The organism is Pseudomonas sp. GL-RE-26, from assembly GCF_019956275.1.
In the GTDB taxonomy this organism is placed as follows: Bacteria; Pseudomonadota; Gammaproteobacteria; order Pseudomonadales; family Pseudomonadaceae; genus Aquipseudomonas; species Aquipseudomonas grandcourensis.
In genome coordinates this window covers 1-87,098 of the sequence record NZ_JAHBDI010000018.1, presented here as the reverse complement: position 1 = coordinate 87,098, position 87,098 = coordinate 1, and the positions used below count along the sequence as shown (strand labels likewise).

Genomic DNA, 87,098 nt, shown 5'->3' with positions numbered 1-87,098 from the left:
GTCGCGCCCACCCCGACCGTCGCCGAAAACGCTGGCGCACAACCTGCAGGTGCCGCAATGACCCAGACCCAGCAAGACATCCCCGTCACACCGCTGCGCACCACCCCGCAAACTCGCGACGAGGCATTCACCCTGCTGGCGGGCATCGCGCAGTTCTTCAAGCAGACCGAACCCCAGAGCCCCGTCCCCTACCTGATCGAACGGGCGATCAAATGGGGCAACATGCCGCTCGAGGGTTGGCTCAACGATGTGATCAAGGACAGCAGCGTGGTGGACAACATCCGGGATGTGCTGGGGACGAAGGAAGCGAAGTCCTGATTGTTCAAACGCCGAGAAACCTGTGGCGAGGGAGCTTGCTCCCGCTGGGCTGCGCAGCAGCCCCCCAAAAAAAGACACCACCGCACATCACAGTGAGCACCCACTCATTCAAACGAACTGCACCTACGCAGGCGGATCAATCTGATCCAGCACCCGGTTCGCCGTAATCTCCGCCAACATCACACTGTTGGAAATCCCCAGCAGCGCATTGCGCGATCCACCGTCCAAGTGATCCACCAACTGGTGAACCATCACATCCACCGAGGCCAGCGTCTCAACCAGATAAACCACCAAGGTTTCGGTATCAACCTGCGGGTCGACGGTAAACAAGGTACTGACCGTACGCGGCGTGGCTTTGATATCGGCGGACGAGGGGAAGTGGAAATCGAGGGCGCGCTTGGCGGCTTCGTTGAGTTTGTTTGAATCGGGTTCGTACGGGGATACCGGATCGGTGTCCGGCGGGTTGGGCGTTACTTTGAACATATGCTGAGTTTCCTGTTGGTGTGCCACCCCTCTTGCGACTAAACGAAAGGGAGGCAACTGTACGCAGGTTAGTCGACCGGGAAACTCAGCAATCCGGCGCGCCCGAGGGCGCCCTGCGTACAGTCACCATCAATTACAGGTAATGAAAGACCTGCAAGACAGATGCATGCACAACTGAGTTAACGCGAGCGACTAAACCCGACCACTGATGGGCAGTGGCAGGGAAACGATAGAGGCCAGCCCCAAGACGCACAAGCCGGCGGATTCTGGCGTAACCGTAGGCAACGGCGCAAGGTCTTGTAGCTTTCATCGAGTAAGCCTGACAACATTTAAACACCCGCGTTCCTGAAGTTTTTCAATGCGAAAAAATTACAACGTGGGTGCTTGAGTAAGCCAACCAAGGTACCGGTAGCGCACATGGTCCTCGGAGATCTGACCAACGTCACTCTGCGTGACCAGATCCGGGAAGTGCCCAAGGCTGTTGAAGTCAAGCACAAGGAACCGGCCACCAAACAACTGATCTAGTACACCATTGTCAATGATGTAACGGTTGCTGTGCCCAGCAGTGCCAGTAAGGCCACGACCAGCGGCGACCGAAAAACGAGCGCCTGTACCGCCATGGGCCGACTCAACTTGGTCAGAGGAAGCATCGTGACGCTGGCAGCGGCTGGCAACCGTGCGGCCGGGGTGATGACGCTAGATTGCGTGGAGCGTTGCTTGTGAAGTGCAGCCGGAGTATCACGTTTGAAGCCGGTGAACCGGTGATGGTGAAAGAACCTTCAGCGACTCTGGATATCCCGCAGGTCACTCTATACGGCAACCTGTAGGTGAATGGCGACGTCAACGCAACAGGGACTGTCTTGGATATCGGTGGAAACTCGAACCATCACAGTCACTAGACCTGCTGAGCGGGGACTACGGTTTTTTTAGGGTCCGTTGTTGTACCGAATAGATATCCTGCAATCGCCCCCAATATGCCTAACGCGACACTGAAATCGCTAATGCTCGCCAACGCTAACAACGAGCTGAAAATTGCAATCAAGACGATGCCTATGGCTCGAAGGTTCATTGGTCCGCCCCCCCTTGCATTCTCCAAAAGATCCCTAACAAGGTGACAAAGCCTATAACGGCAATGATCCAGGTGATTTGCTGTTCCATAGTAAGCGTATGGCTGATTCACCTTGCGTGACTAAGCCAGATACCAGAGATGTGGTATCAGTTCCGCAATTTCACTCGCCCGCTACGCCAGCAGGGCCGACTAAATCAAACTCATAATCGCGGCTACGCGCTTGCCGCTGCGCAGCAACCTGCGGAGAGCTAGTTCTTAACCTCGAGCGCCCACGGCGTTATCTGGTACGGCTGGCGCCTTTGTGTCAGGGAACATTTTGGTGAGACAAAGTGTCATAACCATTCATCAGATTTCAACCCGACCATTACCAAGGAGAGGTAAGCATGGCTTTCGACGCCTTCATACAAATCGACGAAATCCCTGGCAAAGCGCTGGATGAGCAGTACCCCAACTGGATCGAGATCACGAGCTACAACTTCGGCGTCAATCAAAGCACCTCTGCCACCGCGAGCTCTTCTGGCGGTGCAACCTCAGGGCGTACGACCCTGACCAATTTTACCTTCACCAAGTTTCTCGACATCGCCAGTTGCAAGCTGCTGGAAGCAAGCTGTGCGGGTCAACATTTTAAGGAAGTGAAGCTCGTGCTTTGTCGGGCGGGCACGGACAAGCTTAAGTACTACGAAATTGTCTTGGAAGAGGTGATCATTGCCGACTACTCGCAGAACGCCAGTTCGGGCGTTCCCATCGAAGTCATTCAGTTGAACTACGGGCGTATCAAAACCATCTACACCCGGCAGAAACGTTCCGATGGTAGTGGTGGCGGTAATGTGGCGGGGGGTTGGGATCGGATCAACAACAAGAAGTACGCGTGAGGTAAGGCAATGTCTGAAGCACGCAGTTTCATCAACCCAAGAACCCAGTCGTACCAGTCGTTGAAAGCTAGTACACCGGTGTCGGGGTACGCCAAAGGCAAGTTCGATGTCTTGAATGTGCATATTGCCAACAGCGTGGTCATGGCCGGGGAGTTGGTTATTGTGGGCGACTCCGATACGCCATCTTGCACCAGCCACGAAGCGTTCCTGATGGCCAAGGCGGCTCAGGTGCACACGGGGCTGCTGACTAGCGGGGTGGAGGCGGACGATTTTTTTCTGGAACACTTCGACTTGCTGCAGAGCGTGCTGGCCAACGCTTCAATGGGAGCTGGTGCCGCCAGCGAGGGATGGAGCAAGCATCTGGAAAATATCAAGGCCACACTTGAGGAGATCGAGAAACTACACCGCGATTACCTCGGCTCTGGCACCCTCAGTGCCCGCGACGCGTTTTACGCCAAGCGCACCACTTTGTTCATGAAGCTCGAAAAACAGTTGGGGAACATTGCCGCGTACGGCTCAGGGTTACGTAACCTGGGAAAGATCAAGCAGGCATTGGGCATTTCGACCCATAGCTACCTCCATACAGGCGAGATCGCCGGCTATGCCGACAAAGTGTCTGGCGTTGCCAAAGCGTCGAATCTGGTCAAGAAAGGCACGTATATCGGTACTGCGCTGGATGTGGCATCCACAGGTTTGTCGATTCATAAAGCCTGCACGATGGGCCGAGAGGACCAATGCCGCCGCGCCAGATATGTCGAAAGCTCGACATTGATGGGTAGCCTGGCGGGCGGCAGCGCCGGCGGGTATCTGGGCGGTATGGCAGGGACTGCTGTTTGTGCAGTCGTTCTGGGGGTTAGTACAGGCGGCCCAGGAGCACTGGCTTGTGCTGTGGTAGGCGGTGCGGTGGGCGGTAAGATCGGCGGTGACATCGGTAGCGACAGAGGCGAGGTGCTGGGTGACTTTTTGTATCGTGAGGTATCGGAGTGAATGAAGTCGACCCTGGACTGGTTGCGCTGCTGATCATCGTCCCTATGGTGTTGGCCATCGTCGTGCAGTGTTACGTTGCGCATAAGTACACCGAGCGCTTTGAGTCATTGCTGACGAACTGCACCTTCGTGACCGGCAATAAAAATGCATTCCAGCATGCAGGTTTGCTGGGCAAGGTCATGCGCACTGGGTTGATCTCTATGGTGTTGGCCATACCGAAAGTCTTCGTGCGCAGGGGGTTGATTGACTTCAATGAAGTGAAACGCTTCCCGTCGCGGATGAGGCGGTTACTGGTGAGCCTGTTGGGCATTCACATCGTGTTGTTCGCCGCGCTGGTCATTTCCCATTATGCATAGCCCCTGAACCTTATAAGTCAGGTCGGCATCCACCGATGCGGCAACAGTTGTCCAATCTCGCTCGCCCGATATGTCGGTAGCCGAATCAGCACATCTTTGAGATAGGCATATGAATCATGCCCATTCATACGTGCCGCCCCCTTGATCCCTAGGCTGCATAGCGCTGCCCATTCAGCACTGACGCACCCGAACCAAAGCAACCAACTGAATACCTGAAAGCAGCTGCATTAAGCGGGCTTTCAATGTGAGTTATGGTCGGGCCGCTCTGCTGCGGGGATGAGTGCTGATCTACGACAATCCAGGGAGATGCAAAAAAATCGAAGGCAACTGATATTCAGTTTGGAGCTACAGGCCGAACACGTCGGCCTGTTTTGATATTCTGTTGCAACTGGCGCAAAAGAACGTGAAGCTATTTATCTCACATCATGTATATCGCGGATTTTTCGCGCACGGCATCAGCTTGACGCAGCTTCACCGCTGATCCCCTTCCTTACCCTTCTCTTCTCCCCCATGCCGGGCCTGCGCCCGGCATAAACCCGTGCCTGCCGTTTGTCCGCTGCTGCCCGTGGCGCACATTTTTGCATGCCATCCAGCCAGAAACTCCATTCGGGGACTTGTGCTTCCGGTATTATGGTATACCATCAGACGCACAGACACCCAAAACCTCTACGGAGCAGCTCATGAGTTTCGAAATCCGCAAGATCGTCAGCTATGTCGAAGAAACCTTTATTGAAGGCGGCAAAGCCACCGATAAGCCCGTGACCATGGTCGGTCTGGCCGTGGTGATGAAGAACCCCTGGCTGGGCAACGGTTTCGTCGAAGACCTGAAACCGCAGATCCGCGCCAACTGCTCCGACCTCGGTGCGCTGATGGTCGAGCGCCTCGTGGGCATCATTGGCGGTGCCGAGAAAATCGAGGCTTACGGCAAGGCTGCGGTGGTCGGCGCCGACGGCGAGATCGAGCACGCTTCGGCGGTGATCCACACCCTGCGCTTCGGCAACCATTACCGCGAAGCGGTCAAGGCCAAGAGCTACCTGAGCTTCACCAACAAGCGCGGTGGCCCGGGTACTTCGATCCAGATCCCGATGATGCACAAGGACGACGAAGGCCTGCGTTCGCACTACATCACCCTGGAAATGCAGATCGAAGACGCACCGCGTGCCGACGAAATCGTCGTGGTCCTGGGTTGCGCCGACGGTGGCCGCCTGCACCCGCGCATCGGCAACCGCTACATCGACCTGGAAGAACTGGCTGCCGAAAAAGCCCAGTAACCGGCCAGCAAAACGACAACAAAAAAGGCTGTAGGAGTGCTCCATGATTCGGCTCACCGCTGAACTCACCCCGGCTGGCACCAGCTACCTGGCGACCGGCCAAGGCCAGCCCGTGGTCTTGATCCACGGCGTGGGCCTGAACAAAGAAATGTGGGGCGGCCAGATCGTTGGCCTGGCCACGAAGTACCGCGTCGTCGCCTACGACATGCTCGGCCATGGCGCCAGCCCGCGCCCTTCGATCGGCACGCCGCTGCTCGGCTATGCCGACCAGTTGCTGGAGCTGCTCGACCACCTGCAATTGCCCAAGGCAACGGTGATCGGTTTTTCCATGGGCGGGCTGGTTGCGCGGGCGTTTGCCTTGCACTACCCGCAACGCCTGGAGGGCCTGGTGGTGCTCAACAGCGTGTTCAACCGCAGCGCCGAACAGCGTGCCGGGGTCATCGCCCGCACCAGCCAGGCTGCCGAACACGGGCCGGACGCCAATGCCGAAGCGGCGCTGTCGCGCTGGTTCAGCCGCGAATACCAGGCCGCGAACCCGGCGCAGATCGCCGCGATTCGCCAGACCCTGGCCGGCAATGACCCGCAGGGTTACCTGACCACTTATGAACTGTTCGCCACCCAGGACATGTACCGCGCCGACGACCTGGCCAGTATCCAGGTGCCGACGCTGATCGCCACCGGCGAGCTGGACCCCGGTTCGACCCCGGAAATGGCCAAGCAACTGGCCGAACGCATTCCCGGTGCGACCGTTGCCGTGCTCGCCGAGCAACGGCATATGATGCCCGTAGAGTCGCCGCGCCTGGTCAACCAGCTGTTGCTGGAGTTTCTGCAGACCGCGCACTCCCAACAAAACCAGATCAAGGGGATCGTTGCATGACACTCGCACGCTTCCAGATGTGCATCGGCGGTGAATGGGTCGATGCCCTGTCCGGCAAGACCTTCGAAAGCCTCAATCCGGCGCTGGCCGAGCCTTGGGCCGAACTGCCCGATGCCGACGAAGCCGATGTCGAGCGCGCGGTACAAGCCGCGCAAACCGCTTTCGACAGCCCGGCATGGCGCGGTTTGACCGCCACCGCTCGCGGCAAATTGCTGCGACGCCTGGGCGACCTGATCGCCGAGAACAAAGAACAACTGGCGCAGCTGGAAAGCCGCGACAACGGCAAGCTGATCCGCGAAACCCGTGGCCAGGTCGGCTATCTGCCGGAGTTCTTCCACTACACCGCAGGCCTGGCGGACAAGCTCGAAGGCGGCACCCTGCCGCTGGACAAGCCGGACCTGTTTGCCTACACCGTGCACGAAGCCATGGGCGTGGTTGCCGCGATCATTCCATGGAACAGCCCGCTGTACCTGACCGCGATCAAACTCGCCCCGGCCCTCGCGGCGGGCAACACCATCGTGATCAAGCCGTCGGAACACGCTTCGGCGACCATTCTTGAACTGGCACGCCTGGCGCTGGAAGCCGGGATTCCGCCGGGGGTGGTCAACGTCGTCACCGGTTACGGCCCGAGCACCGGCGCCGCCCTCACCCGCCATCCGCTGATCCGCAAGATCGCCTTCACCGGCGGCGCGGCCACGGCGCGGCATGTGGTGCGCAGCAGCGCGGAGAACTTCGCCAAACTGTCGCTGGAACTGGGGGGTAAATCGCCGAACATCATCTTCGCCGACGCCGACCTCGACAGCGCGATCAACGGCGCCATCGCCGGGATCTACGCCGCCTCCGGGCAGAGCTGCGTCTCCGGTTCGCGCTTGCTGGTGCAGGACGAGATCTACGACGAATTCGTCGGCCGTCTGGTGGAACGCGCCCAGCGCATCCGCATCGGCAACCCCCAGGACGACAGCAGCGAAATGGGCCCGATGGCCACCGCGCAGCAACTGGCCGTGGTCGAAGGTCTGGTGGCCGATGCCATTGCCGAAGGTGCGCGCCTGCGCTTGGGCGGCAAGCGCCCAGAGAATCTGGGTGAAGGCTGGTTCTACGAACCAACGCTGTTCGAGTGCGACCGCAATTCGATGAAGATCATGCAGGAAGAAGTCTTTGGTCCGGTGGCTTCGGTCATCCGTTTCAAGGACGAAGCCGAAGCCCTGGCGATCGCCAACGACTCGCAGTTCGGCCTCGCCGCCGGTATCTGGACCCGCGACCTGGGCCGTGCCCATCGCCTGGCCCGGGACGTGCGTTCGGGGATCATCTGGGTCAACACCTACCGCGCCGTCTCGGCCATGGCGCCGATCGGCGGCTTCAAGAACAGTGGCTATGGACGCGAAAGCGGCATCGATTCGGTGCTGGCCTACACCGAGCTGAAAACGGTGTGGATCAACCTGTCCCAGGCGCCGATGCCTGATCCCTTCGTGATGCGCTAGGAGTCCTGGAAAATGATCGAACCCGGCATTTACAAAGACGTCATGAGTTCGTTCCCGTCCGGGGTAACGGTGGTCACCACCCTGGACCCGGACGGCGGCATCGTCGGCATCACCGCCAGCGCCTTCAGTGCGCTGTCGATTGAGCCGGCACTGGTGCTGTTCTGCCCCAACTACGGCTCCGACACCTACCCGGTGCTGCGCGACAGCAAGCAGTTCGCGATTCATTTGCTGTCCGCCGAGCAGACCGCCGAGGCCTATGCCTTCGCCGGTAAAGGCAAGGACAAGGCCAAAGGCATCGAGTGGCACCTGAGCGAACTGGGTAACCCGATCCTGGCCAAGGCGACGGCGATCATCGAGTGCGAACTGTGGCGCGAATACGACGGCGGTGATCACGCGATCATCGTCGGCGCGGTGAAGAACCTGATCCTGCCCGCGCAACCGGTCACGCCGATGATCTACCACAAAGGCAAGCTGGGGCCGTTGCCCACTTTGGCCTGATGGTTGAACACAATCCCACAGGGTCCACCACTTTACTCAGGAGCCGGCATGAGCCCAGCAGCCTCGTTACTGTTCCGCCAGCAGGCCTACATCAATGGCCAATGGCTGGACGCGCCGGATGGCGCCTGTCAGGACATCTTCAACCCGGCCACCGGTGAACTCATCGGCCGGGTACCGAACCTCGGCGCCGAACACGCACGCCTGGCTATCGAGGCCGCCAACAAGGCCTGGCCGGCCTGGCGCGCACTGACCGCCAAGGAACGCAGCAATACGCTCAAGCGCTGGCATGCCTTGATGCTGGAAAACGCCGACGCCCTGGCAAACATCCTCACCCTCGAACAAGGCAAGCCACTGGCTGAAGCCAAGGGCGAAATCCTCTACGCCGCGAGCTTCATCGAGTGGTTCGCCGAAGAGGCCAAGCGCATCTACGGCGACACCATTCCCAGCCACAGGGGCGACGCGCGCATCGTCGTCAGCAAGGAGCCGATTGGTGTCGTCGCGGCCATCACGCCGTGGAACTTCCCGGCGGCGATGATCACCCGCAAGGCCGGCCCCGCGCTGGCGGCCGGTTGCCCGTGCATCGTCAAACCGGCCCCGGAAACGCCGTTCTCGGCACTGGCCATGGCCGCACTGGCGGAACAGGCTGGCATTCCAGCGGGCATTTTCAGCGTGATCACTGGCGATGCCATTGCCATCGGTGGTGAGCTGACTTCAAGCCCACTCGTGCGCAAACTGTCGTTCACCGGCTCCACCGGGATCGGAAAATTGCTGATGGCCCAGTGCGCGCCGACCCTGAAAAAAGTCTCGCTGGAACTGGGCGGCAACGCGCCGTTCATTGTCTTCGACGATGCCGATCTGGAGCGCGCGGTAGACGGCGCGCTGATCGCAAAATTCCGCAACGCCGGGCAGACCTGCGTCTGCGTCAATCGCTTCCTGGTGCAGGACGGCATCCACGACGCCTTTGTCGCACGCCTGGCCGAGCGGGTTTCGCAACTCAAGGTCGGCAGCGGTTTCGATGATGGCGTCACCCAAGGGCCGCTGATCAACGAGCGTGCCGTGGCCAAGGTGGAAGACCATGTGCAAGATGCCCTGGCAAACGGCGCACAATTGCTGTGCGGCGGCGAACGCCATGCATTGGGCAACGGCTTCTTCCAGCCAACCGTTTTGGCGGGCGTTACCACGCAAATGAAAGTCGCCCAAGAAGAAACCTTCGGCCCGCTGGCAGCGGTGTTCCGTTTCGACACCGAGGCCCAGGCCGTCGAGATGGCCAACGACACCGAATTCGGCCTGGCCGCCTACTGCTACACCCGCGACCTGGGCCGCGCCTGGCGCATGAGCGAGGCACTGGAATACGGCATGGTCGGGATCAACGAAGGGCTGATTTCCACCGAAGTCGCGCCGTTTGGCGGTATCAAATCCTCGGGGCTGGGCCGTGAAGGGTCGAAGTACGGCATCGAGGACTACCTGGAACTCAAATACACCTTGATGGGCGGCCTCTGAGCCCACGGGAGCTACGCAAATGAACAACGAAAAATACGAAAAAGGCCTGAAGATCCGCACCCAGGTGCTGGGCGAGGCCTACGTCAACCGTTCCATCGAAAACGCCGACGACTTCACCCGACCCTTGCAGGAAATGGTCACCGAATATTGTTGGGGTCATGTCTGGGGTCGTGAGGGTTTATCGCTCAAGGAGCGCAGCATGATCAACCTGGCGATGATCTCGGCCCTCAACCGGCCCCATGAACTCAAGCTGCATGTGCGCGGCGCCTTGCGTAACGGCCTGAGTCGTGAGCAAATACGCGAAATATTGCTTCAGGTCGGCATTTATTGCGGTGTCCCCGCTGCCGTAGACAGTTTCCGGCTCGCCCGTGAAGCCTTCGCCGAAGCCGATGCCGAGGCCTCCAGTTAACCCTTGGCTGTTTGATCCGACCGAGCACATGGATTCCCGTAATCGAAGTGTTCTTTTTGCATGGACAGCCACAATCAGAGCGGACCCCATGAAACGCCTGCCACTCGACGACAGCTTCAAGGTCAATCGCAACCCCGTTACCCTGCGCGAAATCGTGCTGGATAAACTGCGAAGCGCCATCATGAACTTCCAGCTCCTGCCGGGAGACCGTCTGGTCGAACGCGATCTGTGCGATCGCCTGGGCGTCAGCCGTACCTCCGTGCGCGAAGCCTTGCGTCACCTCGAATCCGAAGGCCTGGTGGAATTCGCCGACGCCAAGGGCCCGCGTGTCGCGATCATCACCCTGGCCGATGCCGTGGACATCTACGAGCTGCGCTGCGTACTCGAAGGGCTGATCGTGCAACTGTTCACCCTGCGCGCCAAGGCCAAGGACATCAAGGCCCTGGAAAAAGCCCTCGAAGAAAACCGCAAGGCGCTGAAAGACGGTGAGCTGCAACAGGTCATCGACTCGGTGCAGGGTTTCTACGATGTGCTGCTCGAAGGCTCGGGCAACCACGTCGCGGCCACTCAGCTGCGCCAGTTGCAGGCACGCATCAGCTACCTGCGCGCGACCTCGGTGTCCCAGGAAAACCGTCGCGGCGCGAGCAACCAGGAAATGGAGCGCATGGTCGAGGCGATCAAGGGCGGCGATCCGCTGGCCGCCCACCAGGCTTGCGTCGACCACGTGCGTGCAGCCGCGGCTGTGGCCCTGGACTACCTCAAGCGCAAGCAGGAAGAAACCGGCGACATCCCGGCGATCACCCAGCCCATCGCGCTGAAAGAACCGCGCATAGGTCGCTGAAATGTTCAGCCCGAGCTTTTGCCCCAAGTGCGGTAGCGCTGATCTCGGTCAGCAGGTGCCGCCGGGCGATACGCACGAGCGCCTGATGTGCCGCGGTTGCGGCTACATCCACTACATCAATCCGAAGATCATTGCCGGCTGTATCATCGAGCAGGACGGCAAGTACCTGCTGTGCCAACGCGCGATTCCGCCGCGTCCTGGCACCTGGACCTTGCCGGCGGGCTTCATGGAAAGCGGCGAGACCACCGAGCAGGCGGCCTTGCGCGAGGTCTGGGAAGAAAGCGGCGTGCGTGCGGAAATCGTCTCGCCCTATTCGATCTTCAGCGTGCCGCAGATCAGCGAGGTGTACATCATCTTCCGCGCCATCGCGCTGGAGATCACCGGGCAGTACGGGCCGGAGACCCTCGACTACAAGTTCTTCGCGCCTGAGGATATTCCCTGGGACAGCATCTACTACCCGGCGATCCGGCAGATTCTTGAGCGCTATATCGAGGAGCGTCAGGCCGGGGTGTATGGCATTTACATGGGCAATGATGACAGCGGGAAGATTCACTTTATTCGCTAGCTGTTTTGGAGAATCCCCTTCTTCGGCTGTTTTCTGGTCGGTGTACATATCCATTGCTGCGGTAACGGCCACTTAGGGTTCCGCCCTTACGGCGGGTCACTTGGAAGAGCCCCAAGTAACCAAGGGCTCTTGCCCCTGACATTCGGTGCCTCGCCGTGGCTCGGCATGCCCTCGCTCCGGTCCTGCTCCGTGGGCCCGCCGCCATCGGCCATCCATGGCCGGGGGCGGCTAACCCGGCATCCATGCCGGGTTGCCCACTGCGCAGAACCTCCACTCGGCCTCACGAGGGGGCGTACACCGCAACAGCGCCCGAGGCGGCCTACCGGCCGGCCTGTTTGCTGGGGTCGTTCGTCTGTGATGTACCTGGTCGACTTGCAGGCCGCTATCGCGAGCAGGCTCGCTCCTACAGTTGGATTGGGTACATTCAAAAGAAATTGGTCGGCCGGCAGGCCGCCTTCGCGAGCAGGCTCGCTCCCACAGAAGAGCAAAGGCAGGTCGGCGTACACCCACGCTCCTCACCACTCATCAGGCCGAGCGTTAGCTCGCCTGCAGCTCTTGATCTTGATCCACCCGCCCCCTCGGAAGGCTGAGTGGAGGTGTTTATCCGGGGATTGGCGCGCAGCGCCGTTCGACGCAGTCGAACTCATTGCATGTAGGTCGAAGCGAAGCCGACCGGAGGGCAATGCCCCCGGATGAATACCGGAGCGAAGGAACCCCGAGCCTCAGCGAGGGGCCGTACGTAAGGGGCGAGACCTTTTGGTTCCTTTTGGGGCGTTTGCCAAAAGGGACTCGCCGTAAGGGCGAAACCATAAGCCGCCGTTACCAAAAAACCGGATATGTACTCAATCACCCAAGAACCTGGTCGGCCCAAAGGCCGCCAAGGTCAAAGAAGATCAACCTACCCCAACAACCCCCTCCCCATGCATCTGCCGCAACAACCCCAGACCACCCTCGAAAAACGCCGAAGAGCCAACCTGCCCCGCCTCCACCGCCAATCCTTGCAACTGCTCACGCCCGGTCAACTCGGGAAACTCACCAACACGCAGCAACAACCGCCACGCCAACGGACTCAGTTCAGAAAACCTCACACTCCAGTCCTCGGCGCGACGCACCAGCAACAACGTCGGCTGAGCAGGCGCCACATCAGGCTGGTAATCCTGCCCCACCCGCTGCACCGGCCAGGCGTAAGCCAATGGCCAGGCCAGCGGCGACACCTGCAAGCGCCGATCCAGCAGCAGCGCGTCATCACCGCCAACCAGAGGCTCAGCGTCAGACTGTTGCAGCGCCATTTCCACCCACTCGTAATGCGCCAGCTCCACCATGAACGGCGGCCACGGCCCATCGCTCAACTCCAGAGATTCAGAGGCGAGAAACTCGACAAACTCCTGAGCAATCTCACCAAATTTCGGCGTGCGGGCGCGGTAGTCCCGCAGAAAGATCCGCACCAGCGACCGCCAGCGTTCATCCCCCAGAATCTTCACCAGCACCGGAAAGGTGCCACTGAGCAACGACGACAGGTTGGCAAACACCAGGTCGCGATAAACCTGCGCCCGAGCGGGGTCCATTTCGCTGGGTGGCGCGTTGTGCTCAGGGTCGCGCAGGTACAGGCCCATGGCGGTTTGTTGATGCAAAAGACTCGACTTACCCACGGTTTACGCCCTCCTGTTGCAGACGGCGAATGGTCTGCAATTCCGCCACCAGTTCAGTGAATGCCGGAAAGTTGAAATCCCGCTCCAGCAAGGTCGGCTGCGCACCGAACCGGGCATAAGCCTGGGCCAGCAACGACCACACCGCTGGTTTGACCGAAGCGCCATGGGTGTCGATCTTCAAGGAATCGGACTCGTCGAAGTGCCCGGCAATGTGCATCGCCACCACCCGGCCCGAATCGATGCCCGCCAGAAACACCTGCGGATCGAAGCCGTGGTTGATCGAATTGACGTAGACGTTATTGACGTCCAGCAACAGGTCGCAATCGGCCTCGCGCAACACCGCATTGGTGAACGTCACCTCGTCCATGTCCTGTTGAGGCGCGGCGTAATAAGAGACGTTTTCCACCGCCAGGCGCCGACCAAGAATGTCCTGGGCCTGACGAATACGCGCAACGACGTGGTACACCGCTTCTTCAGTGAACGGCAGTGGCAACAGGTCATACAGGTGGCCGTCATCGCTGCAATAGCTCAGATGCTCGCTGTACAGCGGCACGTTGTAGTGATCAAGAAAACCCCGGACTTCCTGCAAAAAACCGACGTCCAGCGGCGACGGCCCGCCCAGGGACAGGGACAGGCCATGACAGGACAATGGATAGCGTTCAGCCAGGGCGCGCAATGCCGCACCATGGGCGCCGCCAATGCCGATCCAGTTTTCCGGCGCGACTTCCAGAAAGTCGAAATCGCCTGCCGGTGCGGCCTGGAGGTCTTTCATTAAACCGCGGCGCAGGCCCAGGCCGACGCTGGCCTTCGCTACGGGAGTGACGGGGGTTTGCATGAAGTCGATCTCGGACGGTGGCTGGGGGGCGGGCACCGAATGGATGCCCGCCGTCAGACACAGTTAATCGAAGCGGTGTATCGGGCCTGTGTTCACTTGTGCCGGAAAATGCCAGCGTGTGTATCGCCAGCAAGTCCATACACACTGTGATACAGACCCGCCGCTGGCTGTCAGGCCAAGTCGTATTTCTCACGCACCAGATGGCCGATGCCCATGCGATCGAGCACATTCATCGGGCACAGGAACGTCACACGCACAGTGCCCGGCAGGCGACTGATGTCGATCGATCCGGTGATGGTGGCGCGGTTGAGGACTTCGTCATAAGGCAGGCCGGTAACGGAAGCGGCGCGTTGCAGGCCGTTTTCCACCGCCAGGTTGAGGTTCTCGCCGCTGCCGATGAAGGTGATCGGCCCACTCTGTTCGATCTCGTGCTGGCCCCAACGCTCACCCAGCTCACGGACTCTTGCCCGTTGTTCGGCGTTCATTGGCCGGGCCATCGGCGGCAAGTCATCGAGATTTTGCAACAGGATCGGCCCTTCCAGAGTCAGGTTCTTCACCACTTGCACCACCACTTCGGTTTCCCCGGAACAATCGGTGGCGTGCCCGGCGATTTCGCCGTTGCCCTGTTGGGCATGCATGTCGCCCATGTACACCCCGGCACCGGGAACTTTAACCGGGCAAATCAGCACGCAGCCTTCGCGAATCGAGTTGGTGTCCATGTGGCCGTCGGTTTTCGCCGCGTGCAGTTCTTCGCGGGTCATGCCGAAACGGTGCGGTGCATTGATCAGGTACTGGCCGAAGTCGGCGCAGTTGTGGGAATCGGGCAAGTCCCGGGATGGCAGGGTGCCGATGTTGCCGAGAAACGGCCGCATGTGAGCCGCAACACCTGGAATGTCGGCACGGGCCAGGGACAGGATCGAATGCTGGGCGGCGAATTCCGGCAGCGCCGACATTTCTGATGCGTTACCTGCCAGTCGATTGGCGATGTCCTGATTGACCGTCAGGCTGACCTGGTTCTGCGCATCGAACACAATCACATAGCCGTGGCTGAAACGAAACGCGCTGACCTCGGCACCACAATGGTTGCAGCGAATGGCCTCGGCGCCGATGCCTTCGACATGGCTGGCGGGATGATCGGTGCCGCACATGGAGCAGAATTTAGAAACGAACGGATCGCCGTTGTACCGCCCCTCAACAAAGCTCATCACTCCGGATGAAGTCGCCAGCGACGTCACACGCATGCTTTTGATCTTGATGGCCACGGCATCACCGATTTGCGCCCCGGCGATCGCCACCGGTCGCGTCACTTCATGCCCGCCCTCGAAGGCGGGCGTGATCATCGGTCCCCAACAGCCCGGTGGCGTACCGGTGATCAGCGTACCGCCGTCGACCAACGGCCCGAGCATCGGCTGGCTCGGGCCAATGATGCCGTTGGTGTAGTGATCGACCCGCAGTCGATCCACGGGTGTGACGTTGGGATCGGGTTGAGACACAAGCGTTGTCATGGAAGTCCCCTTGACCGCATCAGGCGCGGAACAGAGTCGAGCGTACGGCCGCCGGTTGCGACGGCCAGGGAAGGAGTCTTGGCCGCCACGGTTTAACGGCGCCAAAACGGCCTTCACAGTTCATCGCAGGTTTGTATCGGTTCTGTGTTCGGCTGGGGTCTGAAGTTGCGCGGGACTGTATCGAAAGGCCGGTGAGATACAGTGAGATACATCACGCCTCCCTGTGGGAGCGAGCCGGCTCGCTCCCACAGGGAGGCGTAGCGGCAGGAAAAACGTTGCTTTCGTCGCGTCAGACCGCGCGGTACAAGGCTCGGACTAAACTTACTGCACACAGGGCCCGCTTGGTGCCCTGTACATTCCCACGACCACCGCCCAGCGGCGAACGCCTCGCCAAACAATGCCCCTGGACCGTGATCCTGCTGAAGGAGCACACATGATGGACGAGGCCAGACTCAACGATTTCATGGGCAAACTGGTGAATGACATGGGCGGCGCGGCGATGCTCGCCAACGTCATCCTCGGCGAAGAGCTCGGTCTGTACCGGGCGATGGCCGACAGTCAGCCGATGACCCCGGAAGCACTCGCCGCCAAAACCGGCTGCAACACCCGCCTGCTGCGCGAATGGCTCAGCGCCCATGCCGCCTCCGGCTACATGGAACACCGCGACGGCCAGTTCCGTCTGCCCGAAGAGCAAGCCATGGCTTTGGCAAACGAAGACTCACCGGTTTATGTGGCGGGCGGAATCGGCGTGGTCGCGTCGTTTTTCCATGACAAGGACAAACTGGTCAACGCCATGCGCGGCAACGGCGCCCTGCCCTGGGGCGATCACCATCCGTGCATGTTCAGCGGGACCGAACGCTTCTTCCGCCCCGGCTACAAGGCCCATTTGGTCGCCGAATGGTTGCCGGCACTCGACGGCGTGATGGCCAAACTGGAGGCCGGGGCCAAAGTGGCGGACATCGGCTGCGGGCACGGCGCCTCGACAGTGATCATGGCCCAGGCGTTTCCGGATTCGCGCTTCGTCGGTTTCGACTACCACGCGCCGTCCGTTACCGTTGCCACCCAACGGGCCGAAGAAGGGGGTGTGTCCAGCCGGGCCAAGTTCTTCCAGGGCACCGCAAAAAGTTACCCCGGCAGCGACTATGACCTGATCTGCTACTTCGACTGCCTGCACGACATGGGCGACCCGGTGGGTGCGGCCAAGCATGCCTATGAGTCGCTGAAGGACGATGGCACGGTGCTGCTGGTCGAGCCCTACGCCAACGATTTGCTCGACGACAACGTCAACCCGGTCGGACGCCTGTTCTACGCGGCGTCGACCTTCATCTGCACGCCCAACTCGTTGTCCCAGGAAGTCGGCCTCGGCCTCGGAGCTCAGGCCGGTGAAACGCGGTTGCGCAAAGTGTTCAGCGAGGCCGGATTCACCCGTTTCCGCCGGGCCACGGAAACACCGTTCAACCTGATCCTGGAGGCGCGTAAATAATCCCCGCCGCCATCTCTGTAGGCGCGAGCTTGCTCCGGGCGGAGTTCCGACGATGGTGTGTCAGCTATATTGATGTCGACTGACACTCCATCGCGAGCAAGCTCGCTCCTACAGGTTTCCCGGTATGCTCGACCGCCAGACCCGTGACCAACTCGATCGCCTCCATCAGCTCATGACGGATCAGCCGTTTGCCGTGCTGACCGGTGCCGGTATCAGCACGCCCTCGGGCATCCCGGATTATCGCGACAACCAGGGCGTGCGGCGTGGCCGGCAGCCGATGATGTACCAGGAATTTCTTTCGGCCCCGGAGTCCCGGCGGCGCTATTGGGCGCGGGCGATGCTCGGCTGGCCACGGGTGCGACTGGCACAACCGAACGTGGCCCACGCCACCCTGGCCCGTTTGCAAGGCACGCGACAGATCAGCGGGTTGATCACCCAGAACGTCGACACCCTGCACGACCAGGCCGGCAGCCGTGACGTGATCGAACTCCACGGCAGTCTGCACCGGGTGCTGTGCCTGGATTGTGGCCAGCGTAGTGAGCGCGATTCGATCCAGCGCCTGATGGAAACACAGAACCCGTACCTGGCCGGCGTCGATGCGGTGCAGGCGCCGGACGGCGACACCTTGCTCGACCCGGCCTTCGAGGCACGCTTCCAGGTCCCGCACTGCCCGCATTGCGCCGGGGAACGGATGAAGCCAGACGTGGTGTTTTTTGGCGAGAACGTCGCACAGGCCACGGCGGCCAAGGCGATGGCCGCCGTCGAACAGGCTGCCGGGCTGTTGGTGATTGGCTCGTCGTTGATGGCCTATTCGGCGTTTCGCTTGTGTCGGGCGGTGGTGGATCAGGGCAAGCCGTTGATTGCGATCAACCTGGGCAAGACCCGGGCCGATGAGATGCTGGATTTGAAGATCGAGGGGTCGTGTGAGCAGCTTCTTCCGTTATTGGCCCAACGCCTTAACCACTGACAAAACCCAATCTCTGTAGGAGTGAGCCTGCTCGCGATGGGGCCAGCACATACAACATCTCTGTCGACTGACACACCGTCATCGCGAGCAGGCTCGCTCCTACAGGGGATCGTGATCAACTCATGGCAACTCGCTGCCCAAGGTTTTCCTCTTTGAGCACATCAAACAACGCCTGCGCCGCCGCCGACAGTTCTCCCCCCGGCAACGTCAGCACCCCAAGAGCCCGCTCCACCACCGGGTCGCGCAAGGTAATGCAACGCGCCCCCAGTTCACGCATCTGCCCGGCACACAAAGCCGGCACTGCGCTCACGCCCAGGCCACTGGCGACCATGCGCCCGACCGTCGCCAGTTGATGGCTTTCAAACTCCACCGGCAGCTTCATGCCCCGGGCCTGCAAGTGTTCTTCCAGCATCACCCGCACCGTCGACGGACGCTGCAGGGTAATGAACGGCTCCTTGAGCAGGGTCTGCCAGTCGATGTCATCGAGTTCGGCCAGCGCCGAATCCAGGGGAACCACCGCGACGAAGCGGTCGATGTACAACGGCGTGAATTGCAGCGACGAACTCTGGGTCGGCTCGAACGCCACCCCCAGTTCCACCTGGCGGTCCCGGACCATTTCCAGCACTTGTTCGTTGATCACGTCATTGACCGTCACGTTGACATTCGGATAACGGGCGCGGAAGGTCTTGAGGATCGGCGGCAGCAGGTTGCCGGCGAACGACGGCATCGCCGCCAGGGTCACGCGGCCGCGCTGCAGGGTGAAGCGCTGGCGCAACTCATCCTCGGCATTGTCCCAGTCGGCGATCAACCGGCGCGCCAGCGGCACCAGGGATTCGCCTTCGGCGGTGAGCGCCACGTTGCGCGTGGTGCGGGTGAACAAGCGCCCGCCCAGGCCCTCCTCCAGCGCCTTGATGGTCAGGCTAAGGGCCGATTGCGACAGGTGCAGGCGCTCGCAGGCCACGGCAAAGCTCAGGCTCTGGGCCACCGCCAGAAAGGCGCGGATCTGCTTGACGGTCATAGTCGCTTCGCTCCAGTTGTAAGCTACAAGCTTCAAGCTGCAAGATTAAAGCAGCGTTTAATGAGCTTTATCAATCAATCAGATCTAAAAAACAACTTAACAAATGAATCTTGCAGCGAGACACTCCTTCCCATTCGGCTAGCCAGCCGCCCACAAAGAATAAAAGAGGTGCATATGGCAGGTTTCGACAAGCGCGTGAGTTCCTACGAGGAAGCTCTGGCAGGTCTTGAAGACGGCATGACCGTGATCGCCGGCGGCTTTGGCCTGTGCGGGATCCCGGAGAACCTGATCAACGAGATCAAGCGCAAAGGTACTCGCGACCTCACCGTCGTCTCCAACAACTGCGGCGTCGACGGTTTCGGCCTCGGCGTACTGCTGACCGACCGCCAGATCAGCAAAGTGGTGGCGTCCTACGTCGGCGAAAACAAGCTGTTCGAAGAGCAACTGCTCAAGGGTGAAATCGAAGTCACCCTGACCCCGCAAGGCACCCTCGCCGAAAAAATGCGCGCAGGCGGCGCCGGCATCCCGGCCTTCTTCACCGCCACCGGCGTTGGCACGCCTGTCGCCGAAGGCAAGGAAGTCCGCGAATTCCATGGCCGCAAGTACCTGATGGAAGAATCCATCACCGGCGACTTCGCCATCGTCAAAGGCTGGAAAGCCGACCACTTCGGTAACGTGATCTATCGCCACACCGCGCAGAACTTCAACCCGCTGGCGGCCACCGCCGGCAAGATCACCGTGGTCGAAGTCGAAGAAATCGTCGAACCCGGCGAGCTGGACCCGGCGCAGATCCACACCCCTGGTATCTACGTCGACCGGATCATCTGCGGCACGTTCGAGAAGCGCATCGAACAGCGCACCGTGCGTAAGTGATCCCCTGCCCCCGGACCGAATGAAGGAATAACAACAATGGCACTTTCCCGCGAACAAATGGCTCAACGCGTCGCCCGCGAAATGCAGGACGGCTTCTACGTGAACCTGGGCATCGGCATTCCGACCCTGGTCGCCAACTACATCCCCGAAGGCATGGAAGTCATGCTGCAGTCGGAAAACGGCCTGCTGGGCATGGGTCCTTTTCCTACCGAAGAAACCATCGATGCCGACATGATCAACGCCGGCAAGCAAACCGTGACCGCACGTACCGGCGCGTCGATTTTCTCCTCCGCCGAGTCCTTCGCGATGATCCGCGGTGGTCATGTCGACCTGACCGTGCTGGGCGCCTTTGAAGTGGACGTGCAAGGCAACATTGCCTCGTGGATGATCCCCGGCAAACTGGTCAAGGGCATGGGCGGCGCGATGGACCTGGTTGCCGGCGCCGACAACATCATCGTCATCATGACCCACGCGTCGAAGGACGGTGAGTCCAAGCTGTTGTCCCAATGCAGCCTGCCGCTGACCGGCGCCGGTTGCATCAAGCGCGTACTGACCGACCTGGCCTACCTGGAAATTGAAAACGGCGCGTTCATTCTGAAAGAGCGCGCACCGGGCGTCAGCGTCGAAGAGATCGTCGCCAAGACTGCCGGTAAACTGATCGTGCCGGACCACGTGCCGGAAATGCAGTTCGCTGCCCAGTGAGGAATCATTCCATGCAAGAAGTCGTCATTGTTGCCGCCACGCGCACCGCGATCGGCAGCTTCCAGGGATCCCTGGCCAATGTCTCCGCGGTTGACCTGGGCGCTGCGGTGATCCGCCAGCTACTGGCGCAAACCGGCCTGGACCCTGCGCAAGTCGATGAAGTGATCATGGGCCAGGTGCTGACCGCCGGCGCCGGCCAAAACCCTGCGCGCCAGGCCGCGATCAAGGCCGGCCTGCCCTTCGCCGTACCGGCCATGACCCTGAACAAGGTCTGCGGCTCGGGCCTTAAAGCCCTTCACCTGGGCGCCCAGGCGATCCGCTGCGGCGATGCCGAAGTGATCATCGCCGGTGGCCAGGAAAACATGAGCCTGTCCAACTACGTCATGCCCGGTGCCCGCACCGGCCTGCGCATGGGCAACGGGCAAATCGTCGACACCATGATCAGCGATGGCCTGTGGGATGCGTTCAACGATTACCACATGGGCATCACTGCCGAGAATCTGGTCGAGAAATACAGCCTGACTCGCGAGCAGCAGGACGCGTTCGCCGCCGCCTCGCAGCAGAAAGCCGTGGCCGCCATCGAAGCCGGGCGCTTCGTCGATGAAATCACCCCGATCCTGATCCCGCAGCGCAAGGGCGATCCGCTGTCCTTCGCCACCGACGAGCAACCACGGGCCGGCACCACCGCCGAATCCCTGGGCAAACTCAAAGCCGCCTTCAAGAAGGACGGCTCGGTGACCGCCGGCAACGCTTCGTCGCTGAACGACGGCGCCGCGGCCGTGATCCTGATGAGCGCCGAAAAGGCCAAGGCCCTCGGCCTGCCGGTGCTTGCAAAAATCGCTGCCTACGCCAACGCAGGCGTCGATCCGGCGATCATGGGCATCGGCCCGGTGTCGGCCACCCGCCGCTGCCTGGACAAGGCCGGCTGGAACATCGACCAGCTTGAGCTGGTTGAAGCCAACGAAGCCTTCGCCGCGCAATCCCTTGCCGTGGCCAAGGACCTGGAATGGGACTTGAACAAGGTCAACGTCAACGGCGGCGCCATCGCCCTGGGTCACCCGATCGGTGCCTCGGGTTGCCGCGTGCTGGTGACCCTACTGCATGAAATGCTCAAGCGTGACGCCAAGAAAGGCCTCGCCACCCTGTGTATCGGTGGTGGTCAGGGCGTGGCACTGGCGCTCGAACGGGCGTAAGCCAACAGCGTTCAACAGACGGCGCGGGGACCCACGAAGATCCGTGACCGTCTGGAAAAACACCCGGTGCGATGTAAGTCGCACCGGGTTCTTTTTTGCCTGCGTTTTTTCAGGTGGACCGCGTTATCGTTCATCGCGGGCTGCCCAAAAAACGTATGCGCAAAGGCCTTTGGCACAAATTCCAAAGGGCCTTAATTTTGTATACAAAATTCGCACACACATAAAGCAAACTACTCGATGCAATGTTACCGTTGCTGCCTCACACAGGTCGGAGACGTGCGCGTGTTGATCCTCAAGTTACTGCTGATCCCAGGCTTCCTGCTACTGATTTCCCTGGCTGGCAAACGCTGGGGGCCGAGCGTGGCCGGTTGGTTGTCGGGGTTGCCGGTGGTGGTCGGGCCGATCCTGTTGTTCCTCGCCCTCGAACAAGGTCAGGCGTTCGCCGCGCAATCGGCCACCGCCGCGCTGTCAGCCATGTTCGCGATGATTGCGTTCTGCGTGACCTACGCCCAGGTCGCGCAACGGGCCGAATGGCCGCTGGCGCTGCTGATCTCGCTATCGGTTTGGGCACTGGTGGCGGTTGTCCTGTCGCTGATCCCGGCCTCCCTGGTGTTTTCGGTGTGCGCCGCCGCCACCGCGCTGCTCGCCGCACCCTACCTGTTCCCCACCGTGCAACCGGTGCTCAGTGGCCCGGCGCCGAAATCCGACAAGCTCCTGTTGCGCATGGTGGCCGGTGCATTGCTCACCCTGGTCGTCACGCTGCTGGCCAGCACCGTCGGCGACCGCTGGAGCGGCCTGCTGGCGGTATTCCCGGTACTGGGCAGCGTGATGGCGGTGTTCTCCCAGCAAACCCGTGGCCCGGCCTTTACCGCCGCGCTGTTGCGCGCCACCGCCACCGGCATGTACTCGTTCGCCGCCTTTTGCCTGGTGTTGGCCCTGGCCCTGCCGACGATGGGAATGAACGCTTTTGTGCTGGGCGTCGCGGTGTCGGTGGCCATGCTGGGCGTGACCAGACGCCTGCTGGCGCGACCGGCCAGCCCGGCGACGGACACTGAAGGAAGCGTCAAAGCAACGAAACCTGTTCGATGATTTCGCACGAGTAGAACAACAACCTCGCACGTCAATCGAACGGGTTTGCTTCAACATTGACCTCAGTTCCAACCCCTACCCGACTGAGGCCTGCACCATGAAATTCTTTTTCCACCCGTCACCGAACCCAATGAAAGTTGCCCTGCTGCTCGAAGAGCTGCAAACGCCGTACGAGTTGATCGGCGTCGACACCTTCAAGGGCGAGCAACACCAGCCAGCCTTTTTGGCGATCAACCCGAACGCCAAGGTACCCGCGCTGGTGGATGGCGATGCCATCGTGTTCGACTCCCAGGCGATCCTGCTGCACCTGGCGCACAAACATCAGCGCTTCCTGCCGACCTCCGCTGCCGGTCAGGCCGAGATGCTGTCGTGGCTGATGTTCATCGGCACCGGCCTGTCGCCGTTCTCCGGCCAGGCGGTGCACTTCCTGCACCACGCACCGGAAGATCTGCCCTACGCGAAAAACCGCTACTTCAAGGAAGTCGAACGCCACTACCGCATCCTCGACGAGCGCCTGGCCCAACATCAGTACCTGGCGGGCGACACCTACAGCATCGCCGATATGGCCTTGTGGGGCTGGGCCAACTACGCGCCCTACATCCTCGGCGAGAGCGGTCTGGCGGCGTACCCGAACGTCAAACGCTTGTACGATGAAATCAGTGCCCGCCCCGCCGCCCAGCGTGCCCACGGTCTGAAAGAGAAACTGGTGCTCAAGGCCGAATTCGACGAAGAAACCCGTCGCAACCTGTTCCCACAAAACCAGGCGTAACCCGCCGGTTCCAGCCTTCGAGGGTGATGAAATGAGTGATCAATGTGGCGAGGGAGCTTGCCACAGGTAAGCCACCTAACCCCCGATCGCTGCTTTGCCTAAGTGACCGCTCGGTAGAGCACACTGGAACGCATCACAACCTCCGTGGGATGATCGCGCCCCACCGCGCGCCCATCCCTGGAGATCCCGATGTCATTGTTGAGTAAAAAAGCCCTTGTCCTGCTGCTGGCCGCCGCTACCGGCCTTGGGGCTTTGAATGCGCAGGCTGCCAAGGCCACGTCCAGCGATGCGCCCGCCCAGAAAGTCTCGATGCTCGGCAGCAAATTCACCTTCAACCTGCCCAAGGGTTTCATCGCCAACCCGCTGCCGGCCAGCCCGGACGGTGCCAGCGGCACCCTGTACAGTAATGAAACCACCAAGACCGTGGTGATCGCCGCAGAAAACACCCTGCCCAACGGTATCAGCGTCAAGGACAACGACGGCGGGTTCCTCGACGGCACCGCGGCCGATTTCGAAGCGGCGCAACACAAATCCCTGCCCGACTACAACAAGCTCAGCGAGAAAGCCCTGACCCGGACAACCGGGCTGGGCCTGCGCCAGGTCGACGGCACTGCCACGCAGGGCGGCGGCATGACCCTCACCACCACGCTGATGGCCGCATCCGGCACTCGCATGGCGGTGATCCAGGTGATTTCCCGCCCAGGCGACATGGCGGCACACGAAACCCTGATCAAACAGATCGTCAGCGGAAAATGAATCTCAGGGATTGAGGCGCTGCAACCAGGCGCTCAAGTCCTGTATCTCGTCGGCGCTGATGTTGTGACCGACACCGGGGTAGGCGTGAAACTCGGGTTCGAGTGACACGCTCTGCAACAGGCTATTGGCTTCGGTGCCGTCGCTCAATGGCAGGCGTTTGTCCTGCTCGCCATGACCGATGAAAATCGCCAGGGACTGGCGTTTTTCATCCGGCTGGAGCTCGGACTTGAGCACCGGCAGTATCCGTCCGCTCAATGCAGCGATCCCACCGAGCGCCTCGGGATGCCGCAGGCCTGTTTCGTAGGACATGATCGCGCCCTGGCTAAAGCCCACCAGGAACACCTTCTCGGGTTCGGTGTGATATTTCTTCGTGGCCTGTGCGACGAAATCCAGCAGCAACTGGCCGCTGGACTTCAGATCATCGGTCTCGCCGTTGTAGGCCCCTTCGCCCTTCTTGCGAAACCACTGATAGCTACCCGCCTCCATCACCAAGGGTGCCCGCACCGACAGGTAGGTGTAGGACGCGGGCAAGTCATCCTTGATGCCGAACAGGTCCTGCTCGTTACTGCCGTAACCGTGGAGGAAAATCACAAGGGGTTGATGGTTCGAATCGGCGCTGGCCTGCTCCAGGTACTTGAGCGGCAAGTCGGTTTGCAGCGGGGTTTGGGCGTGGACGGCAGTGGATACCAAGAGCGTGAGCAGCGCGAGAATCTTCAACATGGGTCTTCCTTCACGGAATGCAGGATTCGGGGAAGAGCCTAACACTGTGAGGTGGGGCAGGAACATCTCGGGCGCGACTGATGCCGCCTTCGCGAGCAGGCTCGCTCCCACATTTGAAATGCATTCAACTGTGAGAGCGAGCCTGCTCGCGAAGAGACCCGAACAACCTGCAAAAATCTCTGAATCAGTCGTTGATCAACTTGCCCACCCGAATCGGCTCGCGCCCGGCGACCTTCGCCTGCCAACTGCCCGGTTGGGTGTAGCGCCCACGGTCGATGGCGAACAGCACGCCACTGGTGCCGGCCTGCACGGTGGTGACCTTGTCGTTCAACGGGTCGACCACCTCGAACAGCGCATCGCCCTTCTCCACCCACTCCCCGGCCTCACGCAGGAAGCTGACCACACCATGATGCGGTGCGAACAGGTATTGGGTGCCTTCGAATGGCATGCCTTCGCAGCATTCGGCCGGTGCCGCTGGCCAGGTGCCGGAGATGAAACCCTGCTCGGCGAGGAACCCGAGGATGGCCTCGCAATTGGCCTGGGCCTGGTCGACCCGGGTGTCGCCCATGCTGCCCAGCTCCAGGGTGGTCGCCAGGTTGGCCGGTGGAATCGTCGCCGCCGGGAACGCCCTGGCCAGGCGCAACCATGGCGAAGAACAGGATTCATCGAACGAACTGCCGCCGGAGTCTTCACACAACAACGCCACGCCGGCCTTCAAACGCGCCGCCAGGGATTGCCACTGCGGCCAGTGCTGCGGCAACGCGTAGATGTGGATCGCGGCGTCGAAGTCGCAATGCAGGTCGAGGGTGATGTCGGCGTCGCAGGCATGGCGCAGCAACAGGCGGTGCATGGCTTCCAGCTGCGATGGCGCTGCCGGCAAGCCGTCGAGGACCTGGCCCATGGTCTGGCGAATCAGCGCGATGTTGGCCTGGGCGTCGGTGCCAAGGCGATCACCGATCAACTCGGCCACCGGCGCACTGAGTTCGACGAACGAGCGATTGAAGTTCTTGCCGCTGCCGAGCTCGAAACGCCCCAAGTGGCTGCCTTGCAAGTGCTGGTCGAGGCCAATGGGATTGGCCACCGGCACCAGCTCTATCACACCGTTCAATTGTCCCTGTTGCTCAAGGTCGGCCAGGCGTTTTTTCAACTCCCAGGCGGTGCGCATGCCCGGCAATTCGTCGGCATGCAGGCTGGCCTGGATGTACACCTTGCGCGTGCCCGCGCCATAACGAAACACGCTGAGGGTGCGCTCGCTGCCCAGGTGGCTCCAGGGAAGTTTGTGGTCGATGCGTTGCATGAGGGGGACTCCTGATGTCTGTACGGCGAGCGCTGAAAATGATTGCACAAAAAAAATGGCAACCGCGTCTGACGGTTGCCACTTTTCCAAACGGCTGGATTACTCGCCGTAAACGTCAAACTTGAAGTACTTGTCCTGCACTTGCTTGTACTTGCCGTTGGTGCGGATTTCGGTGATCGCTGTGTTGAATTTCTCGGCCAGAGCGGTATCGCCCTTGCGCACGGCAATGCCTGCGCCGCCACCGAAGTATTTCGGATCGTTGTACTCTGGGCCAACGAAGGCAAAACCTTTACCGGCGTCGGTTTTCAGGAAACCGTCGTCCAGGTTGACCGAGTCGGCCAGCAGCGCTTCAATGCGGCCGGAGACCATGTCCAGGTTGGCTTCCTGCTGGGAGCCGTAGCGCACCAGGACAATCCCTGCCGGTTGCAGCACTTCGGTGGCGAAGCGGTCGTGGGTACTGGCGCGCAGGACACCGACTTTCTTGCCCTTGAGTTCGGTCAGCGGGTCCTTGACGTCGGTGCCTTCCTTCATCACGAAGCGTGCCGGGGTGTGGTAGTACTTGATGGTGAAATCGACGTTCTTCTTGCGGTCGTCAGTGATGGTCATGGACGACAGGATGGCGTCGATTTTCTTGACCTTCAGCGCAGGGATCAGGCCGTCGAACTCTTGCTCGACCCAGGTGCACTTGACTTTCATCTGCTCGCACAGCGCATCGCCGATATCCACGTCGAAACCGGTGAGTTTGCCGTCAGGGGTTTTCATCGAGAATGGCGGGTAGCCGGCTTCGATACCGATGCGGATCGGCTTGGCGTCTTCGGCCACGGCGGTCAGGGACAACATCGACAGTGCCAGGGCACCGAACATCACTAGCTTCTTCATTTATAACTCCTGTGTGCGGAGGCTTTTATTGGCAGCTTCGATTGGCAGCGTTCGGTCGTCGCTTCGTGAGCGGGAACCGAAGTGGCCGGCAGTCTAGAGCGGCTACAGGAGGGCAAATTACGCCGAGGCGACAAATATTTATAGAAAAGTGGCGCCCGGAGGGAGGCGTCGAGGTGAACGTTCCATGACGGTGCAAAGTCTGTCAGATATATCGCGATTTCAGACCGGACCTACAGGCTTTCAGGCGCCATCCGACAGAACGTGACGACTGGCGATACCCGGTGTTTTGCGGCACATTGAGCGCCCTTGCGTCCCATCGAGAATAGCGTGATGCCCACGTTGAACCTGATCCAGCACCACCCCGCCGAAGGTCCGGGCGCCATTGCGACCTGGGCCGAATCCCGAGGGCTGACGCTGAAGGTGTTTCGCGCCGACCTCGGCCAATTGCCGCCCGTCAGGGCCGATCCCGTGATCCTGTTGGGCGGGCCTTACGAATCCAATGCCGGCCCGGACTGGCTTGAAACCGAACGGCAATGGCTCAGAGGCACTCTGGATCAAGACGCGGCTGTGTTCGCCATTTGCCTGGGGGCACAGTTGCTGGCGTTGAGCCTGGGCGGGAATGTACGGCGGATGGATCGGAGCGAAACCGGATGGACCACCGTGAGCTTTATCGATGGGCAAACGCTGAAGGTGCTGGAATGGCACGAAGACGCCATCGACCTGCCGCCTGCCGCGCAGTTGCTCGCCAGCAGCGAGCACTGTGTGCAGCAGATGTACCGCGCCGGGCCGATGCGGCTGGGGTTGCAGTTTCATCCGGAGTGGAACGCCGAGTCGGTGGCCATGCTCAATGCGCATTTTGGCGATGAGTCGCCGTTGCCACGGGGGCCGCAGGACGGTGCTGCCTACGCCGATGTGTTGGCGTGGTTGCAGGCGACACTGGATGAGTGGTGGGTGGCTGCTAACGAACACTGATCCGTGGGGACCCCACTCTTGTGGCGAGGGAGCTTGCTCCCGCTGGGTCGCGAAGCGGCCCCAAAAAACTGCGTCTGCTTCGCAGCCGAGCGGGAGCAAGCTCCCTCGCCACAGGCAAGCCCCCTCACCACAATGATCAATGGTGTTTGGGTATCAGCATTCACAACCAATCACAGCATTCACCGGCCGCTGCACCCCGGCACTCAACTCAAACCCTTCATCCAGCCACCCGGTCACGCCGCCGATCATCTCCTTGACCGGATAACCCAGGGCCGCCAGTTTCACCGCCGCCTTGTTCGCGCCGTTGCAATGAGGTCCGGCGCAATACACCACGAACAGGCTGTTCTTCGGATAACCCGCCAAACCTTCGGCAGTCAGCAAACGCCCGGGAATGTTGATCGCTCCCGGTACATGCCCGCGTTCGAACGCCAGCGGGCCACGAACATCCACCAGAATGAAATCGACTTCGCCAGCCTGCAGGCTGCCGTAGACGTCGGAACAATCGGTTTCGAAGGTCAGACGGTTGCTGAAATGCATCAGGGCGATGGCCGAGGGGGCGGCGGGAATTTCGCGAACCAGGCTGGTCATGGGCTGTACTCCAAAGAAGCGGTGGGTGTGGGAAGACTTTATCCGCCAGCCGCTTGCGGCTACAGTGGCGCACAAGACACTCACCGGGAACTTTCCGCCAAATGCACCCCACCCCAGGAATGGTCGCGATTCTGGCCTACGACGGCCTCTGCACGTTCGAGTTCGGCATTGCCGTGGAGATCTTCGGCCTGCCACGGCCCGAATTCGAATTTCCGTGGTACGAGCATCGCATCGTCGCGGTCGATCAGGGCCCGATGCGTGCCATGGGCAGCATCCAGGTACTGGCCGATGGCGGCATGGAATTGCTCGCCGATGCCCGCACCATCATCATTCCCGGTTGGCGCGACCGCAGCGCCGCAGTGCCCGCAGAACTGATCGCCGCCCTGCGCCAGGCCCATGCCCGGGGGGCGCGGTTGCTGTCTATCTGCTCCGGTGTTTTCGTCCTTGCCGCCACCGGGTTGCTCGACGGCCACGGTGCGACCACGCACTGGCGCTATACCTCGGAACTGGCCGAACGCTTTCCCGGCATCCTCGTGGACCCGGACGTGCTGTATGTCGATTCCGGCCAATTGATCACCTCCGCCGGCAGCGCGGCAGGCATCGATGCCTGCCTGCACCTGGTGGCGCGGGATTTCGGCACCCAAGTGGCCAACTCCGTGGCCCGGCGCCTGGTCATGTCGCCGCAACGCAGCGGTGGTCAGGCGCAATTCATCCCGACGCCGGTCAGTCCTACACCGCGCAGCGATCTTTCCCGCGTCATGCAGTGGGCACGTGAGCGTTTGCACGAGCCACTGGAGGTGCGCGACTTGGCCAGCGAAGCCGCCATGAGCGAACGCACCTTCCTGCGTCGCTTCACCGAAGCCAGCGGCCAGTCACCGAAAACCTGGTTGCAGCACGAACGTCTGGGCCGCGCCCGCGAACTGCTGGAAAGCAGCGACCAGAACACCGAGCAGATTGCCGAACGTTGTGGTTATCGCTCGGTGGAAAGCTTTCGGGTGGCCTTTCGAACCGTGGTTGGCGTGCCGCCTTCGGTGTATCGGGAGCGGTTTGGACGAGGAGGCAATGTTGCTCTTTGAGGTGAACTCAAGGCTTGCGCAATAAATAGGTATCCATGATCCAGCCATTGGCCAGCCGCGCCGCCTTACGCACCCGTTCGATTTCATCCGCAACATCCTTGAGCTTGCCGCGGATCAGGATTTCATCCGGCGTCCCCAGATAGGCCCCCCAGTAAATCTCGGTGTCCTGATCCACCACCTGATGGTAAGCATCCTGGGCATCGAGCATCACCACCAGACTGTCGGCATCGCTCACCTGCCCTGCCGCCAGACGCCGGCCGGTGGTGATCTCAACGGAGCGGCCAATCTGGTTGAGCGGCACCTTGTGTCGGGCCGCCAACGCCTGGACGCTGGTAATGCCAGGAATCACCTCAAACTCGAACCCACAGGCGCCCGAGGCCTGGATCGCCTGAAGGATACGGATGGTGCTGTCGTACAGCGCGGGGTCGCCCCACACCAGAAAACCACCACACTGGCTGTCGGACAGTTCTTCATTGATCAGCCGTTCGAAGGTCTGTTGTTTGGCCAGGTTCAAGTCGTCGACACTGGTCTTGTAGTCCACCTCGCCGCGCTCGCGCTCAGGGCTGTGGGCTTCGACAAAACGGTAATCGCGGCCGGTGATGTAGCGTTCGCAGATTTCGCGGCGCAGATCGATGAGTTTGTCTTTGCTCTGGCCCTTGTCCATGAGAAAAAAAACATCGACCTGATTCAACGCCTTCACCGCTTGCATCGTGATGTAGTCGGGGTTGCCGGCACCGATCCCGATGACCAGGAGTTTTTTCATCACAGCAGGTCCTCGGGGTCGGTGCCCGGCAAGCGCAGTCGCCAGCGGCCATGGAACCGTAACTCGACAGCCGACAGGGGTTCGACGTCGATCAGGTTGGCCGATGCCACCTGCAACACGTGGGTCAGCGCGGCGCGAATGACAAAGGGATGGCTAATGGCAACGATGTGCCCGGGTGTCGACTGCAACGTTGTCAGCCACGCGCCCAACCGTTCCTCCAGTTGCAGCACCGACTCACCACCGTGGGGTGCCGACGCCGGGTCCACCAACCAATGCTGGAGTTCCTCGGCTTCAGTCTTTTGCAACTCACCGATGCGCACACCGGTCCAGCGCCCGAAGTCGCAGTCCCGCAGTGCGTCGACAATCTGCGGCGCGCTGCCGAACAGTTCAGCAGTTTGCCGGGTGCGCAACTCCGGGCCGCAGACAAGACGCGGAGCGCCCTTGAACTGATTGCAACGGGAAAGCCTGAGCGCCTGCCAATCCATCTCCAGAGCTTCGTCCAGAGGAAAACGCGCCAATTTCTGTGCGACGGTTCGAGCATGACAAATCAGGGTTAAACGGGTCGCCTGCACCAGCAATCACTCTTAAGATGGAAAGAAACGACGGCGTCAGGTGACCGCCATCGCGCAATTGTGCCGCAACACAGCAGGCCCGGGGGGTGTTTAATTTTCCTGTTTGAAACGGATTCCTTCAGCCATTTCCTGCCAGATTTTCTGTCATGGCTGACCGCAACGCAGGCAATCACCTACAAGACTTTACGACATCGCCGTAGCCCTTTGGCACAGGCATTTCGCCCCTTTTTCGGGCACGAGCAGACCACACGAAAATTCACTAGACAGGCAGTACGCGATGATTAAATACTCCTTTCAACGGACTGTTAAAACACTTGCCACGCTCATCCAGCAGGAGCCCGGATGCCTTTTCTCGAACACCCGATCAAAGCGCCTGGCCAGGCCCCGCCTGCGGCCGAACCGCCTGTTCCTCGTTTAATGCGGTCCATCCCAAGAAACATCCGACAAGAAAAAGAGTGGCGCCTGACAATGTTCAGATGACCACCGATTAAATGTGTGGAAAAACCGACAGTGATAGTCAGGTTCGGCTCAAACCGCCGAATCGTTTGATACAGGAGTGTCTCCATGCTGGTCTTGCGTCCAGTCGAGTTGGCCGACCTGCCCCAGTTGCAGAGGCTCGCCCGTGAAAGCCTCGTGGGCGTCACGTCCCTGCCCGACGACAGCGAACGGTTACGCGGAAAAATCCTCGATTCCTGTGCCTCGTTCGAAAAGGACGTTCAGGCTCATGGCCCGGAAAACTATTTCTTTGTACTCGAAGACCTGACGACACGACACCTGGTCGGCTGCTCGGAAATCCTCGCCACGGCCGGGTACGACGAGCCGTTCTACAGCCTGCGCAACCGGCACTTCAACAGTGCCTCGCGGGAACTGAACATCGAGCACGGCGTACCGGCCCTGTCGTTGTGTCACGACCTCAGTGGCCACACCTTGCTGCGGGGCTTTCATATCGACGCCGCGCGGGTGCGCAGCGCGCATTCCGAACTGCTGTCGCGGGCGCGCCTGTTGTTCATCGCCGCCCACGCCCGGCGTTTTTCCGACACGGTGATCACCGAAATCGTCGGCTACAGCAGTGATGAAGGCCACTCGCCATTTTGGGACGCCGTGGGCAAGCATTTCTTCGACTTGCCCTACGTCGAGGCCGAACGGCTTTGCGGCCTGCAGAACCGCACCTTTCTCGCCGAACTGATGCCGCAGTATCCGATCTACGTGCCCATGCTGCCCCAGGCGGCACAGGACTGCATCGGCAGCATCCACCCCGATGGCCAGGAAGCCTTCGATATCCTCGAACGGGAAGGTTTCGAAACCAACAGCTACATCGATCTGTTCGATGGCGGCCCGACGCTCTATGCGCGCACCGCGGGCATTCGCTCCATCGCCCACAGCCAGTGCGGCGTAACGCAGCTTGGCCCGGTGATCGATGCCCGTGGCAGCTTTCTGGTGAGCAACGAGTCTTTGAACGATTATCGGGCCATCGTCGCCGATCTTGATTACATCCCCGGGCAACCCGTGACGCTGGACGCCGTCATGTGCGAGGCGCTGAAGGTGACCGAGGGCAGCACGATCAGGCTGGTTGCCCTGTGAACGCTCACCAGATTCAACGCCAGAGCACACGCGCACAAGGAACAGCCGCATGATTGTCCGTCCGGTTCAGATCACCGACCTGCCCGCCCTGTTCACGCTGGTGCGCCAGGCCGTTCCGGGGCTTACCAGCCTGCCGGCCGATGAAGAACGCCTGGCCCACCGGATTCGCTGGGCCCAACGCACCTTCGCCGGGCAAGTCGATCGGGCCGATGCCGACTACCTGTTCGTGCTCGAGGACGACGAGCAACAAGTGGTGGGCGTCAGCGCCCTGACGGGGGGCGTCGGTCTGCGCGAGCCCTGGTACAACTATCGGGTCGGACTGACGGTCAGTGCTTCGGCGGACCTGGGTATCCAGCGCCAGATCCCGACCCTGTTCCTGAGTAATGAATTGACCGGGCAATCGGAAGTCTGCTCGTTGTACCTGCGCCCCGATCAGCGCCAGGGCAGCAACGGCCGTTTGCTTTCCCTCGGGCGCCTGTTGTTTGTGGCCGAGTTTACCCAGCTGTTCGGCAACCGGCTCATCGCCGAACTACGCGGCAGCGCCGACGAACAAGGCGGCTCGCCGTTCTGGGACAGCCTCGGCCGGCATTTTTTCAAGATGGATTTCCGCCACGCCGATCACTTGTCCGGGCTGGGCAACAAATCCTTCATCGCCGAACTGATGCCGCGCCAGCCGCTGTACACCTGCCTGCTCACCGAACAGGCCCAGGCAGTGATCGGCAAGGCCCACCCGAACACCGAGCCGGCCCTGAAAATCCTCAGCGCCGAGGGGTTTGCCCACAAGGGCTACATCGATATCTTCGACGGCGGACCGGTCATCGAAGCCCCGGTTTCCGGGATCCGCACCGTGCGCGACAGCCGACCGCTGTCACTTGCCATCGGCTCGAAGGACGATAAAGCGCCCCTCTGGCTGATTCACAACCGCCGCCTGGAAAACTGTCGCATTACCTGCGCCCCGGCCCGCCAGGTGGGCAACAGCCTGGTGGTTGATCGCCTGACCGCCAAGCGCTTGCAGCTGCAGCCCGGAGATTCGGTGCGCGCCGTGCCGCTGCTTGACCAACGGCAACAGGCCGTGGCGGCGTGACTGATCAGTTCCATCGCTGCGACGTCAATCGGCCTAACCCAGCAAATTCGTCATCATTCTCCCCCGGCGCGCGTGATAGCCTTTTATTTCTTCGGCGTTGACACTTTTGCTCAAGCCCTTCCATTCCATTGGTGGAACTCATATGTCCAGGCTTTCCCATCAAGATTTGCGGCGCAATTTTCGCCAACTGTTCGCCTCCAACACCTGCTACCACACGGCCTCGGTGTTCGACCCGATGTCGGCCCGCATCGCCGCCGACCTGGGCTTCGAAGTCGGGATCCTCGGGGGTTCGGTCGCCTCGCTGCAAGTGCTGGGCGCCCCCGACTTTGCCCTGATCACCCTCAGCGAATTCGCTGAACAGGCCACCCGCATCGGCCGTGTCGCCCAGTTGCCGGTGATCGCCGACGCCGACCACGGCTACGGCAACGCGCTCAACGTCATGCGCACCATCGTCGAACTCGAACGTGCTGGCGTCGCCGCGCTGACCATCGAAGACACCCTGCTGCCCGCGCAGTTCGGCCGCAAATCCACCGACCTGATCACGGTCGCCGAAGGTGTCGGCAAGATCCGCGCTGCGCTCGAAGCCCGCTGCGATTCGGAAATGGCAATCATCGCCCGCACCCATGCCGGGATTCTGCCGGCGCAGGAAATCATCAGCCGCACCCGGCAATACCAGAGCGCTGGCGCCGACGGGATCTGCATGGTGGGTATCAAGGACTTCGACCATCTGGAGCAGATCGCCGAGCACCTGAGCGTGCCGCTGATGCTGGTGACCTACGGCAACCCGCTGCTACGCGATGACAAGCGCCTGGCCGAACTGGGTGTGCGCGTGACCATCGACGGCCATGGCGCGTACTTCGCCGCGATCAAGGCGACCTACGACAGCCTGCGCGAGCAACGCCAGATCCTCACCCAGACATCGGACCTGAGCGCCACCGAGCTGACACACACCTACACGCAACCCGAGGAATACATCCGCTTCGCGGAGGAGTTCATGAGCGTCAAGGAGTGACGGTTTAAACCGACACACCGCTTTCGTCGGATCGCCGCCCGGAGCAAGCTCGCTCCCGCAGGTCTTGCGCTAGACAGTCACACCGAGTCGAGCAGTTCGCGATAGGGTTTCCCGTTCCCGCAGCAGATCACTCGATTGCGCCCGGTGGTCTTGGCTTCGTATAGCGCATGATCGGCGTCATTGAGCCAAAGCGTCGCGTCGGCATGGGCCGGGTTGAAGGACGCCATTCCAATGCTCAGGCTGACTTTCAGCGCCGGGTTCTGCTCGTAGCCCAAGGTGGCGAAGCGATCGCGCAGGGCATCCATGACGGCGACGGCGCGGTTCAGGGGCAGGTCCGGAAGGATCACGCAGAACTCGTCACCGCCGTAGCGCCCTGCTACATCGGTCGCTCGCAGGTTCTGCTTGAGCATTTTGCTCAACTGACGCAAGACGATGTCGCCGGCAACATGCCCGTAGGTATCGTTGATGGCTTTGAAATGGTCGATGTCGATCAGGGCGATCGCTCCACCTTTTTGCTGGTGTTTGCAACGCTGGAACTCGATCTCCAGCTGGTCCTTCCAGGTGCCGTGGTTCAGCAGGCCTGTCAGGCTGTCGGTGCGGCTCAGTGCCAGCAGTTCACGCTTCTGACAGCCGAGGGTATGGGCCTGGCGGAAGCAGATCCAGCCCAGCGCCAGCGGATACAGGCACAGCAACGGCAAACAGGCATAGAGCTGCACCGCGCTGGTGGCAGGAATGAACGCCGGGGCGAAAATCTGCAGGCCTACGCCCACGCCCAGGATTTGCGCGGCCGTCCCGGCCAGCAGGAAGCGCAAGCCGCCTATGGCCACGTTGTTCATGGCCATCATGGAAATGGTGGTCGCGCTGGGCAGTGGATTGAATTGCATCGCGGCAATCCAGAAGCCGCCGAGAAAGGCATCGATCAGCAGATTGCGGTGTTCGGCATGATAGGGCGTCCTGGCCCGGCGCGCCCATTGGTAAGCCAGATGCGGCCAGACCAGGCCATTGAACCACATGAAGCCCCAGACCCAGGGCGCCGGATCGAGCGGATACATTGCCACGCTCACACACACCAACCCCAGGGCCAGCCCCAGGGTCCGCGATGTATAGAGCCTCCTGGCCAATGAAAATCCCTTTCCTCCCGTTTTTGTCATAGGGCCTCTGTGCCACTCGACGGAATGCGATTACAGCCTGTGCCTGTACGCTGGAGTCTATCAGGGCGAGATTAAATAGCCATCACTGGCTGACGGGCTGAATATCGCGACATCACGCTCGCATAAAAGCAAAAGCCTCGCCCCAGAAACGGCTATACATGAAAGAAGGGGTTGATCGATGACCATAAGAGGAGGCTCATGCAGACCTTTCAAGTATTGATCATCGGCAGCGGGTTTGGCGGCCAATGTGCAGCAATCAATTTGCTCAAGGCCGGCATCGACGATTTTCGCCTGCTGGAGCGGCGGGATTTCTTCGGTGGCACCTGGTGCCAGAATACCTACCCTGGCGCGGCAGTCGACGTGCCCTCGCCGCTGTACTCCCTGTCTTTTGCTCCGTATCGCTGGACACAAATGTTCGCCGAACAGGCCGAACTGCACCGCTACACCCGCCACGTGGTGGAACACTTCGGCCTGCGGGACAAGGTGGAACTGGGCGCCAATGTCGAGCGCGTCGAATGGGACGACACCAACAAACGCTGGACGGTGTACACCGCCGGCAAAGGCACCTTTTGCGCGCAGTTCCTGATCAATGCGACCGGGCCCCTGAGTCAACCGGTGGTCCCTCGCTTCGATGGACAGGAACGCTTCCAGGGCAAGTCGTTCCACACCAACAACTGGGATCACCAATACGACTACCGGCATAAACGCGTGGCCATCGTCGGCAGCGGCGCCAGTGCGGCCCAGGTCATTCCGGCCATCGCCCCGGACGTCGGGCACTTGCATGTGTTCCAGCGCACGCCCCACTGGGTCTTGCCCCGGGCTGACCGCCGCTTTGGCCGTTTCCAGCGCTGGCTGCTGGGGTTCAAACCGGCCTACAAGCTGCTGCGCTGGGGGATCTACTGGCAATTCGAAACCCGGGTGATTGCCTTCAAGTATTCGAAACCGGCGGTGCACATGGTCCAGCGTCAGGCCCTGCGCTTTCTCAAACGCCAGGTACCGGACGCCGAACTGCGGTGCAAGCTGACGCCGGACTACACCATCGGCTGCAAACGGGTGATTCTGTCCAGCACGCTGTACCCGGCGCTGGCGCGCGACAACGTGACGTTGCACAGCCGCGAGCAAGGCATCGCGTCCATCGACGAAACCGGCATCGTTACCCTGGATGGCCAGCACATCGAACTGGACCTGATCGTCTGGTCCACCGGCTACGATGCCACCGACGGGGTAATTTCCTACCCGGTAACGGGCAAGAACGGCACCCGCCTCAAGGAGGTCTGGGCGCAATACCCGCGGGCCTACCTCGGCACCGCCCTGCCCGACTTTCCCAACCTGTTCATCGTTACCGGGCCGAACACCGGCATTGGCCACACCTCGGCGCTGTTCATCATCGAATCCCAGATGAATTACATCCTCGATTGCATTCGCACCTTGAAGACTCAAGGTTTACGCAGCATCGAAGTTCGCCATGAGGCGGAACGTACCTACACTGAAATGATCCACCGGGAAATGGAACGCACCGTGTGGAAATCCGGTGGTTGCCACAGTTGGTATCAAAGCAAGAGCGGTCATGTGATTGCCATGTTTCCGGGATTCAGCTTCAGCTTTCATCGCTTGACCCGAGCGCTGAAACCCGCCGATCACATTTTGTCCTGAGCAGATAGAAGGGAGACGCGTGATGCTTTTGTTGTTCGTCGTTCTCGCAGTGTTCGTCGCCTGGAGCTGGCTGACCTACCCGGCCATCGGCTACTGGCTCTATGACTTGAGCATGGCGGCCGAGGCCAAGCTGTACCGGCTGCACAAGATCGTCGTGCCCATCCCCGAAATGACCGTCTCGACCTGGCAAGGCGGGCCGTACGAGGCCACCAGCAGTGTGCTGATGCTCCATGGCTTCAGCGCCGACAAGAATCTCTGGCTGCGTTTCGCGCGGCACTTTGTCGGCAGCCATCGGGTGATCATCCCGGACATCGCTGGCCATGGCGAAACCGGCTTCAAGGCGGGCGGCGGCTACGACATCCCGCTGCAGGCCAAGCGCATGATCCAGCTGCTGGACGTGTGCGGGGTCGAGAAAGTCCATGTCATCGGCAACTCCATGGGCGGCTACATGGCGGCCTGGCTCGCGGCCACTTACCCGGAGCGCATTGTGTCCTTGGCCCTGATCGACCCGGCCGGGGTCACTTCGCCCGAGCCCAGTGACCTTGAGCGGCATTTGGCCAAGGGCCACAACCCGTTTCTGATTCATTCGCGGGAAGAATTCCAGCGTTTCTACGCCATGACCATGGCTTCGCCGCCCTGGGTACCGAAGCTGGTGCTCGATGCCGTCGCCCAACGCTATGAACAGTCCCGCGAGGAGCTGGAGGAAATCTTCCGCGAATTTCGCGCCAGCCCGCCGATGGAACCGCACCTGCCCGACATCACCGCCCCGGCGCTATTGCTGTGGGGGCGCAAGGACCGGTTGATCGATGTCAGCAGTGTGTCAGTCTGGAGCAAGGGCATCGCCGACCTGCGCGTGCATATCTGGGACGCCATCGGGCACATGCCCATGGTGGAAGCGCCATACGGTTCGGCGCGCCTGTATCGCGAGTTTTTGGCATCGCTGCGTTCGGAGAGCCCACAGGATCAACGACTGCATTAGGGGGGCGTTCTCAATTAGTTTCCCCACCGCGTTGTCGCCTTAAAGCTGGCCAGGCAAGGCGTAGGCCGCTGGGAATGGTTGTGCCCTTTCCAAGGCCTGCAACGCAGCATGGCCAGCTTTAAGGCACACCCCCCCTAGGCATGCAGTCCTTTGCAGAATGAAGTTCGTCAGAAACTTCGTTTGTCGGCGTCGCTGAAGGCTGCGATCTTTCGTCCATCCTCTACGTCACCGCGCCAGGAATCCTGTTCATGAACCACCCGAACTTCGTCAGCCCTGACCTGATCCGCCAACGCTTCTCCAAAGCGATGTCCGACATGTACCGCGAGGAAGTGCCGTTGTACGGCGCATTGATGGAACTGGTGGAACAGACCAATCGTCACGTGCTGGACAGCGATGCGCAAATCCTGCGGCAGCTCACCAGCACCGGCGAAATCGAACGCCTGGACCTTGAGCGCCATGGAGCGATCCGCGTCGGTACGGCCGATGAACTGGCGACCCTCGCCCGCTTGTTCGCGGTGATGGGTATGCAACCGGTGGGTTACTACGACCTGACTCCAGCCGGCGTGCCGGTGCATTCCACGGCGTTTCGCGCGGTGCATGAAGCGTCGTTGCAGGTCAGCCCGTTCCGGGTATTCACCTCGCTGTTGCGCCTGGAACTGATCGAAGACCTGGAGCTGCGAGCCTTCGCCCAGTCGATGCTCGACCAGCGCTCGATCTTCACCCCCACGGCCCTCACGCTCATCGAACGCGCCGAATCCCGGGGTGGCCTGACCGATCAGGAAGCCCAGGAATTCGTTGAGCAGGCGCTGGAAACGTTTCGCTGGCACCACAGCGCCACCGTCACCGCCGAGCAGTATCGACAGCTCAGTGCCCAGCATCGTCTGATCGCCGACGTGGTGGCATTCAAGGGCCCGCACATCAACCACCTGACACCACGGACCCTGGACATCGACATCGTCCAGGCACAGATGCCGGCCCATGGCATCACCCCCAAAGCGGTAATCGAAGGCCCACCTCGCCGCCAGTGCCCGATCCTGCTGCGCCAGACCAGCTTCAAGGCCCTGGACGAGCCGATTGCCTTCACCGATCAAAGCGAGGCGCGCGGCAGCCACAGTGCCCGTTTCGGCGAGATTGAACAGCGCGGTGCCGCCCTTACGCCCAAAGGCCGCGCACTCTACGACCGCTTGCTCAATGCCGCACGGGACGAACTCAAGGACTTCCCCAACGAAGCCAACGCCGCGCGCTACAACGCCCTGATGGCGCAGCATTTCAGCGAGTTCCCTGACACCTGGGAAGGCATGCGCCAACAGGGCCTGGCTTACTTCCGCTACTTCGTGACGGAACAAGGCCTGGCGGCGGGTGACCTGAAAAACGCCCCCCTGGAAGACCTGCTCGGCGACGGTTACCTGCGGGTTGAACCGCTGGTGTATGAAGATTTCCTGCCGGTCAGCGCGGCGGGGATTTTTCAGTCAAACCTGGGGGACGCAGCACAAACCCGTTACGGCGCCCATGCCAACCAGCAGGCCTTCGAACAGGCCCTGGGGCGTTCGACGATCGATGAGTTGGAACTGTATGCCGAGAGCCAGCGACGCTCGGTCGAACAGTGTTTCGCCGCGCTGGCCGATTAAAAAGCATGACGGAATGACTTGTTACAACTCAATAAAAACGGGCGACCTGCAGGCCGCCCGTTTTTTATATCCAAAACTTTCAATACAGCAAATAAAGTGTTCGCCCAGTGCAATGGCCTCGGCAATCCATGCACTGGTAAAGAGCCCTGACACTGGGCGAACGGAAAGTATTTTAGTAGAAGCGAATTAATATGTCCGCACTGCAAAGATGAAATTTATCGACACAATGTTTAACAAGATGTTGACTTAAATACTATGCAACACGGTATCTCGAACTCACCAGTTCGACCATTACGAGCTGATTATTTCTATACAAAACTTGCACAAAAACAATCAGCCCGTATAGAACCATGACTCGATATCAGTGCTTGCTGGTCACCGTCAAAATGTCGGTATAAACCACGTTGACGCTTTGTCCGACTTTCAAGTCCTTGAGTTTGGCCTGGACTTCAGGTCGCTTGACGTCGACGGTCTTGGACTTGCCTTCCGGGTTTTCGAAGGTCACCTGGTTTTTCTTCTGGTCGATGTGGGTGATTTTCAACTGCACTTTCACCTGGCGGTACGCTTCGCCGCCCGGGTTGGCGCTGCCTGGCGCTGCGCGCACTTCGCCGGTGGCTTCGGCGGTGCCGGGCAGGCCTTTGTCGACATCGGTGTCGAGGTAGGCTGCTACGGCGCTGGTGACCCTGATGTCGACCGAGTCGCCGGCCTTGAGGTTTTTGAGGTTTTTCGCCTTTTCGGTCAGTTGTACAGGGAATTCATTACCCTGCGGGCCTTTCAGGACCACTATATGGTTCGCGGTGTCTACCGAAACGACTTTGGTGGCGACCTGATCAACCACCACAACTTCGGACAACGGTAGTTCGGCGGCAACCGCGCCGAAACTGGCGGCAGACAGCAAGGTTGCGAGGGCGATGGCTTGGGTCAGTGCGTGGCGTTTCATAGGCAGAACATTCCCTGTGATAGATGGCAACAGACGGCGTTGAAACCGGGCTCAACGCCATGTGTGCGAGTGAGCATAGACGCTGTTCTGCGAGTGGTCGCGCCGCAGCGGTGATTTTCCTTGCACGAGCGCCTAGTACCCGGTCATTTCCAGATAGCCCTGCCCTGTATGACTGCCACTGAGGCGCACCGGGCCTTCCCAATAAGGAATGCGCAAATCCATCCAGGCCTGGGGATTGAGCGCGGCAATGGCGATATCGAGGTGTCTGGCGGGGATTTTGATCGACCAGCGAATGGGCATCGCGCGCCCGGCAACCCGGGCCGTGTCTTGCGGCGTGAGGATGATGTCGCCAGCGTGCAGCAATTGTGTCTGGCCCCCAGCGTCGATCCAGGTGCCGGTGAGGTAAGGCTCGCCGTCCTTTTGCCGCATGCGATACAGCATCACCTGCTCGCCGCTGTCCAGGTGCAGGGAAAACCAGTCCCACCCTGTCTGGTTGCTCGTCAGGGGCTGGCTGCTCCATTCGCGGTCGAGCCAGGCCGGGCCACTGACCTGAAAGGTCTTGCCATCGATTTCCAGGGTGCCGCTGGCCTGGAAAAACGGCTGACTGTAGTAGTAAGAGGCCTGACCCTGTTCGGATTTCTGGCTGAAGCCCCGTTCCCCCTGAAGCACCAGCGGCCCTGTCGAGGTCAACCGCAGCCGGTAACTGAAACGCTGGTCGCGGGCACTGAGTAGCACGTCGGCCAACGGGTCGTCGGCAGTCGCCTGGCTGCGCAGTTGCCAGTCGTCGATCCATGCATTGAACGGCGCAACGTTGACACCGGCCTGACCGACGCCGCCACGGGCATAACGTTCGGCCGCATGATGCACTGTCGCCGACGTCACCGCCGCGTGGCCGAGCCAGATCGTCTGATTCTGCCAACCCGCCACCTCGGGGCTGGCTTTCAAAGCGCTGCGGAACAAGGTCCATTGCGCGCCGAACTCATTGCCCTGATCGTCCTTCAGATTGGCCGTGACATACCACCATTCGATGCGAAAGCCGTCGTGGGGACCGTGATCCGCCGGGAAGCTGAACACCCGACCGGGCACCACCGGGGTGAAGGCGGCGGCCTGGTTGCCCAGCCCCGCAAAGCCCTTTTGCTCCGGTGCCGGTTGATCGCAACCGCTCGCCAGCAACGCCAGGAGCAACACGCAGGCTTTAATCTTCATGGGCAAACGTCCGCAGCAGGTCCGCCGGTTGCGTGCGGTACAAACGGTACAACGGCCAGGCCGAGGCCAGTAACGTCGCGACCAGCGCCAGCCCCATCAATTGCAACAGTTGCATTGGAAACACCCGCAACGGCAGGCGCCAGCCAAAGGCCTGCACGTTGATCACCGTGTCCAGGCACCACGCCAGGGCGATGCCCAGCGGCAATGCCAGCACCAAGGTCAATATCGCCAGCAACCAGGTTTGCCCTAGGTTGAGCAACATCAGATGCCGACGCGTCACGCCCAGCGCCCACAGCGGCGCCAGTTGCCCGAGACGGCTCTGGCTTTGGGTCAACAGGCTGATGAACAGCGCCACCCCGGCCACGCACAGCGTCAGGCTGTTGAGTGCGGCGGTGGCGGCGAAGGTACGTTCGAAGATTTGCGTGGACCAACCCTTGAGCCGCGCCTGATCGACGATGCGGCTGTCGTCCAGGGTAAAGCGTGCCTGCAGCGCCGTGACGAACGCCGGAATCGATGCCGGTTCGATGCGCAGATTGAAGCGGCTCGGTGTCAGTTGCGGCCAACCGCGCAACAGGTGGCCGATGTTCACCAGAATGTGGCCCTTGGGATTGCCGTAGTCGGCGTAGATCCCGACGATCCGCGGCGACCACGGGCCAGTGGGGGTCGGCAGCGTCAGGTGATCGCCCAGTTGCACGTGCAGGCGCCGGGCCAGTTGTTCGCTGAGCATCACCGCATCGTCCTTGGCCAGCCGCTCCCAAGGGTTGTCGCCCAAGGCTTCGAGCAGCGGCCAGTGCTGGCGATAGGTCGGGTGGTCGATGATCCCGGACAGGTCCGTCGGCCAGCCCTGCAACTGGATCGAAACCTGCCAGTTGGGCAGCACCGCCGCCAGTTGCGGCTGCTGGTTGAGCCAGCTTTGCAGCTCCCGGGCCTGGGCCGGGTTCTGGGGATTGAGGTAAAGCTCGGCCGTCAGCCGTTGTTCGAGCCAGTCGCTGAAGGTCTGGCGAAACCCTGCGGTCATGCTGCCGGCACCGATGTTCGCCGCCATGGCCAACAGCAGCGCCATCAACGCCAGGCTCAGGGCCGGCAGTTGCTGGCGGCAATCGGCGACAAACCACTGGCCAAGCACCGAGCGACTTCGCTGCGAAACGAGATTGAGCAGAGAACTGAGCACCACCGGCAATGCCAGCGCGGCACCGATCAACAGAGCCGCCATCAACACGAAGCCACTGATAAGGCTGTCGCCGAAGATCAACGCCAGCAGCGCGATCACCCCGGCCATAGCCGCCACCCACCCCTGGCGTCGCAACCAGCGTGCATGGGCCTGATGCCAGGCCTGCGGGTCGGCCAACGCCAGCAATGGCAAACGCGCCGCCCGCAACAGGCTGTTGGCCCCGGCGAGCATTGCGCCGATCAGACTCAAGCCGATACCACTGAACCACCACGACAGGCTGAGGCTCAACTGCCCCGCCACTTCGGCGCCGTACAAGCCACGCAGGCTGGCGGCGACATCGGGCAACAGCACACCGGCCAGCAGGTAGCCGCTGACCACCCCGGCCACACCGCCGATCAGGGCCAATCCACCCAATTCGACGGCAAGGCAAGCGATCAGCATCCGCGCACTCACACCGCAGGCGCGCAGGGTCCGGAGCAGGCTTCGCCGTTGCTCCAGCGCCAGTCCGATGGCAGCGTGCACGATAAACAGGCCGACCACGAACGACAGCACCCCCAGGGCATCGAGGTTCAGGTGGAAGCTTTCGGTCAGGCGCGTCAGGTTGCTTTCTTCGCCAGCTCGCTTGAGTTGCAGCTGGCCCTTGAACGGCTCCGGCAATGGCGCGGTGAAATCCTTCGGTAACAGCAGCCGCGACAGTTGCTCCGGCAACCCCAGAATCTGCTGGGCAAAACCGATGTCCACCAGCAGCACGCCGGGCGCCATGTCGGCCTGCACATGCAGCGGCGGCAGTGCCACGCCCGCCAGGTTCAGTGGTCGGTCACCCTCGCGAAAACCCAGTGCCTGCAAGGTCTGGGGCGAGATCCAGGTACTGCCCGGCGGACTGAAAAAGCCGACCACCTGTTCAATCGCCAAGGCCTTCCCGGCCACCGCCGCGCCCGCCGGCAGCGACACCGGCTCGATGCCCATCAACTGCAAGCGCTGCTCTTCGTGCCCCTTGAGCGTGACCCGGCCTTGCAGCACCGGTGACACCGGCCACCCCGCGCGGCGCAGATCGATAAACCATTGCTGGGGGAACGTGCCGCCGCCGGGTGTAACGAGACTGGCCTGGGGTTCGCCGCCGATCAACTGACTGGCGCGGGCATAGCTGTCGCGGGCCTGGCTGTTGAGAGCCTGGACACCGGTCAACAGACCGGTGGCCAGCCACAACCCGGTCAGCACACTGAAAAACTGCACCGGATGCTGCCGCCAGTGGCTGAGCAGCGCACGCAGAGTTTCGCTGAAAATGCGCATGTCAGCGCTCTCCCGCACCGGCCAGACGACCGCCGCACAGCATGGCTTTTTCCGCCAGCCGTGCCGCCACGCCGGGACTGTGGGTGACCATCAACAGGCTGGTGGGACTGTCGTCGAGCAATTCCAGCAGCAACTGCAACACCTCGGCGCCGGTTGTTTCATCGAGGCTGCCGGTGGGCTCGTCGGCCAGCAGCAATGGCGGGCGCGACGCCAGCGCTCGGCCCAGTGCGACCCGTTGCTGCTGGCCGCCGGACAGTTGCTCCGGATAGCGCCGCAGCAGCTCCCCCAAGCCCAGGCGCTGCACCAGGTGCGCCTGCCAGCGTGGGTCATGGCGCCCCGCCAGACGTGCCTGAATCGCCAGGTTGTCTTCGACCCGCAGGCTGCCGATCAGGTTGAATTGCTGGAACACCAGGCCGATTTCCGTACGACGCCAGTTCGCCAGTTGCCCTTCATTCATCTGTTCCAGGCGATGCTCGCCACTGCGGATGCTGCCGCGATCGACCTTGTCCAGCCCGGCGATCAGGTGCAGCAAGGTGCTTTTGCCACTGCCCGACTCGCCCATCAGCGCCAGGCTGCTGCCGGGCCTGAGCGTCAGGTCGACGCCTTGCAGCACCGGCAGCGGCCCCTGCGGGGTGGCGTAGCTTTTGAAAACGCCATGGACTTCAAGCATGGGTCAACCTGCTGGATATGCCTGGCCCAAGGATAGCGGCCCTGAATGGTTTTTGTCCGCTGACGATCATGGCCCCGACCGCCCATCGCCCTACCCTCGAAGCTGGTCTGACCATAACGACAAAAAACGGAGACGCCATGCCTCGTTTCACCTTGAGCCCTCGTGGGCTGCTCACTTGCCTGATCACTGCCTGCCTTGCGCAATCGGTGGTCGCCGCCGATGGACCGGTCGCGGCCAGCCCGCAAACCACGGCCAGTAACGCCGCCGTGCTGCAACAACTGCCCTTCACCGACCGCACCGACTACGAGTCGGTCACCAAGGGCCTGATCGCGCCGTTCAAGGGCCAGGTCAAGGACGCCACGGGCAAGGTCATCTGGGATATCCAGGCCTATGACTTCCTCGCCAAGGACCAGGCCCCGGAGTCGGTCAACCCGAGCCTCTGGCGCCTGGCCCAGCTCAGCGCCCATGCCGGATTGTATGAAGTCAGCCCTCGGCTGTATCAGGTGCGCGGCCTCGACCTCGCCAACATGACCATCATCGAAGGCGACGACGGGCTGATCATCATCGACCCGCTGACCATGGCCGAAACCGCCAAGGCGGCGCTGGACCTGTACTACCAGAACCGTCCGCACAAACCGGTGGTGGCGGTGATCTACAGCCACACTCACGTCGACCACTTCGGTGGCGTGCGCGGGGTCATCGACGAAGCCGACGTCAAGGCCGGCAAGGTCAAGGTATTCGCCCCCGCCGGGTTCATGGAACACGTGATGAGCGAGAACGTCTACGCCGGCAACGCCATGAGCCGCCGTGCGCAGTTCCAGTTCGGCAGCCTGCTGCCCCGTGGCGAAAAAGGCCAGGTCGATGCCGGCCTGGGCAAGAGCACGCCGAGCGGCGGCACCGTCACCCTGATCCCGCCCACCGACCTGATCGACAAGGAACTGGAAACCCGCACCATCGCCGGCCTCGACGTGGAGTTCCAGTTGACCCCGGGCACCGAGGCGCCGGCGGAAATGAACCTGTACCTGCCGCAGTTGCGCGCCTTGTGCATGGCGGAAAACGCCACGCAAATGATGCACAACATCCTCACCCCCCGTGGCGCGCAAGTGCGTGACGCCAAGGCCTGGGCCGAGTACCTGGACGGCAGCCTGGCGCGTTACGGCGACAAGAGCGACGTGTTGTTCGCCCAGCACAACTGGCCGACCTGGGGCGGCGAACGCATCCGCACCTTCCTCGCCGACCAACGCGACATGTACGCCTTCCTCAATGACCGCACCCTGCACCTGCTGAACCAGGGCCTGACGCCGCTGGAAATCGCCGACTCGATCAAGAAACTGCCCGGCAGCCTCGACCAGAAGTGGTACACCCGTGGCTACTACGGCTCACTGAGTTTCAACACCCGGGCGGTGTATCAGCGCTACATGGGTTTCTATGACGGTAACCCGGCCAACCTCAATCCGCTGCCGCCAGTGGAAACGGCCAAGCGTTCGGTCGAAGCCATGGGCGGCGAAGCGGCTGTGCTGGGGAAAATGCAGGCGGCAATGGCCAAGGGTGAATACCGCTGGGCCGCGCAACTGGGCAATCAGGTGCTGTTCGCCAACCCGGACAACGGCGACGCCCGCAAAGCCCAGGCCCAGGCGTTGGAGCAAATGGGCTATCAAAGTGAAAACGCCACCTGGCGCAACATGTACCTGACCGGTGCCATGGAACTGCGCAACGGCGTACCACCCAATGCGGGCACTTCGGTATCGGTGGACATGGTACGGGCAATGAGCCCGCAGATGTTCTTCGACTTCCTGGCGGTGCGCCTGGACAGTGAAAAGGCCGTAGGCCATGACCTGACCCTGAACTGGACCTTCGATGACCTGAACAAGGACTTCAACCTGACCCTGCGCAATGGCGTGCTGACCCACCGTGCCGGGCTCAATGCTCAGGCGGATGCCAGCGTGACCATGAGCAAGGCCACCCTGGAACAGATCAGCCTCAAGCAACTGGATATCCCGACGGCGATGCAGAAAGGCCTGATCAAGTTGCAGGGCAATGGCAAGAAGCTCGGGGAGTTGATGAGCAGCCTCGATACGTTTGCACCGCAGTTCAATATCGTCACCCCTTGACCGGATGACGCGGGGAACCGCGTCGCCTTCATCGCGAGCTTGCTCGCGATGGCGGTTTACCGGCCAACCAGGTATGTCACAGGTGAACGAAACCCGCGACAAGGCCGGCCGGTAGGCCGCCTCGGACGCTGTTGCGGTGCACGCCCCCTCATGAGGCCGAGCGCAGGTTCTGCGCAGTGGGCAACCCGGCATGGATGCCGGGTTAGCCGCCGCCGGCCATGGATGGCCGATGGCGGCGGGCCCACGGAGCAGGACCGGAGCGAGGGCATGCCGAGCCACGGCGAGGCACCGAATGTCAGGGGCAAGAGCCCTTGGTTACTTGGGGCTTTTCCAAGTGACCCGCTGTAAGAGCGGAACCATAGGTGGCCGTTACCGCAGAAACGGATATGTACACCATCAAAAATCCATGCCGCCTGACACAAAGCCTTCGCGAGCAAGCTCGCACACAGGGGACCGGGTTGTTCACAGCAATTGTGAACGACACTGATCCAATGTAGGAGCGAGCCTGCTCGCGATGCGGTTCAGGCAGACACCACTTCAACCACCGGCATTTGCCAACGTTGATTGACCACCTGCTGCCCGGGTCCATACAGCCTCAGGACCAAGCTGAACGCCCCGCTCGCTGGCGTCGGCAACCAGTTACTCTGCTCTGGCGGAGCGGCGTTCTGCAGGATCAACGTCAACCCACCGTCCGCATCTTTTTGCAACTGATCCCGGCTGCTCAGGCAGTAGCGATTGATCGGGTTGGCCACCAGTTGCCGGTCCGGCAAGTCATACAGCGTCAGCGACCAGAACTCGCTGGCCGGCGGCAATTGACCCGGTGCGAAACGCAGGCGATAGCTTCGCCCGCCCTGCAAGAGTTGCCCCTGATTATCCAGGCGAGTGCCGGTGTAGAAGGCCTCTTCCACGCTGTTGCCGTAGATGCCGACATTCGCCGCGACAGCGCGGTTGAGGTAATTGCCGTTCAGCGCTTCGCGAGTACCGAACAGGCCCAGGGTGGTGCGTACCTGGCTCACCGCGGTTTGCAGTTGCGCCCGGGCGTCCTGAATCCCGGCGAGCAATGCCTGGCGCGTTGCTTGCGGCAACGTTGCCGGGTCGAATCCCTGACCGGGCACGATGCCGATCCGCGCAAAGCGTGCGCGCAAGGCTTGTTCGGACGGTTGCGTGGGACACAGGCTGAGGATCTGATTCAGCGCCGGGATAAACTCCAGCCCCAACCCGGTCTTGCTGTCCCAGGGTCGCCAGTCAATCGCCGGCGCAACCACGGGCGGTGCACTGCCGATGAACTCATGCAATGCACGCAAACCGTATTGCTGCTGCAAGGCACGCACCGCCGGCAGGTCCTCGGCGTTTTTCAGGCCCGTTCTCCCAAGCACCATGACGATTTCGGTTTCACTGCGCAGCACGGCCTTGACGCCGTCGGGTGTCGGGCCTTGCCAGTCGGGCCCGACGATCAGGTAATTCCCCGCATCGCGACCGGTGCTGAGCACGCCGACATAGGCAAAGTTGTGGGTGTACTGGTCGACCAGTTGAAACACGTAATAGCGCTCGTCATCGACCGCCGGCACGCTCAACACCTGGGGTTCGCTGCGCAGGTCGAGCCAAGCCCAGGAGTACGGCGTGTCGTTGTTCGGCGTGACGATGTCGCGGTTGTTCGGAGTAAACAACTCGCCGTAATGACGAAAGCGGTTGAAGCCGCCGACGTACTCCGGCGCAGACGCGTTGAGCGCTTGTTTTTCCATGGTCTGGTAATGCATGAGCATGGGGTAGGCGTAAATCCACGCCTCTTTGGCAATCTGCCGCAGGTCATCGGAATCAGCGGCCAGCAACCAGCGCGGAAACATCAGGCTGCCGCCCAATACCCCCATGCTGCCCAGCACCCGGCGGCGACTGAAAATCAGGTTCATGATTCGATCCTCGTTATCGTCGGCAATTGATAACTCCCGTCCAATGCCCCGCCCTTGGGCAGGTACAGGCGCAACAGCAGGTTGAACGTACCTTGCGGCGTCGGCAGCCAGTTGCCCTGTGGCGCAGCCTTGGGCGCATCGGCCTGCAGGATCAGGGTCAAGCCGCCGTCGGCATCGTATTGTAGACCAGGGCTACGATCGCCCAGGGCGTAACGCTGGATCGGGTTGGCCACCAGCAATTGGGTTTTGCCGTCATACAGGGTCAACGACCAGAACGCATTCACCGGCGGCATTTGCCCGGCGGGAAAATGCAGACGATAGGCGTGTTGGCCGGTGAGCGCCTGTCCCTCGGCATCGTGCAACGCCATCGGGTACAGCGCTTCCACCGCATCGTTGGCGTAGATGTAGCGCCAGGCGACCGCGGCACGGGTCAGGTCATCGTCGCCGTATTTGCCGACGTTGGACGGCGACGGCAACCAGCCCTGCCGTTCCACCGACAGCTGGCTGGAGGCTGCGCGGACCTGTTCGCGACCGGCTTCGGCACCTTGGGCGACGGCTTCGCTCAAGTCCGCCGGGGCCTGGAATTCGGTCCCCGGCTTCACGCCGATGACGGCGAAACGGGCCAGTTTCTTTTGTTCGCTAGCGGTCCATTGATGCAACGGGGCCAGCGCGTTGAAGGTACTGAACAGCGCCTGCGCCGGCCCTTGCTTGGTGTCCGTGTACGCTGGCAGTTGCAGTGGTGCCAACGGTTCAGGGGTCGCGCTGCCATTCACTTTGGACAGCGGTTGCAAGGCGTAGCCCTTCAGCACCTGCGCGGCGTCTTTCTGATCCGCTTCGCCTTTGACTTCGGTCCGTCCCAACAGGAAGACCAGCCGGCTCGGAGAGCGAATCACAGCGCTGAAACCCGATGGCACAGGCCCCTTCCAGTCCGGCCCGACAATCAGGTAGCGCCCCGCCTGATCCCCCGTGGCGCGGGTGCCGATGTAGTCGAGGTTGTCGGTGCGCATGTCCACCAGTTGGAAGCTGTAGTAGCGGCCTTGCACAGCCGGCACGTCCAACGCCATCGGTTCGCCGCGCAGATCGAGCAAGGCGCGGGAATAGAAGGTGTCGTTGTTGGGCGACACCACTTTGTTGTCTTGCGGACCGAGCAGGCGCGGTTCGCTGTAGAGACGATTGAACGGCAGTTTCGCGGTGATGGCGCTGAGCACCTTGTCGTGTTCGACGGTGGCGTAGGCGAACACGTAGGCCTCCTGCGCCAGGGCTTTCGCCTGTTGTTGATCGATAGTTGCGGCGTGAACAGTGCCCAGGCTCGCGCCCAGGGCCAGTGCGGATATCCAGTAGCGCATGGCAGATCTCCTGTAGCAAAACATCAGCACACACAGATCCCTGTGGGAGCGGGCTTGCCCCGGGCGGCGTTCCGACGAAGAGGGAGTGTCAGTCGACTACATTGCTGCCTGACACGCCGCCTTCGCGAGCAAGCCCGCTCCCACATTGGATTTGCGGTGGTTTGGCGAATGGTTACTTGGCCCAGCGCCGCAGGTCCGACGGGGTGTAGTCATCGGTCTTGGCGGCGAAGCCCACGCGCATCGGCTCGGTCTCTTCGTTGGCCAGGCCGCCGGCGTAGTAGCGTCCGGAGATCAGGTCATAGGAGGTTTCCAGCACGTTGTAGGTGAAGCCGTGGTCGTACTGCTGGATCGCGTGCAGTTCACCGCTGCGCCACAGTTCACCGCGGCTGTCGTACTGGTCCGACTGGGCGATCTGCCAGCTGTCTTCGTCCACATAGAAGCGACGTTTGGCGTAGATGTGCCGGGCATCGGGCTTGAGGGTCGCCTCGACTACCCACACCCGATGTTTCTCGTAGCGAGCCAGATCCTGGTTTACGTGGTTGGGCTTGATCACGGCGTCGTACTTGAGGTCGCGGCTGCCGATCTTGTAGCTGTTGTAAGGGATGAACAGCTCTTGCTTGCCCACCAGTTTCCAGTCGAAACGGTCCGGTGCGCCGTTGTAGCCGTCGATGTTGTCGGCGGTGATCAGGCCGTTGCTGTAACGGGCGCTATTGTCGTAGGCGATCATCGGCGCACGACGCACGCGACGCTGGCCCGGCAGGTATTGCCAGGCCGAACGCGGCTCGGCGACCTGGTCGATCGGCTCGTGCACCAGCACCGCTTCGCCAGACAGACGCGCCGGTTCCAGGACCCGGCTCTTGAACATGAACAGGATGTTCGAGCCCGGTTCCAGTCCGCCCACGGTGTCGGCGAAGTTGATCAGCGACTGATTGCGCACGTAGCTGGTGGCGCCGTTTTCGCGCACCAGTGCCGAGCTGCTGATGCGCTCGTAGCTGCCGCCGCGATAACGGGTCATGTGGTTCCACATCACCTCCAGGCCTTCGGTGGGCAACGGAAACGGAATACCCCTGGCATAGTCGTGCAAGCCGTTGCCGCCGTCGGCCATGCTGGTCTTGGCGACGTTCTCACGACTGGCCGCCAGTACCTCCTTGGGCAAGTTGGCGCTGCGATGGCTCGGGTAGATGTTCATTTTGTAGCTGTCCGGGAAACGCTTGAACAAAGCGACTTGACCCGGGCTGAGAAGTTTCTCGTACTGCGTGACGTTCTTCGCCGTGATGGTGAACAACGGTTTCTCGGCGGCATACGGATCGCTGTAACCACCCTTGCTGTCAACGGTACCGGCGTTGGCGGCAAGCCCTCCGCTCCAGGCCGGAATGCTGCCGTCGGCATTGGCCGCCATTTCCGAGCCCATGGGGGTCAGGGTCTTGCCCAGTGCCGTCGAATCGGTGCCTTTGGCCTGAGCCAGGCCGACGGTGCAGGCCAGGGCCAGCACGCACAATTGCATACGCATAACGGTTCTCCTTAGAAGTCTGCCTTGAAGCTGACGGATGCGAAATCGCGGTCGTCGAGGGTGCTGTAGTCGTTGGAACCGAAGAACGTGTTGTAGGCCAGTTCCACGCTGTAATCGTTCATGTAGACGCCGGTCAGGCTCACGCCCAGCGCCTGCTGGCCTTCCTGGAATGGCCCTTGCGGATCGTAGGAATAGCCCGAGACGTCATGCCGCCAGTTGAGGGCGGGAATCAGGTTGATGCCTGGCAACACATCGCTGTATTCGAGGCTGGCGCGCAGGCGATAACCCCACGACCAATCGGTGGCAAAGCCCTTGTCGGTGCAGAATTGGTTGGTCACACCTGAAGCCACCGTGTTGCACGGCGTGCCATTGCGCGGGGCGCTGCGGCCGAACGCGGCGTTACGGCCCAGGCGCTCGTCCCCCAGGTCTTCGATGTGCACGACCCCGGCTTCACCGAACAGGCTCAGGCGCGTGGCGCCCAGCACGTTGTCGATGGCCTGGGTGGCCGAACCGGTCAACTGCCAGACGCCCTTGCGCTCCCACGCATCGAACTGGCTGCCATTGGTGGTGCTGAAGCCGGGCGGCAACTGCACCCAGGAACTGCCCCCCGGTCCGGAAATCACGGCGACGTTGACGTCGGGCGCGTTGATCGCGATCGGCATGTTCGGCCGGTAGCTCAACTCACCGGCCAGGGAAATCCCGGTGACCGGCTCGACGCCATTGAGGCTGATGCCGTACAGGTGAATGTTTTCCGGGAAAGCCGCCGCATAGCTCGGCCCCTGGATGCCACCGGGGAAGGTGCCGGGCAAGGCGGTGTTCCTGGCGTTAATGGTGAAATACGGCAACCGCGAGTGATAGTTGATGTAGTAGATCGCCGCTTCCGCATCGTTGAGCGCCGGGATCATCTGGCGCAAGGCGAAGCCAAACTGGCCGTTGTCGGACGGCGACTCGTTGCCCCGGGACGTGGCGAACAAACCCGCGGCCTGCATCTGTTGATCGGTCTGTACCTGACTCAGGAACAGCGGCCCGCAACCCGGCTGGATCACATCGCTGCTGGCGAAGAAAGTGCCGCAACCATCGAGAACGCTGGGGCGCCAGTTGTACTGGTAGAAACCTTCGAGGTTGGTGGTGTCGGTCAGGCCGAAGCTGAAGGAGACCATCTCCACCGGCAACTGGCCTTCCTTGATTTCCACGCCGGGACGGTTGAACGCCGAGATGTCCAGCGGGTTGATCACATTGATGCCGTTCTGGATCAGCAGCGCTTCGCCCCAGGACAGCACCTGGTTACCGACCTTCACGCTCAGCGGATGCTCGGCCACCTGGAAGTCTTTCCAGACGTAGGCATCGAGCACCTCGAAGCCCTTGAACTTGGACAGGTCGTCCCAGCCCGAATCATCGAAATCCTTGAAGCGGCCATTGCCGGTTTCATAGGCATGGTCGTACCAGTACTTGAAGCGAATGAACGCGCCCTGGCCCTGGCCATCGAGACTGACATCGGTGAGGCCCTTGAAGAGTTGCGAGATGGGGTCGCCCCTCTCGAAGTTCAGCCGGTTGTCGTCGGCGCTGACGCTGGTGCCATTGGCATTCACGCCCTGGGCCTGCAAGGCGTTGGCGCGGGTCATCAGGCTTTTGTCGGGGTTTTGCGTCGACCAGCTGCTGCCCAGGCTCAGGCTGGTCTTGGTCGACAGGCTCCAGTCTTCGTTGATGTCAAAAGTGGTGGCGTAGGTCGGCCCCGTCAGTACGGCAAGAATCGCCAGCGCAAGGGGTTGCGGGCGGGTGTGGCCAAGCCGGTGAAGTCGTTGGCGGACTCCGGCTGTGGCCGAGCGTTTTTTTATCATTATTGGGCTCCGGTCAGGTTTGCTCAGCCTGGACACGGTGCCCAACTATCGGGCGCGACACGCAAGCGATGGCCGACAAAAAATAATCATCGGGAGATCTGCGGGGGTCTCGGTTAATTTCTGAAGGTGTGCATATCCGTCTCCATGGATGCGGTCCCACATTGGGTCCCCCGGTTTTACTTCAGACTTGTTGCCACTGAAGATCCCTGTGGGAGCGAGCTTGCTCGCGATGGCTTTGTGTCAGGCGGCATGGATTTTTGATGGTGTACATATCCGTTTCTGCGGTAACGGCCACCTATGGTTCCGCTCTTACAGCGGGTCACTTGGAAAAGCCCCAAGTAACCAAGGGCTCTTGCCCCTGACATTCGGTGCCTCGCCGTGGCTCGGCATGCCCTCGCTCCGGTCCTGCTCCGTGGGCCCGCCGCCATCGGCCATCCATGGCCGGGGGCGGCTAACCCGGCATCCATGCCGGGTTGCCCACTGCGCAGAACCTCCACTCGGCCTCACGAGGGGGCGTACACCGCAACAGCGCCCGAGGCGGCCTACCGGCCGGCCTGGTTGTTGGGTGCGTTCGTCTGTGAGGTACCTGGTCGACTGGCCGGCCGCCATCGCGAGCAAGCTCGCTCCCACAGGTACTGAGTACATCTGCAAGCAATTGGTTGGCTGGCAGGCCGCCATCGCGAGCAGGCTCGCTCCTACAGTTGAGCTGGGTACATTCGAAAGAAATTGGTCGGCTGACAGGCCGCCATCGCAGGCAAGCCAGCTCCCACAGGGATTGCGGACATCTGCAAATACCAGGTCGGCTGACAGGCCGCCATCGCGAGCAGGCTCGCTCCCACAGAAGAGCAAAGGCAGAGCAGCCCACACCGCGCCGCTTTTCACCACTCATCAGGCCGAGCGTTAGCTCGCCTGCAGCTTTTGATCTTGATCCACCCGCCCCCTCGGCAGGCTGAGTGGAGGTGTTCATCCGGGGATTGGCGCGCAGCGCCGTTCGACGCAGTCGAACTCATTGCATGTAGGTCGAAGCGAAGCCGACCGGAGGGCAATGCCCCCGGATGAATACCGCAGCGAAGGAACGCCGAGCCTTAGCGAGGGGCCGTACGTAAGGGGCGAGACTTTTTGGTTCCTTTTGTGTCGTTTGACAAAAGGGACTCGCCGTAAGGGCGAAACCGCCAGCCGCCATTACCGCAGAAACGGATATGTACACCGACCCCATCACCTACAAACCAAGGCGAAACTGCTTAGGCGTAATCCCAAACTGCTTACGAAACGCCCGAATGAAATTACTCGGCTGCCGATACCCCAACCGCTCGGCAATCCGCTCGATCGGCTGATCCCCCGCCGTCAACCAGTGCCGCGCCATCTCCAGGCTGTCACTGCGGGTATGCTGCGCCGCCGCAGTCTGCCAGTGCCGCAACATGCTCTGATGCAAAAACCCATTGGCCCCGAGCAGAGGCTCATCAAGACTGGCCGCCGGCAGGCTCAGACACGGATGTGAACCCTCCAGCACCTCGACACCAGCGCTACGCAACCATTGCCCGGCAGCCTGTTGTGGCGTCAGGTGGACCGCGACGAACACCTCGGCCGGCGCACGCCCCAAACGTCGGGCGATATTGCGCACCAACGTCAGGGTCGCCGCATCGAGGCCGAAAAAATGCGGCTGCCGGTCAACACTGCGCAAGTGCAGACGAGCCTGCCCGTCACCCTCCTCCAGTTCCGCCAGTACGTAGTTGGTCACCCGTGGCAGGAAGTCGGTGAAACACGCCAGGCTCGCACGCAGGGTCGCGGCGGAGTCCAGCAGAATGTTCAAACCCCGCAGCGTAGTGGTCGCCATGCCATTGACCAGATCGCAGCCAAACGACACCCCCGCGCCCGCACGTTCGCATTCACTCCACAGGCGTTCGACCAGGTGCACGGGCACATGCAGGTCCTGCCCTTCGAGCAACGACAGGCAGATGCCGGCCCGTTCCAACAGTTGGTCCTGGCACAGTCCGGACTGCCGGGCATGGCTGAGAATGGTGCGGGTGAAGGCGCTGGAAATGAACGGTTGGCTGGTCATGGCAAGTTACGGCGAGAAGACAGGCGTGTACTTATGCCAGCCTCTGTGCTATCGATCCAATGCATTAAAAGTATCCGCCGAATGCAGGAGACGCATGATGGACCTACGACAACTCCGCCACCTTGTCGCCCTGGCCGATTACCGCAACTTCGGTCGGGCCGCCGAGGCGATCAACCTCAGCCAGCCCGCCTTCAGTCGCAGCATCCAGACCCTGGAGCGCGACCTCGACTGCGCGCTGGTAGAACGCAGCAGCCGCGAATTCCGCCTGACTGGCCAGGGTGAACTGGTGCTGCAACATGCCCGGCGCCTGCTCGCCGGCAGCCAGGCCTTGCACAATGAACTGACGCAATACAACGGCCTGACCGGTGGCGAGTTGCACTTCGGCTGCGGCCCGTACCCGGCCCAGGTGTTGGTGCCCGAGGCGTTGGCGGAATTCATCCAGGCCCACCCGGCGATCCGCATCAGTTTCCACCAGGGCGACTGGGAGCAACTGGCGGTCTGGCTTCGTGAGCAGCAAATCGAATTCCTCGTGGCCGACGCGCGGTACTTCACCGGCGACCCGCAATATCATGTACAGCTGTTGCGCCCTCGACGCGGGCGGTTCTTTTGCCGTGTCGGTCATCCCTTGGTGCAGCAGCAGAACCTGTCCCTGCGCGTCCTGCTCGACTACGCGGTGGTCGGCACGCGAATACCGCCGATGATCCGCAAGATCCTCGCCGACGTGCAGGGCGAGGCGGACTTCAACCCGAGCGTGGAATGCGCGCAATTCGACGCCATCCGCCGCGTGGTGATGCGTTCCGACGCGGTGGGCATCGCCACCGTGGAGGCCTTGGCCGAACTGGTCGACCAGGGCCTGATCCGCCTGCTGGAATTTGCCGATGTGCCCAAGGAGGACCCCGGCCTGCAATTGCACTACGGCATCGTCAGCCGCGCCGGCCACTCCCTGACACCGGCCGCGCTGGCGATGGTCGATGCGGTGCTGTCGGTTGACCGGCGCTTGTTGGCGTCGAATTAGCCCCTTCAAGCAGTTGCACAATCCCTGTGGCGAGGGGGCAAGCCCCCTCGCCACAATGCAATGCACAACCCTGGATATGTGAGCATCACGCACGCCGCACCAGCGCCTGCAATGCCCGGGGCTCACCGAGGGCGCGCAGCAGGCAATGCATCGCCTCCTCGCGGCTGCGTTCGAAGCGATAGCGCGACTCGATGTACAGCGCCAGTTTCAACTCCACCGGTTCGTCCAGGGGCAGCGGCACGTGTTGCAGGCCCAGCACACTGGCGACCCGGCTTGGCAGGCTGATGCCGAACGGCTGGCGATCGGCGATCAGCTTTGCCGCCAGGGTGCTTTGGGTGCTCATCGCCACATTGCGGCGCAGGCCTTTCAAGCCAAGCTGCAAGTCCACCGGGCTGAGCCCGTCGCGGCGGCTCGACACCTGGATCTGCGGCTGCTCCAGATACGCCTGCAGGGTGCGCGGCGGTTCCTTGAGCGCGGCGCCATAGGCGAACACGTAATGGTCGGCGGGCAATGCCTGTTTGTGCAGGCCGGCAAGCCCGGCCAGGGGCTGGTCGAGGTCGATCAGGATATCCAGCTTGCCACTGGCCAGGTCCTGCAAGGCGTCACGGCGCCGGGGCTGGAAGTAACGCACCTGCCAATCGGCGTGGGGCGATTCGAGCAAGGCATCGAGCAGCACCGGTTGCAGGCAGTCCAGACAACTGATGCGCAGCAGCGGATTGTTCTGTCGCGCGGCGGGAATCATGCGCAAGCCATCGCGCAATGACTCGAGCGCGGCACGCACGTAGTCGGCCAGACGATGGGCGACCAGTGTCGGCGTCACCCCCAGGCGACTCTTGATGAACAGCGGATCGCCGCACAATTCGCGCAGGCGACGCAACGCATTGCTCATGGCCGGTTGCGACAGGCACATCACCTCGGCCGCACGGGTGACGCTGCGCTGCTGGTAAATCGCATCGAAGGCAAGCAACAGGTTCAAATCGAGCTGGCGTAAATCAAGCATGGTCTTGCTCCGGCAAATCGCTTAACGTCGGGCAGCCTAACCAGTGTTCCGGAACAAGCTGTGAGCCCTACATGACAAAAAGCGATCAGCCACTGCACGATCAATCGATACCCAATGCGTTCTACGCGCCGACCCTGCTGCCGGCCATCGAAGAGTTGCTGGCCCGTGGCGTGGACCGGGACAGTATCGAAGGCCTGTTTCGCCGCAGCCTGTTCGAGTTGCGCACGCCATTCATGCGCATTCCGCTGTTCATGTCGCGGCGCTTCTGGGCGTTTGCCCTGGAGCAGACCGGCGACCCGCTGATCGGCCTGGCGGCTGGCCGGCGTTTCGTTTCCACCGCCACCAACGGCCTGACGTACCTGTTCGACGTGGCCGCCTCACTGGACAGCGCCTGCCAGTATTTCGTGCGTTTCTTTCCGTTTTTCAACGGGCACTTCCAGGCGCAGATCGTGCGCGGCGACGACAGCGTCGAATTGCACCTGCTCGACCGTGGCAGCGTGAAAACCAGCGCAGCAACCACCGATTACATCCTCATCAGCCTGTGCAGCATGTTGCGGCGCAAATTTCTCGCCAGTGGCCTGGAGCGTGATCCGATTCTGGGCGTCGGACTGGCCGGTGCTTGCACGGCCAATGCGCAGGAACATCAACAAGCCTTTCGCGCACCGGTGCAATGGGGGCAGGCGCAGCACTCGATCCGCCTCGATCCACAGCTGTTCGTCATCCCGTTGACGCCGGGCAATCATGAACTGGAACACACGCTGGTCGAGTTGCTGGAGCAGACCCGACGCAACAGCGAACCGACCTTGCTGGAGCAAGTCTGCGACCATTTGATCGGCGACCTCGCCGAGGCCAACTGGCAGCAATTCTGTACCACCCAGCACTTGCTCGAGCGCACCGCCGCCCGACGCTTGAAGGCGTTGGGCTGGAGTTTTTCAGAGTTGCTCGACGAATACCGCCGCTACCGGGCCGAAGATTTTTTGCAGGGAACGGACCTGGAGCTGGTGGAGATTTCCGACCGTCTGGGTTACAGCGATGTGCAAAGCTTCAACCGTGCTTGCCTGCGGTGGCTGGGGTGCGCGCCGGGAGCCTGGCGAACCCGGCAAGGTAGAGCAACTGACCCGTGCCTGCCCAAGGCTTGACCTCATTCTAAAAACTGCTCGCTCCGGGCACCGCCGTCGACCGATCGTTTCATTGTGTTTGCAACGATTTTCCAGGTCGATCGCCAATAGTTTGTCGGTCGTTTCTTGACGATAGCACCGTGCCATCTTTGCGTAAGAACTGGCGGACTTCGGGATAAAGCGTCAAAAAACAGGTGACTCAAATCTGACGCGCTCGAGCAGCTACAGCCCTTGTATTTCAAGACTTACGACCGTCCATCGTTTAATTGAAAATCTCGAAAAGAGCCCAAAATCGGGGAAACCCCAATAGTGGTGCGACTTTAATGGCAAATGGCCCCAACTTTGGGGGTTGTCTTGCCCATTCGACATGCCAATTTGCTGACACGGTTTGCCAAGGCTCGTCTATACCCCTTTTGACAGTCTTATTTCGCAACTTTCCACCGTCTTACGAGGCACGCCAGTATGGACGTGAGCGTATTTGGTACGGGCTACGTTGGCCTGATTCAAGCCGCGGCACTGGCTGATGTCGGACATCGTGTCCTGTGTGTCGACATCGATCCGAACAAGATCCGGCAACTGCAACAGGCCGTACCACCGATCAGTGAGCCAGGACTTTCCGGCACCCTTGAAGAAAACATCAAGGCCGGTCGCTTGCTCTTCACCACCCAGGCCAGCGATGCGGTGGAGCACGCCGAGCTGATCTTCATCGCCGTCGGAACACCCGCCGACGAAGACGGTTCGGCCGACCTCAGCCATGTGCTGAACGTGGCCCGGCAGATTGCCAATTTAATGGAGGCCGACCGTACTCTGATCATCAAGTCCACGGTGCCGGTGGGCACAGCGGACCAGGTCAGTGCCACCGCCGTTGAAGAGTTGCAGCGTCGCGGCAAAGGTTCGCTGAAGGTACGGGTGGTGTCGAACCCGGAGTTTCTCAAGGAAGGCAGCGCCCTGGCCGACTGCATGCGCCCGGACCGGATCATCGTCGGCACCAGTGACGACGAAGCCCGTGACCAGATGAGCGATCTCTACGCGCCCTTCTGCCGCAACCACGACAAGTTGATGTTCATGGACAACCGCAGCGCCGAGCTGACCAAGTACGCGGCGAACGCGATGCTGGCCACGCGCATCAGTTTCATGAACGAACTGGCCAACCTCACCGAGTTGCTGGGCGCCGATATCGAAGCCGTGCGCAAAGGCATAGGCTCGGACCCGCGCATTGGTTACCACTTCATCTACCCCGGTTGCGGCTTCGGCGGCTCGTGCTTTCCCAAGGACCTGCGCGCCCTGCTGCACACCGCCGAACACGCCGGAATGCCACTGAAGCTGCTGCGCAGCGTGACCGACGTCAACGACCACCAGCGGCATATCCTGTTCAGCAAACTCAAGGCGCAATTTCCCGCCGGGCTGGCCGGCAAGTCCATCGCCGTGTGGGGCCTGGCGTTCAAGCCCAACACCGATGACATGCGCGAAGCACCCAGCCGCTACCTGATGGAAGCCCTCTGGGCCGAAGGCGCGAGCGTGCAGGCCTACGACCCGGAAGCCATGTCCGAATGCCGGCGCCTTTACGGCTACCGCGACGACCTGCATCTGTGCGCCACCCGCGATGACACACTCGAAGACGCCGATGCCCTGGTGATCTGCACCGAGTGGAAGAACTTCCGCGTGGTCGACTTCGACACACTGGCGAGCAAGCTGCGTGCACGGGTGATCGTCGACGGACGCAACCTGTACAACCCGGAACAAGTGGCGGCCGCCGGCCTGCACTACTGCGGCATTGGCCTGCGCCACATCGTGCCCGAGGCCTTGCGTCCATGAAGATTCTGGTCACCGGAGCGGCCGGTTTTATCGGTGCCCATTGCGTGTTGCGACTGTTGCGCGATGGACATCAGGTGTTCGGCCTGGACAACTTCAACAGCTACTACGACCCGCAACTCAAGCACGCTCGTGTGCGTTGGGTGCAGGAGCAGGCACGCCCTTTCCCGCTCTCAACGATTGACCTGGCCGATGCCACGGCCATCGAGGCACTGTTTGCCAACGAACAACCCGAAGTGGTGATCCACCTCGCGGCCCAGGCCGGGGTGCGTTACTCCCTGGAAAATCCCCGGGCGTACCTGGACAGCAACTTGAGCGGGTTCCTGAACATCCTCGAAAGCTGCCGCAAACACCCGGTCAAGCATCTGATCTACGCCTCGTCCAGTTCGGTGTATGGCGCCAACCAGCACACACCGTACTCGGTGCGCGATGGTGTCGATCATCCGCTGTCGCTGTACGCCGCGACCAAGAAGTCCAACGAACTGATGGCCCACAGCTACAGCCACCTGTTCGGTATTCCCTGCACCGGCCTGCGCTTCTTCACGGTATACGGCCCCTGGGGACGGCCTGACATGTCGCCGATTCAGTTCGCCCGGGCCATCGCCGAAGAACGCCCACTCAAGCTGTTCAACTACGGCGAGCACCAGCGGGACTTCACCTACATCGACGACATTATCGAGAGCATCGCGCGTCTGATCGAAAGCCCACCGCGAGCCAACGCTCGATGGGACCGCGAGCAACCGGACCCGGCCACGAGCATGGCGCCCTGGCGGATCTTCAACATCGGCGGCCAGCATCCGGTGGAGCTCAAGGAGTATCTGGCGCTACTGGAAAAACACATGGGGCAAAAAGCCCGGGTCGAGCTACTGCCTCTGCAACCCGGCGATGTCCTCAACACCTGCGCCGATGCCAGCGACCTGGCCCGCGCGACCGATTTCCAGCCAAGGATCGAGCTGGATGAGGGACTGGGGCGCTTCGTTGCCTGGTTCCGTGCTTACTACTAACCAAGTAATTAATTAATCAACACTAACTAACAAAGTAATTAACTGATTAATACCAATTAACTAAGCAAGAAACCGATCAGAATTAATTAACTAAGCAATAATCTGATCAACACTAACTAACTGCCTATCGCCTACGCCGCGCGCGGCTGAACTCTGCGGAGGATTTATGACTGGTCATGAGAAAAGTGTGCCCCTGGAAAAAATGCGCAGGGACAAGCGCATGGACCCCGAGCACCGCATGCGAATGGACGCAGCCATCCACATGCAGGGCCGTGGCTGGGTGACCGGTCGCGACGGTGGCCGGCCGTGGACCCTGTCGCGCACCAACCGCGTAATGGCCTGCCTCGGTGCGCTGGTGATCCTGGTGCTGATTTCGCCGGTGCTGCTGGGGCTCGCGCTGGCCGTCAAATTCACCAGCCCGGGGCCGGTGATGTTCGTGCAGAAGCGCACCGGTTACCGCGGCCGCCTGTTCGGCATGTACAAATTCCGCACCATGGTCGCCAACGCCGAGGAGCTCAAAGAGTCCCTGCGGTACCTGAACAAGCACGGCGCCGACGCCATCGATTTCAAGATCGACAAGGACCCGCGCATCACCGGTATCGGCGGTTTCCTGCGACGCACCAGCCTCGACGAGCTGCCGAACCTGTTCAACGTGGTGACCGGCGACATGCGCCTGGTAGGCCCCCGGCCGACTTCGTTCAATGCCTACCGCTACAAGGACAATCATCTGGCGCGCCTGAGCATCTACCCCGGCATGACCGGCCTGTGGCAAATCTCCGGGCGCAGCAATATCGACTTCGACCAGCGCGTTGAGCTGGATCTGCGTTACATCGCCCAACAGAGCCTGCTGCTTGATTTGAAGATTCTGTTGAAAACCCCTTTCAAAGTATTCAGCGGCCACGGAGCGAGTTAAATGGACGGTTCAACTGCTAAAAGCCTCAGCATTGCCAGCCCGAGCGAGTCCAACCTGACATCGACCGTGCTCGACCAGGACCTGCGGATCCTTTTCCTGACCGCCGCCAACCCCGGCGCCGGCACCACCACCAGCGCCCTGGCGCTGGCCAGTCAGCTGGCGCAGATGAGCAGCGGCCTGGTGCTGCTGGTGGACGCCAGCCAGTCGGCGACCAACCTCACGCAACAGCTGGGGCTGACCAGGGAACGGGGGTTTCGCGACTTGTTGTTCAACGACCAGAGCCCGCCCTTGTTGCAGGACTGCGTGGTGGACGTCTCCAGCCTGCCCTTTCACGTGCTGCCGTTCGGTCGCCATTCCCGTGGCAACGAACACCTGACAGCCGAACGCCTGAGCCCCTTGCTCAATCAACTCGGTAGCCAGTACCGGTTCGTGGTGATCGACGGCGATGCGGTGTATTCGGCCTCCGACACCCTGGTCATCAGCACCCAGGTGGACGGCGTGGTCATGGTCGTGCGCTCGGAAGACACCCGCTGGGAAGTGGCCCAGGCCGCGGCCCAGCGCCTGAGCCAGGCCGGAGCGAAGCTGGTCGGCAGCGTGTTCAACCGACGCAAGTACTACATGCCCAAGTGGCTGTACAAAAACCTGTGAGCAATCAGATAAGGATGACGCCATGAACGCCAAGATGCTTGTCCTGCTGTTGCTGCCCCTCGCAGGTTGCTCCAGCACTTCCGACCAATCCCAAAGCATGCCGGTGCAAATCCTCACGGCTCCACCGGCCAACGCCCAGGCCACCGACGTGCCCAAGGTCGAGCAGACCCTGCGCCCACAGGATGTGCTGGACGTGATCTTCCACATCAGCACCAGTGGTTCGGACGCCTATCGCGTGCAGTCCGGGGACATGATCGCGCTGAACTTCACCGCCGCCAGCCAGCTCAACGGCAACCAGTTGGTGCTGCCCGATGGCACCATCGAACTGCCAGGGGCCAACACCTCGGTGAAAATCGAGGGTCTGACCCGCGATGAGGCTCGTGAGGCGATTCAGCGCGCCTACGACCGCAAACAGCTGTTCCAGCCCAACCGCAATCAGCTGTCGGTGAACCTGGTGAGCCCGCTGACCAATGAACAGAACCTCAAGTCCACGCTCAACCACCCCGGCACCGGCATGAGCCGGGAAATCACCGTGGGCACCGATGGCTACGCCAGTTTCCCGGAAATCGGCGCCGTGCCGCTGCAAGGCATGACCGTCAACCAGCTGGAGGCCTACCTCAATAAACGCTACGCCACCTTGCCGGGTCGCATGACCGTGGACGTGCTGCTCAAGTCCACCGCCGGCAACGAAATCTATGTACTGGGCGAAGTCGGCCAGCCGGGGTCCTACCCGATCCGCCGTCCGGTGTCGGTGCTCGAAGCCCTGACCATGGCCCGCGGCTCCAACATCAAGGCACGCCTGGACTCGGTGATGATCATGCGGCGCAACGGCAACCAGGTGGTCGCCCATCGGTATGACGTAGAGAAGGCCTTGTCCGGCGATGCCTCGCAGATCGCCTACCTGCAAGCGGACGACATGCTGTACGTGCCCAAGACCAAGCTGGCCAGCGCCGGTGAGCTCGCACGGCAACTGGCGGACGTCGTGTTGTTCCAGGGCGTGGGCTTCAGCTTCAGCTACCGCGTCGACAACAAAAACGACAACAGCAGCAACTAACTCACAGGTGCCCCGTCATGAATCCAAAGGAAAACTACCTGCATGAGTTCTTCAGGATCTTCTTCGCCAACAAGCAGTTGGTGAAGCGAGTCTTCCTGGTCTTTGCAGTGATCGCCGTGGTCTTGCCGCTGATGCTCAAGCAGAGCTTCGATATCACCGCCCAGGTGATCGTGCAGTCCAAGAAACTCTCCCAGGGGGATGCCACCAGCACCCTCAACCAGGAAAACGCGTCCTTCATTCCGCCGTCGCTGGCGGACATGGAGACCGAGAGCAATATCCTGCGTTCGCCGGCCTTGATCCGCCAGACCATCGGCCAGTTGCGCGAAAAGGGTGAGTACACACCGCCCGTGGGCGTCTTCAGCAAACTGGTGATGCAGCCGATCAAACGGTTTGTGACCAATCCGATTCGCGAACACGTGGTCAACCCGGTTCGCAGCCTGCTCGGGCTGCAAACCGATCCGGTGCGCGACACCGTGCTCGATACCCTCACCCAGGAAGCGTCCGACGCCCTCAAGGTCGAAACCTTGCCGGGCTCCAACGTGATCTCGATCGTCTACAGCTTCCCTGACCCGGCCCAAGGCACCAGGTTCGTCGCCGCCCTGCTGCAGAACTACCTGGTCAGCCGCCAGGAAATGCAATCGATCGACCTGCCGCAGAGCTTCTACGAAACAAAGAAGTTGCAATATCAGGTGCGTCTCGATGGCCTGGAGGCTAATCGCCTGGCCTTGCTCGAAAGCATCGGTTCGTCCGACCCCAAGGAAGAAATCACCTTCCGCCTCAACGCGATCAACACCGAGGAGCAAGCGCTCAACCTGTACCAGGACCGCCTGCTGCAAAGCCAGCGCTGGCTCGACTACCTGAAAACCAACCTGGCCATCGCCAACAGCGCCCGGTTCAACGACTACACCTTCCCCTACACCTTCACCACCACGGTGGACAACGTCGCTTTCGAAGATCGCGAGATCAAGCAACTGGGTGAGCAACTGACGACCCTGGTCGGCCGCTACATGAGCGACCTGGCGATCTTTCAGCCCAACAGTGAGCCGATGTTGCTGGCACGTGAGCAAATCACCCGGACCCGTGGGCAATTCCTGAAGGTTGTCGCCAACCGGATCCAGGAGCGCACCAGCGACCTGGCGACGATCAGCTCGGTCATCGACCAGAAAACCGCGCGCATTGCCGAGTTCAAGAACCGCATCCACCAGTTGCAGGAAACCCAGAGCAAGCTGCGCCAGATGGACACCGAGATCGACGCGCTGCACGCGGCGTTCTCCACCTACGCCCAGCGCTTCGCCGAAAGCAGCACGTCGCGCGCGCTGGACAACGACCTGTCCAACGCCCGGGTGCTCAGCCCGCCGTTCGAACCGACCGAAGCGGCGTTTCCCAAGCCGTTGCTGATCATTCCATTCGGCCTGTTCACCGGCTTGCTGCTGGCGATTGCCCTGGTCTACGTGCGTGAGTTCTTCGACCACCGCTTCAAGCACCCAGGGCAAATCACCCATGAACTGGACTTGCCGGTGCTGCTGGTGATCAACGATCAAAGCACCCAGCCGAACAATCCGCACAAAAACTGGAGCGTTCCGGCCCTCGTGCATTGGGTGCGCAATTGAACGCGTCGCTCGGCACCACCCGCGACCTGCCGATCATTCATTTGCTCAGCAGCGGCGGCTTCTATGGGGCCGAGCGGATGCTGCTGGATCATTGCCTGGCGACGCCGGGGCAGCACCTGGTGCTGTTTCTCGATGCGCCGCCAGAACTGATCGCGCGTTTTCGCCAGGCCGGTGTGGATTGCCTGGGCTGTGCGGGCCTGGGCGAGTTGCTGGGGCATTTGCGCCAGCGACGGGACCTGCGGCCATTGATCAATACGCACAACTTCAAGGGCCTGCTGTTCGGCTGGGTCGGCGCCACGCTGCTGCGCCTGCCGTTGGTGATCACCCAGCACGGCTTCACCCCGCGCAGTCGCAAGCAGAAGTTCTACACCTGGCTGAGCCTGCAACTGTGCCGCACGGCCTCGGTGGACCGGGTGGTGTGTGTCGCCGAGAGCATTGCCGCGCTGCACCGCCAGGCCAATGTACGCACGGACAAGCTGCAGGTGATCCCCAACGGTTTGCCGGCGGCCAACGACCTGCTGCCGCACAGTGGCGCACGTCAACGCTGGCTGGCCGGCTACGTCGGACGCTTGAGCAGTGAAAAAGGCCCTGACCTGTTTCTCGATGCGCTGATCCCCTTGTGTCGGCAGTACCCGCAACTGGATGCGGTGATGCTCGGCGATGGGCCGGAACGCGAAAGCCTGCAGGCACGGATCGACGAGGCAGGTTTGCAGTCGCGGATCACGCTGCCGGGCTACCAGACCGATATGGGCGCCTGGTGGCGGCAACTCGATGCCTTGGTGATCAGCTCGCGCACCGAAGGCACGCCGATGATTCTGCTCGAAGCGATGCAGGCCGGAGTGCCAGTGGTGGCCTTCGGCGTCGGCGGGATTCCCGATGTCTTGCAGGACCGCCACAACGGCCTGCTCGCCGCGCCCACCGACAGCGCCGCCCTCGCCCGCCAGATCGGCGCGCTGCTGGGTGACCCGAGCATGGCCGGCGAGTTGATCGACAACGCAAAACGTACGCAACGGGATCGCTATGACCTCAAGGCCCTGGCCGAACGCTGGTCGCAGCTTTACATCCGCACTGCACGGGAGGCACACGCGTGATCTTTCCGCTCTCGATCGTCAGTTTGCTCGGCCTGGTCTGCCTCGGTTTGCTGGCCAGCCCCTATCCGTATCTGGCGCCGGGCGCGGTGCTGGGCCTGGTGGGTGTCGCGGTGCTGTACCGCAAGCCTGCCTGGGGCCTGCTGGGCATTGTCGCCATCCTGCCGTTCGAGGGTCTGTTCAAGGACAACGCGCTGTCGGGCTCCAAGCTCCTCGGGGCCTCGCTGGCGCTGATCCTGATGCTGCAACTGGCAATTCACCAGATCCCGGCCGACCGCCTGCGCAGCAATATCTGGCGTCTGCTGGTCGGGTTCATGTTGCTGTACCTGCTGAGCCTGTTGAACACCGACGACATGGGCATCTCCCTGGGCCACCTGCGCGAATTGAGCGTCGGCCTGATTCTGTTTGTCATCACCCTGCTGGTGGGGCGTGAGTTGAACCTCGACATGTTCGCCCGGCTGGTTGCCATCAGTGTCGCGGTGACCTGCGCCATGGCCATGTTTTCCGTCAAATACCAGGACGAGGGCCGCGCCTCCGGCTTGCTCAAGGACCCGAACGTCTTTGCCCTGCTGATTGCCTTCGCCGTACCCATGGCGTTGTTGCTGGTGGTGCGCAGCCATAACCTTTTGCACCGGTTGTTCTGGGGAGCCTGCACCCTCCTGTTGCTCGGTGGCATGACCAAGACCGAATCCCGTTCGGGGCTGGTGGTGCTGTTCCTCAGCCTGTTGATCGGCGCGTGGCATTACCGTGCGCAGTTGCCACGCATTCGTCCGCGCCACCTGGGCTTTGCCATGCTCGGCCTGGCGATTGTGATTCCACTGGGGCTCTATGCGATGCCGGTCGGTTACGTGGAGCGCATCCAGTCGCTGAGCATCCTGAGTTCCGGGGCCAAGAGCCAGGACGCGTCCCTGGGCCGTCGCGCCTCCTACATTGTGGTCGGCAGCGCCATGATCGCCGAGAACCCCTTGCTCGGCACCGGCCCCGGCACGTTCCCGCTGCACTACGCCACCACCGGTTATGCCAAGGTCTTTTCCATCACCGGCAAGACCGAGGACCTGTACCGTCGCGCCCACAACACCTACCTGGAGATCTTCAGTGAGCTGGGGATTCCCGCCGGCCTGATGTTCGTCGGCATGCTGGCCCTGGGGTTGTACAACCTGATGCGCGCCCGCCGCGCCTGGCTGTTGCGAGGGGACACCGCGCAGGCCGATGTGATGACTCACCTGGGCATGAGTTTTCTGTCGTTGACGCTGTTCCTGATGTTCCTCAGCGCGCCGAACCACAAGTACCTGTGGATCATGCTCGCGCTGACCAGCGTACTGCGCACGAAAGCCGAAGAAGCCCCGCCAAAGGAGGCCAGGGCATGAACCGCGTCAGTATCATCATCCCGATGTACAACGAGGCCCGGCACATCGCCCGGACCCTGCAGGCGGCACAACAGGCCGCCGATGCGGCCAACATCGAATGCGAGTTGATCGTGGTCGACAACGGCTCCGACGACCAGGGACCGCAGATCGCCCGGCAGTTCGACGCCCAGGTCCTGGTCCTGCCCCGGCTGCTCATCGGCGCCTTGCGCAATCGCGGAGCGGCGATCGCCAGCGGTGAATGGCTGGCCTTTATCGATGCCGATGTCGAGATGCCCGAGAACTGGCTCAAGCTGGTGTTCGACCTGGAGGCCAGCGGCCAGGCCGATGTCGTTGGCCTGGACCTGCACACCCCGGTTCAGGCGCCTTGGTACGCCGATGCCTGGCAACGCCGCACCTTGCGCCCCGACACACAGCCGCTGCATGTCGCGCAATGGTTGCCCAGTTCCAACCTGTTGATGCGCCGCCGCTGGTTCGACAAGGTCGGCGGCTTCAATGAACAACTGCGTACCGGCGAGGACAAGGAGCTGACCATGCGCCTGGTCGACGCGGGCGCGAAGCTGCTCGCAGTCAACCAAAGCGTAGCGCTGCATTGGGGCTACGAAGGCAGTTGGCGGGAATGGATGGGCAAGGAATTGTGGCGCCAGGGCAGTCATCTGCAATTGCTCCGCACCCATGGTCCGAGCCTGCGCTTGCTGCGCTTTCCGCTGCTGTCGATTGGCGCCTGGGTGGTCGACTTCATGGCCATTTCCGCCCTGCTCGACGGTTTCCCCCACCATGGGGCACTGATGCTGCTGCTGACCGTCCTGCCCGCCCTGGCACTCAGCCTGCGCCAGAGCGCCAGGCACCACGACACGCTCCTGACCCTGCAACTCTGGGGCCTGCACTGGGTGCGCCTGCACCTGGCCGGCGCCGGGTTCATCCTCAGTCTTTGTCATTGGAATGCCAGGAGGCCCGCCCGTGGCTGAATTCATTTTCTGGTCGTGCCTGTTGCTACCGGTTTACGCCTACCTCGGCTATCCCCTGTTACTGACGTTGCTGGCGCCGTTTTACCCGGCACCGCGCCATGGACCGGCACAACCGATGGACGTGAGCATCGTGATTGCCGCACACAACGAAGCGCGGCATATCGAAGAAAAACTGCGCACCGTGCTGGCCCAGGATTATCAGGCCCGCACGCTGCACGTCATCCTCGCCAGCGACGGCTCGACCGACGACACCGTGGCCTGTGCACACAAGGTCAATGACCCGCGCATCACCGTGCTCGACCTGCCCCGCCAGGGCAAGGCGGCGACGCTCAATGCCGGGGTCGCGAGCAGCAGCGGCGAGATCCTGGTGTTCACCGACGCCGACAACCAGTGGTCCACCGACACCCTCGGCCATTTGCTCGCGCCGCTCAACGACCCGCAGGTCGGTGGCTGCGCCGGGCACATGGTGATCCCGGTGACCGGCAAAGGCTTGAGCGTGGGCGACAGCCTGTATCGGCACTACGAAGGCTGGCTGCGCTACGTGGAAAACCGCACCGGCTGCATGGTCTCCGCCGACGGTGCATTGCTCGCCCTGCGTCGCGAGCTGTTCCAGAACGTGCCGGCGGAGGTCAACGACGATTTCTTCATCAGCACCTGCGCGCCGGTGGCCTTCAAAAAAATTGTCTACGTGCCCCAAGCCCAGGTGATCGACCAGGGCGTGGACGAAGCCGACAAGCAGTTCCGCCGCCGTCAGCGTGTCACCGTGGGTGGCCTGCAAAGCCTGGCCCAGCGCCGGGAGCTGCTCAATCCGCTGACCCACGGCCTGTATGCGCTTGCCTTGATCAGCCACAAGCTGATCCGGCGTCTGGCGCCGATCCTGTTGCTGCCGTTGCTGCTGAGCAATTTCTGGCTGTGGGAGGATCACGGCTTCTATCGCCTGAGCCTGATCGCGCAACTGCTCGGCTACACGGTGGCCATTGCCGGCCTGCTGGATTCGCAACACCGCTTACCCAAACCCTTTCGCCTCGCCGCCTTCCTTCTGGTGACCCTTGCCGGAATGAGCACCGGCCTGTGGCAGTTCCTGCGCGGTCAGCGTTACGCCCAATGGAACCCCGAGCAAAATCGATGAGAGGCGCGTGCCATGGCGATCAAGCAACTGTTAAAGCGTACCAGTGGCTGGCTGTACCTCAACTCCCCGGTGGGGCGCAATCAACTGCACGGCGCCGGGGTGATCCTGATGCTGCACCGGGTGCTGGCCAGCGACCAGGCCGCCGAACTGCCCCATCGCAATGAACTGTGCGTCGGGCCCAAGGCCTTCGAACATCTGCTGGCGTGGTTGAAAAAACACTTCGACTGCGTGCCGCTGATGGACATTCTGCAACCGGGTGCGCTGCGCCCGCAGCGGCCGAAAGTGGCGCTGACCTTCGACGACGGCTGGCGCGACAACGCGGTGAATGCCTTCCCGTTGCTGCAAAAGCACCAGGTGCCGGCGAGCATCTTTCTGTCCACCGATTTCATTGGCAGCCGCCAGCGCTTCTGGTGGGAAAGCATCGGCGAAACCCTGTGGAACAGCCATGGCGAACAGGCACGGCAACACCTGATCGAACGCTTGCAGCAACTTGGGCGTCCGTTGCCGGCACTGTGCGAAAACCCTGATGAACAGCGCCGCAGCCTGGCCTTGCTGAACTTTTTGCAGAGCCTGAAAAGCCTGTCGCCCCAGGACCTCAACCGCCTGACCGATGCCTGCCCGCAAGAGTCGTTGCCCCAGGCGCTGGACTGGCAGCAAGTGCGCAATCTGGAAGCGTCCGGCCTGGTGCGTTTCGGCCCCCACGGCGCCAGCCACGCCATCCTCACCGGTCTCGACGATCAATGCCTGGATGAAGAACTGAGCCGCAGTCGCGACGCGCTGCTCCACGGCTGCAACCGGCCGTTGCCGGTTTACTGCTACCCCAATGGCGACAACGATGCGCGTGTGCGCCAACAGGTGGCCCGGCATGACTTCCCGTTTGCCCTGGGCACCGGCACCGGGATTTATCGAGGGACCGAAGATCCACTGGCCCTGCCGCGCTTCGGTGTCAGCCAGCGTACCGCGCGCAATCCCGAGTTGTTGTCCTGGCGCATCTACCGTGGGGCACGTCCATGAGCCGCAGCCACTACCTCAAGCACCTGGCCCTGAGCATGGGCACCAAACTGGCGATGATCGCCCTGCGCTTGCTGCGCAACGTGTTGTTGGCGCGGATTCTCGGCCCCAGCGAACGGGGCCTGTTTGCCTTGCTCAGCACCCTGCCCGACCTGATCAGCGCCGCCACCAGCGGTGGCCTGAATTCGGCGGTGGGCTATCAGGCGGCCAAACAACGGCCGATGGGCCTGCTGCTCAGCCAGGTGCTGGTGTTCGGCTGCCTACTGGCGGCGTTGCTGACCTTGCTGGTGGTGGCGCTGACCCGCGAATTCGGCAGTGAACTGGACATCACCACGCAATTGGGCCTGCTCGCCTGGCTGTTGCTGCTGGCAGTGCCGCTGACCGTGCTCAAGAGTGGTTTGCTGACCCTGCACAACGCTTCCGGTGGCGTGGTTGCCTTCAACGCCTTGCGCCTGATCGAGTCGCTGGCACCGCTGCTGCTGTTCCTCGCGCTGTTCTGGATGTGGAAAAGCGCAGCCCTGGAAGTGGCGCTGATCAGTTGGCTGGCGGGCATCAGCCTGGTGGTGCTGGTCGGTTGGGTGTGGCTCAAGCGCAATCAGCCGCTGACCCTGCAATGGGACCGTGCCAGCCAGAACGAACTGTTGCGCTTCAGCGCCCGCAGCCATCCGGACCTGCTGTTCCAGCAAGTGATCCTGCGCTCGGACTACCTGTTCATCGGCGCCCTGCTCGGCAGCACCGCGCTGGGGCATTACGCCATGGCCAGCGCCGCCGCCGAGTTGCTGCTGATCGTCCCGGAAGCGGTGACCACGCCGCTGATGAAACGCCTGCTGCAACAGGAAGAAGGCATCGACAAAGTCACGCCACTGGCCTTGCGCCTGACGGCCACGGTGATGCTCGGCGCCTGCCTGAGCATGGCGCTGATCGGTGACTGGCTGATCGTCACCCTGTTTGGCGTGGCCTACCAACCGGCCTATCCGGCGCTGCTCGCGCTGCTGCCGGGCCTGCTCGGGCTGTGCTATGCGAGCATCCTGCGCCTGGACTTGCTGGGCAAGGATCGACCCGGTTCGATTTCGTTGTTGATGGGCCTCGGTGCCTTGCTCAACCTGGCGCTGAACCTGGTGCTGATCCCGGCCTACGGCATCGTCGGCGCGGCGGCAGCCTCGTCCATCGCCTACCTGGCGGTGACGGTCGCCCTGCTGGTGATGTATTGCCGCCTGAGCAAGGTGCCGTTCTGGCAGACCCTGATCATCCTGCCCAGCGACATCGCCCCGATGCTGTTGGTCCTGCAACGGAAGTCGGCATGAAGTATTTCGCGCTGCTGGTGAGCCTTGGCCTGAGCGTCGACGCCTGCGCCGGGCCGATGCGCTGGGCCGATATCCGCGACGGCAGCCTGTACCTGCAAACCGATCGTCCCGATACCGTGACGGTGCAATGGGTGCCGGCGTGGCAGGCCGGCGCCAACGAAGAACACCTGTATCTGCTCGATGGCCAAGGCAGGCTCCAGGGTGAACGGGCGATCGCCGCCGCCGAGACCCAAGGCACCCAGCATTGGCCGTTGGCACCGAGCACCAGCAGTTATCGCCTGGAGATTCCGGGCTACAGCTTCCGCCGCTACCGCGTAGAACACGACGAGCACACCGTGGCGTTGTTCGCTCCGGCCAAGGTGCATTTCAGCGCGGAAACCCGTGACGGCGACGAGCTGTATTTCAAGGTCGCGGCCGGGGAACACGCGGTGCTCGCCGGCAAGTTCCACGACGGCGTCAGCGCCCTGCAGGCCCAGCGCGTGGGTGACGGCAAGCAACTGACGCTGCCCCTCAAGCCCTACCGTGCCTACTGGCAATTCGACAAGGCCGAGCTGCCTGTCGCCAGCAGCGATCAGTTCTGGCGCCTGCGCCTGCAAGGCAGTGGCAAAGCGGCGTTCTGGCTCGACGGCACGGCCAATCTGTTCGCGCAGAATCCGCAACAGCTCAAACCCCTGCGCGAAGACGACGGCCAGACCCGCTTGACCTTGCACAAGGAGCTGCTCGGCAACACCCCGAACCTGGGCATCGCCTTGCCCTACGTGATGCCACCGCCTTCGAGTTTTGCCGTGCTCGATGCGCTCAAACCCCAGGCAGCGACCTACTACAGCTTCGTCGACATCATGGCCACGCAGCCGCACTACGAGGACGCTTTCCGCCGCCTGTACCAGGACCGCTTCGGTATCACCCAGGACATCACTCTGCTGGCCGGCAGCCAGCGCCAGGCCGAACTGCGCGCCGACAGCACCAGCAATGGCGGCCTCGATGCCTGGCTGGCCGCGACCCGCGCCCTGGGTGGCAAGGGCACGCACTACATCGGTTTCGCTGACGAGCCGAACCTCAATTACCCGGACTACGCCAGTTTCCAGACCGTGTTCAACAGCATGGCCCGGCAGGTGCGCAGCAACCCCGACAACGCCAGGGCCGGCGTGCGCATTGCCATTCCGGCCAGCTCGCGGTTTATCAACGGCCCGCTGGCTGAGCGCGCCACCGAGCGGCGCGGCATCGATTGGGCGCGGCGCTTGCTCAAAGACTCCGGCGACCAGATTGACGCCCTGGCCTGGCACGAATGGATGATCCGCGACCTGCTCGCGACCCGGGTCTATCGCGATAGCGTGCGCCGTGCCGCCGACCTGGTGGGGCTCGACGCCCAGGGTCGGCCGCGCAAGGCCTTGCTGCTTGACCAGACCAACATGTCCAGCGGTGCCAGCCTCAGCCCTTACGATCAGGAAACCCACTACGCCTCGTTGTGGTGGGCCTCGGTGGTGATCAATTCGTCCCAGGACGGCCTGCTCGACATGCTCGGCTGGTTCCAGGCCGCGGACGAGCCCGAGTACCCCAAAGGCATGCTGCGGGTACTTGGCGATGATCATTTCGAACTCAAGCCCGTCGGCCTGGCCCAGCAGTTCATCCAGCAACACTGGCTGCACAAGGTGGTGCGCCTGGACAACGACGCCTTCGAAGTCGATGTGCTGGCCATGGCCGACGACCTCAAGCGCACGCTGCTGGGGGTGAACAAGGGCACACGCTTGCAACGTGTCGACCTCAACGGCGCGGGCTGCCCGCTGGCCAAGGGCTCCCTGCGTTATTTCGGCGCCGACAACCGCAGCCGCGACGCCCCCTTCAACTGCCGGGACGGTCACGTGAGCTTCGAGCTGCCTGGGCAAACCCTGTTCGCCCTCAGCTGGATCGCCCCATGACCGCCCCCTCTTGTGCCTGGCCGCGTCGGCATTTCGCCGCACGCGGGAATCACTCCACTCGCGGGCAATCCCGTCAGGAGCCAACAACATGAGTGCAATGCAAAAACTCAGCGAACACATCAAACAAAAAGGCCTGAGCGCCACCTTGAAAAAAGCCTGGAAGCACTACGTGTTTTCCCACCAGGAACTGCTGTGGATGGAGCGTGACCTGGTCAGCCCGGTGCCACCGCACAAACTCAAGCCCTACCCGCCGCTGCGGGTCGTCAGCATCACCCCGGAAAACGCCGTGGCCTTCACCCGCCACTTCGGCGACCGGGTCGAGACCATGGCCGAACTGGCCCGGGAGGGCTACACCGGGCAAATGCACCTGGATGACAAGGGAGACGCGGTGGCGTTCATCTGGGGCGCCGCGCGCAACTATCTCGACAAGCACTACTACGGTTGCTGGTTCCCGGTGAAGCCGGGGGAATTCTTCGAGTTCGGTGGCGAACTGGCCAGGGCCTACTGGGGTACCAAACTGTCGATGGACCTGCAAACCGAGCTGTGGAAAGCCATGCACGCCCAAGGCTGCAACAAGGTGGTGGACGTATGCGAGTGGCACAACATCCCGGCGCTCAAGCTGCATATACGCACCGGCTATAGCGAGCAGGGACGCATCACGAACGTCTACGCACTGTTTGGCCGCTGGCGCTTCTTCCGCGATACACGCTACACCGGCTCGCGCCTGGACACCTTGCGCAAACCGGTGCGTGAACCTGCCACTGCCGAGGCGACGTGATCCCATGAGCGCACGATTCGAATGGCGCACGTCGCTGTGCACCCACGACTTTCCGGCAACGGCTTACGAAGCGTTGCGCCAGCGTGTAACGGACCACACGCCGTTCAACACCCTGGCCTGGCTATACGCATCGGAACTGGCGCTCAAGCCCGGCGAGCAGTTGCACGTACTGCTCGGCTGGCAGGGTGACGAACTGGCGCTGTGCCTGCCGCTGGTGGCGTCCGTGGAGCGCTTTGCGCGTTTGCCGTTTCGGGTCCTGCATCATCTGGGCTACCCCCTTGCCGACCGCCTCGCGCTGCTGACGAGGCTGGACGGCGACAATCTGCGCGAGGCGCTGAGGCAGATCCGGCAACGCCTGCCCCATGCCATGCTGCAACTCAACGAACTGGCCGGTTCCACGGCCCAGGCACAAACCCTGGCGCCGTGGCAGGCACACAGCTCGACCGCCGAACAACGCCTCAGCTGTCGGGTGCCGGTGCACCTGATCAGCGAGGCCGACCATCAGGAAGTCTCCGGCGACCCCCGCTACAAACTGCGCCGCGCACGCAAACGCATCGCCGCCTGTGGTGCCCAGGTGCGGCGGATTACCCCCGACGCCCTGACCATGGGGCCGCTGTTGCAGGAAATCAGCGAAGTCGAAGCGGTGAGCTGGAAAGGCGATGAAGGGGTCGGGATCTTTGCCGATGCGCGCCATCGCCAGTGGATGGACCGCGCCTTCACCGCCCTGGCGGCCCGGGGCCTGGTGCGCGTTGTGGTGCTGGAACTGGAGGGACGCTGCATCAGCTATCGCCTCGGCTTGCTGGAACAGGGCCGTCTGTACGACTACAACCTGGCGTTCCTGCCGCAATATGCCGACCTGGGCAGCGGCCGGGTGCTGCTCGAAGAGTGGATTCGCTGGGGCCTGGAGGACCACTGGCAGTGGATCGATGCGTCACGGGTCAGCCTGGAAAACTCCAGCCATCAACTGCATGAACGCATGACCGGGCAACTGGAACACTGGCGCTGGAGTTTCTACTCCTGGCGGCCAAGCGGGCTGGTGCTGGGGCTGGCCTTGCGGGTCTGGCAACACTTCAAACCCCGATTGCAGCAATGGCGCGCCCGGCGCGCGGCGGCCGCAATCGCCACCCCGGCGCCCGTCGCGCCCCCTGCGATCAAAGCACCTGCGCCTACGGAAAAACTCAAGGAGGATGAACATGCCTCGGCAAGTGATAGTCAACGCTGACGACTTTGGCCTCAGTGCCTGCGAAAACGCGGTGATCCTGGGCGCGTTCCAGGCCGGACTCATCAGTTCCGCCACCGCCATGGCCAACATGCCGGCGTTCGAAGCGGCCTGCGTCCTGGCTCGGCATCCGTTGCTCGAAGGCCGCATCGGCCTGCACTTCAACCTGACCTATGGCCGCCCGTTGAGCCAGGGCATTACGCGACGCCCGACCTTTTGCGACGGCGCCGGCGTGTTCGACCTCAACCTGTCCCGCACCCGCCTCTGGCTCGGGCGCCGGGATCGCCAGGCTGTACTCGAAGAACTCGAAGCCCAGTGGCAGCGCTGCCTGGACAACGGCATGCGCCCCAGCCACCTGGACTCCCATCAACACGTGCACAACATCTGGCCGATCGGCGAGATCGTCGCGCGCTTTGCCGCCCGCCAGGGGGTGCCGGTGCGTCTGGCGCGCAACCTGGGGCAAAACCTCAGCCTGCCCAAGCGCGTGTTCAAGGACCTGCTCAACCGTCGCCTGAGCAACCTGGCCGGTGCCACCGCCGACTACGTGTGCACCCCGGTGGATCTACGCAACGCCGAGCCGCCACCCGACGGACTGCTGGAAATCGTCGCCCACCCGAACCAGCTCGGCGCCGACTTCGGCGATGCCTACCTGGAACCGGGAGAGTCCTTGAGTGCGTTGCTCGAACAGCGCTTGCCAGGTGTGCCGCGGGTGGCCTATACCGCCGCTTGCGACGCCATGTCTCACCGGACTCAGGCGGTTCTGGAGTAACACCATCCCCCCTTGTGGGAGCGAGCCTGCTTGCGAAGGCGGTGTGTCAGGCGACATCAATGTTGCCTGTACTGACGCTATCGCGAGCAAGCTCGCTCCCACAGGTTTTGCATGCATTCAATCGACTGTTCAGCGCCCCCGGATTCGTTCGGGAATAGCGGCTTTTTGACGCCTGAAAATTGTGTCAAGACTGATACATAACTAGAAACACAATGCCGGCGGATGCATGGCCATGCAGTTGCCATTGGTGATCTATACCCATCGATACCTTCACCACCCACCATTAATCCTCGGCTTAAGGAGGGCTTCATGAGCGTACTCGACAAGCTTCACGAACACATCAAGCGCAAGGGCCTGGGTCACACGTTCAGTACGCTGTGGAAACGCTACGTGTTCTTCCATTGGGAGTTGCTGTGGATGGAGCGCGACCTGGTCAGCCCGGTGCCGCCACACAAGCTGCGACCCTATGCTCCCGTGCGCCAGGTGGTCATCACCCCGGATAACACTTCAGCGTTTGCCAAGCACTTTGGCGACCGTGTCGAGACCATGGCCGAACTCGCCGCCGAAGGTCACACCGGGCACATGTACCTGGATGACGAAGGCCATGCGATCGGGTTCATCTGGGGCAGCACCCGGGACTATCACGACCGCCACTACTACGGGTGCAGGTTCGCGGTGAAGGAAGGCGAATTCTTCGAATTCGGCGGCGAAATGATCCGTGCCTACTTCGGCACCCGCCTGTCCGTGGATGTCCAGGTGGCCCTCTGGGAAGCCATGGCACTGCAAGGCTGCAACAAGGTGGTGGACGTCTGCGAGACCCACAACATCCCGGCGCTGAAACTGCACATCCGCATGGGCTACCACGAACAGGGCCGCGTCACCCACGTCTACGGTCTGTTCGGCCGCTGGCGCCTCTTCCGCGAAACCCGCTACACCGGCTCACGCCTGGAACCGCTGCGCAAACCCGGGCGGCCGGTGGTGACGCAGGCGCAGGCCGAGGCTTGATCCTGGGGTTTATCCGCTGGACCACATCGCTCCATTCGCGAGCAAGCTCGCTCCCACATTGGATTGTTGTCGTATGCAAGATCGAGTACGACACCGAATTCCTGCGGGAGCGAGCCTGCTCGCGATGACGTTAAACGTCTCACTTACTTCCAGGAAAAAGCGTACAGAAGTAAGGAGCAGTCTGACTCGCCACAGACCTGAATCTGCGATTACTTTCGAACGGGATTCAGGAGTCAGAGCCAATGAAGGAAAAGTTAAAAGACTTCGACATGGCGTCACTACTCGATAGCAACGAGGCCATCACTGAATATTTCTTTCAGGTAGTGGAATACGGCGATGTCGAAGAGTTTGTTCGAGCTATCGAGTACATAACCGAGGCCTACGCAGTTCTAACCGAGTCCACCTGAAACCGCGTCGCTGCCATCGCGAGCAAGCTCGCTCCCACATTGGATGGTTGTCGTATGCAAGACTGATGTACGACACCGAACACCTGTGGGAGCGAGCTTGCTCGCGATGGGGCCCGCAGAACCCGCACACTATTGAGCCCAGGACATCAGCTCTTCACCACCACCCACGTAAAACACAACGGCAACTGCGCCACCTGCTGTTGATAGCGGTCATAGAGTTCTTCGCGGTTGGAGTGCGGGTATTCCCTGAAGTGACGGATCTGCAGCCCTGCTGCAATGGCCGCGCTGAAGAGGTCGCCCAGGGTGTGGACGAACCAGTAGGACGGCGCGGCCGGTTGTTCGATCCTGCCTTCGTAGACGATCGGTTCGTGCTGCACGAACGGTTCGCGGCGGAAGTATGAGCTGTCCAGGCGATAAGGATCGGCTGCCTCGGGGTCGAACATTTCCAGGAACGGATGGGTTTCGTACACCACCAACGCCCCACCCGGCTTCAGGGTGCGCGCCACATGGCGGAAGAATTCGCCGATGTCCGGCATCCAGTTCAAGACGCCAATGGTGATCAGCGCCAGGTCAAAGCGCTCCAGCAATTGAGCAGGCAAGTGGTGGATGTCCGCTTCGATGAATTGCGGCGCGTGGGGCGAGCGGGACGCCAGTTCCCGTGCCTGCCCGAGAAAGGCTTCAGACTGGTCGACGCCCACCACGCTGTGTGCCCCCAAGGCGAACAGCGACAGGCTTTCACGACCGTTGTTGCAGCCCAGTTGCACCACGTCCTTGCCGTCGACACCCGTCTGGGTCAGCAAAGCGGTCAGGGTGTCGTCCAGGCAGGAGAAATCCGCGTGGGCCACGTCCTTCAACAAGGCTTGCCATTCGCTGGAGTCCTTGTGGTGACGGGCGGAGTCATTCCAGGCCTCGCGGTTGCTGGCGATGGCTTGTTCTTTTGTCGGCAGTTCCATTGCACGCTCCAGGGTTTAGGTCGTCGATTTGACCGGCCGGAGTCTAGATCAACCCCATCCTGGCAGATGTTGCGAACTTGTAATCCGCGCAGCACCGACGGCTGTCCACGACGGCAGCTATAGTTAATAACCTTGGGGTGAATGTGGTTAAACCGATCTAGCAGGTGTTGCCATGAAAAAGACCGACCTGACGCTTTTGCTCGCCGTCTGCCTGGGCGCAACCGCTGTCGCCCACGCCGATGACATGCCAAACACCACCAACTACAGCAGTGAATTCAACTATTACGGCGCCGACCAACCCTTCGCGCACCCTGCACCACCGTCCATGAGCATCATCCCGCCGGGCTCGTACATCCCGACCGCACCCGGGGATTTCATCCCGGTTTCCAGCGAGCACGTGTTCTCGGACTCGCGCCTGCCGACGGTGGCCGACGCCACGGTTCGGGTGTTTATCCGCTCCTACGATCCGGAGCGTGGCGTGTACGTCAACCAGGAAGTCGAGAACCCCAGTTGCATGATGTCCTGTCTGAGGGAAGGCCCAGTGTTGCAGTGAGCTAGGGGGCATTCTCAATTGGTTTCCCCACCGCGTTGTCGCCTTAAAGCTGGCCAGGCAAGGCGTAGGCCGCTGGGAATGGTTGTTCCCTTTCCAAGGCCTGCAACGCAGCATGGCCAGCTTTAAGGCACAACCCGAAGGGCCGGGCCTGCTGTTGTGCAGGGCTGTGTTGCTCGAAGCTGATTTGGAATGACCAAACTGCGCTTCTCGCGCCTTGCCCTGCACAACAGCAGACCCGGCGCGGTAGGGAAACCAATTGAGAACGCCCCCTACCACTGGCGTTTGTCCGGACGGGCGAGGCCGAGCTTTTCGATCCGGTAGCGCAACATGTCACGGCTCAGACCCAGCAGGCGTGCCGATTTGGTGACGTTCCAGTCGGTCTTGTCGAGCATCTTACGCACCATGTCGCGCTCCACTTCCGGCAGGTTCATGGAATCGCTGCCGTTGAAGGACGGACGCTGTTCGCTGAAATGTGGCGGCTCGTGATGAAACATCGGTGGCTCATCCATCAGGCTCAGGCAGACGTTCAACTGATGGACGGCGATAGTGTCGCTTTGCGCCAGCAACACGGTCTGCTCCAGCATGTTGCGCAATTCGCGCACGTTGCCCGGCCAGCTATAGCTGAGCAGCAAATCTTCGGCCTGGTCGCTGAAATGCAGGTTCGGTTTGCCGTAGCGCTTGCCATGTAGCGCCAGGAAGTGCCGGGCCAGCAGCAGGATATCGGCGCCACGGGCATACAGGCGCGGCACCTTGATGGAAATGATGCGCAGGCGGAAAAACAGGTCACGACGGAATTTGCCTTGCTGGACCATCTGTTCGAGGTTGCAGTTGGTGGCGCTGATCACCCGCAGATCGACCTTGCGCTCCTTCACCGAACCGACCCGGCGAATGGTCCGGTCTTCCAGCAGTTTCAGCAACTTGGCTTGCAGCAGCAGGTCCATTTCACCGATTTCATCGAGGAACAGCGTGCCGCCATCGGCCGCTTCCACCAGCCCCATGCGACGATCCTTGGCGTCGGTGAAGGCGCCCTTCTCGTGGCCGAACAGTTCCGATTCCACCAGATTGGACGGGATCGAAGCACAGTTGAACTCAATGAACGGGCCTTTGGCGCGCGGGCCGTCGAAGTGCAAGGCCCGGGCCACCAGTTCCTTGCCGGTGCCCGTCTCGCCTTCCACCAGCACCGGCGGCAGGTCGCTGTTGGCCATGCGCCGCTCGGCGTCGAGCAACTGGGTGATGGTGCTCTTGAGGTACACCATCGGTGCCGACTCGCCAATCAGTGCCTGCACCCCCGACTTCTGGGCCTCGCGCTCCTGGTAAAACGACAGCGTACGCTCCATGCGGTCGGTGGCCAGGGCCTTGTCCAGCAGCAACTTGAGCTCTGGCAGGGCCACGGGTTTGGTGACGTAGTGAAAGGCGCCCTCTTTCATCGCCACCACGGCGTCTTCGACGTTGCCGTAGCCGGTCATCATGATCACTTTCAGATCTGGTGCGCTGATGCGCAGCTTCTGGATCAGGTCGTGACCACTCATGCCCGGCAACGAGTTGTCGGTCAGTACCACGTCAGGCGCGAAAGAACCCAATTGCTCCAACGCATCTTCAGCCGAGTGGCAGACGGTCACCTCGAAGTCCTTGCGCTCCAGGTAAGTCTGAATATTCTCGGCGAGGATTTCGTCATCCTCGACCAGCAGAATGCTGTGCTCCATATTCCCCTCCCGTTGCCACTTTGAAATTGAGACAAACACGGGTTCCTTCCTGCTCCCGGCTGGTCAGTTCGACCGAGCCGTCAAACCGCTCCATTATTCTTTTGACCAGGGCCAGGCCCACGCCCAAACCACCTTGCTTGGTGGTGAAAAACGGCTTGAAGACCATTTGCTGCTGTTGTTTGGACATGCCCTTGCCGGTGTCGGTCAATGTCATTCTCACGTCGCCGGACACCGAGGAATCGATCTCGATCGTCAGCACGCCACCCTTGGGCATTGCTTCCAGTGCATTAGCAAACAGGCTATTGAGTATTTGCGTGAGCAGCACCTGTTGACTGACGACCGGTGGCACACTGACAGGGGAGAAACGCACCTCGACGTCCGACCGCTTGATCAGGGACTCAAAGGCACTCAGGGTGTCTTCGAGGGCCAGCATCAGATCGACCGTTTCACAGTCGTCATTCATCGGCCGCAACGACACCAGCAATTCACGGACCCAGCGCGACATGCGGTCGACCTGACTGATGATGTCGCCGATGTTTTTCTGTGCAGTCTGGCTGGCGATGTCCTGGGCCAGTTCGGCGCTGGAACGGATATTGGCCAGCGGGTTGCGCAAGCTGTGGGCGACCGCCGAGGACATCTCGCCAAGGGCGACAAAGGTCTCGTTGGCGATCAGTTGTTTCTGCTGGCTCTGCAACAGCGTCGCCGCGCGTCGCACGATCCAGAACAGCCCCAGGTAAATGGCCGCCCCGCCGATCAGCGTGGCCAGCCAGATCGCCTTGAAGCCACGCTGGATGCGTTCCACCAGATCCAGCGGCTCCTTATAGATTTCCACCATGGCAATCACTTTGCTTCTGTCGGCGTTGAACATCGGAATGTAGTTCTCGACGAACAAATACTCCGGTTCGCGCAGCAGGCGCTGCTCGGGACGCTCCTCATCGATTTCGTGGTAACTGGTGGACACCGGCGATTTCATTTCGAAGGATTCGTCCAGCTCAAAATCGTCTTTGATGCGCACGCCAATCAACTCGGGGTTGGTCGACCAGACCACGGTGCGGTCCAGGGCGTACACCGTCGCCAGCAGGATGTCCGGCAGGTGCATCACATGGTCGAGAAACTCAACCCGCGCGGCGGCCCGGGATGCGGGATTGACGTCGGGGTAGGCATCGTCCATGCGCGGGTCGAGCATTTCACCCATGGTCCGGCTCGGGACAATGCCAGCATGCCGGATTTCGGCCTCGCCAATGGACTGGATGAACTGCGCGGTCAGCATCGAATCACGCTCGATACTTTCATCGACAACAAAGCGCGTGGAGATGTAACCCAGCCCCAGCGCCACCGCAGCGATGATCAGAAAGCTTGCCAGGGAGAACCAGCGCAGCAAATTGAACTGCGGTCTCCACCCTTTGCGTTGTGCTGCCGGAGCCTGCGGCGCAGCTACTTTTTGTTGTTCGAGTATCTGCATGGCTGTGTCCTGGATGCTTGAAATCGAGCCTGTTCAGCCGCTTTCAGGATCAGTGTAGGTGGCATTGATAGCCTTGACCGGCCCGCGTAATTTTTTTGACACTATTGCACCCGGGGTGTCTCGGGTTGCGCGCCCGAATGATGGTGTTCGGGCTCCTCGTTACCACTGACCAATGGCGCCGCTGGCGGATGTTGACGGTCGGTTTCTTCTTTCAGGAAATCGATGAGGGACTGGGCGGAATGCGGATCCAGCCGCAAGTTTGGCATCGAGATCCTGTTGTAGCGCTCGAACAGTTCCATCGCGATCGGGTCCTTTTCCGCGAGCATGCGGTCAGGTTCGCGGATCCAGCGGATGAGCCAGGCCGGATCGCGCTGATAGGTCACGCCGATCAGGTCCGGGCCGATGCTGCGCAGGCCGATGCCCTGCCCGTCCAGCGGACCGAGGCTGTGGCAAGACGCGCAGCGGGTGCGAAACAGCTCTTCGCCATTGCTCGGTGGGCGAATTTCCGGTGCATCGGCATAACTTTCTTCCACACTGGGCTGTTTCCAGTTATGCAGGGTATTGGCCAGTTGGTCGGCCAGAATCCACGGATTTTCGAAGGGAGAGGCTTTCATCCAGCGGCCCGTAGCCTGGTTGCCGACGATCAGGCTCAGGTTGTGGTCCTTGTTGCGCCCGTTATCGACGCCTTCGATGAACAGCCCCAGTTTTTTGCGCAGGTCGGTGACGTCGGCGAATTCCCCGGTGAGGAATTTCCACCCGGGCCCGACCTGGAAGCGTTGCGCATAGGCCTTGAGCACCTCGGGGGTATCACTCAAGGGATCGATGCTGATGGAGTAGAAGAAGATGTCCTTGCCGACCCGATCCCCCAACAGTTTTTGCACCTGGCGCAAGCGCGCGGTTTCCAGGGGGCAGGAGTCGCTGCACGAGGTGAAGATGAAGTTGATCACCACCACCTTGTCTTTGATCAAGTCATCGAAAAAATGCAGCGGCTGTCCGTCCTGGTCGGTCAGCGGGGTGTTGGGAAAATAGTCGGCACCCCACGGGGTGACGGCTTCAACGACAGCGGATTCGGCAGTGGATGCCGGAGCAGGTGCGGGCGTCGACGTCGGCTGGCTGGCGACCAGCATCTGGCTGGCCAGCAAACCGGTCACCAGCATCAGCACCAGGTGCATGCCCAAGGCTCGCGAGCGTGGTGAATGCATCTCTTTTTTTTCCATCACCAGCCGCCTCGATGTGGTGAAGGGGGTGATGGTGGTTTTGCAAGGACCTCGCCAATCATGTGTTTTTTTATAAAAACGTACTAACACTCGACAAAACAATGATTTATCAAAATCAATGGGCGATGACCGGGGAAATGACCGGGGATTGATACCCGATGTTGGGGGTAGGTCATCCCCGTTTTCAGGGGGCCAGAAAAAACGACAGGCGCACAGTGGTGCCCTCGCCTTCACTGCTGTCGAGGGTCACCGCACCGCCAAATCGCTCCATGATCCGCTTGACCAGCACCAGCCCGACGCCCAGCCCGCCCTGTTTGGTGGTGAAAAACGGCCGGAAGGCCATGGCGCGCTGTTCTTCGCTCATGCCTTTGCCGGTATCGCTCACCCTCACGCTGACGCGCTGGGCATCGCGCGGTTCGATCCGGATGGTCAGGGTGCCGCCGCCGTCCATGGCTTCCACCGCATTGGACAGCAGGCTGTTGAGGATCTGGGTCAGTTGCACGTGCTGGCTCAGCACCATGGGCGTCTGGTCCGGCTCGAACACCACGTTGACGCTGGCCCTGCCGATCTGGTGCTCGTAAGCCATCAGGCTGTCATGCAGTGCCGCTACCAGGTTCACCGGTTCCGCCTCGTCATTGAGCGGTCGCAGGGACTGGAGCAACTCCCGTACCCATGTCGACATGCGATCGACCTGACCAATGATGTCGTTGATGTTCCTGTGCGCCGGACCGCTGTCGAACTCTATCGCCAGCTCGGCGCTCGAACGGATGTTCGCCAACGGATTGCGCAGACTGTGGGCGACCGCCGAGGACACTTCGCCCAGAGCGACAAAGGTTTCGTTGGTGATCAATTGCTTCTGCTGCGTCGCCAGCAGGATCGCCGCCCGCCGCACGATCCAGTACAGCCCCAGGTAAATCAGGCCGCCGCCCAATGCAGTCGCCAGCCAGATCAGCACCAGGCCGCGCTCCATGCGGTTGATCAGGTCTTGCGGTTCCTTGTAGATCTCGACCATCGCCGTGACGGTGCTGCCATCGGCGTCGAACAGGGGAATGTAGTTTTCGATGAAGGTGTATTTGGGTGGTTCCAGGAACTTCTGCTCCATGCGGGATTTGCCCACGCCGTGGAAACTGGTCGACACTGAAGTCTTTGCGTTGAATGCCCGGTCGAGGTCTTCATCGGCACGGATCGTGATGCCCATCAAGGCCGGATTGGTCGACCAGATCACCATGCGGTCGGGGGCGTAGATGTTGACCAGGATCACGTCCGGCAAGTTCGCGATATGGTCGAGGAATTCACCGCGGGCACTGGCACGGGACAGCGGGTCGACGTCGGGAAAGTCCTTGTCTTTGCGTGGGTCGAGCAACTCGCCCATGGTCCTGACGTTGGGAATCGACACATGGCGCACCTCGGCCGAGGCAATCGCCTGAATGAATTGTGAGGTCAATAGCGCATCGCGCTGCACGCTTTCGGTAATCACGAACCGCGTGGACACCGCCCCCAGCGCCACCGCCACCGTGCCGATCACCACCATGCTGATCAGCGAAAACCAGCGCAGCAGATTGAACGGCTCCTTGCGCGTGTTCAAGCGAACTTCGCTGTCGGTCGCAAGTACTTTGGCGATTGTGTTCATGGACACGGTTCCCGGACACCCCCTATAGGTTTATAGCCCAGCCATGGCCGATTGCCCGAACCTGGGGACTGCGATACCCCAC

Annotated in this window: 77 protein-coding genes and 2 pseudogenes; 51 read left to right on the top strand and 28 right to left on the bottom strand. The window is 61.6% G+C overall.

Features of this window, described 5'->3' with window-relative positions; translation table 11 throughout:
* Window positions 1-318 (top strand): annotated as a pseudogene (locus tag KGB07_RS13970) (type VI secretion system protein TssA); the annotation flags it as partial.
* A gap of 123 nt (window positions 319-441) precedes the next feature.
* On the opposite strand, the gene KGB07_RS13965 reads toward KGB07_RS13970, so the two are convergent.
* Window positions 442-801: a DUF6124 family protein gene (locus tag KGB07_RS13965; protein ID WP_046042549.1), complete on the bottom strand. Its 360-nt coding sequence runs from the start codon at window positions 799-801 to the stop codon at window positions 442-444.
* Between the two features lie 384 nt (window positions 802-1,185).
* Between KGB07_RS13965 and KGB07_RS13960 the strand changes: the two genes are divergently transcribed.
* The 4 genes from KGB07_RS13960 (at window position 1,186) to KGB07_RS13945 (ending at window position 4,085) form a co-directional block, all read left to right on the top strand.
* Complete coding sequence (locus KGB07_RS13960) at window positions 1,186-1,326, top strand: hypothetical protein (RefSeq protein WP_185754826.1); 141 nt, start codon at window positions 1,186-1,188, stop codon at window positions 1,324-1,326.
* Between the two features lie 927 nt (window positions 1,327-2,253).
* Complete coding sequence (locus KGB07_RS13955) at window positions 2,254-2,742, top strand: Hcp family type VI secretion system effector (RefSeq protein ID WP_223465673.1); 489 nt, start codon at window positions 2,254-2,256, stop codon at window positions 2,740-2,742.
* 9 nt (window positions 2,743-2,751) lie between these two features.
* The gene (locus tag KGB07_RS13950; protein ID WP_046042551.1) at window positions 2,752-3,729 is read left to right on the top strand and encodes a hypothetical protein; all 978 of its coding nucleotides are present in this window, start codon (window positions 2,752-2,754) and stop codon (window positions 3,727-3,729) included.
* Window positions 3,726-4,085 (top strand): hypothetical protein, encoded by a 360-nt coding sequence (locus KGB07_RS13945; RefSeq protein ID WP_046042552.1) that lies wholly within the window; start codon window positions 3,726-3,728, stop codon window positions 4,083-4,085. Before KGB07_RS13950 ends, KGB07_RS13945 begins: the two co-directional genes overlap by 4 nt.
* Before the next feature lie 17 nt (window positions 4,086-4,102).
* Here KGB07_RS13945 and KGB07_RS13940 read toward each other — a convergent pair.
* Window positions 4,103-4,219 (bottom strand): annotated as a pseudogene (locus KGB07_RS13940) (transposase domain-containing protein); the annotation flags it as partial.
* 546 nt (window positions 4,220-4,765) lie between these two features.
* On the opposite strand from KGB07_RS13940, the gene KGB07_RS13935 reads away from it, so the two are divergent.
* The 8 genes from KGB07_RS13935 (at window position 4,766) to KGB07_RS13900 (ending at window position 11,524) form a co-directional block, all read left to right on the top strand.
* Entirely contained in the window at window positions 4,766-5,356 is a 591-nt protein-coding gene (locus KGB07_RS13935) for an amino acid synthesis family protein (RefSeq protein ID WP_007978708.1), read from the top strand.
* A gap of 43 nt (window positions 5,357-5,399) precedes the next feature.
* Window positions 5,400-6,233: an alpha/beta fold hydrolase gene (locus KGB07_RS13930; RefSeq protein ID WP_223465672.1), complete on the top strand. Its 834-nt coding sequence runs from the start codon at window positions 5,400-5,402 to the stop codon at window positions 6,231-6,233.
* A complete protein-coding gene (locus KGB07_RS13925; RefSeq protein ID WP_046042554.1) occupies window positions 6,230-7,711 on the top strand; it encodes an aldehyde dehydrogenase in 1,482 nt (493 codons plus the stop codon). Before KGB07_RS13930 ends, KGB07_RS13925 begins: the two co-directional genes overlap by 4 nt.
* 12 nt (window positions 7,712-7,723) lie before the next feature.
* Entirely contained in the window at window positions 7,724-8,209 is a 486-nt protein-coding gene (locus KGB07_RS13920) for a flavin reductase family protein (protein ID WP_223465661.1), read from the top strand.
* Between the two features lie 48 nt (window positions 8,210-8,257).
* Entirely contained in the window at window positions 8,258-9,709 is a 1,452-nt protein-coding gene (locus KGB07_RS13915) for an NAD-dependent succinate-semialdehyde dehydrogenase (protein ID WP_223465658.1), read from the top strand.
* Window positions 9,710-9,728: 19 nt separating this feature from the next.
* Window positions 9,729-10,118, top strand: a complete 390-nt coding sequence (locus KGB07_RS13910) for a carboxymuconolactone decarboxylase family protein (RefSeq protein WP_007991919.1) — start codon at window positions 9,729-9,731, stop codon at window positions 10,116-10,118.
* Between the two features lie 88 nt (window positions 10,119-10,206).
* A complete protein-coding gene (locus KGB07_RS13905; RefSeq protein ID WP_046042558.1) occupies window positions 10,207-10,959 on the top strand; it encodes a GntR family transcriptional regulator in 753 nt (250 codons plus the stop codon).
* Window position 10,960: 1 nt separating this feature from the next.
* Window positions 10,961-11,524, top strand: coding sequence for an NUDIX hydrolase (locus tag KGB07_RS13900; protein WP_046042559.1), 564 nt, complete (start codon window positions 10,961-10,963; stop codon window positions 11,522-11,524).
* Between the two features lie 893 nt (window positions 11,525-12,417).
* Here KGB07_RS13900 and KGB07_RS13895 read toward each other — a convergent pair.
* From KGB07_RS13895 to KGB07_RS13885, 3 genes are all read right to left on the bottom strand, one after another.
* Window positions 12,418-13,173, bottom strand: coding sequence for a DUF2063 domain-containing protein (locus KGB07_RS13895; protein WP_223465656.1), 756 nt, complete (start codon window positions 13,171-13,173; stop codon window positions 12,418-12,420).
* Complete coding sequence (locus KGB07_RS13890; RefSeq protein ID WP_223465654.1) at window positions 13,166-14,008, bottom strand: DUF692 domain-containing protein; 843 nt, start codon at window positions 14,006-14,008, stop codon at window positions 13,166-13,168. The genes KGB07_RS13895 and KGB07_RS13890 overlap by 8 nt, the downstream gene beginning before the upstream one ends.
* Window positions 14,009-14,178: 170 nt before the next feature.
* Window positions 14,179-15,513, bottom strand: coding sequence for an acetamidase/formamidase family protein (locus KGB07_RS13885; protein WP_046043271.1), 1,335 nt, complete (start codon window positions 15,511-15,513; stop codon window positions 14,179-14,181).
* Window positions 15,514-15,949: 436 nt separating this feature from the next.
* Between KGB07_RS13885 and KGB07_RS13880 the strand changes: the two genes are divergently transcribed.
* Both KGB07_RS13880 and KGB07_RS13875 read left to right on the top strand, forming a co-directional pair.
* Window positions 15,950-16,996, top strand: a complete 1,047-nt coding sequence (locus tag KGB07_RS13880) for a class I SAM-dependent methyltransferase (protein ID WP_046043275.1) — start codon at window positions 15,950-15,952, stop codon at window positions 16,994-16,996.
* Between the two features lie 124 nt (window positions 16,997-17,120).
* Window positions 17,121-17,963 (top strand): NAD-dependent protein deacetylase, encoded by an 843-nt coding sequence (locus KGB07_RS13875; protein WP_046043269.1) that lies wholly within the window; start codon window positions 17,121-17,123, stop codon window positions 17,961-17,963.
* Window positions 17,964-18,078: 115 nt separating this feature from the next.
* On the opposite strand, the gene KGB07_RS13870 is transcribed toward KGB07_RS13875, so the two are convergent.
* On the bottom strand, window positions 18,079-18,981 hold the full coding sequence (locus KGB07_RS13870) for a LysR family transcriptional regulator (RefSeq protein WP_046043268.1): 903 nt from the start codon (window positions 18,979-18,981) through the stop codon (window positions 18,079-18,081).
* A 174-nt stretch (window positions 18,982-19,155) separates the two neighbouring features.
* Here KGB07_RS13870 and KGB07_RS13865 point away from each other — a divergent pair, with 174 nt between their 5' ends.
* From KGB07_RS13865 to KGB07_RS13840, 6 genes are all read left to right on the top strand, one after another.
* On the top strand, window positions 19,156-19,854 hold the full coding sequence (locus tag KGB07_RS13865) for a CoA transferase subunit A (protein WP_046043267.1): 699 nt from the start codon (window positions 19,156-19,158) through the stop codon (window positions 19,852-19,854).
* A 36-nt stretch (window positions 19,855-19,890) separates the two neighbouring features.
* Window positions 19,891-20,556, top strand: coding sequence for a CoA transferase subunit B (locus tag KGB07_RS13860; protein WP_008026717.1), 666 nt, complete (start codon window positions 19,891-19,893; stop codon window positions 20,554-20,556).
* A gap of 11 nt (window positions 20,557-20,567) precedes the next feature.
* Window positions 20,568-21,749, top strand: coding sequence for an acetyl-CoA C-acetyltransferase (locus KGB07_RS13855; RefSeq protein WP_223465652.1), 1,182 nt, complete (start codon window positions 20,568-20,570; stop codon window positions 21,747-21,749).
* A gap of 282 nt (window positions 21,750-22,031) precedes the next feature.
* Complete coding sequence (locus KGB07_RS13850) at window positions 22,032-22,838, top strand: hypothetical protein (protein ID WP_223465674.1); 807 nt, start codon at window positions 22,032-22,034, stop codon at window positions 22,836-22,838.
* 97 nt (window positions 22,839-22,935) lie between these two features.
* A complete protein-coding gene (locus KGB07_RS13845; protein ID WP_223465650.1) occupies window positions 22,936-23,607 on the top strand; it encodes a glutathione S-transferase family protein in 672 nt (223 codons plus the stop codon).
* A 189-nt stretch (window positions 23,608-23,796) separates the two neighbouring features.
* Window positions 23,797-24,363, top strand: a complete 567-nt coding sequence (locus tag KGB07_RS13840; RefSeq protein WP_223465649.1) for a hypothetical protein — start codon at window positions 23,797-23,799, stop codon at window positions 24,361-24,363.
* Between the two features lie 3 nt (window positions 24,364-24,366).
* Here KGB07_RS13840 and KGB07_RS13835 read toward each other — a convergent pair whose 3' ends face one another.
* The 3 genes from KGB07_RS13835 to KGB07_RS13825 all read right to left on the bottom strand — a co-directional run bounded on the left by KGB07_RS13835 (window position 24,367) and on the right by KGB07_RS13825 (window position 27,259).
* On the bottom strand, window positions 24,367-25,083 hold the full coding sequence (locus KGB07_RS13835) for an alpha/beta hydrolase (RefSeq protein WP_046043261.1): 717 nt from the start codon (window positions 25,081-25,083) through the stop codon (window positions 24,367-24,369).
* A 184-nt stretch (window positions 25,084-25,267) separates the two neighbouring features.
* A complete protein-coding gene (locus KGB07_RS13830; protein WP_223465648.1) occupies window positions 25,268-26,380 on the bottom strand; it encodes a succinylglutamate desuccinylase/aspartoacylase family protein in 1,113 nt (370 codons plus the stop codon).
* Between the two features lie 99 nt (window positions 26,381-26,479).
* Complete coding sequence (locus tag KGB07_RS13825) at window positions 26,480-27,259, bottom strand: ABC transporter substrate-binding protein (protein ID WP_223465647.1); 780 nt, start codon at window positions 27,257-27,259, stop codon at window positions 26,480-26,482.
* A 330-nt stretch (window positions 27,260-27,589) separates the two neighbouring features.
* Here KGB07_RS13825 and KGB07_RS13820 point away from each other — a divergent pair, with 330 nt between their 5' ends.
* Window positions 27,590-28,231: a type 1 glutamine amidotransferase gene (locus KGB07_RS13820; protein ID WP_223465646.1), complete on the top strand. Its 642-nt coding sequence runs from the start codon at window positions 27,590-27,592 to the stop codon at window positions 28,229-28,231.
* 153 nt (window positions 28,232-28,384) lie between these two features.
* Here the strand turns inward: KGB07_RS13820 and KGB07_RS13815 are convergent, their stop codons facing one another.
* Window positions 28,385-28,819 (bottom strand): rhodanese-like domain-containing protein, encoded by a 435-nt coding sequence (locus KGB07_RS13815; RefSeq protein WP_046043256.1) that lies wholly within the window; start codon window positions 28,817-28,819, stop codon window positions 28,385-28,387.
* 101 nt (window positions 28,820-28,920) lie between these two features.
* On the opposite strand from KGB07_RS13815, the gene ftrA reads away from it, so the two are divergent.
* Complete coding sequence (gene ftrA, locus KGB07_RS13810) at window positions 28,921-29,895, top strand: transcriptional regulator FtrA (protein ID WP_223465645.1); 975 nt, start codon at window positions 28,921-28,923, stop codon at window positions 29,893-29,895.
* Window positions 29,896-29,902: 7 nt separating this feature from the next.
* Here the strand turns inward: ftrA and cobF are convergent, their stop codons facing one another.
* The gene (gene cobF, locus KGB07_RS13805) at window positions 29,903-30,658 is read right to left on the bottom strand and encodes a precorrin-6A synthase (deacetylating) (protein WP_223465644.1); all 756 of its coding nucleotides are present in this window, start codon (window positions 30,656-30,658) and stop codon (window positions 29,903-29,905) included.
* A complete protein-coding gene (locus tag KGB07_RS13800) occupies window positions 30,658-31,230 on the bottom strand; it encodes a histidine phosphatase family protein (RefSeq protein WP_223465643.1) in 573 nt (190 codons plus the stop codon). The genes cobF and KGB07_RS13800 overlap by 1 nt, the downstream gene beginning before the upstream one ends.
* Before the next feature lie 564 nt (window positions 31,231-31,794).
* On the opposite strand from KGB07_RS13800, the gene KGB07_RS13795 reads away from it, so the two are divergent.
* The 3 genes from KGB07_RS13795 to KGB07_RS13785 all read left to right on the top strand — a co-directional run bounded on the left by KGB07_RS13795 (window position 31,795) and on the right by KGB07_RS13785 (window position 34,907).
* Window positions 31,795-32,811, top strand: a complete 1,017-nt coding sequence (locus KGB07_RS13795; protein ID WP_223465642.1) for an arginine N-succinyltransferase — start codon at window positions 31,795-31,797, stop codon at window positions 32,809-32,811.
* Between the two features lie 49 nt (window positions 32,812-32,860).
* A complete protein-coding gene (astA, locus tag KGB07_RS13790; protein ID WP_223465640.1) occupies window positions 32,861-33,895 on the top strand; it encodes an arginine N-succinyltransferase in 1,035 nt (344 codons plus the stop codon).
* Window positions 33,896-34,037: 142 nt separating this feature from the next.
* Window positions 34,038-34,907: an oxaloacetate decarboxylase gene (locus KGB07_RS13785; protein WP_223465638.1), complete on the top strand. Its 870-nt coding sequence runs from the start codon at window positions 34,038-34,040 to the stop codon at window positions 34,905-34,907.
* A gap of 77 nt (window positions 34,908-34,984) precedes the next feature.
* On the opposite strand, the gene KGB07_RS13780 is transcribed toward KGB07_RS13785, so the two are convergent.
* Complete coding sequence (locus KGB07_RS13780) at window positions 34,985-36,058, bottom strand: diguanylate cyclase (RefSeq protein WP_223465636.1); 1,074 nt, start codon at window positions 36,056-36,058, stop codon at window positions 34,985-34,987.
* Between the two features lie 198 nt (window positions 36,059-36,256).
* Here KGB07_RS13780 and KGB07_RS13775 point away from each other — a divergent pair, with 198 nt between their 5' ends.
* The 3 genes from KGB07_RS13775 to KGB07_RS13765 all read left to right on the top strand — a co-directional run bounded on the left by KGB07_RS13775 (window position 36,257) and on the right by KGB07_RS13765 (window position 40,318).
* Window positions 36,257-37,711 (top strand): flavin-containing monooxygenase, encoded by a 1,455-nt coding sequence (locus KGB07_RS13775; RefSeq protein WP_223465634.1) that lies wholly within the window; start codon window positions 36,257-36,259, stop codon window positions 37,709-37,711.
* 22 nt (window positions 37,712-37,733) lie between these two features.
* Entirely contained in the window at window positions 37,734-38,690 is a 957-nt protein-coding gene (locus KGB07_RS13770; RefSeq protein ID WP_046043245.1) for an alpha/beta fold hydrolase, read from the top strand.
* A 248-nt stretch (window positions 38,691-38,938) separates the two neighbouring features.
* On the top strand, window positions 38,939-40,318 hold the full coding sequence (locus KGB07_RS13765) for a VOC family protein (protein WP_223465632.1): 1,380 nt from the start codon (window positions 38,939-38,941) through the stop codon (window positions 40,316-40,318).
* A 361-nt stretch (window positions 40,319-40,679) separates the two neighbouring features.
* On the opposite strand, the gene KGB07_RS13760 is transcribed toward KGB07_RS13765, so the two are convergent.
* From KGB07_RS13760 to KGB07_RS13745, 4 genes are all read right to left on the bottom strand, one after another.
* The gene (locus KGB07_RS13760) at window positions 40,680-41,258 is read right to left on the bottom strand and encodes a hypothetical protein (RefSeq protein WP_223465630.1); all 579 of its coding nucleotides are present in this window, start codon (window positions 41,256-41,258) and stop codon (window positions 40,680-40,682) included.
* 132 nt (window positions 41,259-41,390) lie between these two features.
* Complete coding sequence (locus KGB07_RS13755) at window positions 41,391-42,464, bottom strand: lipocalin-like domain-containing protein (protein WP_046043242.1); 1,074 nt, start codon at window positions 42,462-42,464, stop codon at window positions 41,391-41,393.
* Entirely contained in the window at window positions 42,454-44,925 is a 2,472-nt protein-coding gene (locus KGB07_RS13750) for an ABC transporter permease (protein WP_223465628.1), read from the bottom strand. Before KGB07_RS13750 ends, KGB07_RS13755 begins: the two co-directional genes overlap by 11 nt.
* Before the next feature lies 1 nt (window position 44,926).
* Complete coding sequence (locus KGB07_RS13745; RefSeq protein ID WP_223465626.1) at window positions 44,927-45,595, bottom strand: ABC transporter ATP-binding protein; 669 nt, start codon at window positions 45,593-45,595, stop codon at window positions 44,927-44,929.
* 137 nt (window positions 45,596-45,732) lie between these two features.
* Here KGB07_RS13745 and KGB07_RS13740 point away from each other — a divergent pair, with 137 nt between their 5' ends.
* Window positions 45,733-47,706, top strand: coding sequence for an alkyl/aryl-sulfatase (locus KGB07_RS13740; RefSeq protein ID WP_046043239.1), 1,974 nt, complete (start codon window positions 45,733-45,735; stop codon window positions 47,704-47,706).
* Window positions 47,707-48,227: 521 nt separating this feature from the next.
* Here the strand turns inward: KGB07_RS13740 and KGB07_RS13735 are convergent.
* The 5 genes from KGB07_RS13735 to KGB07_RS13715 all read right to left on the bottom strand — a co-directional run bounded on the left by KGB07_RS13735 (window position 48,228) and on the right by KGB07_RS13715 (window position 56,366).
* Window positions 48,228-49,613: a DUF1254 domain-containing protein gene (locus KGB07_RS13735; protein WP_046043238.1), complete on the bottom strand. Its 1,386-nt coding sequence runs from the start codon at window positions 49,611-49,613 to the stop codon at window positions 48,228-48,230.
* A complete protein-coding gene (locus KGB07_RS13730) occupies window positions 49,610-50,959 on the bottom strand; it encodes a DUF1254 domain-containing protein (protein WP_046043237.1) in 1,350 nt (449 codons plus the stop codon). The genes KGB07_RS13735 and KGB07_RS13730 overlap by 4 nt, the downstream gene beginning before the upstream one ends.
* A 172-nt stretch (window positions 50,960-51,131) precedes the next feature.
* Complete coding sequence (locus KGB07_RS13725; protein WP_223465624.1) at window positions 51,132-52,469, bottom strand: DUF1329 domain-containing protein; 1,338 nt, start codon at window positions 52,467-52,469, stop codon at window positions 51,132-51,134.
* 11 nt (window positions 52,470-52,480) lie between these two features.
* Window positions 52,481-54,307 (bottom strand): DUF1302 domain-containing protein, encoded by a 1,827-nt coding sequence (locus tag KGB07_RS13720; RefSeq protein WP_046043235.1) that lies wholly within the window; start codon window positions 54,305-54,307, stop codon window positions 52,481-52,483.
* A gap of 1,219 nt (window positions 54,308-55,526) precedes the next feature.
* Entirely contained in the window at window positions 55,527-56,366 is an 840-nt protein-coding gene (locus KGB07_RS13715) for an AraC family transcriptional regulator (RefSeq protein ID WP_046043678.1), read from the bottom strand.
* A gap of 94 nt (window positions 56,367-56,460) precedes the next feature.
* Between KGB07_RS13715 and KGB07_RS13710 the strand changes: the two genes are divergently transcribed.
* Window positions 56,461-57,381, top strand: a complete 921-nt coding sequence (locus KGB07_RS13710) for a LysR family transcriptional regulator (RefSeq protein WP_223465622.1) — start codon at window positions 56,461-56,463, stop codon at window positions 57,379-57,381.
* 85 nt (window positions 57,382-57,466) lie between these two features.
* Here KGB07_RS13710 and KGB07_RS13705 read toward each other — a convergent pair whose 3' ends face one another.
* Window positions 57,467-58,381 (bottom strand): LysR family transcriptional regulator, encoded by a 915-nt coding sequence (locus KGB07_RS13705; protein WP_046043676.1) that lies wholly within the window; start codon window positions 58,379-58,381, stop codon window positions 57,467-57,469.
* A 71-nt stretch (window positions 58,382-58,452) separates the two neighbouring features.
* On the opposite strand from KGB07_RS13705, the gene KGB07_RS13700 reads away from it, so the two are divergent.
* From KGB07_RS13700 to KGB07_RS13610, 19 genes are all read left to right on the top strand, one after another.
* Window positions 58,453-59,520, top strand: coding sequence for an AraC family transcriptional regulator (locus KGB07_RS13700; protein WP_046043675.1), 1,068 nt, complete (start codon window positions 58,453-58,455; stop codon window positions 59,518-59,520).
* Between the two features lie 441 nt (window positions 59,521-59,961).
* Entirely contained in the window at window positions 59,962-61,314 is a 1,353-nt protein-coding gene (locus KGB07_RS13695) for a UDP-glucose dehydrogenase family protein (RefSeq protein ID WP_046043674.1), read from the top strand.
* Window positions 61,311-62,315, top strand: coding sequence for an NAD-dependent epimerase (locus tag KGB07_RS13690; protein WP_223465620.1), 1,005 nt, complete (start codon window positions 61,311-61,313; stop codon window positions 62,313-62,315). The genes KGB07_RS13695 and KGB07_RS13690 overlap by 4 nt, the downstream gene beginning before the upstream one ends.
* Before the next feature lie 166 nt (window positions 62,316-62,481).
* Window positions 62,482-63,228, top strand: a complete 747-nt coding sequence (locus tag KGB07_RS13685; RefSeq protein WP_223465618.1) for a sugar transferase — start codon at window positions 62,482-62,484, stop codon at window positions 63,226-63,228.
* On the top strand, window positions 63,229-63,876 hold the full coding sequence (locus KGB07_RS13680) for a CpsD/CapB family tyrosine-protein kinase (protein WP_046043670.1): 648 nt from the start codon (window positions 63,229-63,231) through the stop codon (window positions 63,874-63,876).
* A 22-nt stretch (window positions 63,877-63,898) separates the two neighbouring features.
* Window positions 63,899-64,930: a polysaccharide biosynthesis/export family protein gene (locus KGB07_RS13675; RefSeq protein WP_223465616.1), complete on the top strand. Its 1,032-nt coding sequence runs from the start codon at window positions 63,899-63,901 to the stop codon at window positions 64,928-64,930.
* A 17-nt stretch (window positions 64,931-64,947) separates the two neighbouring features.
* Complete coding sequence (locus KGB07_RS13670; RefSeq protein ID WP_223465615.1) at window positions 64,948-66,540, top strand: GumC family protein; 1,593 nt, start codon at window positions 64,948-64,950, stop codon at window positions 66,538-66,540.
* Window positions 66,537-67,631 (top strand): glycosyltransferase family 4 protein, encoded by a 1,095-nt coding sequence (locus tag KGB07_RS13665; protein WP_223465614.1) that lies wholly within the window; start codon window positions 66,537-66,539, stop codon window positions 67,629-67,631. The genes KGB07_RS13670 and KGB07_RS13665 overlap by 4 nt, the downstream gene beginning before the upstream one ends.
* On the top strand, window positions 67,628-68,995 hold the full coding sequence (locus KGB07_RS13660; RefSeq protein WP_223465613.1) for an O-antigen ligase family protein: 1,368 nt from the start codon (window positions 67,628-67,630) through the stop codon (window positions 68,993-68,995). The genes KGB07_RS13665 and KGB07_RS13660 overlap by 4 nt, the downstream gene beginning before the upstream one ends.
* Window positions 68,992-69,960: a glycosyltransferase gene (locus KGB07_RS13655; protein ID WP_223465612.1), complete on the top strand. Its 969-nt coding sequence runs from the start codon at window positions 68,992-68,994 to the stop codon at window positions 69,958-69,960. Before KGB07_RS13660 ends, KGB07_RS13655 begins: the two co-directional genes overlap by 4 nt.
* Entirely contained in the window at window positions 69,953-71,089 is a 1,137-nt protein-coding gene (locus KGB07_RS13650) for a glycosyltransferase (protein WP_046043664.1), read from the top strand. The genes KGB07_RS13655 and KGB07_RS13650 overlap by 8 nt, the downstream gene beginning before the upstream one ends.
* A gap of 12 nt (window positions 71,090-71,101) precedes the next feature.
* Window positions 71,102-72,103 carry a polysaccharide deacetylase family protein gene (locus tag KGB07_RS13645; RefSeq protein ID WP_223465611.1) on the top strand — a complete coding sequence of 334 codons (1,002 nt, stop codon included), beginning with the start codon at window positions 71,102-71,104 and terminating at the stop codon, window positions 72,101-72,103.
* The gene (locus KGB07_RS13640) at window positions 72,100-73,404 is read left to right on the top strand and encodes a lipopolysaccharide biosynthesis protein (protein ID WP_223465610.1); all 1,305 of its coding nucleotides are present in this window, start codon (window positions 72,100-72,102) and stop codon (window positions 73,402-73,404) included. Before KGB07_RS13645 ends, KGB07_RS13640 begins: the two co-directional genes overlap by 4 nt.
* Window positions 73,401-75,320, top strand: coding sequence for a hypothetical protein (locus KGB07_RS13635; RefSeq protein ID WP_223465609.1), 1,920 nt, complete (start codon window positions 73,401-73,403; stop codon window positions 75,318-75,320). The genes KGB07_RS13640 and KGB07_RS13635 overlap by 4 nt, the downstream gene beginning before the upstream one ends.
* Window positions 75,321-75,408: 88 nt before the next feature.
* Window positions 75,409-76,098 (top strand): hypothetical protein, encoded by a 690-nt coding sequence (locus KGB07_RS13630; RefSeq protein ID WP_046043659.1) that lies wholly within the window; start codon window positions 75,409-75,411, stop codon window positions 76,096-76,098.
* A 4-nt stretch (window positions 76,099-76,102) separates the two neighbouring features.
* The gene (locus KGB07_RS13625) at window positions 76,103-77,320 is read left to right on the top strand and encodes a GNAT family N-acetyltransferase (RefSeq protein WP_223465607.1); all 1,218 of its coding nucleotides are present in this window, start codon (window positions 76,103-76,105) and stop codon (window positions 77,318-77,320) included.
* Window positions 77,292-78,086: a ChbG/HpnK family deacetylase gene (locus KGB07_RS13620; protein ID WP_223465606.1), complete on the top strand. Its 795-nt coding sequence runs from the start codon at window positions 77,292-77,294 to the stop codon at window positions 78,084-78,086. The genes KGB07_RS13625 and KGB07_RS13620 overlap by 29 nt, the downstream gene beginning before the upstream one ends.
* A 309-nt stretch (window positions 78,087-78,395) precedes the next feature.
* On the top strand, window positions 78,396-79,091 hold the full coding sequence (locus KGB07_RS13615) for a GNAT family N-acetyltransferase (protein WP_046043655.1): 696 nt from the start codon (window positions 78,396-78,398) through the stop codon (window positions 79,089-79,091).
* Window positions 79,092-79,333: 242 nt separating this feature from the next.
* Window positions 79,334-79,498: a transcriptional regulator gene (locus tag KGB07_RS13610; protein ID WP_185754869.1), complete on the top strand. Its 165-nt coding sequence runs from the start codon at window positions 79,334-79,336 to the stop codon at window positions 79,496-79,498.
* A gap of 146 nt (window positions 79,499-79,644) precedes the next feature.
* Here KGB07_RS13610 and KGB07_RS13605 read toward each other — a convergent pair whose 3' ends face one another.
* Window positions 79,645-80,451 (bottom strand): class I SAM-dependent methyltransferase, encoded by an 807-nt coding sequence (locus KGB07_RS13605; RefSeq protein WP_223465605.1) that lies wholly within the window; start codon window positions 80,449-80,451, stop codon window positions 79,645-79,647.
* A gap of 172 nt (window positions 80,452-80,623) precedes the next feature.
* Here KGB07_RS13605 and KGB07_RS13600 point away from each other — a divergent pair, with 172 nt between their 5' ends.
* A complete protein-coding gene (locus KGB07_RS13600) occupies window positions 80,624-81,004 on the top strand; it encodes a hypothetical protein (RefSeq protein WP_046043652.1) in 381 nt (126 codons plus the stop codon).
* A gap of 269 nt (window positions 81,005-81,273) precedes the next feature.
* On the opposite strand, the gene KGB07_RS13595 is transcribed toward KGB07_RS13600, so the two are convergent.
* The 4 genes from KGB07_RS13595 to KGB07_RS13580 all read right to left on the bottom strand — a co-directional run bounded on the left by KGB07_RS13595 (window position 81,274) and on the right by KGB07_RS13580 (window position 87,016).
* A complete protein-coding gene (locus tag KGB07_RS13595) occupies window positions 81,274-82,707 on the bottom strand; it encodes a sigma-54-dependent transcriptional regulator (RefSeq protein ID WP_046043651.1) in 1,434 nt (477 codons plus the stop codon).
* The gene (locus KGB07_RS13590) at window positions 82,676-84,169 is read right to left on the bottom strand and encodes a sensor histidine kinase (protein WP_046043650.1); all 1,494 of its coding nucleotides are present in this window, start codon (window positions 84,167-84,169) and stop codon (window positions 82,676-82,678) included. The genes KGB07_RS13595 and KGB07_RS13590 overlap by 32 nt, the downstream gene beginning before the upstream one ends.
* A 101-nt stretch (window positions 84,170-84,270) precedes the next feature.
* Window positions 84,271-85,371, bottom strand: coding sequence for an SCO family protein (locus KGB07_RS13585; RefSeq protein ID WP_411741533.1), 1,101 nt, complete (start codon window positions 85,369-85,371; stop codon window positions 84,271-84,273).
* Between the two features lie 199 nt (window positions 85,372-85,570).
* On the bottom strand, window positions 85,571-87,016 hold the full coding sequence (locus tag KGB07_RS13580; protein ID WP_046043647.1) for a sensor histidine kinase: 1,446 nt from the start codon (window positions 87,014-87,016) through the stop codon (window positions 85,571-85,573).
* Between the last annotated feature and the right edge of the window lie 82 nt (window positions 87,017-87,098).

What these genes read in the sequence shown, in the direction of transcription:
- KGB07_RS13820 (WP_223465646.1), top strand. Translation starts at nt 27,590, where the DNA reads ATGCCCACGTTGAACCTGATCCAGCACCACCCCGCCGAAGGTCCGGGC.
- KGB07_RS13965 (WP_046042549.1), bottom strand. Translation starts at nt 801, where the DNA reads ATGTTCAAAGTAACGCCCAACCCGCCGGACACCGATCCGGTATCCCCG.
- KGB07_RS13905 (WP_046042558.1), top strand. Translation starts at nt 10,207, where the DNA reads ATGAAACGCCTGCCACTCGACGACAGCTTCAAGGTCAATCGCAACCCC.
- KGB07_RS13750 (WP_223465628.1), bottom strand. Translation starts at nt 44,925, where the DNA reads ATGCGCATTTTCAGCGAAACTCTGCGTGCGCTGCTCAGCCACTGGCGG.
- KGB07_RS13720 (WP_046043235.1), bottom strand. Translation starts at nt 54,307, where the DNA reads ATGATAAAAAAACGCTCGGCCACAGCCGGAGTCCGCCAACGACTTCAC.
- KGB07_RS13580 (WP_046043647.1), bottom strand. Translation starts at nt 87,016, where the DNA reads ATGAACACAATCGCCAAAGTACTTGCGACCGACAGCGAAGTTCGCTTG.
- KGB07_RS13760 (WP_223465630.1), bottom strand. Translation starts at nt 41,258, where the DNA reads ATGAAACGCCACGCACTGACCCAAGCCATCGCCCTCGCAACCTTGCTG.
- KGB07_RS13780 (WP_223465636.1), bottom strand. Translation starts at nt 36,058, where the DNA reads ATGACAAAAACGGGAGGAAAGGGATTTTCATTGGCCAGGAGGCTCTAT.
- KGB07_RS13640 (WP_223465610.1), top strand. Translation starts at nt 72,100, where the DNA reads ATGAGCCGCAGCCACTACCTCAAGCACCTGGCCCTGAGCATGGGCACC.
- KGB07_RS13735 (WP_046043238.1), bottom strand. Translation starts at nt 49,613, where the DNA reads ATGAACCTGATTTTCAGTCGCCGCCGGGTGCTGGGCAGCATGGGGGTA.
- KGB07_RS13595 (WP_046043651.1), bottom strand. Translation starts at nt 82,707, where the DNA reads ATGGAGCACAGCATTCTGCTGGTCGAGGATGACGAAATCCTCGCCGAG.
- KGB07_RS13600 (WP_046043652.1), top strand. Translation starts at nt 80,624, where the DNA reads ATGAAAAAGACCGACCTGACGCTTTTGCTCGCCGTCTGCCTGGGCGCA.
- KGB07_RS13635 (WP_223465609.1), top strand. Translation starts at nt 73,401, where the DNA reads ATGAAGTATTTCGCGCTGCTGGTGAGCCTTGGCCTGAGCGTCGACGCC.
- KGB07_RS13870 (WP_046043268.1), bottom strand. Translation starts at nt 18,981, where the DNA reads ATGACCGTCAAGCAGATCCGCGCCTTTCTGGCGGTGGCCCAGAGCCTG.
- KGB07_RS13695 (WP_046043674.1), top strand. Translation starts at nt 59,962, where the DNA reads ATGGACGTGAGCGTATTTGGTACGGGCTACGTTGGCCTGATTCAAGCC.
- KGB07_RS13920 (WP_223465661.1), top strand. Translation starts at nt 7,724, where the DNA reads ATGATCGAACCCGGCATTTACAAAGACGTCATGAGTTCGTTCCCGTCC.
- KGB07_RS13685 (WP_223465618.1), top strand. Translation starts at nt 62,482, where the DNA reads ATGACTGGTCATGAGAAAAGTGTGCCCCTGGAAAAAATGCGCAGGGAC.
- KGB07_RS13585 (WP_411741533.1), bottom strand. Translation starts at nt 85,371, where the DNA reads ATGCATTCACCACGCTCGCGAGCCTTGGGCATGCACCTGGTGCTGATG.
- KGB07_RS13690 (WP_223465620.1), top strand. Translation starts at nt 61,311, where the DNA reads ATGAAGATTCTGGTCACCGGAGCGGCCGGTTTTATCGGTGCCCATTGC.
- KGB07_RS13815 (WP_046043256.1), bottom strand. Translation starts at nt 28,819, where the DNA reads ATGACCAGCCTGGTTCGCGAAATTCCCGCCGCCCCCTCGGCCATCGCC.
- KGB07_RS13715 (WP_046043678.1), bottom strand. Translation starts at nt 56,366, where the DNA reads ATGACCAGCCAACCGTTCATTTCCAGCGCCTTCACCCGCACCATTCTC.
- KGB07_RS13875 (WP_046043269.1), top strand. Translation starts at nt 17,121, where the DNA reads ATGCTCGACCGCCAGACCCGTGACCAACTCGATCGCCTCCATCAGCTC.
- KGB07_RS13835 (WP_046043261.1), bottom strand. Translation starts at nt 25,083, where the DNA reads ATGTTGAAGATTCTCGCGCTGCTCACGCTCTTGGTATCCACTGCCGTC.
- KGB07_RS13785 (WP_223465638.1), top strand. Translation starts at nt 34,038, where the DNA reads ATGTCCAGGCTTTCCCATCAAGATTTGCGGCGCAATTTTCGCCAACTG.
- cobF (WP_223465644.1), bottom strand. Translation starts at nt 30,658, where the DNA reads ATGAAAAAACTCCTGGTCATCGGGATCGGTGCCGGCAACCCCGACTAC.
- KGB07_RS13910 (WP_007991919.1), top strand. Translation starts at nt 9,729, where the DNA reads ATGAACAACGAAAAATACGAAAAAGGCCTGAAGATCCGCACCCAGGTG.
- KGB07_RS13700 (WP_046043675.1), top strand. Translation starts at nt 58,453, where the DNA reads ATGACAAAAAGCGATCAGCCACTGCACGATCAATCGATACCCAATGCG.
- KGB07_RS13670 (WP_223465615.1), top strand. Translation starts at nt 64,948, where the DNA reads ATGAATCCAAAGGAAAACTACCTGCATGAGTTCTTCAGGATCTTCTTC.
- KGB07_RS13915 (WP_223465658.1), top strand. Translation starts at nt 8,258, where the DNA reads ATGAGCCCAGCAGCCTCGTTACTGTTCCGCCAGCAGGCCTACATCAAT.
- KGB07_RS13880 (WP_046043275.1), top strand. Translation starts at nt 15,950, where the DNA reads ATGGACGAGGCCAGACTCAACGATTTCATGGGCAAACTGGTGAATGAC.
- KGB07_RS13855 (WP_223465652.1), top strand. Translation starts at nt 20,568, where the DNA reads ATGCAAGAAGTCGTCATTGTTGCCGCCACGCGCACCGCGATCGGCAGC.
- KGB07_RS13840 (WP_223465649.1), top strand. Translation starts at nt 23,797, where the DNA reads ATGTCATTGTTGAGTAAAAAAGCCCTTGTCCTGCTGCTGGCCGCCGCT.
- KGB07_RS13900 (WP_046042559.1), top strand. Translation starts at nt 10,961, where the DNA reads ATGTTCAGCCCGAGCTTTTGCCCCAAGTGCGGTAGCGCTGATCTCGGT.
- KGB07_RS13935 (WP_007978708.1), top strand. Translation starts at nt 4,766, where the DNA reads ATGAGTTTCGAAATCCGCAAGATCGTCAGCTATGTCGAAGAAACCTTT.
- KGB07_RS13655 (WP_223465612.1), top strand. Translation starts at nt 68,992, where the DNA reads ATGAACCGCGTCAGTATCATCATCCCGATGTACAACGAGGCCCGGCAC.
- KGB07_RS13755 (WP_046043242.1), bottom strand. Translation starts at nt 42,464, where the DNA reads ATGAAGATTAAAGCCTGCGTGTTGCTCCTGGCGTTGCTGGCGAGCGGT.
- KGB07_RS13740 (WP_046043239.1), top strand. Translation starts at nt 45,733, where the DNA reads ATGCCTCGTTTCACCTTGAGCCCTCGTGGGCTGCTCACTTGCCTGATC.
- KGB07_RS13675 (WP_223465616.1), top strand. Translation starts at nt 63,899, where the DNA reads ATGAACGCCAAGATGCTTGTCCTGCTGTTGCTGCCCCTCGCAGGTTGC.
- KGB07_RS13845 (WP_223465650.1), top strand. Translation starts at nt 22,936, where the DNA reads ATGAAATTCTTTTTCCACCCGTCACCGAACCCAATGAAAGTTGCCCTG.
- KGB07_RS13620 (WP_223465606.1), top strand. Translation starts at nt 77,292, where the DNA reads ATGCCTCGGCAAGTGATAGTCAACGCTGACGACTTTGGCCTCAGTGCC.
- KGB07_RS13630 (WP_046043659.1), top strand. Translation starts at nt 75,409, where the DNA reads ATGAGTGCAATGCAAAAACTCAGCGAACACATCAAACAAAAAGGCCTG.
- KGB07_RS13605 (WP_223465605.1), bottom strand. Translation starts at nt 80,451, where the DNA reads ATGGAACTGCCGACAAAAGAACAAGCCATCGCCAGCAACCGCGAGGCC.
- KGB07_RS13705 (WP_046043676.1), bottom strand. Translation starts at nt 58,381, where the DNA reads ATGCTTGATTTACGCCAGCTCGATTTGAACCTGTTGCTTGCCTTCGAT.
- KGB07_RS13885 (WP_046043271.1), bottom strand. Translation starts at nt 15,513, where the DNA reads ATGACAACGCTTGTGTCTCAACCCGATCCCAACGTCACACCCGTGGAT.
- KGB07_RS13615 (WP_046043655.1), top strand. Translation starts at nt 78,396, where the DNA reads ATGAGCGTACTCGACAAGCTTCACGAACACATCAAGCGCAAGGGCCTG.
- KGB07_RS13860 (WP_008026717.1), top strand. Translation starts at nt 19,891, where the DNA reads ATGGCACTTTCCCGCGAACAAATGGCTCAACGCGTCGCCCGCGAAATG.
- KGB07_RS13825 (WP_223465647.1), bottom strand. Translation starts at nt 27,259, where the DNA reads ATGAAGAAGCTAGTGATGTTCGGTGCCCTGGCACTGTCGATGTTGTCC.
- astA (WP_223465640.1), top strand. Translation starts at nt 32,861, where the DNA reads ATGATTGTCCGTCCGGTTCAGATCACCGACCTGCCCGCCCTGTTCACG.
- KGB07_RS13745 (WP_223465626.1), bottom strand. Translation starts at nt 45,595, where the DNA reads ATGCTTGAAGTCCATGGCGTTTTCAAAAGCTACGCCACCCCGCAGGGG.
- KGB07_RS13765 (WP_223465632.1), top strand. Translation starts at nt 38,939, where the DNA reads ATGAACCACCCGAACTTCGTCAGCCCTGACCTGATCCGCCAACGCTTC.
- KGB07_RS13710 (WP_223465622.1), top strand. Translation starts at nt 56,461, where the DNA reads ATGATGGACCTACGACAACTCCGCCACCTTGTCGCCCTGGCCGATTAC.
- ftrA (WP_223465645.1), top strand. Translation starts at nt 28,921, where the DNA reads ATGCACCCCACCCCAGGAATGGTCGCGATTCTGGCCTACGACGGCCTC.
- KGB07_RS13775 (WP_223465634.1), top strand. Translation starts at nt 36,257, where the DNA reads ATGCAGACCTTTCAAGTATTGATCATCGGCAGCGGGTTTGGCGGCCAA.
- KGB07_RS13865 (WP_046043267.1), top strand. Translation starts at nt 19,156, where the DNA reads ATGGCAGGTTTCGACAAGCGCGTGAGTTCCTACGAGGAAGCTCTGGCA.
- KGB07_RS13725 (WP_223465624.1), bottom strand. Translation starts at nt 52,469, where the DNA reads ATGCGTATGCAATTGTGCGTGCTGGCCCTGGCCTGCACCGTCGGCCTG.
- KGB07_RS13955 (WP_223465673.1), top strand. Translation starts at nt 2,254, where the DNA reads ATGGCTTTCGACGCCTTCATACAAATCGACGAAATCCCTGGCAAAGCG.
- KGB07_RS13590 (WP_046043650.1), bottom strand. Translation starts at nt 84,169, where the DNA reads ATGCAGATACTCGAACAACAAAAAGTAGCTGCGCCGCAGGCTCCGGCA.
- KGB07_RS13625 (WP_223465607.1), top strand. Translation starts at nt 76,103, where the DNA reads ATGAGCGCACGATTCGAATGGCGCACGTCGCTGTGCACCCACGACTTT.
- KGB07_RS13645 (WP_223465611.1), top strand. Translation starts at nt 71,102, where the DNA reads ATGGCGATCAAGCAACTGTTAAAGCGTACCAGTGGCTGGCTGTACCTC.
- KGB07_RS13890 (WP_223465654.1), bottom strand. Translation starts at nt 14,008, where the DNA reads ATGCAAACCCCCGTCACTCCCGTAGCGAAGGCCAGCGTCGGCCTGGGC.
- KGB07_RS13730 (WP_046043237.1), bottom strand. Translation starts at nt 50,959, where the DNA reads ATGCGCTACTGGATATCCGCACTGGCCCTGGGCGCGAGCCTGGGCACT.
- KGB07_RS13930 (WP_223465672.1), top strand. Translation starts at nt 5,400, where the DNA reads ATGATTCGGCTCACCGCTGAACTCACCCCGGCTGGCACCAGCTACCTG.
- KGB07_RS13610 (WP_185754869.1), top strand. Translation starts at nt 79,334, where the DNA reads ATGAAGGAAAAGTTAAAAGACTTCGACATGGCGTCACTACTCGATAGC.
- KGB07_RS13795 (WP_223465642.1), top strand. Translation starts at nt 31,795, where the DNA reads ATGCTGGTCTTGCGTCCAGTCGAGTTGGCCGACCTGCCCCAGTTGCAG.
- KGB07_RS13830 (WP_223465648.1), bottom strand. Translation starts at nt 26,380, where the DNA reads ATGCAACGCATCGACCACAAACTTCCCTGGAGCCACCTGGGCAGCGAG.
- KGB07_RS13770 (WP_046043245.1), top strand. Translation starts at nt 37,734, where the DNA reads ATGCTTTTGTTGTTCGTCGTTCTCGCAGTGTTCGTCGCCTGGAGCTGG.
- KGB07_RS13680 (WP_046043670.1), top strand. Translation starts at nt 63,229, where the DNA reads ATGGACGGTTCAACTGCTAAAAGCCTCAGCATTGCCAGCCCGAGCGAG.
- KGB07_RS13950 (WP_046042551.1), top strand. Translation starts at nt 2,752, where the DNA reads ATGTCTGAAGCACGCAGTTTCATCAACCCAAGAACCCAGTCGTACCAG.
- KGB07_RS13925 (WP_046042554.1), top strand. Translation starts at nt 6,230, where the DNA reads ATGACACTCGCACGCTTCCAGATGTGCATCGGCGGTGAATGGGTCGAT.